The sequence below is a fragment of the Acuticoccus yangtzensis genome (assembly GCF_001927245.1).
In the GTDB taxonomy this organism is placed as follows: domain Bacteria; phylum Pseudomonadota; class Alphaproteobacteria; order Rhizobiales; family Amorphaceae; genus Acuticoccus; species Acuticoccus yangtzensis.
On record NZ_MJUX01000002.1, the window covers coordinates 1 to 115343 of the forward strand.

At 69.1% G+C, this 115343-nt stretch carries 95 protein-coding genes, 2 tRNA genes, 2 rRNA genes, 1 pseudogene and 1 riboswitch (1 of these 101 running past the window's edge); of the genes and pseudogenes, 53 read left to right on the plus strand and 47 right to left on the minus strand.

Annotated elements, in window-relative coordinates; all coding sequences use genetic code 11:
• Both BIX52_RS06265 and rrf read left to right on the plus strand, forming a co-directional pair.
• A 23S ribosomal RNA gene (locus BIX52_RS06265) occupies nt 1-105 on the plus strand; the annotation flags it as partial.
• 227 nt (nt 106-332) lie between these two features.
• Nucleotides 333-447: ribosomal RNA gene (gene rrf / locus BIX52_RS06270) — 5S ribosomal RNA — on the plus strand.
• A gap of 264 nt (nt 448-711) precedes the next feature.
• Here the strand turns inward: rrf and BIX52_RS23630 are convergent.
• A pseudogene (locus tag BIX52_RS23630) lies at nt 712-873 on the minus strand (transposase domain-containing protein); the annotation flags it as partial.
• A gap of 417 nt (nt 874-1290) precedes the next feature.
• On the opposite strand from BIX52_RS23630, the gene BIX52_RS06280 reads away from it, so the two are divergent.
• Nucleotides 1291-2892 carry a B12-binding domain-containing radical SAM protein gene (locus BIX52_RS06280; RefSeq protein ID WP_075220223.1) on the plus strand — a complete coding sequence of 534 codons (1602 nt, stop codon included), beginning with the start codon at nt 1291-1293 and terminating at the stop codon, nt 2890-2892.
• A gap of 448 nt (nt 2893-3340) precedes the next feature.
• Complete coding sequence (locus BIX52_RS06290) at nt 3341-4339, plus strand: NAD-dependent epimerase/dehydratase family protein (RefSeq protein WP_075220225.1); 999 nt, start codon at nt 3341-3343, stop codon at nt 4337-4339.
• A gap of 9 nt (nt 4340-4348) precedes the next feature.
• Here the strand turns inward: BIX52_RS06290 and BIX52_RS06295 are convergent, their stop codons facing one another.
• The 6 genes from BIX52_RS06295 to BIX52_RS06320 all read right to left on the minus strand — a co-directional run bounded on the left by BIX52_RS06295 (nt 4349) and on the right by BIX52_RS06320 (nt 12407).
• On the minus strand, nt 4349-5089 hold the full coding sequence (locus BIX52_RS06295) for an SDR family NAD(P)-dependent oxidoreductase (protein ID WP_075220226.1): 741 nt from the start codon (nt 5087-5089) through the stop codon (nt 4349-4351).
• Between the two features lie 311 nt (nt 5090-5400).
• Entirely contained in the window at nt 5401-6339 is a 939-nt protein-coding gene (locus BIX52_RS06300) for a polysaccharide deacetylase family protein (protein ID WP_075220719.1), read from the minus strand.
• Nucleotides 6340-6462: 123 nt separating this feature from the next.
• The gene (locus BIX52_RS06305) at nt 6463-7173 is read right to left on the minus strand and encodes a GntR family transcriptional regulator (RefSeq protein WP_083660076.1); all 711 of its coding nucleotides are present in this window, start codon (nt 7171-7173) and stop codon (nt 6463-6465) included.
• A 157-nt stretch (nt 7174-7330) separates the two neighbouring features.
• Nucleotides 7331-8653 carry a hydantoinase/carbamoylase family amidase gene (locus BIX52_RS06310; RefSeq protein ID WP_205647725.1) on the minus strand — a complete coding sequence of 441 codons (1323 nt, stop codon included), beginning with the start codon at nt 8651-8653 and terminating at the stop codon, nt 7331-7333.
• A gap of 146 nt (nt 8654-8799) precedes the next feature.
• Complete coding sequence (locus BIX52_RS06315; RefSeq protein WP_075220227.1) at nt 8800-9474, minus strand: GntR family transcriptional regulator; 675 nt, start codon at nt 9472-9474, stop codon at nt 8800-8802.
• Nucleotides 9471-12407 (minus strand): FAD-binding and (Fe-S)-binding domain-containing protein, encoded by a 2937-nt coding sequence (locus BIX52_RS06320; protein ID WP_108676446.1) that lies wholly within the window; start codon nt 12405-12407, stop codon nt 9471-9473. Before BIX52_RS06320 ends, BIX52_RS06315 begins: the two co-directional genes overlap by 4 nt.
• Before the next feature lie 163 nt (nt 12408-12570).
• On the opposite strand from BIX52_RS06320, the gene BIX52_RS06325 reads away from it, so the two are divergent.
• From BIX52_RS06325 to BIX52_RS06350, 6 genes are all read left to right on the plus strand, one after another.
• Nucleotides 12571-13749, plus strand: a complete 1179-nt coding sequence (locus BIX52_RS06325) for a pyridoxal-phosphate-dependent aminotransferase family protein (protein WP_205647740.1) — start codon at nt 12571-12573, stop codon at nt 13747-13749.
• 100 nt (nt 13750-13849) lie between these two features.
• On the plus strand, nt 13850-14827 hold the full coding sequence (locus tag BIX52_RS06330; RefSeq protein ID WP_075220229.1) for a TRAP transporter substrate-binding protein: 978 nt from the start codon (nt 13850-13852) through the stop codon (nt 14825-14827).
• Nucleotides 14828-14920: 93 nt separating this feature from the next.
• The gene (locus BIX52_RS06335) at nt 14921-15484 is read left to right on the plus strand and encodes a TRAP transporter small permease (protein WP_075220230.1); all 564 of its coding nucleotides are present in this window, start codon (nt 14921-14923) and stop codon (nt 15482-15484) included.
• The gene (locus tag BIX52_RS06340) at nt 15481-16761 is read left to right on the plus strand and encodes a TRAP transporter large permease (RefSeq protein ID WP_075220231.1); all 1281 of its coding nucleotides are present in this window, start codon (nt 15481-15483) and stop codon (nt 16759-16761) included. The genes BIX52_RS06335 and BIX52_RS06340 overlap by 4 nt, the downstream gene beginning before the upstream one ends.
• An 11-nt stretch (nt 16762-16772) precedes the next feature.
• Nucleotides 16773-17573, plus strand: coding sequence for an enoyl-CoA hydratase (locus BIX52_RS06345; protein WP_075220232.1), 801 nt, complete (start codon nt 16773-16775; stop codon nt 17571-17573).
• Nucleotides 17570-18760 (plus strand): CaiB/BaiF CoA transferase family protein, encoded by a 1191-nt coding sequence (locus BIX52_RS06350; protein WP_075220233.1) that lies wholly within the window; start codon nt 17570-17572, stop codon nt 18758-18760. The genes BIX52_RS06345 and BIX52_RS06350 overlap by 4 nt, the downstream gene beginning before the upstream one ends.
• Nucleotides 18761-19611: 851 nt before the next feature.
• On the opposite strand, the gene BIX52_RS06355 is transcribed toward BIX52_RS06350, so the two are convergent.
• Nucleotides 19612-20358: a fumarylacetoacetate hydrolase family protein gene (locus BIX52_RS06355; RefSeq protein ID WP_075220234.1), complete on the minus strand. Its 747-nt coding sequence runs from the start codon at nt 20356-20358 to the stop codon at nt 19612-19614.
• Between the two features lie 45 nt (nt 20359-20403).
• Complete coding sequence (locus BIX52_RS06360; RefSeq protein WP_083660077.1) at nt 20404-21117, minus strand: GntR family transcriptional regulator; 714 nt, start codon at nt 21115-21117, stop codon at nt 20404-20406.
• Nucleotides 21118-21371: 254 nt separating this feature from the next.
• Here BIX52_RS06360 and BIX52_RS06365 point away from each other — a divergent pair, with 254 nt between their 5' ends.
• Nucleotides 21372-22424, plus strand: coding sequence for a 4-hydroxythreonine-4-phosphate dehydrogenase PdxA (locus BIX52_RS06365; protein WP_075220235.1), 1053 nt, complete (start codon nt 21372-21374; stop codon nt 22422-22424).
• Nucleotides 22425-22834: 410 nt separating this feature from the next.
• Here BIX52_RS06365 and BIX52_RS06370 read toward each other — a convergent pair.
• The 3 genes from BIX52_RS06370 to BIX52_RS06380 form a co-directional block, all read right to left on the minus strand.
• Nucleotides 22835-22909: transfer RNA gene (locus tag BIX52_RS06370), tRNA-Gly, on the minus strand.
• Between the two features lie 98 nt (nt 22910-23007).
• Nucleotides 23008-24357 (minus strand): O-antigen ligase family protein, encoded by a 1350-nt coding sequence (locus tag BIX52_RS06375; protein WP_075220236.1) that lies wholly within the window; start codon nt 24355-24357, stop codon nt 23008-23010.
• Nucleotide 24358: 1 nt separating this feature from the next.
• A complete protein-coding gene (locus tag BIX52_RS06380; protein WP_075220237.1) occupies nt 24359-25138 on the minus strand; it encodes a family 16 glycosylhydrolase in 780 nt (259 codons plus the stop codon).
• A gap of 139 nt (nt 25139-25277) precedes the next feature.
• Between BIX52_RS06380 and BIX52_RS06385 the strand changes: the two genes are divergently transcribed.
• Genes BIX52_RS06385 through BIX52_RS06405 form a run of 5 tightly spaced genes read left to right on the plus strand, consistent with a single transcriptional unit; the run spans nt 25278 to nt 31142 of the window.
• A complete protein-coding gene (locus tag BIX52_RS06385; protein ID WP_075220238.1) occupies nt 25278-26363 on the plus strand; it encodes a glycosyltransferase in 1086 nt (361 codons plus the stop codon).
• Between the two features lie 55 nt (nt 26364-26418).
• Nucleotides 26419-27438 (plus strand): glycosyltransferase, encoded by a 1020-nt coding sequence (locus BIX52_RS06390; RefSeq protein ID WP_075220239.1) that lies wholly within the window; start codon nt 26419-26421, stop codon nt 27436-27438.
• Complete coding sequence (locus BIX52_RS06395) at nt 27435-28667, plus strand: polysaccharide pyruvyl transferase family protein (RefSeq protein ID WP_075220240.1); 1233 nt, start codon at nt 27435-27437, stop codon at nt 28665-28667. Before BIX52_RS06390 ends, BIX52_RS06395 begins: the two co-directional genes overlap by 4 nt.
• Before the next feature lie 48 nt (nt 28668-28715).
• Nucleotides 28716-30206, plus strand: coding sequence for a lipopolysaccharide biosynthesis protein (locus BIX52_RS06400; RefSeq protein WP_075220241.1), 1491 nt, complete (start codon nt 28716-28718; stop codon nt 30204-30206).
• Nucleotides 30207-30263: 57 nt separating this feature from the next.
• Complete coding sequence (locus tag BIX52_RS06405) at nt 30264-31142, plus strand: sulfotransferase family protein (RefSeq protein ID WP_075220242.1); 879 nt, start codon at nt 30264-30266, stop codon at nt 31140-31142.
• Nucleotides 31143-31152: 10 nt separating this feature from the next.
• Here the strand turns inward: BIX52_RS06405 and BIX52_RS06410 are convergent, their stop codons facing one another.
• Both BIX52_RS06410 and BIX52_RS06415 read right to left on the minus strand, forming a co-directional pair.
• Complete coding sequence (locus BIX52_RS06410; protein ID WP_075220243.1) at nt 31153-31950, minus strand: ion transporter; 798 nt, start codon at nt 31948-31950, stop codon at nt 31153-31155.
• Nucleotides 31951-32179: 229 nt separating this feature from the next.
• Entirely contained in the window at nt 32180-35014 is a 2835-nt protein-coding gene (locus tag BIX52_RS06415) for a coiled-coil domain-containing protein (protein ID WP_075220244.1), read from the minus strand.
• A gap of 227 nt (nt 35015-35241) precedes the next feature.
• Here BIX52_RS06415 and BIX52_RS06420 point away from each other — a divergent pair, with 227 nt between their 5' ends.
• Together BIX52_RS06420 and BIX52_RS06425 are read left to right on the plus strand one after the other, a co-directional pair.
• Nucleotides 35242-37836 carry a 5'-nucleotidase C-terminal domain-containing protein gene (locus BIX52_RS06420; RefSeq protein ID WP_075220245.1) on the plus strand — a complete coding sequence of 865 codons (2595 nt, stop codon included), beginning with the start codon at nt 35242-35244 and terminating at the stop codon, nt 37834-37836.
• Nucleotides 37837-38048: 212 nt separating this feature from the next.
• The gene (locus BIX52_RS06425; protein ID WP_139312722.1) at nt 38049-40013 is read left to right on the plus strand and encodes a bifunctional metallophosphatase/5'-nucleotidase; all 1965 of its coding nucleotides are present in this window, start codon (nt 38049-38051) and stop codon (nt 40011-40013) included.
• 73 nt (nt 40014-40086) lie between these two features.
• On the opposite strand, the gene BIX52_RS06430 is transcribed toward BIX52_RS06425, so the two are convergent.
• Both BIX52_RS06430 and BIX52_RS23210 read right to left on the minus strand, forming a co-directional pair.
• Nucleotides 40087-41646 carry a lysine--tRNA ligase gene (locus tag BIX52_RS06430; RefSeq protein WP_075220247.1) on the minus strand — a complete coding sequence of 520 codons (1560 nt, stop codon included), beginning with the start codon at nt 41644-41646 and terminating at the stop codon, nt 40087-40089.
• Nucleotides 41643-41819: a hypothetical protein gene (locus tag BIX52_RS23210; RefSeq protein WP_157956210.1), complete on the minus strand. Its 177-nt coding sequence runs from the start codon at nt 41817-41819 to the stop codon at nt 41643-41645. Before BIX52_RS23210 ends, BIX52_RS06430 begins: the two co-directional genes overlap by 4 nt.
• A gap of 341 nt (nt 41820-42160) precedes the next feature.
• Between BIX52_RS23210 and BIX52_RS06435 the strand changes: the two genes are divergently transcribed.
• A complete protein-coding gene (locus tag BIX52_RS06435) occupies nt 42161-42583 on the plus strand; it encodes a tellurite resistance TerB family protein (RefSeq protein WP_075220248.1) in 423 nt (140 codons plus the stop codon).
• Between the two features lie 72 nt (nt 42584-42655).
• Here the strand turns inward: BIX52_RS06435 and apaG are convergent, their stop codons facing one another.
• Nucleotides 42656-43048: a Co2+/Mg2+ efflux protein ApaG gene (apaG, locus tag BIX52_RS06440; protein WP_075220724.1), complete on the minus strand. Its 393-nt coding sequence runs from the start codon at nt 43046-43048 to the stop codon at nt 42656-42658.
• A 364-nt stretch (nt 43049-43412) separates the two neighbouring features.
• Between apaG and BIX52_RS06445 the strand changes: the two genes are divergently transcribed.
• Nucleotides 43413-44021: a CDP-alcohol phosphatidyltransferase family protein gene (locus BIX52_RS06445; protein WP_342743815.1), complete on the plus strand. Its 609-nt coding sequence runs from the start codon at nt 43413-43415 to the stop codon at nt 44019-44021.
• Here the strand turns inward: BIX52_RS06445 and BIX52_RS06450 are convergent.
• The 7 genes from BIX52_RS06450 to BIX52_RS06480 all read right to left on the minus strand — a co-directional run bounded on the left by BIX52_RS06450 (nt 43994) and on the right by BIX52_RS06480 (nt 51087).
• Nucleotides 43994-45190 carry a serine hydrolase domain-containing protein gene (locus BIX52_RS06450; RefSeq protein ID WP_245803143.1) on the minus strand — a complete coding sequence of 399 codons (1197 nt, stop codon included), beginning with the start codon at nt 45188-45190 and terminating at the stop codon, nt 43994-43996. The two genes, BIX52_RS06445 and BIX52_RS06450, sit on opposite strands and share 28 nt — an antisense overlap.
• Nucleotides 45191-45198: 8 nt before the next feature.
• On the minus strand, nt 45199-45912 hold the full coding sequence (locus BIX52_RS06455) for an alpha/beta hydrolase (RefSeq protein ID WP_075220250.1): 714 nt from the start codon (nt 45910-45912) through the stop codon (nt 45199-45201).
• Between the two features lie 106 nt (nt 45913-46018).
• Nucleotides 46019-46714: an ABC transporter ATP-binding protein gene (locus tag BIX52_RS06460; RefSeq protein WP_075220726.1), complete on the minus strand. Its 696-nt coding sequence runs from the start codon at nt 46712-46714 to the stop codon at nt 46019-46021.
• Nucleotides 46715-46767: 53 nt separating this feature from the next.
• The gene (locus tag BIX52_RS06465) at nt 46768-47532 is read right to left on the minus strand and encodes an ABC transporter ATP-binding protein (protein WP_075220727.1); all 765 of its coding nucleotides are present in this window, start codon (nt 47530-47532) and stop codon (nt 46768-46770) included.
• Nucleotides 47533-47552: 20 nt separating this feature from the next.
• Nucleotides 47553-48824, minus strand: a complete 1272-nt coding sequence (locus BIX52_RS06470) for a branched-chain amino acid ABC transporter permease (protein WP_075220251.1) — start codon at nt 48822-48824, stop codon at nt 47553-47555.
• A complete protein-coding gene (locus BIX52_RS06475) occupies nt 48821-49753 on the minus strand; it encodes a branched-chain amino acid ABC transporter permease (protein ID WP_075220252.1) in 933 nt (310 codons plus the stop codon). Before BIX52_RS06475 ends, BIX52_RS06470 begins: the two co-directional genes overlap by 4 nt.
• A 101-nt stretch (nt 49754-49854) precedes the next feature.
• Nucleotides 49855-51087: a branched-chain amino acid ABC transporter substrate-binding protein gene (locus tag BIX52_RS06480; protein WP_075220253.1), complete on the minus strand. Its 1233-nt coding sequence runs from the start codon at nt 51085-51087 to the stop codon at nt 49855-49857.
• A 291-nt stretch (nt 51088-51378) separates the two neighbouring features.
• Between BIX52_RS06480 and BIX52_RS06485 the strand changes: the two genes are divergently transcribed.
• The 4 genes from BIX52_RS06485 to BIX52_RS06500 all read left to right on the plus strand — a co-directional run bounded on the left by BIX52_RS06485 (nt 51379) and on the right by BIX52_RS06500 (nt 57406).
• Complete coding sequence (locus BIX52_RS06485) at nt 51379-52581, plus strand: acetyl-CoA C-acyltransferase (RefSeq protein ID WP_075220254.1); 1203 nt, start codon at nt 51379-51381, stop codon at nt 52579-52581.
• A 181-nt stretch (nt 52582-52762) separates the two neighbouring features.
• The gene (locus BIX52_RS06490) at nt 52763-53425 is read left to right on the plus strand and encodes a histidine phosphatase family protein (protein WP_075220255.1); all 663 of its coding nucleotides are present in this window, start codon (nt 52763-52765) and stop codon (nt 53423-53425) included.
• A gap of 329 nt (nt 53426-53754) precedes the next feature.
• Nucleotides 53755-54573 (plus strand): IclR family transcriptional regulator, encoded by an 819-nt coding sequence (locus BIX52_RS06495; RefSeq protein WP_075220256.1) that lies wholly within the window; start codon nt 53755-53757, stop codon nt 54571-54573.
• A 250-nt stretch (nt 54574-54823) separates the two neighbouring features.
• A complete protein-coding gene (locus BIX52_RS06500; protein ID WP_108676447.1) occupies nt 54824-57406 on the plus strand; it encodes a M10 family metallopeptidase C-terminal domain-containing protein in 2583 nt (860 codons plus the stop codon).
• 446 nt (nt 57407-57852) lie between these two features.
• Here the strand turns inward: BIX52_RS06500 and BIX52_RS22785 are convergent, their stop codons facing one another.
• Nucleotides 57853-58998 carry an HAD family hydrolase gene (locus BIX52_RS22785; RefSeq protein ID WP_108676448.1) on the minus strand — a complete coding sequence of 382 codons (1146 nt, stop codon included), beginning with the start codon at nt 58996-58998 and terminating at the stop codon, nt 57853-57855.
• A gap of 147 nt (nt 58999-59145) precedes the next feature.
• A complete protein-coding gene (rpe, locus tag BIX52_RS06510) occupies nt 59146-59844 on the minus strand; it encodes a ribulose-phosphate 3-epimerase (protein WP_075220258.1) in 699 nt (232 codons plus the stop codon).
• A gap of 676 nt (nt 59845-60520) precedes the next feature.
• On the opposite strand from rpe, the gene BIX52_RS06515 reads away from it, so the two are divergent.
• The 8 genes from BIX52_RS06515 to BIX52_RS06550 all read left to right on the plus strand — a co-directional run bounded on the left by BIX52_RS06515 (nt 60521) and on the right by BIX52_RS06550 (nt 68499).
• Nucleotides 60521-62527 carry an FAD-dependent oxidoreductase gene (locus BIX52_RS06515; RefSeq protein ID WP_075220259.1) on the plus strand — a complete coding sequence of 669 codons (2007 nt, stop codon included), beginning with the start codon at nt 60521-60523 and terminating at the stop codon, nt 62525-62527.
• Nucleotides 62528-62533: 6 nt separating this feature from the next.
• Nucleotides 62534-64075, plus strand: a complete 1542-nt coding sequence (locus tag BIX52_RS06520; RefSeq protein ID WP_075220260.1) for a cytochrome c3 family protein — start codon at nt 62534-62536, stop codon at nt 64073-64075.
• A gap of 66 nt (nt 64076-64141) precedes the next feature.
• A complete protein-coding gene (locus BIX52_RS06525; RefSeq protein ID WP_075220261.1) occupies nt 64142-64735 on the plus strand; it encodes a Tll0287-like domain-containing protein in 594 nt (197 codons plus the stop codon).
• 75 nt (nt 64736-64810) lie between these two features.
• Entirely contained in the window at nt 64811-65284 is a 474-nt protein-coding gene (locus BIX52_RS06530; protein ID WP_075220262.1) for a globin family protein, read from the plus strand.
• 145 nt (nt 65285-65429) lie between these two features.
• A complete protein-coding gene (locus BIX52_RS06535) occupies nt 65430-66845 on the plus strand; it encodes a TldD/PmbA family protein (RefSeq protein ID WP_075220263.1) in 1416 nt (471 codons plus the stop codon).
• A gap of 175 nt (nt 66846-67020) precedes the next feature.
• Nucleotides 67021-67311 (plus strand): hypothetical protein, encoded by a 291-nt coding sequence (locus BIX52_RS06540; protein WP_075220264.1) that lies wholly within the window; start codon nt 67021-67023, stop codon nt 67309-67311.
• A gap of 212 nt (nt 67312-67523) precedes the next feature.
• On the plus strand, nt 67524-68258 hold the full coding sequence (locus BIX52_RS06545; protein WP_075220729.1) for an aldolase: 735 nt from the start codon (nt 67524-67526) through the stop codon (nt 68256-68258).
• 10 nt (nt 68259-68268) lie between these two features.
• Nucleotides 68269-68499 carry a DUF2093 domain-containing protein gene (locus tag BIX52_RS06550; RefSeq protein ID WP_075220265.1) on the plus strand — a complete coding sequence of 77 codons (231 nt, stop codon included), beginning with the start codon at nt 68269-68271 and terminating at the stop codon, nt 68497-68499.
• A gap of 488 nt (nt 68500-68987) precedes the next feature.
• On the opposite strand, the gene BIX52_RS06555 is transcribed toward BIX52_RS06550, so the two are convergent.
• The 3 genes from BIX52_RS06555 to BIX52_RS06565 all read right to left on the minus strand — a co-directional run bounded on the left by BIX52_RS06555 (nt 68988) and on the right by BIX52_RS06565 (nt 72844).
• Nucleotides 68988-69995, minus strand: coding sequence for a 2-hydroxyacid dehydrogenase (locus tag BIX52_RS06555; RefSeq protein ID WP_205647727.1), 1008 nt, complete (start codon nt 69993-69995; stop codon nt 68988-68990).
• A gap of 87 nt (nt 69996-70082) precedes the next feature.
• Nucleotides 70083-70892, minus strand: coding sequence for a crotonase/enoyl-CoA hydratase family protein (locus BIX52_RS06560; RefSeq protein ID WP_075220266.1), 810 nt, complete (start codon nt 70890-70892; stop codon nt 70083-70085).
• Between the two features lie 161 nt (nt 70893-71053).
• On the minus strand, nt 71054-72844 hold the full coding sequence (locus BIX52_RS06565) for an acyl-CoA dehydrogenase family protein (protein WP_075220267.1): 1791 nt from the start codon (nt 72842-72844) through the stop codon (nt 71054-71056).
• Nucleotides 72845-72973: 129 nt separating this feature from the next.
• Between BIX52_RS06565 and BIX52_RS06570 the strand changes: the two genes are divergently transcribed.
• Entirely contained in the window at nt 72974-74074 is a 1101-nt protein-coding gene (locus tag BIX52_RS06570; RefSeq protein WP_075220268.1) for an AraC family transcriptional regulator, read from the plus strand.
• On the opposite strand, the gene BIX52_RS06575 is transcribed toward BIX52_RS06570, so the two are convergent.
• From BIX52_RS06575 to BIX52_RS06585, 3 genes are all read right to left on the minus strand, one after another.
• Complete coding sequence (locus tag BIX52_RS06575) at nt 74071-75561, minus strand: M81 family metallopeptidase (RefSeq protein ID WP_075220269.1); 1491 nt, start codon at nt 75559-75561, stop codon at nt 74071-74073. The two genes, BIX52_RS06570 and BIX52_RS06575, sit on opposite strands and share 4 nt — an antisense overlap.
• 132 nt (nt 75562-75693) lie before the next feature.
• Complete coding sequence (locus BIX52_RS06580; RefSeq protein WP_075220270.1) at nt 75694-76686, minus strand: bifunctional riboflavin kinase/FAD synthetase; 993 nt, start codon at nt 76684-76686, stop codon at nt 75694-75696.
• Nucleotides 76686-77534: a TIGR01459 family HAD-type hydrolase gene (locus BIX52_RS06585; RefSeq protein WP_075220271.1), complete on the minus strand. Its 849-nt coding sequence runs from the start codon at nt 77532-77534 to the stop codon at nt 76686-76688. The genes BIX52_RS06580 and BIX52_RS06585 overlap by 1 nt, the downstream gene beginning before the upstream one ends.
• Before the next feature lie 288 nt (nt 77535-77822).
• On the opposite strand from BIX52_RS06585, the gene mutL reads away from it, so the two are divergent.
• Both mutL and BIX52_RS06595 read left to right on the plus strand, forming a co-directional pair.
• A complete protein-coding gene (mutL, locus tag BIX52_RS06590; protein WP_083660081.1) occupies nt 77823-79937 on the plus strand; it encodes a DNA mismatch repair endonuclease MutL in 2115 nt (704 codons plus the stop codon).
• Nucleotides 79934-80344, plus strand: a complete 411-nt coding sequence (locus BIX52_RS06595) for a thioesterase family protein (protein ID WP_075220272.1) — start codon at nt 79934-79936, stop codon at nt 80342-80344. The genes mutL and BIX52_RS06595 overlap by 4 nt, the downstream gene beginning before the upstream one ends.
• A 126-nt stretch (nt 80345-80470) precedes the next feature.
• On the opposite strand, the gene BIX52_RS06600 is transcribed toward BIX52_RS06595, so the two are convergent.
• Both BIX52_RS06600 and BIX52_RS23925 read right to left on the minus strand, forming a co-directional pair.
• Nucleotides 80471-81178 carry a ribonuclease activity regulator RraA gene (locus tag BIX52_RS06600; protein WP_075220273.1) on the minus strand — a complete coding sequence of 236 codons (708 nt, stop codon included), beginning with the start codon at nt 81176-81178 and terminating at the stop codon, nt 80471-80473.
• 125 nt (nt 81179-81303) lie between these two features.
• Nucleotides 81304-81435, minus strand: coding sequence for a hypothetical protein (locus BIX52_RS23925; protein ID WP_281249185.1), 132 nt, complete (start codon nt 81433-81435; stop codon nt 81304-81306).
• 478 nt (nt 81436-81913) lie between these two features.
• Here BIX52_RS23925 and BIX52_RS06605 point away from each other — a divergent pair, with 478 nt between their 5' ends.
• From BIX52_RS06605 to BIX52_RS06645, 9 genes are all read left to right on the plus strand, one after another.
• Nucleotides 81914-83101, plus strand: a complete 1188-nt coding sequence (locus tag BIX52_RS06605; RefSeq protein ID WP_075220274.1) for an ABC transporter substrate-binding protein — start codon at nt 81914-81916, stop codon at nt 83099-83101.
• 95 nt (nt 83102-83196) lie between these two features.
• Nucleotides 83197-83979 carry an ABC transporter ATP-binding protein gene (locus BIX52_RS06610; protein ID WP_075220732.1) on the plus strand — a complete coding sequence of 261 codons (783 nt, stop codon included), beginning with the start codon at nt 83197-83199 and terminating at the stop codon, nt 83977-83979.
• A 15-nt stretch (nt 83980-83994) separates the two neighbouring features.
• Entirely contained in the window at nt 83995-84321 is a 327-nt protein-coding gene (locus tag BIX52_RS06615; RefSeq protein ID WP_075220275.1) for a hypothetical protein, read from the plus strand.
• 40 nt (nt 84322-84361) lie between these two features.
• Entirely contained in the window at nt 84362-85066 is a 705-nt protein-coding gene (locus tag BIX52_RS06620) for an ABC transporter ATP-binding protein (protein WP_075220276.1), read from the plus strand.
• Nucleotide 85067: 1 nt separating this feature from the next.
• A complete protein-coding gene (locus BIX52_RS06625; RefSeq protein WP_075220277.1) occupies nt 85068-86081 on the plus strand; it encodes a branched-chain amino acid ABC transporter permease in 1014 nt (337 codons plus the stop codon).
• Complete coding sequence (locus tag BIX52_RS06630; protein WP_170126405.1) at nt 86078-87421, plus strand: branched-chain amino acid ABC transporter permease; 1344 nt, start codon at nt 86078-86080, stop codon at nt 87419-87421. Before BIX52_RS06625 ends, BIX52_RS06630 begins: the two co-directional genes overlap by 4 nt.
• Nucleotides 87422-87558: 137 nt before the next feature.
• Nucleotides 87559-87681: riboswitch (TPP riboswitch) on the plus strand.
• A gap of 89 nt (nt 87682-87770) precedes the next feature.
• Nucleotides 87771-89582, plus strand: coding sequence for a phosphomethylpyrimidine synthase ThiC (thiC, locus tag BIX52_RS06635; RefSeq protein WP_075220278.1), 1812 nt, complete (start codon nt 87771-87773; stop codon nt 89580-89582).
• A 168-nt stretch (nt 89583-89750) separates the two neighbouring features.
• Complete coding sequence (locus BIX52_RS06640; RefSeq protein ID WP_075220734.1) at nt 89751-90395, plus strand: LysE family translocator; 645 nt, start codon at nt 89751-89753, stop codon at nt 90393-90395.
• A gap of 11 nt (nt 90396-90406) precedes the next feature.
• Nucleotides 90407-91303 (plus strand): dihydrodipicolinate synthase family protein, encoded by an 897-nt coding sequence (locus BIX52_RS06645; protein ID WP_075220279.1) that lies wholly within the window; start codon nt 90407-90409, stop codon nt 91301-91303.
• A gap of 297 nt (nt 91304-91600) precedes the next feature.
• Here the strand turns inward: BIX52_RS06645 and BIX52_RS06650 are convergent, their stop codons facing one another.
• Both BIX52_RS06650 and BIX52_RS06655 read right to left on the minus strand, forming a co-directional pair.
• Complete coding sequence (locus BIX52_RS06650; protein WP_245803157.1) at nt 91601-97381, minus strand: DUF3320 domain-containing protein; 5781 nt, start codon at nt 97379-97381, stop codon at nt 91601-91603.
• A 392-nt stretch (nt 97382-97773) separates the two neighbouring features.
• A tRNA-Thr gene (locus BIX52_RS06655) sits at nt 97774-97849 on the minus strand.
• 144 nt (nt 97850-97993) lie between these two features.
• On the opposite strand from BIX52_RS06655, the gene BIX52_RS06660 reads away from it, so the two are divergent.
• The 5 genes from BIX52_RS06660 (at nt 97994) to ykgO (ending at nt 101160) form a co-directional block, all read left to right on the plus strand.
• Nucleotides 97994-98341 carry a BA14K family protein gene (locus BIX52_RS06660; protein WP_075220281.1) on the plus strand — a complete coding sequence of 116 codons (348 nt, stop codon included), beginning with the start codon at nt 97994-97996 and terminating at the stop codon, nt 98339-98341.
• Between the two features lie 452 nt (nt 98342-98793).
• Nucleotides 98794-99675, plus strand: coding sequence for a septum site-determining protein MinC (minC, locus tag BIX52_RS06665; RefSeq protein ID WP_245803144.1), 882 nt, complete (start codon nt 98794-98796; stop codon nt 99673-99675).
• 17 nt (nt 99676-99692) lie between these two features.
• A complete protein-coding gene (gene minD, locus BIX52_RS06670; RefSeq protein WP_075220283.1) occupies nt 99693-100508 on the plus strand; it encodes a septum site-determining protein MinD in 816 nt (271 codons plus the stop codon).
• Complete coding sequence (minE, locus tag BIX52_RS06675) at nt 100505-100792, plus strand: cell division topological specificity factor MinE (RefSeq protein WP_075220284.1); 288 nt, start codon at nt 100505-100507, stop codon at nt 100790-100792. The genes minD and minE overlap by 4 nt, the downstream gene beginning before the upstream one ends.
• Nucleotides 100793-101034: 242 nt before the next feature.
• On the plus strand, nt 101035-101160 hold the full coding sequence (gene ykgO, locus BIX52_RS06680; protein WP_075220285.1) for a type B 50S ribosomal protein L36: 126 nt from the start codon (nt 101035-101037) through the stop codon (nt 101158-101160).
• Between the two features lie 147 nt (nt 101161-101307).
• Here ykgO and BIX52_RS06685 read toward each other — a convergent pair whose 3' ends face one another.
• Nucleotides 101308-101880 carry a tetratricopeptide repeat protein gene (locus BIX52_RS06685; RefSeq protein WP_139312723.1) on the minus strand — a complete coding sequence of 191 codons (573 nt, stop codon included), beginning with the start codon at nt 101878-101880 and terminating at the stop codon, nt 101308-101310.
• 287 nt (nt 101881-102167) lie between these two features.
• Here BIX52_RS06685 and BIX52_RS06690 point away from each other — a divergent pair, with 287 nt between their 5' ends.
• On the plus strand, nt 102168-102503 hold the full coding sequence (locus BIX52_RS06690) for a hypothetical protein (protein ID WP_108676449.1): 336 nt from the start codon (nt 102168-102170) through the stop codon (nt 102501-102503).
• Nucleotides 102504-102557: 54 nt separating this feature from the next.
• Here BIX52_RS06690 and BIX52_RS06695 read toward each other — a convergent pair whose 3' ends face one another.
• The 9 genes from BIX52_RS06695 to BIX52_RS06735 all read right to left on the minus strand — a co-directional run bounded on the left by BIX52_RS06695 (nt 102558) and on the right by BIX52_RS06735 (nt 111049).
• Complete coding sequence (locus BIX52_RS06695; protein ID WP_075220287.1) at nt 102558-103571, minus strand: 1-aminocyclopropane-1-carboxylate deaminase; 1014 nt, start codon at nt 103569-103571, stop codon at nt 102558-102560.
• Between the two features lie 176 nt (nt 103572-103747).
• Complete coding sequence (locus tag BIX52_RS06700; protein WP_075220288.1) at nt 103748-104953, minus strand: BatD family protein; 1206 nt, start codon at nt 104951-104953, stop codon at nt 103748-103750.
• A complete protein-coding gene (locus BIX52_RS06705) occupies nt 104947-105633 on the minus strand; it encodes a hypothetical protein (protein WP_208990536.1) in 687 nt (228 codons plus the stop codon). Before BIX52_RS06705 ends, BIX52_RS06700 begins: the two co-directional genes overlap by 7 nt.
• Nucleotides 105630-106550 carry a vWA domain-containing protein gene (locus BIX52_RS06710; protein WP_075220289.1) on the minus strand — a complete coding sequence of 307 codons (921 nt, stop codon included), beginning with the start codon at nt 106548-106550 and terminating at the stop codon, nt 105630-105632. Before BIX52_RS06710 ends, BIX52_RS06705 begins: the two co-directional genes overlap by 4 nt.
• Before the next feature lie 13 nt (nt 106551-106563).
• Nucleotides 106564-107517, minus strand: coding sequence for a VWA domain-containing protein (locus BIX52_RS06715; RefSeq protein WP_083552053.1), 954 nt, complete (start codon nt 107515-107517; stop codon nt 106564-106566).
• Nucleotides 107514-108071, minus strand: a complete 558-nt coding sequence (locus BIX52_RS06720; RefSeq protein WP_075220291.1) for a hypothetical protein — start codon at nt 108069-108071, stop codon at nt 107514-107516. The genes BIX52_RS06715 and BIX52_RS06720 overlap by 4 nt, the downstream gene beginning before the upstream one ends.
• Nucleotides 108071-108964 (minus strand): DUF58 domain-containing protein, encoded by an 894-nt coding sequence (locus tag BIX52_RS06725; protein WP_075220292.1) that lies wholly within the window; start codon nt 108962-108964, stop codon nt 108071-108073. The genes BIX52_RS06720 and BIX52_RS06725 overlap by 1 nt, the downstream gene beginning before the upstream one ends.
• 52 nt (nt 108965-109016) lie before the next feature.
• Nucleotides 109017-109934: an AAA family ATPase gene (locus BIX52_RS06730; protein WP_083660082.1), complete on the minus strand. Its 918-nt coding sequence runs from the start codon at nt 109932-109934 to the stop codon at nt 109017-109019.
• Between the two features lie 230 nt (nt 109935-110164).
• Nucleotides 110165-111049, minus strand: coding sequence for an NAD(P)-dependent oxidoreductase (locus BIX52_RS06735; protein ID WP_075220293.1), 885 nt, complete (start codon nt 111047-111049; stop codon nt 110165-110167).
• 318 nt (nt 111050-111367) lie between these two features.
• Between BIX52_RS06735 and BIX52_RS06740 the strand changes: the two genes are divergently transcribed.
• From BIX52_RS06740 to BIX52_RS06750, 3 genes are all read left to right on the plus strand, one after another.
• Nucleotides 111368-112621 carry a PQQ-dependent sugar dehydrogenase gene (locus BIX52_RS06740; protein WP_170126406.1) on the plus strand — a complete coding sequence of 418 codons (1254 nt, stop codon included), beginning with the start codon at nt 111368-111370 and terminating at the stop codon, nt 112619-112621.
• A 59-nt stretch (nt 112622-112680) separates the two neighbouring features.
• Nucleotides 112681-113025 carry a c-type cytochrome gene (locus BIX52_RS06745; protein WP_075220294.1) on the plus strand — a complete coding sequence of 115 codons (345 nt, stop codon included), beginning with the start codon at nt 112681-112683 and terminating at the stop codon, nt 113023-113025.
• 82 nt (nt 113026-113107) lie between these two features.
• On the plus strand, nt 113108-114397 hold the full coding sequence (locus BIX52_RS06750; RefSeq protein WP_075220295.1) for a PQQ-dependent sugar dehydrogenase: 1290 nt from the start codon (nt 113108-113110) through the stop codon (nt 114395-114397).
• A 16-nt stretch (nt 114398-114413) separates the two neighbouring features.
• Here the strand turns inward: BIX52_RS06750 and BIX52_RS06755 are convergent, their stop codons facing one another.
• Nucleotides 114414-115343, minus strand: the 3' portion of a protein-coding gene (locus tag BIX52_RS06755; RefSeq protein ID WP_075220739.1) for an MSMEG_0569 family flavin-dependent oxidoreductase. The gene runs 375 nt beyond the window's last position; 930 of the gene's 1305 nt are visible here — the last part of the coding sequence; its start codon lies beyond the right edge, outside the window — the gene reads right to left on this strand; its stop codon occupies nt 114414-114416.

Below are 115343 nucleotides of genomic sequence, written 5' to 3' on the forward strand. Positions count from 1 at the left end.
TTCTCCCTTGAGAGCCGTTGTAGACGACAACGTTGATAGGTCGGATGTGGAAGCGTGGCGACATGCGTAGCTTACCGATACTAATCGCTCGATCGGCTTGATCACTCTCATTACCTGTGCCCATCCGCTTGCGCGGACGGACCCAGCTAATGTTCTTTGTTGGTCGCAAGCGACACTTCAAAGGCCTTCGGGCTGCGAGTGGCGCTGCACACAAAGCACCCCAACACATGTGCCTCTGGCACACCCTAAGACAGGAAAGACGTGCGCTCGTGCCTTCAGGCATCGCGTGCGAAAAAAAAATCCAGTTTCACGAACACAACAATCTTCGCCGGCCTGGTGGCCTTTGCGAGGGGCCTCCACCCGATCCCATTCCGAACTCGGCCGTTAAACCCCTCAGCGCCGATGGTACTCTGGCTTAAGCCACGGGAGAGTAGGTCGCCGCCAGGCCTGCCAAGATTGTTGCCTCCCTTCTCTTCACACCCCACACACACGACGCCCCCGATCGCCTAACCGCGACGGGGGCGTCGTCGTGTCCGCACCCCACCACACACCACACGCGATCACCCGAAGGCCGCCCCTGCGGGAAGGCAAGCAGTCAGCGGTCAGCCGCAGCCGTCTACGCCGGGCGCGGGTGCAAGGGCATGAGGTCGTCGAGCCGATGAGCGTCCCCCCTCGCGGGTTGCCTTGAAATGAACCGTCCGGTGAAGCCGGTCAGGCGGTTATCGTGACGTTCCAGGACAGCAGATCGGCGATCCGGTTGATGGGATGGTCGGCCATGCGGGTGAGGGCGTCGCGCGGGTAGCATGCCGGGTCGAGGTCGTTGAGGCGGACGGTCTGGATCAGCGAGAGGACGCCGGCGGCGCGCTCTCCGCCGATACTGAAAACCCTGCACGCACGAACGGCATGCCCTTCACACGAGCAAGCGCCGGGGCAAGGCCGACCCTCCTGCACAGCGTCCGCGGCCGACTCTGACGTGACCCCTTTTCTCATCCAGCCAGATGGAGAGTCTGGCGAAGATCTACCGGGGTTGATGGGTCCTGTGGAAGAGGCCGGGACGCGGGACCCGCCGCCTCGGGACCGCTTCGGCTCCGCCGCCGCCGCAACGCTTAACTTATATTGAACCCATCATATAAGCGTTATTTTGCAATGTCCGCGCATCCGCCTTAGTGTCGCCGCGGATGTATAAGGTGGTCTTTCATGCATCAATCGTCAGCGCCGGCCTCTCTCGGGTCTGGCACATTTGTACCGCGTCAACGGCGCGCCCCATTTCGGGCGCCAACCGATCGTCCTTTGCGGATCGCTCTCGTCTGCCCAAAATTCGAGCCGTCCTTCTACGGCGAAGACTACTATGTGCCGATCGTCTCGGACCGCGCCAAGGCGGTGATGGCGCCCGGCGTCCTCCCCCTCCTCGCCGCGTTGGTGCCCGCCCCGCATGAGGTCGTACTGTTCGACGAAAACACTGACCCGCTCGACTTCGACACCCTCGCCGGATTCGACGTCATCGGCCTGACCGGCATGGTGGTGCAGCGCATCCGCCTGCGCGCGATCCTCGACGAGCTCGGCGGGTTCGAGGGGCTGCTCGCGGTCGGCGGCCCCTATGCCAGCATCGACGAGGACTTCTTTTCACGCCGCTGCGACGCCCTGTTCGTGGGCGAGGCGGACGAGGCGTGGCCTCAGTTCCTCACCGCCGTCGCCAGCGGCAGCCCGGTGACGCCGCGCGTCGAGCAGCTCGCCAAGACCGACATGACGAAGCTCCCGCAACCGCGCTACGACCTTGTCGATCATAAGAAATACCTGGTCGCCTCGGTCCAGTTCTCCCGCGGCTGCCCATTCCTCTGCGAATTCTGCGATATCATCACCATCTACGGCCGCAAGCCGCGGGCGAAAACGCCGGACATGGTCATCGCCGAGCTCGAGGCTCTCTGGAAACGCGGCACCACCAACGTCTTCCTGGTCGACGACAATCTGATCGGCAACAAGAAGCTGGCCCGCGGCCTTCTGGAGGCGTTGGCCGATTGGCAGCGGGCCAACGGCTACCCGCTGAAGCTCGCCACCGAAGCTTCGATCAACCTCGCCGACGAGCCGGAACTCCTGGAGCTGATGTTCGAGGCGGGGATGGGCTCGGTCTTCATCGGCATCGAGTCGCCCAACGAGGCGGCGCTGGCCGAGACGAAGAAGATCCAGAACATCCGCGGCGATTCCATCGCGGCCAAGCTGAGCCGCATCCGCGATGCGGGGCTACTCATCACCGGAGGCATGATCGTCGGTTTCGACAGCGACGGGCCGGACATCTTCCGCATTCAGGAGGAATTTCTGGACGAGGTGGCGCTGGCGCGGGCGGGCATCGCCACGCTGACCGTTCTCCCCACCACGCCGCTCTTCACGCGGCTGGAGAAGGAGGGCCGGCTGAGGCTCGACAACCCGAACTGCAACTTCGAGCCGGCGCAGATGTCGGCGGAGGAGCTGAAGGCGGGCTGCGAGGCGCTCAACCAGCGCCTGTTCGAGCCGGAAGCCTATTTCGACCGCTACTTCAACGCCGTGGCGAAATCGCCGAAGCTGCGCGAGAGGCGGGCGGAGATGGCCGAGCGCCGCGGCAAGCCGCCCGCGTTGCACCGCGCCGCCGCCTACATGTTCGCGGTGAAGACGCTGTGGCGCCTCGGCAAGGCGGCCCACAAGGCCGGAGACCTCGCCATCCTGCCGCGTTACGCGAAGATCTATGCCGGCCGGTCCCGCTATTATGGCGGCACCGACGCGAACTTCCCCGCCTTCGTCAACGCGGCGGCGCAGCATTGGCACCTTTATTACCTCTACAAGTCCTTCCGCACAGAGAGCCACGCGGTGACCAACACCTACGCCTACGGGACCGATCAGCCGGCTCCCATCGCCGCCTGACGGACTAGACGCAACGTCAGGCGTCCACGGGCGCTGACGGGGCCGCGATGTCAGGCAACCGCCGGTGCTGCGGCAAGGCGCGCCGAGCACCGCCGCCCTCGAAAGCCCGTTGGCCGAGAGATAGCTCCTGTGCCCGCACCGCCCTCACCCGCCTGAAGATGCGCGTGGAGACCGGCCGCTGCGCCGAGGCGGACGCCATCGCCACCTTCGACGCGTACGTGGTGCTGCTTGCGAGCGCCTCCCCCCGCGTGCACGCCACGCTCCCCGGCGGCGCGGCGAGGCTGCGCACGGACCGTTTACCGCTCTCGTGTACCCAGCCCACAACGCGGCCGATCAGAGCCTGTCCGCTGCGCTGAAGGTGAGGCGGGACCGGATCGGCGACACAATCGCCCCCACACCGCACTCGGCGCGGTGTTCAACGCCCACAGACCGCGCGGGAACTCGCCTGATGTCCATCCTCGTCACCGGAGCCGGCGGCTTCATCGGCCTCAACCTCGTCGAGCGGCTGCTGGGCGACGGCCACAGCGTCGTCGCGCTCGGCAACAGGCCGATGTCGGCCATCGCCAAGGCCGCCTTCGCGGGGCTTCCGGGCACTTTGACGGAGGTCACCGCCGACGTGCGCCGCGCGGAGGACCTACGCGCCGCCGTCCACGATCACGGCGTGCGGCAGATCTTTCATGGCGCTGCGATCACGCTGGGGCCGACGCCCTTCATCGCCCCCGCCAGCGACGTGATGGACATCAACCTCGTCTCCACCGCCACGCTGCTCGGCATCGCGCGCGAGGCGGGGGTAGCGCGCTTCGTCTATCCGAGCTCGGTGACGGTCCATGCCGGGTCCTCCTTCGGCGAGGCGCCGCTCACCGAGGACACGCCGCCGACGCCGGCCACGCTCTACGGCTTCACCAAGCTCGCCTGCGAACGGCTGATGCACGACGCGGCGGCGCGGCACGGCGTGCCGATCGCCATCGGCCGCATCACCGCCGCCTTCGGGCCGTGGGAGCATGACACCGGCGCGCGCGAGCTTCTGAGCCCGCCCTTCCAGATCGCCCGCAAGGCGCTTTCCGGCGAGCCGATCACGCTCGCCACGGGCGGGTGGCGCGACTGGACCTCGGCGCGCGACGTCGCCCGTGCCTTTGCGCTGCTGCTGACCGCCGACAGCTTGCCACGCACCACCTACAATCTCAGCCTCGGCCAGATCTGGAACCCGGCGCTCTTGTGCGAGGCGCTGGCGGCGCGGCTTCCCGGCGTCACCTACACCACCAGCGGCCCCACCAACCTCTCCTACAACGACGATCTGACACGCATCCGCCAGCCGATGACGAACACGCTGATCGCCGCCGATCTCGGCTTCCACTTCCAGTCGCCGCAGGAGGCCGCCGCCGAATATGCCGATTGGTTGGACGCGCTGGGCGCCGAGCCCTTCGCCGCGCTCAACGCCGGCGGCTGAGGGCGCCGGTCAGGTGGCGGTATAGCCGCCGTCGACCAGCATGTCGCTGCCGGTCATGAAGCTGGCGGCGTCGCTGGCGATGAAGAGGGCCGCCTCGGCGATCTCCTCCGCGCGGCCGACGCGGCCCAGCGCATGGAGCTTGCCGAGCCGCTCCTCCACGCCCGCCTCGCCGCCCAGAACGCTCGTCAGCCGGGTCGTCATCACCGCCCCCGGCGACAGGCTGACGGCGCGGATGTTGTCCTCCGCATGGTCCACCGCCAAGGTGCGCGTGAGCGAGATGAGCCCGGCTTTGCTGGCGGAATAAGGCGCGCGGCCCTTCGTGGTCACATGGCCGAGCTGCGAGGCGACGTTGACGATCACGCCGCCGCCGCCCGCCGCCATCACCGGGATCGCCGCTTGGCACATCAGGAAGGCGCCGGTCAGGTTGATGGCGAAGGTCTCGCGCCAGGTGGCGGCGGTGATCTCGGTCACCTTGCCGACCAGAACCGGCCCGGCGGCGTTGTTCACCAGAATGTCGATGCGCCCGAACCTCTCGGCCACGGCGGCGACGGCGGCGGCCACGGCGTCATCGTCGGTCACGTCGCAGGGGAGGACCATGCCGCCGTCCGGCACGTCCGGCAGGCGGTCCGCCAGGTCCATCGCCGCCACGCGCGCACCGGCGGCGGTGTAGCGCGCGACGATGGCGGCGCCAATGCCGCCGCTCGCACCGGTGACGATCGCCACACGTCCGTTGAGGGGTTGGTCCGCCATGTCGTCATCCTTGTTCCGCTCGCCGCGCCGGGCCGCCCCCGAACGGTCTCGAACTTAACTCAAGTCTTATATGCTGCTTCACTGCAGCGCCGCCCGCCGCGCCCGACGCACGAACGGGCGGTGCCTCTCGCCTGTTCTTCGGAGCCGTCCGTCGCTGACGCCAGCCGGCCCGGCCGCGGCCTCCGGCACAAGGGCGCAGAGCCGCAGGCGTCCCTTGTGGCGGGGGTCGCGGCCGGGCAGAGCCAGTCGGTGACGGACGGATCCGAAGGACGGGCGAGACCCCTGTTCTTTGGTGAGTTCCCGAGCCCTCTTCAGCGGTCCATTTCAGCGATGAAGTGCCGTGCGATCTCGTCGCGCCGGGCCACCCAGGCGGTGCCGCGCTCGCTGAGCCCGGCGAGGATGGCGGCGAGCCCGCCGATCCGCCCCGGCCGGCCGATGGTGCGCAGGTGGAGGCCGACGGACATCATACGCGGCGCCTCGCCCGCCTCGGCGGCGAGCCAATCGTAGGCGGCGAGCACGTAGCGGGCGAAGTCCTCGCCGTGGACGAAGGCGCCGCCGGGGCGGAAGCGCATGTCGTTGGTGTCGAAGGCGTAGGGGAGCACCAGATGGCGCTTTCCGGCGACGGTCTTGAAGTAGGGCAGATCGTCGTCATAGGCGTCGGAATCGTACAAGAACCCGCCGTGCTCGACCAACAGCCGGCGCGTGTTGACCGACGACGCGGACCGCGTGTGCCAGCCCACCGGCGCCACACCGCACGCGGCCTCGATCGCGGCGTAAGTCTTGGCGATCATCTCCCGCTCATGCGCCTCGTCCATGCCGGTGTGCCGCTCCCAGCGCCAGCCGTGGCAGCTCACCTCGTAGCCGCGCGAGACCGCGTCGGCGGCGACCCAGGGCGAGCGCTCCACCGCCCGGCCGCTGGACGACACGGTGGGCTTCATCCCATAGCGGTCGAACAGTGCGGCGATGCGCCACCAGGCGGCGCGGGTGCCGTAGCCGAAGTGGCTTTCGGTGCACGGGTCCGGCAGCGCGCCCACGTCGTCGATCGCCTCATGAACCAGCTCGTTGCGGTGGTCCCCGTCGCCGACGGAATATTCGCCGCCCTCCTCGAAGTTGATGACGAAGGACACGGCCACCTTCGCGCCGCCGGGCCAGGCGATGCGGGGCGGGCGGCCGCCGTAGCCGACGAGGTCGCGCCGGTCCGGCACAGGCGAGGCGGGGGCCGATCCGGCGGAGGGAACGCTGTCGGTCATGCCGGCCGCGTCGCCGTCAGCGGCGCGCGAGGCGCTCGTGTCGTGTTGATCGGCGCCCGCTGCGGGGTGCGGCGGCCGGGGCAAGGTCGCATCGTGGAGGTCCCTTTTGGTGAAGTGGAAGGCTCAGTCCGTGCCGGTCTCGCGCGCGAGCACGGCGGCGAGGGAATGGCCGGTGTGGGCCAGGTGGATGTGCCAGATGCGCCCGGCATCGGCGGCGTTGCGGCGGCGCATGGCCTCCATCAGCTCCTCGTGCTCCTCCATCGCCTGCTGCCAGCGGCGGCGGTCGAAGATCGCGATATAGCGCCCGCGTTTGGCTCTCAGCGTCAGATTGCGGTGGATCGCCTTCAGAACGTCGTTGCCCGCGACCTCGATCACCGTCTCGTGGATCCGGCTGTTGGCGGCGAAATAGTCGTCCAGCCGCTCGGAGTTGAAGTGGCCCCGCATCTTCGCATGCAGCGCCCCGAGCCGCGCGAGGTCGGCGGCGGAGGCGCGGGCGGTCGCAAGCTCTGCGGCGACACTCTCGAGGCTTGCCAGCACCTCGAAGAGCTCGCGCGCCTCGGTCACCGTGAAGGGCCGCACGCGCCCGCCGCGGTGCTGGCTGAGGTCGATGAGCCCGTCGAGTTCGAGCAGTTTCAGCGCCTCGCGCAACGGGGTGCGGGAGACGCCGAGCTCGGCGCAGACGGCGCGCTCGACGATGCGGTCCCCGGGCGCGAGATCGCCGTGGACGATGCGTTCGCGCAGAGCCTCGAGGACGCGCTGTGCGGCGGGGATCCCGTCATGCGGCGCACGGTCCGCGGACGGGTCGCCGGTCTCCAGAGCCTCGTTCACCGCCATGGGATGCCCGCCCCGTGTCTGACGGCCGGGGACAAGCCCGCCGGCCGGCGCCCTTCAAGCACAACTTATCATACTGGCCGATCCGGTTGCGTTGATCCAGTTGGACTGCAGGTCGCCATCGCCCACCGGCAGCAAATGGCATGCCAACCGGGATCGATCAGGCGAGAAGCCGCATCAGCGTGCGGGCGAAGACGGGGACCGCAGCGGCGAAGTCTTCCATGCGCAGCCCCTCGTCGGGGTTGTGGCTGCCGTTCTGGTTGCGCAGGAACAGCATGGCACTCGCAATGCCCTGCCCGGCGAAGGTGGCGCAGTCGTGTCCGCCGCCGGAGGCCATGCGGCGGTGGGGGACACCCGCCGCCTCCGCCTCGGCGACCAGGATGTCCATGAGGCCGGGGTCCATCAAAGCCGGGCTGGCGGCGGTGGACGGGCCCATGTCGACCGTCACATCGAACCGCTTGCCGATGGTACGGACGGCGGCGCGCAGGGCGGCGTCGGTCTCGTCCAGAAGGGCGGCGTCGGTGGAGCGCATGTCCAGCGTGAAGGTGAGGCGGCCGGCGACCTTGGTCATCGCGTGCATGGCGGGATCGGTCGAAAATTCGCCGAAGGTGGCGACGAAATCGCGCCCTGCCGCGTCGTAGCGGTCCCAGATCCGTTCGACCTCGCTCACCAGAGCGGCACCGGCGCGCACCGCATCGTGGCGGAATTCGCGCGGTACACCGCCTGCGTGGGCATAGGCGCCGGTGATCGTCCCGTAGCGGTAGCGCCGGTTGCCGCGGATGCCGGTGACGATACCGACCGCCTCGCCCGCATTGTCCAGCACCGGCCCTTGCTCGATGTGCGCCTCAAGGAAGGCGGCGATGCGGGCGGGGTCCAGCTCGCGCGCACCGGCGATCAGCGCATCCGGGTCCCAGCCGCCCTCGCGCATATGGTCGGCGAGGGTGCGGCCGGTGTCGGACCTCGTGAGGCGCTCGTAGTCCTCCGGCGGCAGCAGACCGAAGGCCATGCGGCTGCCGCAATAAGGTGTCGGAAACCACACCAGCTCTTCGGAGCGGATCGCCATGATGACGAGGTCGCGCGCCGGACGGAAGCCGGATGCGGCCAGCGCCGAGGCCGCGGCGAGGCCGAGCACGACGCCCGCCGCGCCGTCGAAATTGCCGCCATGGTCGACGCTGTCCATGTGCGATCCCGTCATGATGGCGGGCAGGCTGCGGTCCGCGCCCGGCCACGTCATGTAGAGGCTGCCGGCGCGGTCGTGACTGATCTCCATGCCGATGGCGGCGGCGGTGCGCGCGGCGATGGCGTGCGCCTCGTCCTCCTCGCGCGAGAAGGCGGCGCGGGTGACGCCGGGCGGGTTGGACGACATGGCGGCGAGGTCGTCGAACAGGCGCGTGCCGAGGGCGGCGGCGTCGCGGAACTGGGCGTCGGTCGGGCCGGCGGACGGTGTCACCGCCGTTCCGCCATCAGGATCGTTGTCGTTCAAGGCTCACCTCCTTCCGGCGCTTCGTCTCCCCTTGTGGCATGCCATCGTGCGCGATGCACCGTCCGCTGCCGATCCGTAGCCGCATCCGACAGGCGGGGCCGGCACGGTGGCGCGGCACAGGGCCGAGAAGGCGGGACGGCGCCCGCCTAGTCGGCGCGGCCGGCGAGGATCGTCGCCTTGACCACCGCGATCTTGTCCTCGAGGTGGCGCTTCAGGATGACCGCCAGGCGCGGCCCGTCGCGCGCGGCCAGCGCCTCGGCGATGAGGTCGTGCTCGTCCATCGCCTTGGCCCAGCGCGCCGCGCTCACGTTGGAGATGTAACGGGCCCGCCGCATGCGCTGGGACAGCATACGGTGATGCTGCGTCAGGACCGGGTTGCGCGCCGCCTCCAGGATGGCGAGGTGGATCGCCTGATTGAGCTCGAAATAGCCGAGCAGATCATTCGCCTCGTAGGCCGCGCGCATGGCGCGGTTCATGGCGACGATCTGGGCGATCTCCTCATCCGTCGCGCAGGTGGCCGCAAGCTCGCCCGACAGCGCCTCGAGCGTGGCGATGACCGGGAAGCCCTGTTCCACCTCGGCCACGGTGAGGCCGCAGACACGCGCACCGCGATTGGGCACGAGCTGAATATACCCTTCGGCGGACAACAGCTTCAGCGCCTCCCGCAAGGGCGTGCGCGAGACGCCGAACCTCTCGCACAAGGCCTTTTCGGGGATCTTTTCGTCGTTCTTCAGGTCGCCTTCGTTGATCATGGCGCGGATATGGTCGGCCAGCTCCATGGAGAGCGGCGGCCTGGCGATGGGGGCGTCCAGTCCCGTCATCGGCGGCCTCCCCCGCCCGGCGGTGCGGCCAGCGCGCTTTCCAGCACGCGGGCGACATGCAGCGCCTCGCGCGCCGCCCCGTCGTGGATCTGGTGGCGGCAGGACGTGCCATCGGCGACGATGATGGCGTCCCCCGCCGCCCCGCGCACGGCCGGCAGCAGCGCCGCCTCGCCCATGGCGCGGGAGATGTCGGCGGTGGCGGCATCGTAGCCGAAGGCGCCCGCCATGCCGCAGCAAGCGGATTCGATCGCCTCCACCTCGAGCTCCGGCACCAGCTTCAGCGCCTCCTGCGCGGCGCCGAAGGCCCCGAAGGCCTTCTGGTGGCAGTGGCCGTGGATCATCGCCTTGCCGGGGCGCGGCGCGAAGGGCGGCGTCACCTCACCGCGCGCAGCGGCGGCGACGTACCATTCCTCGAACAGGAAGGCGTTCTTGGCGATGGCGTCCGTTTCCGCGCCCGGCAAGAGGGCCTGGAACTCGTCGCGCAGGGTGAGGAGGCACGACGGCTCCAGCCCCACCACGGCGCGGCCGGCGGCGATGTGCGGCGCCAATGCGTGCACCATGCGCTTGGCCTCGGCGCGCGCCTCGTCCACCAGCCCGGCGGCCAGATAAGTGCGTCCGCAGCACAGCGGCCGCTCGCCCTCCACGGCGAGCGGATGCACCGGCACACCCGACGCCGCCAACACGTTGACCGCCGCGCGCAAATTCTCCGGCTCGAACCAGCGGTTGAAGGTGTCGGCCATCAGGACCACGCCGGGCGAGGCGCCGTCGCTCGGCCGGTGCGCCTCGGCATCCTTGAAGGCATCGCGCCGGAAGCGCGGCAGCGAGCGGCCCGCGGCGAACCCCGCCACCTTCTCCGACAGGGCGGCGAGGGCCGGCACCCGGTCCCTGAGCGCCAGCAGCCCGCCGACGCGCGAGGCGAACGGCGCATAACGCGGCAGATAGGCCACCAGCCGGTCCTTCAGCGGCAGGCCGTGCTTGGCGACACGCGCCGCCTTCACCTCGATCTTCATGCGCGCCATGTCGACGCCTGTCGGGCACTCCCGCTTGCACGCCTTGCACGAGACGCACAGCGCCAGCGTCTCTGCCATCTCGTCCGACGTCAGCGCGTCCGGCCCGAGCTGGCCCGACAGTGCGAGGCGCAGCGTGTTGGCGCGGCCGCGCGTGACGTCCTTCTCGTTCCGGGTAACGCGGTAGGAGGGGCACATGCCGCCGCCGACGGATTTGCGGCAGGCGCCGTTGTTGTTGCACATCTCCACCGCGCCCTGGAAACCGCCGAGCGCGCCCGGCCAGGCCGACCAGTCGAGCTTCGGCGTCAGGTCCACGGCGCCGTAGTGGGGCGGGTAGCGCATCAGGGTGCGGTCATCCATCCGCGGCGGGTGGACGACGCGGTTGGGGTTCAGCCGCCCGTCCGGGTCGAACTCGTCCTTCACCGCCTCGAAGGCGCGTACGATGCGCGAGCCATACATCGGCTCGTGAAACTCCGACCGGACGATGCCGTCGCCGTGCTCGCCGGAGTGGGAACCCTTGTACTCGGCCACCATCGCGAACGCCTCTTCGGCGATGGCGCGCATGGTGGCCGCGTCCTTGTCGAGCTTCAGGTTCAGCACCGGGCGCACGTGCAGACAGCCGACGGAGGCGTGCGCGTACCACGTCCCTTTCGTGCCGTTGCGCTCGAACACCTCCGTCAGCCGCTCGGTATAATCGGCGAGGTCGGCGAGCGGCACGGCGCAGTCTTCCACGAAGGAGACCGGCTTGCGGGCATCCTTCATCGACATCATGATGTTGAGGCCGGCCTGGCGGAACTCGGCGATGGCGCCCTGAAGCCCCGCGTCCAAGATCTCGACCGGCCCGCCTTCATGGGCGCCGCCCTTGCCGAAATCGAAGCCGAGGTCGGCCATCACGTCGCGCACCGCCTCCACCTTGCGGGTGGCGACGTCCCAATCCTCCTCGGCGAACTCGACCAGGAGCAGCGCCGCAGGCTCGCCCTTCACGAAGCGGTCCAACGTCTTCGCGAACATCGCGATGTCGCGGCCGAGGCCGATCATCGTCGCGTCGACGAGCTCGACCGATGTGGGGTCGGTGGCGACGAGGTGCTGGGCCGCCTCCATCGCCGCACGGAAGGTCGGAAAGTGGCAGGCGATCAACGCCTTGCGCTTGGGCGGCAGCGGCCACAGGCGGATCTCGATCGCCTTCGACAGCGCGAGCGTGCCCTCAGAGCCCACCAGCACGTGGGCGAGGTTGATGGGCTCGGCGGCCGGAACCAGCGCGTCGATATTGTAGCCGCCGACGCGGCGTGACACCTTGGGGAATCGCGCGGCGATCTCGTCCGCCTCGCGAGCGCCGAGGGCCAGCAGCGTCTGCGTCAGCGCGTCGTTGGTGCCGGGGTCCACGGGGCCGAAATGGCGTTCGCTCCCGTCCGCCATCAAGGCGTCGATGGAAAGCACGTTGTCGCGCATGATTCCGTAGCGCAGCGAGCGGGCGCCGCACGAATTGTTGGCCGCCATGCCGCCGATGGTGGCGCGCGAGGCGGTCGACACGTCGACCGGGTACCACAGCCCCAAGGGCTTCAAATGACGGTTCAAATCGTCGAGCACGATACCCGGCTCGACGATCGCCCGCCGCCCCTCGACGTCGAGCTCGATGATGCCGTTCAGGTGGCGCGAGAAATCGACCACGATCCCGGAATTGACGGTCTGGCCGCATTGGGACGAGCCGCCCCCGCGCGCCGTCACGGACAGCCCTTCCTCGCGCGCGGCGTCCAAGACGACGTTGAGATCGTTCATGGTTTTCGGGATGACGACGGCGCTCGGGATCACCTGATAGACCGAGGCGTCCGTGGCGTAGCGGCCGCGCGTGAAGACGTCGTGGTGGGCCGAGCCCTGAAGTTCGCGCTCGAGCCTCCGGCGTAGACCGGGACGGACCAAATCCGGCAAGTGACCCCCCTTGACGTTATTATGAATGCATTATTCAATCTTCACCAATGAAGTCCACCGGCGCAAGGGGCGACAAAAGCACCGACCGGTGGATCGTCCGATCGGCGACGAACGCCGGCGGCGGATGGGACGGGACCAAGGCAGGAGACGCCTCGTGACTTATATGCCAGGCCGGCATTTCCTTCAGATTCCGGGGCCGACGAACGTCCCCGACCGCGTTCTGCGGGCGATGGACATGCCGACCATCGACCACCGCGGACCCGAGTTCAAAAAGCTCGCCGAAAGCTGCCTCACGCGCATCCGCGACGTGTTCGGCACCACCAATCCGGTGATCATCTATCCCGCGTCCGGCACCGGGGCGTGGGAGGCGGCGCTCGTCAACACGCTGTCGCCCGGCGACCACGTCTTGATGTACGAGACCGGCCATTTCGCGACGCTCTGGAAAAAGCTGGCCGAAAAGCTCGGCCTCGTGCCCGAATTCATCGCCGGCTCGTGGCGCTCCGGCGTCGATCCCGCGGCGATCGAGGCGCGGCTTGCCGAGGACAAGGGTCATCAGATCAAGGCGGTCTGCGTCGTTCATAACGAGACGTCGACCGGCTGCACCACGCGGGTGGACGAGGTGCGCGCCGCCATCAACGCGGCGGGTCACCCGGCGTTGTTGATGGTCGACACCATCTCCTCGCTCGGCTCCATCAAGTACGAGCACGACGCCTGGGGCGTGGACGTCACCGTCGGCGGCTCGCAGAAGGGGCTGATGCTGCCGCCGGGCCTCTCCTTCAACGCGGTGTCGGATAAGGCGATCGAAGCCTCCAAGACGTCGAAGCTCCCCCGCTCCTTCTGGTCGTGGGACGAGATGATCGAGGCGAACGCCCAGAACGTCTTCCCCTTCACGCCCGCGACGAACCTCCTCTACGGCCTCGACGAGGCGCTGACGATGATGAACGAGGAGGGGCTCGACAACGTCTATGCCCGCCACCAGCGCCACGCCGCGGCGACCCGCGCGGCCGTCACCCATTGGGGCGGCAACGGCTCGGTGGAGATCCTGTGCGAGGACCCGCGCCACTATTCCGGCTCGTTGACGGCGGTCCAGCTCCCCGAGGGCTACAACGCCGACGACTACCGCAAGGTGGTGCTGGAGAACTTCAACATGTCGCTCGGCAACGGGCTGTCCAAGCTCGCAGGCCGCGTCTTCCGCATCGGCCACCTGGGCGACTTCAACGACCTCATGCTCATGGGCACCCTGTCGGGGGTGGAAATGGGCTTCGAGCTTGCCGGTATCCCCTACCGCAAGGGCGGGACGCAGGCAGCGATGGAGGTCCTCACCTCCAAAGATCAGGCTTGAGGCCGCGGGTCACCGCGCTCTCATCCCCTGCAAGGCGGCCGTCAAAGAGTCGCCGGCACGATCCCACGACAAAAACGACAACAGGACAGGAAACGCATCCATGAAAAAGCTCCTCCTCGCAGGCGCCGCGGCCGGCCTCATGATGGCCGCCTCCGCTCCCGCCAGCGCGACCGACGTGATGAAGCTCGGCCACGTCGGTGAGCCGGGCTCGCTCTACCATGTCACCAGCGACGAGTTCGCCAAGTGCATGCTGGAGAAGGCCGACGTCGAAGTTCAGCTGTTCGGCTCCTCGCAGCTCGGCAACGATGAATCGATGCTGCAGAAGCTGAAGCTCGGCCAGCTCGACTTCTCCATCCCCTCCTCCATCATGTCCTCCGTCTCCGACACCTTCGGCGTGTTCGAGATGCCCTACATCGTGAAGAGCCGCGACCACATGCGCGCGATTCGCGACCAGGCCGGCGACATGTTCCGCGACGCCGCGCGCGAAGAGGGCTACGAGATCATCTCCTTCTGGGAGAACGGCTTCCGCAACGTGACCAACAACGTCCGGCCGGTGACCGTGCCGGAAGACCTGAAGGGCATCAAGCTGCGCACGCCGAAGGGCCAGTGGCGCGTGAAGATGTTCCAGGCCTACGGCGCCAACCCGACGCCGATGGCCTTCTCCGAAGTCTTCACCGCGCTGAAGACCGGCGTCATCGACGGCCAGGAGAACCCGCTGATCCAGATCTTCGCGGGCAAGTTCCAGGAGGTGCAGAAGTACCTCTCCATGACCGGCCACGTCTATTCGCCGGCCTACCTCGCCACGTCCTCGCGCAACTGGAACAAGTGGGACGACGACCGCAAGGCGGCCATCTCGGAGTGCGCGCTTCAGGCGTCGGACTTCGCCTATGAGCATGGCGCACAGGTCGATTCGGAGTTCGTTGCGAAGTTCGAGGAAGCGGGCGTCGAGGTGAACGAGGCCAACAAGCAGGCCTTCATCGACGCATCGGCCGACATCTACAAGGAATTCGGCGAAGAGGTCGAAGGCGGCGCGGATCTCATCTCGAAGATCCAGTCGCTCGACAGCGGCGCCTCCTAAGCGCACTCGGCGAGGGTGCCGCCCGCCCCGGCGGCGCCCTCCCTCTTGGCGACCCATCCTTCCCCCCTCCCCCGTCCCCGAGGAGGCGCTGACGTGCGCGTGCTGGCCCGCATCATGGGCGAAATCCTGACCTGGATCGTGATCGGTCTCATGGTCCTTCTGACGGTGTTCGTCGTCGTGGCGGTCATCTTCCGCTACTCCGGCGCATCCCTGTCCTGGTACGACGAAGTGGCCGGCGTGCTGCTCGCCTGGATCACCTATTATGGCGCGGCCCTCGCCGCCCTCCACCGCGGCCACATCGGCTTCGACGACGTGCTGTTGGCACTGCCCACCAAGGCGCGCGCCGTCGCCGTCATCACCGCCGAGGTGCTCGTCATCGGCTTCTTCGCGCTGCTGGCCTGGGCCGGGCTCGAAGTCCTCACCATCCTCCAGGGCGAAACCCTCGTCGCGCTCGACTGGATGCCGATATCCGTCACCCAATCCGTCATTCCCATCGGCGCGATCCTCTTCATCATCGCCGAAATCCTGTCCTTCCCCTTCTACTGGTGGGACGTGATGCACGGCCGCTCGACCGAACACGCCGTCATGGCGCACGGTGAGACGCCCGAGCACGACCCCGCCCACCGCGCGCCCGACGCCCCGGAGGCTGGCCGATGATCGTCCTTCTGATGTTCCTGGCGCTGGTCGCGATGGTGTGCATCAACGTGCCCATCGCCATCGCGCTGTGCCTTGCGGCCATCCTCGGCATCGCCGTGACCGACGGCGTCGAAGCGCTCGTCATCGTCGGCATCGAGATGTATTCGGGCGCGCAGTCCTTCTCGCTGATCGCCATCCCGATGTTCGTGCTCGCCGGCGCGATCATGAACTCCACCGGCATCACGCGGCGCATCATCGCCTTCGTCTCGGCGCTGATCGGCTTCGTGCGCGGCGGCCTCGGCATGGTCAACATCGGCGTGTCGCTGTTCTTCGCCGAGATCTCCGGCTCGGCCGTGGCGGACGTCGCCGCGCTCGGCTCGGTGATGATCCCCGAGATGAAGCGGCGCGGCTATTCCGGCCCGCTGGCGGCGGCGATCACCTCGTCCTCCGCCTCGCTCGCCATCATCATCCCGCCGTCGATCCCGATGATCCTCTACGGCGTCTCCGCCGGTGCTTCGATCCAGGAGCTGTTCGTCGCGGGCATCGTTCCGGGCCTCCTCGGCGCCGCGGGCCTCATGGGCGTCGCCTACGCCTTCGCCAAGCGCTACAACCTGCCGCGCGAAGAGGCGTTCCAGTTCAAGCGCCTGCGCAAGACCTTCGTCGACGCTCTGCCGGCCTTCATGCTGCCGGTGATCATCCTCGGCGGCATCTTCGGCGGCCTGGTGACGGCCACAGAGGGCGCGGGGCTCGCCGTCGTCGCCTCCATCGCGGTCGGCATCTTCTACCGCGAGATCGACTGGAAGCAGCTCAAGACCGCGATGGTGGAAGGCGGCGTTCAGACCGCCGTGGTGATGCTGCTGGTGGCGGCGTCCGTCCTGATGGGCGGCTACCTGACCTCGGCGCGGATCCCGCAGGACATCGCCCAGGGCATGCTCGAGCTGACGTCCAACAAGTACGTCATCCTCCTGATCCTCAACGTCTTCTTCCTGATCATCGGGTTCTTCCTGCACTCTGCGGCGGCGATCATCCTCGTCATCCCCATCATTGTGCCGCTGATCAACCAGGCCGGGATCGACCCCGTCCACTTCGGCCTCGTCGTGACCTTGAACCTTGCCATCGGCCAGCAAACCCCGCCGGTCGCCTCGGTTCTGATCACCTCGTGCTCGATCGCCAAGGCCAACATCTGGGAGGTCTCGAAGGTCAACATCTACTTCGTGGCCGTGCTCCTCGCTGTTCTCCTGTTGTGTACCTACGTCCCGTCGGTGCCCATGTTCCTGCCCGACCTCTTCTATCGCTAAGCGAGGACCAGATGACCGACGCTCCCCTCAGCGGCACCGACGACCTGATCTACGAGGTGAAGGACGGCATCGCCGTCCTGACCCTCAACCGGCCGCACGCCCGCAACGCCTTCACCTTCGCGATGTATGACGGCATCAAGAAGCTCTGCGCCGAGATGCCCACGGACGGGTCCGTTCGCGCCCTCATCATCACCGGCGCCGGCGAGAAAGCCTTTGCCGCCGGCACCGACATGAGCCAGTTCCACGCCTTCGACAAAGACGAGGACGCGCTCGGCTACGAGAAGCGCATCGGCAGTGTCTACGACGCGCTGGAAAAGTGCCCGGTGCCGACCATCGCGGCGATCGCCGGCGCCTGCACCGGCGGCGGTGCGGGGACCGCGGCGTGCTGCGACATCCGCATCGCGGCTGCCAACATGAAGTTCGGCTTCCCCATCGCCCGCACCCTCGGCAACACGCTGTCGATGGAGAATTTCGCGCGGGTGAAGGACCTCATCGGCGTCGCCAAGGCGAAGGAAATCATCTTCACCTCCCGCCTCGTCGAGGCCGACGAGGCGCTCGCCGCGGGGCTCGTGTCCGAGGTGCTGCCCGACCACGCCGCGCTGATGGCCCGCGCCCACGAGCTCGCCGCCCACATCGCCGGTCACGCCCCGCTCACCTTGCGGGCCTGCAAGGAGGCCTTCCGCCGCCTTCGCGTCGACGGGCCGGACGCCGAGGGCGACGACCTCGTGGTGATGACCTTCATGAGCGAGGACTTCCGCGAGGGCCTCGACGCCTTCTTCAACAAGAGAAAGCCGGAGTTCAAAGGCAAATGACCGAGAGAAGCGGCCCCCTTTCCGGGATGCGCGTCATCGAGCTGGCGCACATCATGGCCGGTCCCGTGTGCGGCCTGATGCTGGCCGACATGGGCGCCGACGTCGTGAAGGTGGAGAAGCCGACCGGCGACGACACCCGCCGCACCGTCCCGCCCGAGGTGAACGGCGAGAGCGCGGCCTTCATGATCATGAACCGCAACAAGCGGGGCGTGGTGCTGGACCTCAAGTCCGACGAGGGCAAGGCGGCGCTGAAGCGCCTGCTGCTCGACGCCGACGTGGTGATCGAGAATTACCGCATGGGCACGATGGAGAAGCTCGGCCTCGGTTTCGAGGATCTGCGCAAGGACAATCCGGGCCTCATCTATTGCGCGGTGTCCGGCTTCGGCCGCACCGGGCCTTATGCGCAGCGCGGCGGTTTCGACCTCGTGGCGCAAGGGATGAGCGGGCTGATGGCGATCACCGGCGAGGGCCCCGGCCGGCCGCCGGTGAAGGTGGGGGCGCCGGTGTCGGACATCACCGCCGGCATTCTGGCCGCTCTCGGCTGCGCATCGGCCTACGCCCACAAGCTGAAGACCGGCGAGGGGCAGATGGTCGACACCTCGCTTCTGGAGGCCGCCATCACACACACCTACTGGCAGTCGGCGATCGCTTTTGCGACTGGTGTTTCGCCGGGGCCGATGGGGTCGGCGCACCCGCTCAACGCGCCATACCAGGCGTTCCCGACCAAGGACGGGTGGATCAACATCGGCGCCGCGAACCAGAACAACTGGGAGCGTCTGGTGGCGGCCCTCGGCGCGCCCGATCTCGCCAAGGACGAGCGTTTCATCAACGGCCACAAGCGGATGGACAACCGCGAGGTGCTGATCGCCACGCTGGAGCCGCTGTTTGCGCCGAAGACCACGGACGAGTGGCTGGCCGCGATGGAGGCCGCCGGCGTTCCGGCCGGGCCGGTGTTGTCGATCATGGAGATGCACGCCGACCCTCACGTTCTGGCGCGCGACATGGTGGTGGAGCTCGACCATCCCGTCGCCGGGCCGACGAAGGCGATCGGCCTGCCGATCAAGTTCTCCGACACGCCGGGCAAGGTGGTGCGCCCGGCGCCGCGACTGGGCGAGCACACGGCCGAGGTGCTGGCCGAAGCGGGTTTCGACGCCGCCGCCATCGACAGGATCACGAGCGCCGGCTAACGGCGCCGTTCTCGCCGGGCGTTGGCTTGACCCCCGGCCATCTCAGCCGCGCCCCCCCGGGCGCGGCTTTTCTTTTGGGATGATGCACGTCGAAGACGATCGTGGTGACCGAGAAATTTGTCCAGCTTGCTTCTGCGCCGGCTCAAATGCTCTGGTGCACGGCTTGCAGCCTAAAGACACCGCATAATGAAATATTTCGCTATTTTGAGAACCACCGGCGATGGCACCTGAAGACTGGGCATATTTTATCGCGTCGGGCGAGCCACCGTTAATATCAGTTGCCCGGATCTCATACGACCTGTGCAGGCAAATAGGATCGGCGGCTTCGTTGGTGCAAATGCACCATAACTACGCGCTGAAGATGGTGCAGAAACACCGCCTTACGCCCGCGACACTCAGCCTACTCCCTCCGACGATTACGTATGGCCGAGCAATCTTGGATCGCAGCCACAATATCGTTTTCTTCCTCCCGGACCCTGATGGAGGTGCGGGTTGGTACCAAGCAGCGGTGAAAGTCCTCCGCCGTCATGATGAGCTTTTCGTCATGACATTCCATCGCCAGAAGCCGGCGGAAGTTGCGCGGAAAACCAAAAACGCGTCACGAATCTTGCGGTATGAAATGAATAACGGGCGGTGAACGCCGCCCGTTATCGCGCGGTGGGGCTCCAACTCACCCACATTGCGCACTACCCAAATACATCCAAGCAAAATGGATTTGTGGCAGGCTACGGCATGGAGATTCACCGTGTCACGCGCTACCCGCAATGTAAGCGACGCATTGCTCGGCGGCAAGTGTTAGTCCACCCATACCGCCTATGGCGCACCAGTCACGAGCGAGCATGGAAAGTCTATTACCGCGCCGCGAACTCCAGCGACACGTCGCCCAGCCCCGCGATATGACCCTCCACGCGCGTGCCGGGCTCGATGAAGGGCATACCGTTCAGCGATCCCGTGATCAGGATCTGGCCCGGCTGGAAGCCGCCCAGGAAGTCGCCCACGTGGCGCACGAAATTCTCCAGCGAGACGTAGGCGTCGCCGCCCGGAGGGCTGGTCGCCCCCTCCGCCGCGACCGTATCGCCGAGAAGAAGACGGATCACCGGCGCGTTCGACGCCAGAACCCCCGCCTCGCCCACCACGAGGCCGCCGTTGGACTGGTTGTCGGCAAGCTTTGCCGGAGCGGGGGCGGAGGTGAACCCGTCCATGCGCCCGTCCACCACCTCGATCACCACGACAGGCGTCACGGCCGCCTTCAAAGCGGCGGAAAAATCGGGCGCCGAAGGGTCCGGAAGCGGCCTGTCGAGGCGGAAACCGATCTCGAGCTCGATGCCGCAGGAGCCGATCTCGTCGGTCCCGAAGACGGCGCCGGAGGGGCGGATCAGGGGCGCGAGGATCGGCGCGATCATCGGCCGCCCCTCGCCGGGCGCGGTCTTCCAGGCGCCGACGGGGCCGCAGGCGTCGGCGACGAGGGCCTGCACGTCCATCACGTCGGCGGGCGTGGCGTCGGCGAAGGCGGCGATGGCGTCGGCCCCGGCACGGCGGCCGGTGCGGCGCGCCTCGATCAGCGCGGCGGCGAAAGTCTCAGCAAGGGGGGTGGGCACATCGTCTCCTTCTCGGACGGGATCGTCATGTGGCGGCGCGCGCGCTCAGAGGATATCGCGCACGCGGGCGAGTGTATTGTCCATATGCGACTCCACGGCGGCGGCAAGGGCCGGTCCGTCGCGCCGGCGCAGGGCCTGTGCCATCGCCTCGTGGTCGGCCAGCGCCCCGGCCCACTTGTCCTCGGCATGGTTGCCGATGAACCTGATGCGCTTCAGCCGCCCCTGCACCAGCGCGTGAAGCTCGGCGAGGCTGGCATTCCCCGCCAAGCCCGCGATGCCGGTGTGGATCGACTGGTTGAGCTTGTAATAGGCGAGCCTCTCGCGCGCGGCGTAACGGAGCATCATCTCGTCGTGGGCGGCCAGGATGGCGGCGATCTCGGCATCCGACGCGCGGGCCGGACCGACACGCGCGGCAAATCCCTCGATCGCCTTCAGGCACTCCAGCATCTCGGCGACATCGGCCACGGAGAAGCGCCGCACCACGGCGCCCTTGGACGGAACGAGCTCGATGAGCCCCTCGCTCGCCAAGGTGCGCAGCGCCTCGCGCAGCGGCGTGCGCGAGACGCCGAGTTGCGGGCCGAGTTCGCTCTCGTTGATGCGCGTTCCCGTGGCGAGGGTGCCCTCGATGATCATGTCGCGCAGCCGCGAGACGACCTCCTCGTGGAGGGTGCGGCGCTGGATGCGGGTGTCGGTCGGAGTCGGGGTCTCGGGCGGCACGCTATCCTCGGTCGGCGTGTCCCACTTGCGGGGCGCACGCATACTGCATACAGTATTCAAAACGAATTGACGACCTGCGGGCGTGCCACCGGCACCCCCGAGCAGGCCGAGCCAAGGGAGAGAGACCGGCCCCCAGGGCTGCCCGGCCATCGCACCACCACGACCCGCGGGCTGCCCCACGGACCCGGCCGCTTTCCCAACTGAATCCGTGACTTGCCACACTCCACCCTGCCCGTCTCCTGTGCTTGCCGCATCCCACCGATGCGCCCGCACCCCGACGCCCGAAAGGACGCCCGATGTCTGACCGCCCCCTGATCGCGCTGGCCCTCGGCGACCCCGCCGGTATCGGCAACGAACTCGCCGTCAAAGCCCTGTCGGACGCCGAGACGTTCGACGCAGCGGACTGGATCGTCATCGGCGATCGTCGCCTCTGGGCGCGCGGCGAAGAGCAGTCCGGCCTAACCCTCGACCTGCCGGACTTCGCGCCGGGCCGCTTCGACCATGCCGCCTTCATCGACCTCGGCCATGCCGACATGGACGCCATCACCACCGGCAGCTCGACCGAGGCGGGCGGGCGCGTCGCGGTGCGCAACTTCGCCACCGCGCTGAAACTCGCCGCCGCGGGCGGGGCGGATGCCGTCACGTTCACCCCCTTCAACAAGCACGCCATGCGCCTTGCCGACCCATCATACGTGGATGAGATCGGCTTCGTACAACGCGAAATCGAAACCGACGCGCCGGGCTCAGAGTTCAACGTGCTGGACGAGGTGTGGAATGCCCGCGTGACGTCCCACGTGCCGCTGTCCAAGGTGGCCGAGCTCATCACGCCGGAGCGGCTGGCGCGCGCGATCCGGCTGACGCACGACACGATGGAGGGGGCCGGCATCCGCGCCCCGCGCATCGGCGTTGCGGCGCTGAACCCGCACGCGGGCGACGGCGGCAATTTCGGCACGGAGGACGACGCCATCATCGCCCCCGCGGTGGAGGCGGCGCGGTTGAAGCAGTACCGCGTGGCCGGGCCGATCCCGTCCGACACGGTCTATGTGCGGGCGCTGAAGGGCGAGTTCGACGCGGTGCTGACGATGTACCACGACCAGGGCCAGATCGCGATGAAGCTGATCGGCTTCGACCGCGGCGTGACGTTGATCGGCGGATTCCCCTTCTGGATCGCGACGCCCGCCCACGGCACCGCCTACGACATCGCCGGCAAGGGCGAGGCCAATCCCGGCGCGGCGATCCAGGCGCTGAAGCTCGCCGCACGCCTCTCGCGCCGCTCGAACCCGGACGGGTTCGCCGACCCCGCCGCGCGCCTCGAGGCCGCACACGGCGTTCTGGCCCCCGCGGAGTAAATCGAGGCGGCAGCACGGCCGACGGAACGTCCCACTCGGGCCAGTCGCCGACGTGACCCTCATGATATCAGCCCGGCCCACCGTCCAGCGTGGCCGCTCTTCAGGCGGGTATGAGGCGCGGCCGGCCACTCCGGCCGTCCGGGGATACCGCGCGGCGGGGGTACAGAGCCGCCGGGCCTACCGCGCGGCCCCGTATGCCAGATGCCTGAGGCGCCGCCGCCAATCACGATCATCTCGGCCAGCCCGATGGGGAGAAAGCGCGCCATACGCGAAGGACGGGGCTCTGACACTCGCCGCGCGCCAGATGACGGCATGGACCAGCGCCACGCTCCAAACGCAGCGCAACGGGGTCGTGCGCATGCGATGCGTGGCCAAGCGGAGGCGCTGGACGGTTCAGGATCTGGGAAGGGTGGAGCGGGCGATGGGGATCGAACCCACGACATCAAGCTTGGGAAGCTTGCGTTCTACCACTGAACTACACCCGCAGCCGCGGTGCCGATCCACCCCGACGCTGCCCGGGACGGGCCGCGCGGCCTGGAATCGGCGCTGCATCGTCTTCTCATACCGGCCTTTCACGCGCCGATCAAGCGGAGCGATGCGCCGCTCGGAACGTCGCCACAGCCCCCCGCTTCGTCGGCACCTCGGCTGAGCGACCGAGCCGCAGCATCCGGTCGCCATAGCCGAAGCGCAGCCTGCGCGGCCCCGGCGCCGCCACCACCGCCGCCCCCGGCGAAGCCAGGCGCAACAGCGCGAAATTGAACAGGAACGCCCCCACCGTGTAGGGATAAAGCACGTCGATCTCCACGAACGAGCGCACCAGGAGCAGGACCAGGATCGCCGTCGCGAGCACGGCGTCCATGGTGATCCCCGGCCTCAGCGCCGCCTTCAGCGCGAACCACAGTCCCGCCAGGATCGTCGCCAAGAGCACCGCGAGGCCGACCACGCCGACACCCACCGCCGCCTGGATGTAGGTGTTGTGAAAATGAAACCCCGTCTTTGCGGTGATGTAGAAGGCTTCCCACAAATATTCGGCCGGCGCGTGGCCCACCCGCCAAAAGGCGTTGTAGCCCGAGCCGAACCAAGGGTCCTGCGCGATCGCGTTGAACCCCTCGGCCCACAGGAGCGTGCGCCCGGTCAAGGTGGCGTCCTTGCCGAAGGCGGCCAGCACGCCCGACTGCGCGTCCCCTTGGAGCGCCGCGACCACGAGCAGCGCGAAGGCGAGCGCGCCGAGGATGAGAATCACCAGCCGCTGCCCCGGCGCCACGCGGCCCGCCAGCATCAGACCCAGCGCGCCGGCCACCACCGGAACCGTCGTCGCCACCGAGGTGGCCGAGTGGGTGCGCAACAGCACCAGCGCCGCCAGCACGCAAACCGCCGCCGCCCCCGCCCGGTGGACCAGCGACACGCCCCGCATCACCAGCCCGGCCAACCCGAACAGCATGCCGAGCGAGCAGAAGAAGCCGAGCTGGTTCTTCGACGCGAAGGCGCCGACGAAGCGGTAGGTGCCGTCCACCACGTCATAGTCGTAGCGGCCGATGGCGAGCGAGTAGAGAAGGACGAGGCCGATCCCGGCGACACTGCCATAGACGAGGCTGTGCACCGAGAGGATGCGCGCCGCCACCACCGCACAAAAGACCATGGTGCCGAGCTGGATCGCCGTGCGCAGCGATGTCCCCGCGGCATCCGACCACAAGGTCGACGCCGCGGCGAAGCCGGTGAAGGCGAACACCCCCAGCATCGGCCACACGTGGCGCAGCAGGATGCGCGGCTCCACCACCACCGGCAGCATCCACACCGCATAAAGCGCCAGGATGGACACCTTCCCGAAGGTCACCGAATAGGCGAGCACGAGGTAGGACACGGACAACGCCGCCGCGGCGTAGAGGCCGTTGGCGGGCGGGCGCGTCACCAGCGCCTTCGGGAGAAGGCGCATATTACCAGCCGTTCCAGCCGTCAGCGCAGCTCAGCGACGCCGCGAACCGGCACCGCTCGCCCACCGGCGTGAAGCCGACATGCGCCACCTTCATCACCCGTTGCTCGATGGTGTCGTCCGGCGCACCCAGCCAGCCGTCCATCCCCTTGCCGCCGTTCCACAGGCTGAAGAAGATCTTCTGGTCCTGGTCGGGCACGTCCTCGCTCACCACCTCGCGCATCAACTGCCCGTTGACGAACCAGCGGATGCGCCCCTCGGTCCATTCGAAGGCGTAGTCGATCATCCGGCTGTCGGCGGCGGCGGGCAGCGGGATCTTGCCCTGGTTCTGGCCCTCGCCGTCGCTGTAATAATTGCTGTCGAAGCGCATCATGTCGCGGCCCAGGATCTCGACGTCCACCTCGTCGTGCGGCTCGCCGTCCGCCGGGCCGATATAGGTGAAGAAGGCCGAGTTCAGCCCGCTCCCCTCCGCCGCCCGCACCCGCGCTTCGTAAAGGCCGTAGCCGAACCGCGTCTTCGTCTGTAGCTCGGCGCAGCGGTAGGGCAATGTCGTCTTTCCGTCCGCCGAGGTCACCTCGCTCTTCTTCAGCGTCAACGTCAGCTCGCCGCCGGCCACGTCGATCTCGGAGCGCTTCCAGATGCAGTTCTGATGCGCCCCGTTGGTCCACCCGTTGGAGATGTACCAGACATCGCGGTCCAGGCTGTCGAAGTCGTCGAAGAAGCCGTCCGCCGCCGCGGGGGATGCGGCTAGGACGGCGATGAGGGTCAAGGTTGAAGGTCGCACGCTACTCTCCTCGTCGAGGGTCGCGCATGAAGGTGCCAGCCCCGGCCGCGCCGCGAGCCATCATTTGATAATGCGCCTCAACGCCCGCGCGCGTTCCCTGGACGGGTTGCGGAATGGTCCGCCCTCCCTCGGGGACGCCATGAACATTCTCTTTGCCGGCGGCAACGGCTACCTGCCCGAGATGACCGGCGGCGTGCAGTCGAGCACCGATCATCTGGTGCGCCAGTGCGCCGAAGCCGGGCACACCGTCAGCGTGCTCGCCGCCCTGTTCGGCCAGTCCGGCTTCGGCTGGCGCCAGCGGGTGAAGCTGAAGCTCTCCCCTTCCCCCATCGTCACCGACCGCACATTGGGCTACCCCGTCATGCGGGCGTGGTTCCCGTGGCAGGAGGCGGCCGCCGCGGCGGTGCGCCAGGCACGGCCGGACGTCGCCGTGGTGCAGTGCCACAAGGCGGCGCTGGTGGGCGAGGCGCTGCAGGCGCTCGGCATCCCGCTCGTCGTCTACCTCAGGAACGTCGAATATCACGAACTCGGCGGCGACCTCAGGACGCTGACGAACGCGCTCTACATCGCCAATTCGGAGTTCACCGCGCGCGCCTACGCCGCCGAATACGGCATCGACAGCACGGTGATTCCGCCGACGATCGACCCCGCCACCTACCGCACGCCGACCACCGGCGAATGCGTCACCTTCATCAACGTCTATCCCGAGAAGGGCTTTGAGAAGGCGCTCGAGATCGCCGCCGCCTGCCCCGACATCCCCTTCCAGTTCTCCGAGAGCTGGCGCCTGGACGATGCGCATCTCGCCGCAGTGGAGGCCTCCCTGGCGCCGCTCCCCAACGTCACCTTCCGCCGCCGCACCAACGACATGCGCAGCGTCTACGGCAAGACGCGCATTCTGCTGGCGCCGTCGAAATGGGAAGAGGCGTGGGGCCGTGTCGCCAGCGAGGCGCAGGTGAGCGGCATTCCCGTGCTTGGCTCCACCCGCGGCGGGCTGCCCGAGGCGATCGGCCCCGGCGGCCTCACCCTCCCCTACGACGCGCCGCTGGCCGACTGGGTCGCCGCGCTGCGCACGATGTGGGACGACGCGCCTCGCTACGCCGCCCTGTCGGAGGCCGCGCGCATCCATGCCGCGCGCCCCGCCCTCGACCCCGCCGTTCAGTTCGCCACCTTCATGCAGGTCGTTGACAATGCCCGCAGGCCAGTTGTCGATCGCGCAGCGGCCTGAGGCCGCCGCCCGCCGGTCCCGTGCGCCCCGCACTCCCCAGAAGGCGAGCCCTCCGGTGGTGGCGCTGAAGCCGCTGTCGGCCGAGGGCAACGCCTTCTCCGGCGCCTTCTCCGGCCACATGGACGCCGCGTTCAAGACCGTCGGCTTCGCGTGGGACCGGCTCGGCACCCGCGCCTACGACGTCGTGGTGTTCCACTGGCCGACCGAGTTCTTCCGCCCGACACGGCGCAAGGACACGCTCGCCCTCCTCGCCCGCATGGCCGCGGACAAGGCGCGCGGCACCCGCTTCCTGTGGGTGGCGCACAACCTCGCCCCGCACGACGGCGGGTCGATGGCCTCGCCCGCCACAACCGCCATGTTCCTGCGCCTGCTCGACGGGGTGATCTACCTCTCCCACCACTCCCGGCGCGAGGCGGAAACGCGGTATCCGGTGTTGACCTCCAAGCCCGCCCTCGTCACCGTCCACGGCCGCTACGACGAGTGTGCCGTGCCGCCGCGCCCACACACCGCCGGCGCCGGGCGGCTCCTCACCTTCGGCCTCATCCGCGCCTACAAGAACGTCACCGGCCTGGTGAAGGCGGCGCACAAGGTGACGGCGGAGCCCTTTTCCCTCACCGTCGCCGGCACGCCGTCGGAGGATGGTCTCGCCGCGGAGATCGCCGCCGCCGCGCAGGGCGAGGCGCGCGTGACGCTCGACATCCGAGATCACCTGATGCCGGCCGACGAGCTGGAACGGATGATCGACGCCCACGACGCGGTGGTGCTGCCCTACAAGGCCATCCTCAACAGCGGCGTGGCGCTGCATGCGCTGGCGCGCAACCGGCCGATCCTCGCGCCGCGCCTCGGCAGCCTCGCCGAGTTGCAGGACACCGTGGGGCCGGACTTCGTGCACCTGTTCGACGGGCCCATAGCGGCGCCCGTCCTCGACACCTTTCTGGGCCGGATCGCTGGGCGGAGCCTCGGCACCGCCGACCTCTCAAAGTTCGGCTGGGACCGCGTCGGCGCCGACGTGAGCGGCTTCATCGCGTCCCTTCTCAACCTTCCCACGAGTGAACTCATCGGACACCGACCATGATGCAGGACCGGGCCATCGAACTGATTTCCCGCGGCGTCGGCGCGATGCATCGCGCGAGCGGCGAGCGCTGGGCTCTCGTGATCCCCGCCTCCACCCACGGCAGCCTGGGCGATGCGGCCATGACCATCGTCGCCCGCGACCAACTGCGCGAGGCCGGCCACAAGGTCTGCCTGCTGGCCGACGACACGTGGCCCGCCCTCTCCGGGTTCGACGCCTACGTTCCGGCCGACGATTACCTCTTCCACGGCGGCCGCCGCACCTTCCTTGAACTGATGTGGCGCACCCGCGGCATCGGCACCGTCGCCCTCGTCGGAGCCGACATCCTGGACGGGATCTACAACCCCAACTCCGTCTTGCGCCGCCTGAAGATCGTGGCGGCACTCGCCCGGCGCGGCTCTCCGGCCACCATCCTCGGGTCGAGCTTCAACGCCGCGCCGAACCCGGTGTGCGTCGCTGCCCTCGCCGCGCTGCCGCGTCAGGTCACCCTCAAGGCGCGCGATCCGGTGTCGCGCGAGCGCATGGCCTCTCGGCTCGGCCGCCCCATCGACCTCGTGGCCGACCTCGCCTTCCTCTGCCCGGTGGAGCCCGGCACGGACAGCCCCGCCCACCGCTTCATCGCCGCCGAGCGGGCGGAGGGGCGCCGCATCGTCGCGCTGACGGCCAACTTCTCGCTGGCCCACAAGGTGGAGGGGTTCGAGGCCGCCCACGTGCCGCTCGCGAAAGCGCTCATCGGGGCGGGCCACTCCATCGTCATGGTGCCGCACGACACCCGGCGCAACGATTCCGACGAGGCCGTGCTGCGCCGCGTCGCGGAGGCGCTCGAACCCGAGGAGCGCTCCCGCATCCATGTCATCGCCCCGGACTTTCCGGGCCGCGTGAAAGCGGTGCTGGCGGCCTCCGACATCAGCGTGACGAGCCGCATGCATGCCGCGATCCTCGCCATGGGCACCGGCGTCCCGGCCTATTGTTTCGACTACCAGGGCAAGTTCGAGGGTCTCTTCACCCTCCTCGGCCTGACCGGCGAGGATCTGCTCCACGCCCCCGAAGCGCTGGTGGCGGATCCCGAAGGCACCGCCCGGCGCGTCCTCGCCAAACTCGCCGAGCGGGACCGCCTGTCGGCGCACATCGCCGCACGCCTGCCGGAGATCCGCGCCCTGTCGCGGGCCAACTTCCGTGCCGGCACCGCGCCGACCTCCACGGCTGTCCCCCCGGCCGCCGTCGCCGCCTGAAGGCGGCCACCCTTGCCCGAAGGCCCCGGCCTTCCACACGGAGTGCGTATGACGGGATCACTCGGCCGCGCCGCGCTGAAGGGCGGCGCTTTCACCGGCCTCGCCCAGATCGGCAAGATCGCCATCACCATGGGCTCGGTGATCGTCCTCGCGCGGCTCCTCTCGCCGACGGATTTCGGCCTCGTCGCCGCCATCACGCCGATCATCGCCTTCATGGGGCTGTTCCAAAATCTCGGCCTGCAACAAGCGATCGTGCAGCGGCGCGAGATCGACCGGGGCCTTCTCAACCAGGCCTTCTGGATCAGCGCCGCGGTGGGGCTGACGGCGATGATCCTCGTCTTCGCCCTCGCCCCCTTCGCCGCCGCCTTCTACGGCGACGCGCGCATCGCCCGGCTGATGCAGACCGCCAGCGCCTCGCTCCTCATCGGCAGCCTCGGCACGGTGCCGATCGCGCTCCTGTCGCGCCGTTTCCGGTTCGGCATCCTCGCCATCTACGAGTTCGCCATCACCGCGATGGGTTTCGCGGCGGCGGCGGCGAGCGCGCTGGCCGGGCTCGGCGCCTATTCGCTGGTGGTCGCCACGCTGACGGGCGCGGCGCTGGGCCTTGCGATCGTCTGGACCGCGGCGCCCTTCCGCCCGGCCGCCCCGCCGCGCACGATCGACGGCAAGCTGATGAAGTTCGGCGCCAATCTCACCGGCTTCAACCTCGTCAACTTCTTCGCCCGCAACGCCGACAATGTGCTGATCGGCCGCTATGCCGGCCTTCCCGCGCTCGGCCTTTATGACCGCGCCTACAAGCTGATGATGTTCCCGGTTCAGAACATCAACCAGCCCCTCTCGCGCCTGATGGTGCCGCTTCTGTCGCGCATCGCGGGCGACAAGGCGCGCTTCCGCGCCGTCTACTGCCAGGTCAACTGGACGCTCGGCCTCCTCGTGATGCCGGGTATCGCCACTTTGGCGATGATGTCGCAGGAAACCGTGGACGTGCTCTTCGGCGACGGGTGGGCCGGCGTCGCGCCGATCTTCGCGTGGCTGGCGGTGGCGAGCTTCGTGCAGCCCGTGACCGGCACGAACGGCTGGACCTTCATCTGCCAGGGCCGCACCGACATCATGTTCCGCCTCGGCATCTACACCTCGGTGATGACTGTGGCGTCGTTCGCGGTCGGCCTCGCCTGGGGCGCGGAGGGAGTGGCGGCCGCCTACGCCATCAGCGCCTATGTGCTGCGTCTGCCGATCCTCCTCGTCGTGATGGACCGGCTCGGCCCGGTGCGCTGGTTCGACCTCGGCGGCATGGTCGCTCTCTTCGGCGCGGCGGCGGTTGCGGCGGCCATCGCCTTGCCGCCGCTGCGGGAGGCGGCGGGCGCGCCCGGCCCGATCCCCTCCATCGCGCTGGCCGGGGTGCTGAACTACGCGATCGCCCTCGCGGCGGTGATGATCGTGCCCGCCTCGCGCCGGGTGCTCCTGGCCGTCATTTCCAAGCTCGCCGCCGCACTCGCGCGCCGCACGGGCACGGGGGAAGCCGCGGTCGCCGATGTCTGATCACTCCGCCCCCGCCACCCCGGAGCGGCGGGCACCACCGAGACGAAAGGGGCGCCGATGACCGAGCCTACATCCTTCGCGGTCATCGTGGGAGCGATGAAATGCGGCACCACGACGCTGTTCAACGAATTGGCCGCCCACCCTGAGGTGACCGGCAGCACACCCAAGGAGCCGATGTACTTCTCGCGCCCCGGCTGGGACGCGGGCCTCGCCTCCTACCAGGCCCTGTGGCCGGACTTCGACCCCGCCCGCCACCGTCTCGCCCTGGAAGGGTCGACCGAGTACGCCAAGTGCCCGGACTTTCCCAACGTCGCCGAGCGCATCGCCGCTTTCGAGGCCGAGCATGGCGTGGCGTTCCGCTTCGTCTACATCGTGCGGGACCCGGTGGCGCTGGTGCAGTCCGGCCTGACGCACGGCCAGAATGCCGGCTGGTTCGGCAAGGACCGTGAGAAGATCTTCGCGCATCTGGTGAAGGTGGCCGACTTCGAGCGCCAGACCGCGCTCTACCGCGACACCTTCGGGCCGGACCGGCTGCACATCCTGCAACTGGAGGCGCTGAAGACCGACAAGACGGCCACGCTGGCGGCGCTGGCGGATTTCCTCGGCCTGTCGCCCTTCCCGCCCGGCGAGACGGCCGCCGCCCGCCTCAACAGCGCAGCCCAACGCCGCGGCGACATGGCCGAGGCGTCCGGCGCCGACGCGTTCAACCGCCTCGGCCCGCTCAAGGCCGTCTATGGCCGCCTCGTGCCGGCGCGGGTGCGTGACGAGCTGCGCCCCCGCCTGCAGCGCGCGGCGGGCCGGCTGGTCGCCCGCCAGGAGGCCCCATGGCGGCTGACGGAGAGCGAGATCGCCACGCTGAAAGCCGCGCTCGGCGAGCCGGTCGCCCGCTTCACCGCGCGCCACGGGCTCGACCGGACCGGGTGGACGCCGCTTTAGGCGCGCTGCCTCAGCCGCGCTTCTCGACGATCGCCCTCAGATCGGCGATGTCGCGCCGCATCGCCTCGATGGAGCGGCTCAGGGACTTGCCCTCCTTGGCGATCTCCTCGCGGCTCCCGGCGGCGGTCTCCTCCACCGACTCCTGCATCGCCGACACGACCACGCCGATGAAGAGGTTGAGGACGACGAACGACGTCATGAGGATGAAGGGGACGAAGAAGACCCAGGCGTAGGGATAGGCCTCCATCACCGGGCGCACGATGCCCATCGACCAGGATTCCAGCGTCATCACCTGGAACAGCGTGTAGGCGGAGAGGCCGAGCGTGCCGAACCATTCGGGGAAGGCGGCGCCGAACAGCTCGGTGGCGATCACCGCGCCGACATAAAAGACGATGCCCAGCAGGAAGACGATGGAGCCCATGCCCGGCAGCGCCGAAATGAGGCCCGTCACCACGCGCCGGAGCGACGGCACCACCGAGATGAGCCGCAGCACCCTGAGGATGCGCAGCGCCCGCAGCACCTGGAACGGACCGGACGCGGGGGCGAGCGCGATGGCGACGACGGTAAAGTCGAACAGGCTCCACGGGTCGCGGAAGAAGCGCAGGCGGTGGACGTAGAGCCGTGCGCCGATCTCGGCGACGAAGACGGCGAGGACGATGGCGTCGATCGTGTAGAGCAGCGGGCCGACGCGGGCGAGGACGGCATCGCTGGTCTCCAGCCCCAAGGTGAGCGCATTGACGATGATGAGCGTCATGATGACGCCCTCCGCTGTCCGTGAGGAGAGGATGGCTCTCAGCCGCTCGCGCATGTCGGTTCCCTTACTCGGCGCTGCCGAGATAGGTAAGCCGGCGGCCGCCTGCCACACCCTTGCGTGCATGTTTGGCGGGCCGGTCCCAACGTGCGCGCGCATCGGCCGCGGCCTTTCCTCAAACGACGGCCGCTCCTCCACCGTCCCCGCGCGCCAAGGGGGGCGTCACTGCGACGGGACGGCCCCTTCGGTTGGCGGCGTCGGCGGCGCCTGCCGATCTGTGCCCGCGTCAGTCGGCGGGGGCCGGCGCTGCCTCTGCGGCGGGCGCAGGGGCGGCGGACGGCGCAGCGGCGTCGGAGGGCGATGCCGTCGCGGCCGCCTCGGCGTCCTCCTTCAAGGCGGCGATTTCGGCCTCGAGATTGCCGATGCGGGCGCGCCAGGTCTCGGCCGCCGTCTCCAGCGCGGCGATCTCCTCCTCGAGCCCGGTGCGACGGGCCTCCATCGCCTCCAGCTCCACCGCGCTCGATTGCAACGCCGCCAGCGCCTCGGTTCCCGCCGCAATCTCCTCCTGCAACGAGGCCCGGCTCTCCTCCAAACCGCCGATGGTCGCCTTCAGATCGTCCCGGCGCGAGGAGAGATCGGCAAGGCTCGCCGCCTCGGCCTCGCGGTCGTTCTTCAGAGCCGACACCGTGTCGTTCAGCGCGGTGCGCGTCTCGGACAGCTCGCCCACCACCTTTTCCATCGCCTCGCGTTGGCTGGTGAGCGTGGCGACCTCGCCGGTCAGCGCATCGTGGGAGGCCTCCGCCTGCGCCAATGCGCTCTGCGCCGCGGACACCTTGCCGTTCAGATCCGACAGACGGGCCTCCAGCAGTTCGGCATCGCCCGCCGCGGCTTCACGGTCCTCAGACAGGGCGGCGAGGCTCTCGCGCAGGCCAGCAAGCTCGGTCCTGGTTTCGGCCTGGGCGGATTCCAGCGCGGAGAGCGCCGTCTCGGCCGCCTCCTGCGCGGCGCGTGCCGTGTCACGCGCGGCCGCGGCCTCGGCGGTCGCCGCCTCCGCCTCGTCCCGGCGGACGGTCAGCGCGTCGACCTCACCGGCGAGCGCGTCCAGCGCCGCCTCCGCCTCGGCGAGCTCGGCACGGGTCGACTCCAGCGCGGCGGCGGCCGTCTCCCCCTGCGACTCGGCTTCGGCGAGACGCTCGCCGGCGGCGGTGATGTCCGCCTCGATCGCCGCCAGATCCTCCGCCGCCGCCTCCCTCTCCTCGGTCAGTGCAGCCACTTCGGCGGCCGCGGTCTGAGCGTCTGCGCGGGCGGTGTCACGTGCGGCGGTCGCCGTCTGCGCATCGGCCTGGAGCGCGGAGAGGGCCGTTTCCGCCGCGTTGATTTCGGCGGCGATCGCCTCACGCGCCTCGGTCGTCTCTGCGAGGGCGCGCTCGGCGGCGGCAACATCATCATTGAGGCGCCCGAGCTCCGCCTCGGCGGCCTCCTGCTCGGCCCGTCGCGCGGCGGTTGCCGCCTCCGCGTCGGCCAGTTTGGCAGCGGCGGCTTCGTTGGCCGCGGCCAGCCTATCCCTCTCGGCCGCCAGATCGTCCAGCGCGGCACTTGCGGCGGTGATCTCCTCGGCGATGGCGTCCCGCTTGGCCTCTGCGGCCTCGGCGTCGGCCTGCAACGCGGCGAGAGAGGCTTCGGCCTCGCTCACGGACGCGGCCAGCCGGTCCCGCTCGGCCGCGAGGTCGTCCCGCGCGGACGTTGCGGAAGCGATCTCTTCGGCGATGGCGGCGCGTTCGGTCTCCGCGGCCTCGGCGTCGGCCTGTAACGCGGCGAGAGAGGCTTCGGCCTCGCTCACGGACGCGGCGAGCCGGTCCCGCTCGGCCGCGAAGTCATCCCGCGCGGACGTCGCCGCGGCGATCTCCTCGGCGATGGCGGCGCGTTCCGTCTCCGCGGCCTCGGCATCGGCCTGTAATGCGGCGAGGGTGGTCTCGGCCTCGCTCACCTCGGCGGTGATCGCATCGCGCGCGTCGGTCGCCTCGGCGAGGCTGCGCTCGGCTGCGGCAACGTCGTCGTTGAGGCGGGCGAGGTTGGCTTCCGCGGCCTCGCGCTCGGCGGTCAGAGCCTCCATCGCGGCCTCGGCGTCGGCCAGCGTGGCGGCGGCGGTCTCGTTGTCCGCGGCAAGCCGGTCCCGCTCGGCCGCGAGGTCATCCCGCGCGGACGTCGCCGCGGCGATCTCCTCGGCGATGGCGGCGCGTTCGGTCTCCGCGGCCTCGGTGTCGGTGCGCAACGCGGCGAGGGCGGTCTCGGCCTCGCTCACCTCGGCGGTGATCGCATCGCGCTCGTCCGCCGCCTCGGCGAGGTTGCGCTCGGCGGTGGCGACGTCGTCGTTGAGGCGGGCGAACTCGGCTTCCGCGGCCTCGCGCTCGGCGGTCAGAGCCTCCATCGCGGCCTCGGCGTCGGCCAGCCTGGCGGCGGCGGTCTCGTTGTCCGCGGCCAACCTGTCCCTCTCGGCCGCCAGGTCGTCCCGTGCGGACGTCGCCGCCGCAATCTCCTCGGCGATGGCGGAACGCTCGGCCTCGGCGGCCTCCACCGCGGCGCGCGCCGTCTCCGCATCGGCAAGGGCCGCATCGCGCGCCGCCTCGGCCTCCGTCACCTCCATTTTCAGCGCGGCCAGGCTGTCGCGGGTCGCGGCCACATCGCCGGTCACCGCGGCAAGCTCGCCCGCCGCATCGGCCGCGGCCGCCTCCGCCCGCTCCAACTCGCCCGTCAGCGTGTCGATCGACGCCGTCAGCGCCTCTTCCCTCTCGCGCCGGGCGGCCAGCTCCGTCTCCGTCTCGCCGATGGTGCCGGTCAACCTGTCCTGCTCGGCGGTCAGCGCGGCCACCGCGGCGGCCAAGTCCTCACGCTCCGCACTCGCCGCGGCGATCGCCTCGCGCACCTCGCCCAGCGCGCCGGACTCGGCCTGCAGCGCTTCGAGGTCGGCGGTCAGCCCCGCCTGCTCTTCTGCCGCACTCTCCCGCGCCGCCCCCAGCGCCGCGGTCAACTCCTCGGTCTCTTTCCAATAATAAACGCCAGTCCCCAGACTGACGATCGTCACGAGAATCAGGACGACGGTGGCGGGGCTGCGAACGACCATGGATGTGCTCCTTCCGGGACAGCAGGGCGAGCGTATCGGCCTTGCGACTCGTTTGTCGATGAGCCTGCCCATAAGATTCTCACATGCCGGTCACATGACAAACCGGCACCGGCAACACTGCCCGATCGGTGCCGCTTTCTTCATCAATCCGTCATCCTTCTTTAGTCGCACTGTCAAAGTGCACGGATACCGGACGCCCCAAAGCATCACCTTTGCGGGAGCCCCCGGTGGATCAATTTCTCGACACGCCTTATGCCGACCTCGGCCGCCTGCTCCAGGTCATCCAGTCCCTCAACCTCGAGGTCCGCACGCTGGACATCGGGACGACCGGCGACGACGCCTTCACCGTCAGCCCCTTCACCACCGGCGCCTTCTACGGCGATGACGGTGACGACCGCCTGATCGGCAACCGCCTGGGCGACTACTTCGCCGGCGGGCCGGGCGACGATTTCGTCGACGGGCGCTTCGGCGACGACGTTATCCTCGGCGGCAACGGCAACGACACGCTGAAGGGCTATGTGGGTGACGACTGGATCGCCGGCGGCCACGGCAACGATCTCCTCCTCGGCGGCGACGGCGCCGACACCCTTCTCGGCGACGGCGGCGACGACCGCATCCGCGGCGAGGCGGGCGACGATCTGATCCACGCCGGCACCGGCCGCACCTTCGTCAATGGCGGGCGCGGCGATGACACCGTGGTCGTTGAAGGCCGCTTCTCCGACTATGAGTTCACCACCCGCGGCAACCTCATCATCCTGGCGGCGAAGGACGGCTCCGCCCGCCATCTCGTCAGCAACGTCGAGACCTTCGAGGACGCGGACGGCAACACGCTGACCGCGGACGAGGCCGCCGGCACCACCACGCTGCAGCTCCTCCACGCCTCCGACCTCGAGGGCAACTCCGACGCGGCGGTGTCGGCGCCGAACTTCGCCACCATCGTCGAAGCGCTGCGCGCCGAGTACGAGACCACGCTGGTCCTCTCCTCGGGCGACAACTACATCCCCTCGCCCTTCTCCAACGCCGCCGGGACCGCGGATCCGGCCGTGCGCGCCGAGCTGAACGCCGTTCTCCAGCAGGTCATGTCCGAGGTGACGGGCGAGGACGCCAGCGGCCTCGTCACCGATCGCGGCCGCTTCGACATGGCGATCATGAACGCCATCGGCTTCGACGCTTCCGCCATCGGGAACCACGAGTTCGACTTCGGCCAGGATCAGCTTCTCGCCATCGCCGGCGCGTCGGACGAATGGACCGGGGCGCTCTTCCCCTACCTCTCCGCCAACCTCGACATCGAGGCGGAAAGCGTCCTCCGGGCGATCTATTCGCAGGACGGCATCACGGCGGACGAAAGCGGTGACGGCGAGATCGCGCCCTATGCGATCATCGAGAAGAACGGCGAGACCTTCGGCGTGATCGGCGCGACGACGCCGCTCCTGTCTGTCCTCTCCTCCACCTTCGGCGATGCGAACAACCCGAACGACGACGTCAACTCGCCTCCGGGTGCGGACGACATGCAGGCGCTGGCCGCCATCCTTCAGCCCTACGTGGACGAGCTGGAGGCCCAGGGCGTCAACAAGATCATCCTCACCTCGCACCTGCAGCAGTTCGCGCTGGAAACCGAACTGTCGCAGTATCTGAGCGGCGTGGACATCTATCTGGCGGGCGGCTCCGACACGATCTCGGCCGACGCGACCGACCGCCTGCGCGAGGACGACGAGGCGGGGGCGGACTACCCGGTGGTCGTGGAAGACGCGGGCGGCAACACCGCGCTCATCATGTCCACCGATGGCCAATATTCCTACGTCGGCCGCCTGGTGGCGGAGTTCGACGCGGGCGGCAACATCCGCGTCGATTTGCTCGACCCGGCCATCAACGGCGCCTACGCCACCGATGAGCAGGGCGTTCTGGACGTCACCGGCGCCGCCACGCTGGACGAGGCGATCGACGCCTCCACCGCGGGCTCGCAGGTGCGGACCCTCACCTCCACGATCAACGAGGCGGTGCTCGTCACCTCGGGCCAGAACCTCTTCGCCGACCTCGCCGTCGACCTCAACGGCGAGCGTGAGCCCGGCGTGCGCACCGAGGAGACCAACCTCGGCAACCTCACCGCCGACGCCAACCTGTGGTATGCGCGCGAGCTGACCGGCGAGGACGTCCTCGTGTCGATCAAGAACGGCGGCGGCATCCGCGCCTCCATCTCGGCGGGCGACGGGTCCATTTCCGAGCTCGACATCCAGGCCACGCTCGCCTTCAACAACGAGCTGTCGCTGGTCTCGGCCACCGCGCAGGAGCTGGTCGACATCCTGCAATTCGGCGTCGCCGAGTCGACCTATGACGCGGACGGCGAGCCGACCAACGCGCAAGGGCGCTTCCCGCAGCTCGCCGGGGTTCGCCTGTCGTTCGATCCGAACGCGGCCGAGGGCGAGAAGGTCTCCACCGTCATCGTCGAGGGTGCGGGCGAAGGCGGCGCGGACGTGGTGATCTACGAAGACGGCGCGGTGACGGCGGCGGGCGAGGCGCTCGGCTCCATCCGCATCGTCACGCTGGACTTCCTCGCGTCCGGCGGCGACGGCTACCCGTTCGATGCCATCTCCGATCAGGACCGCGTCGACCTCGCCGACGAACAGCTCATCGCCGACGGCGCGGCCCAGTTCACCTATGTCGGCTCCGAGCAGGACGCCTTCGCCGAATACCTCGCCGAGTTCTACGGCGTGGACGACGACCCGGCGACGGACTTCGCCATCGCCGACACCGCGGCCGATCTCGACACCCGCATCGTCAATCTGGCGATTCCCGGCGTGTCGGACATCGACTTCGCCGGCTGAGGCCGCCCGCAACGCGAAACGAAAGGGGGCTCCGGCCCCCTTTCTCTGTACTGAGGGCGCAATTCATGCGGCCGCACATCACGTTGTCGCCGGTCATGGTGGACGGACGCCGCGCGGGGCGACAAGCTGGGCCAGACCACAATGGGAAGGCTCCTATGCCGGCGATCCGCACCTCACTTGGACTTGCACTTCTCGCCTCCACAAGCTCGTTCGTGCCCGCAATCGCACAGGAGGCAGCACCCGCGCTCACCCTCCAGCTCCTCCACGCCTCGGACCTCGAAGGCAACGCCGACGCGGTGGAGAACGCGCCGAATTTCGCCGCGATCGTGGACCGGCTGCGCCAGGACTATGACACGACGCTGGTCCTTTCGGCCGGCGACAACTTGATCCCCAGCCCCTTCTCCAACGCCGCAGGGGCACCCGACCCACAGATCGCCCGCCAGCTTTCCGAGGCGCTGACCACCGCCATGAGGGCGATCGGCCACGATGTGGACGCTCAGGAGACGGCCACGGGGCGCTTCGACATCGCGGCGATGGATATCATCGGTTTCGACGCCTCCGCCATCGGCAACCACGAGTTCGACTTCGGTCAGGGCCCACTTCTCGGCGTCCTCGCGGCGTCGGATACGTGGGTCGGCGCATCCTTTCCCCTGCTGTCGGCCAATCTGGTGGTCGGCCCGCAAAGCCCCTTGCGCGCGATCTACAAGGGCGAAGGCCTGTCCGCCGCAGAGGAACAGTCCGGCGTTATCGCCCCGTTCGCGGTGCTGGAGGCGAACGGCACGCGCTTCGGCGTCATCGGCATCACGACGCCGCTGCTGGCCACCATCTCCTCGCCCGGCGGCGACCCGTCGACGGCCGAAGACGATGTGACGACCGAGCCCACCTCGGACGACATCGACGCGCTCGCCGCCGTGGTGCAGCCGTTCATCGACGAGCTGACCGGCCAGGGCCTCGACAAGATCATCATCACCTCGCACCTGCAGCAGGCGGCGCTGGAACAGGAGCTCGCCGGCAAGCTCTCCGGTGTCGACATCATCATCGCCGGCGGCTCCGATACGCGCCTTGCGGACGACGGCGACATCTTGCGCGAAGGGGACGATGCGCAGGGACCCTACCCGATCCTGACCGAAGACGCTGACGGCGCGCCGGTCGCGATCGTGTCAACGGACGGGCAATATTCCTACGTGGGCCGTCTGGTGATCGGGTTCGATGACGACGGCAAGATCATGCCGACGACGATCGACCCCGCGATATCCGGCGCCTTCGCCACCGACGAGGCGGGCGTTCTGCGCGTCACCGGCGCCGCCGAGCTGGCCGCCGCCATCGACGCTTCGCCGCCCGCCGCCACGTTGCGCGACCTCGTCACCGCCCTGTCGGATGCGGTGCTGACCGCCTCGGGACAGACCTATTTCGCGGACCTCGCGGTCGACCTCAACGGCAGCCGCGGGCCGGGCGTGCGCACCGAGGAGACCAATCTCGGCAGCCTCACCGCGGATGCCAACCTCGCCGCGGCGCGCGCATTGACCGACGACGAGGTGCTGATCTCGCTGAAGAATGGCGGCGGCATCCGCGCCTCCATCCCGCGCGACGACGGCAAAGTCTCCGAGCTGGAGATCCAACAGGCGCTCGCCTTCAACAACAGCCTGTCCCTGATCACGCTGACGCCGGAACAGCTCGTGGAGGCGTTGGAGCACGGCGTCGCGGAGAGCACCTTCTCGGACGACGGTGTCCCCAGCAACACGCCGGGGCGCTTCCCGCAGGTCGGCGGCCTCTCCTTCACCTTCGACCCGGCGAGACCGGCGGGCGGGCGCATCGTCGCCCTCAGCCTGACCGGCGCCGGGCCGGACGGCGGCGACGTCACCCTGGTGGAGGACGGCGCCCTCACCGACGCGGCGGCGGACTATGCGGACGGCATCCGCGCGGTGACGCTGAGCTTCCTCGTGACGGGTGGTGACGGCTATCCCTTCCCCGCCTTCGTGGAGGCCGACGCCGCCTTCGCCGACGTGGTCGACCTCATCGACACCGACGTGGTGGCCGACGGGGCGGCGCAGTTCACCAACGTAGGCACCGAGCAGGACGCCTTCGCCGAATATCTGGCGGCGATGGAGGGCCCAGTCGACATGGCCGACACCCCCGCCGCGGAAGATACGCGCATCCGCAACACGCTGGCGCAGTAGCAGCCGCCGGCCGACAAAAAAAGCGGGCGCCGCCGGGCGCCCGCTTCATGTTCCGACAACCGGCGCGAGAGGGTCAGGCCGCGTCACGCTCCAGCGCTTCGGCGATCATTGCGCGCGTTTCCGGCACGCCGTAGAGCGCCACGAAGGAGCCGAAGCGCGGCCCCTGCGGCTGGCCGAGCAGCACCTGATAGAGCGCGCCGAACCAGTCGCGAAGCTGCTCGAAATGCTCCTTGCCGACCGCGTAGACCTCGTTCTGGATGTCCTCGGCCGCGGCTCCGTCCATCCCGTCCAGCCGCGCCGACAGGTCTTCCAGCGCCTTGCGCTCGATCTCCGTCGCGGGGCGAAAGGTCTTGGTCGGCGCCACGAAGTCGGCGAAGTAGCGGATCGCGTAGCCGACCAGCTTGTCGAGCTCCGGTTCACTCTCGGGCGTCGCCCCCGGCGCATAGCGCGAGATGAAGCCCCACAGCACCTCGCGGCTCTGCGCGTTCGACGCGGAGACGAGGTTGAGCAGCATCGCGAAGGAGATCGGCGTCCCGCTGGCGGTCTCCGGCGCACCCTTGATGTGCCAGACCGGGTTTTCCAGCCGCTTCGCCTCGTCCTCGCCGGCATACTTGTCGGCGAAGGTGAAGTACTCGTCCACCGCCTTCGGAATCACGTCGAAATAAAGCCGCTTGGCGGTCTTCGGCTTCTGGAACATGAAGAGCGAAAGGCTCTCCGGCGAGGCGTAGGTGAGCCACTCCTCCACCGACAGGCCGTTGCCCTTGGTCTTGGAGATCTTCTCGCCGTTCTCGTCCAGGAACAGTTCATAGTTGAATCCGGCCGGCGGAGTGCCGCCGATCGCCCGGCAGATCTTCGACGACTGCTGCACCGAATCGATGAGGTCCTTGCCGGCCATCTCGTAGTCGACGCCGAGCGCGGCCCAGCGCATCGCCCAGTCGGGCTTCCACTGCAGCTTCGCGTGGCCGCCCGTCACCGGCGTCTCGAACCTCTTGCCGGCCGCGTCCTGCCAGACGATGGTGCCCGCGTCCGGGTTGGTCTCCAACACCGGCACCTGCTCGACGACGCGCGTCTCCGGGTGGATCGGCAGGAAGGGCGAATAAGTCGCCCGCCGCTCCGGCCCGAGCGTCGGCAGCATGATCTTCATCACCGCGTCGTAGTTGCGCAGCGTCGCCAGAAGCGCATCGTCGAACTCGCCCGAGCGGTAGGTCTCGGTGGCGGACTTGAACTCGTAGTCGAATCCGAAATCGTCCAGGAACGCGCGCAAACGAGCGTTGTTGTGGTGCGCAAAGCTCTCGTGCGTGCCGAAGGGGTCCGGCACCTCGGTCAAGGGGCGGCCCATGAAGGGGGCCATCTTGTCCTGGTTCGGCAAGGTCGGCGGGATCTTGCGCATCCCGTCCATGTCGTCCGAGAAGGCGATGAGGCGGGTGGGCACGGCCCCGTCCGTCAGCGCCTCGAACGCGCGGCGCACCATGGTCGTGCGCGCCACCTCGCCGAAGGTGCCGATGTGCGGCAGGCCGGACGGGCCGTAGCCGGTCTCGAAGATCGCCGTGCGCGTCTCACCCTTCAGGCGGTCGACGACCTTCTTGGCCTCCTCGAAAGGCCAGGCCTTGGCGTTTTGGGCAATGGCGCTCATCGGGCGGTTCCTTCCTCGGTCGGGCGCGGCTCGTCGAAAGCCTCATCGCGGGTCATGACGGCCACCTTGCATGTCGCGGCCGCTGAACGTTTGGGCAGTCCGGAGGATTTTCGCACCTCCGCCGTGCCCGGTTTGATCAGACGGTCGTCGGTCTCCCAAGAGGTGGTCAGCATGTCACTTCATCATTCGACAGATTGAGGATGCCCCGAAGGGCCGGTCGCCTCCCTCACAAGCCGCCGAGCAGCCCGATACCGGCCCGGATCGCCGCGGTCTCGGTTTCGCGGCCCGCGGCGGCTCGTGCGGCATGGCGGTGGAGGGCCGCACACACCGTGCGGTGGCCGGTACATAAAGACAGAACGCGGGTCTGGCCAGAGGAGTCGGCAGCGGGCGGAGAGCCCGCGCGAAGCAGCCGGCGGCGGGGCGCGCATCGTGGCCCTCGGTGCGCGGCTCGATGTAGCATGAGGCTCATCAAGGTGCTAAGGGGCACCGATAGTCGAGATAAGCCGGACACGCCATGGACCAGCCCATTTCCCACCACGAAGCCCTCGTGTTCGCGATGGTGACGATGTCCGCCGTCGATCGGACGATGACCGATTCCGAGCTGCGCCGCATCGGTGAGATCGTCGACACCGTGCCGGTCTTCCGCGACTTCGATTCCGACCGCCTTGTGCATCTGGCCGAGACCTGCGGCGACATCCTGCAGGAGGACGATGGGCTCGACACCGTGCTCGACCTCATCGCCACCTGCGTGCCGAAGACGCTGTACGAAACCGCTTATGCGCTGGCGGTGGAAGTGGCGGCGGCGGATCTGCGAATCCAGCAGGAGGAGCTGCGCTTCCTCGCCATGCTGCGCGACCGGTTGGGGCTGGAAAAGCTCATCGTCGCTGCGCTGGAGCGCGGCGCGCGCGCCCGTCACCGCACCCTCTCGGCGAACTGACCGGGGCGGAGCGGACCGGCTGCTCAGCCGACGCGATGCCGCCTCGGTTCTTGCCGGCGCGGCTCTCCCGCCTCAGTTCATCAGGGGGCGCGCGTCGGGCATGTCCAGCGAGAAGGCCGGAATGTCGACCGAGAAGGTCGTACCGTCCTCGCGCTCCATCTCGTACCGTCCGACCATGAAACCGGACGGCGTGGTCAGCGGACAGCCGGACGTGTACTCGAAGCTTTCACCGGGCGACAGGCGCGGCTCCTCGCCGACCACGCCCATACCGTCGACCTCCTGCACCTGGCCGAGCGCGTTGGTGATCGTCCAATGACGGCGGCGCAACTGTACCGTCTCCAGCCCGCCGTTGCGGATCGTCACCGTATAGGCCCAAACATAACGGTTCGCCTGAGGCGCGGAGTGCTCCGGCAAGTAGCGGGGCTCGACCGTCACGTCGATGGATTGTGTTGTTTGCCTGTACATCCAGTGCCCATCGGCGCGCTGCGGTGCGTCGCGCCGGTTCTGCTGTCCTGTCTCGCCGTGGCCTGCGGCTCTTGCATCTTTCACGCCGCGTTGGTCCGCCATGATGCGCCCCCACCCTGTCGCCAGCCACGGCATGGCCGTATTCATCGCGGCCTCAGTCGCTCTTCAGCGCAGCATCACCAAATTGTCATCACCCTTCCCAAGGGTTTAGCAGGTTTAAACAAAACTGAAAGAAACCCTTCCGTGTAAATTGCATACCGTCAAACGTGCGTAAACTTGCCGCGGGTTGAGCAGCGCGCACGAAATTTGCCGAAATTGGAAATAAATGTACGACGCGCGACTTCGTCTCATAATCGACCCGATCTTGAACAGGGTCGCCGCTCGGGCCCGCCGCCTTCCCGTCTCCGCCGATGCGGTCACGGTGGCCGGGCTCGTCGCAGGGCTCGGTGCCGCGGCGGCGATCGTCTGCGGCGCGTTCGAATGGGCGCTCGGGCTCATCATCCTCAACCGCCTCGCCGACGGGCTCGACGGCGCCCTCGCCCGCCAGCGCGGCGCCACCCTCCTCGGCGGCTATATCGACATCGTCTTCGACTTCATCTTCTACGGCGCGATCCCGCTCGCCTTCGCGCTGGTCGACCCGCAGCAGAACGGGCTTGCCGCCGCCTGTCTCCTGTTCAGCTTCTATGCCAACGGGGCGACCTTCCTCGCCTTCTCCGCCGTCGCCGCGGAGGCCGGGCTCGCGACCGAGGCGCAAGGCAAGAAGACGATCTACTACCTCGCCGGCCTCGCCGAGGGGGCCGAAACGATCGCCGTCTTCTGCCTCATGGCGCTGTTACCGTGGGCCTTCGCGCCGCTCGCCTTCGCCTTCGCGGCACTGTGCACCGTCTCGGCCGGTGCGCGCATCGTCGCCGCATGGCAGACGCTTTCGCGCCTCCCCCCGCCCTCTCAGAGGTCCGCCAAAATCAGGCGCTGAAGCACGATCATCGGGTTCAGCCACTGGTCGGGCTCATTATACTTCCCGCAATAGATCACGCCGACGAGGTTCAGCGACGGGATCACGAACAGGCGCTGCCCGCCATTGCCCATCGCCGAAAGCGTCGTGGCCGTGCCGCCGGAGCGGCCCAGCGGCTGCTCGGTGATGTACCAGCTACGGCTGTAGCCGATGCCGAAGGAGGTGGTGATCTCCGCCGTCCTCAGCGCCTCGATCCAGAAGGCCGGGACGATGCGGCGCCCTTCGAACACACCGCCGTCCAGCACCATGCGGCCGATCCTGGCGAGGCCCGGTGCGGTCAGGCGCATTCCCGAGGCGGCCGCGGCCACACCATCCCACCCGCGCGACCAGGAAAAGCTGTCGATGCCGAGCGGCGCCAGAAGCCTTTCGCGCGCATAGTCGGCGAGGTCGATTCCCGTTCCGCGTTCGATGACGTGGCCGATCATCGCCGTGGCGCCGCCATTGTAGCGCCAGACCTCGCCCGGAAGAGCCACGAAAGGGCGGGTCAGAATGAACTGCCAGCGGTCATCGGCCATCTCCATGGCGATCTCGCTGTTGTCGGGGTGGTTGTAGGGAACGTCCTCGTTCCACTCCAAGCCGAGCGACATGTTGAGAGCGTGGGAGATGCGCATCGACTGGTGCGCTGCGGTGGAGAGATGCGCGTAGGAGGGAAAGGCGTCCATCAGCGGTGCGTCGAGCGGCGGCACCTCGCCCCGCTCCAGCGCGATCCCGTAGAGCAGCGACGTGATGCTCTTGGTGATCGAGCGCAGGTCGTGCAGCGTGTCCGGACCGAAGGTGACGGTGCCGAGGTCGATGCCCCATTCGCTGTCTTCGCCCGTGAAGTAGCGGGCGGCCACCACCTCGCCCCCCTGCTCGACGTGGACGGCGTGAAGGCCGGGCAGCACGCCGGCCTGAACCGCAAGGTCGATGCGCGTGGCAAGCGGCGGCATGGCGTTCCCGCCGTCCCCGGCGTTCTTCAGGTCCTCGACCTTCCCCTCGTCAGCGGCGCGGGCCGGATCGGGCGGCAGGGCGCCGGCCGCGCTGCCGAGGCCGATGACAGCGGCGGCCTGCGGCGCGGCCGCCAGAACGCGGCGCCGCGTCGGCCGTGCCGTTCGTCTCCCGGAGTGCGCGCCCTTCGCGGGTCCGGTCATTCCTTCCCTCAGCTCTCGGCGAGCGCCAGCAGCAGCTCCGCCGTCTCGTCCGGCATGGTGATCATCATGTCGTGCCCAGTGCGCATCTCGCGATAGTCCCACCCGTAGGCCTTCGCCCGCACGCGCGAGGTGACGAGCGGCGCATATTCCGGCTCGGTGACGGCGACATAGGTGCAGTCGAACCCTTCGCCCGGCGCCCTGTCCAGGGCGAGCGGCTCGACGAAGGTCGAAAACGGATGCGGGGTCATGTGCGCTTCAACGAAGGCGGCGGCCTCGGGCTCGAGGACGCCGAGCGCTGCGGCGGGCGGCTTGGGCAGTGTCAGCCCGCCGGAGAACGCCTCGGCCGCGGCGCGCCGCCCCTCCACGATCGCCGGGTCCATCGTGTCGAACGGTGCCTCTCCGCCTTCCAGCACCATCGCGTCGAGATAGACCAGGCGGTCGATGCGCCCTGGTACCGCCTCGGCGAGGCCGGACACCACCGAGCCGGCGAAGCTGTGCCCGACCACGATGACGTCGGTCAGCGCCTTGTCGCTCATGAGGCGGGCGACCTCGTCCACCCAGTCGTTGAGGGTGATGCCGGGGCGCAGCAGATCCGCCTTCTCGCCGAGACCGCTCAAGATCGGCGTCTCGACCCGGTGGCCGGCCGCCTCAAGGCGGTCCCGCACGGCGGCCCAGCACCAGGCGCCGTGCCAGGCACCGTGAACGAGAAGAAAGGTGCGCATGGGAGACGTCCGATCATAACTGGCGCCGAGGGCGTGGCGCGGAAGGAAACCCTATCGCCGCACCACGCCGCGGTCCAGGCGCGGCCCGGCAGGCCCTAGGCCCAGCCTATACCTCCAGCCACTCGCGCCGCACGTCGTCCCGCCCGGCGAAGTCCGCCGGGGTGCCGGAATAGACGATCTCGCCATGGCCCATCACATAGACCCGCGCGGCGATCTTCAGCGCGATGGAGAGCTTCTGCTCCACCAAGAGGATCGCCACACCCGCCCGCGCGATGCCGGCGATGAGCTCGCCCACCTGCTGCACGATCTTCGGCGCCAGCCCCTCGGTCGGCTCGTCGATCATGATGAGGTCCGGGTCGCCCATCAGCGTGCGGCAGATGGTGAGCATCTGCTTCTCTCCGCCCGACAGGACACCCGCCGCCGTATCCGCGCGCGCGGCGAGGTTGGGGAACATGTCCAGCATCTCGTCCACCCGCCAGCGGCCGGGGCGGCGCGGGTCCTTGATGCCGAGGAGGAGGTTCTGGCGCACCGTCATCATCGGGAAGATGTCGCGGTTCTCCGGCACGTAACCGAGGCCGGCGCGGGCGATCTCGTGACTGGGGCGGCCGGAGATGAGCGCGCCCTTGAACCAGACCTCGCCCACCGGCGCGACCTCGCCCATGATCGCCTTCACCGTGGTCGACCGGCCAACGCCGTTGCGGCCGAGAAGCGCCACCACCTCGCCCCGCCCCACCGTCAGATCGACGCCCTGAAGGACGTGGCTCTTGCCGTAATAGGCATGGAGGCCGCGCACGGCGAGGATGGGGTCCGCCGCCTCCCCCGCGCCCTCGGCCCGGTCCAGCACCGCAGCGTCGGTCATTGCGCCGCCTCCAGCCCAGCCTCGTCGCCGAGATAGGCTTCGCGCACGCGCGGATCACCGCGGATCTCCTCCGGCGTGCCTGTGGCGATGATCTCGCCATAGCACAGCACCGAAATCCGGTCGGCGAGGCCGAAAACGACGCCCATGTCGTGCTCCACGATGAGAAGGGTCTTGGCCGCCGTCGCCGCGCGAATGAGCGCCACGGCCCGCGCGGTCTCCGAATGACTCATGCCGGCGGTCGGCTCGTCCAGCATCACCACGGAGGGGCCGCCGGCGATGGTGATGGCGATCTCCAGCGTCCTCTGGTCGGCATAGGGCAGGAGCGCGGCGGGAAGGTCGGCCTTGTCCGTCAGCCCGACCATGGCGAGGATCTCGGCCGTCCTCTCCTGCACCGCCCGCGAGGCGCGCACGCTCTTCCAGAAGGCGTATTTCTGGCCCATCGACCACAACACGCCGCAGCGCACATTCTCCCGCACCGTCATGTTGGTGAAGACGGACGACACCTGAAAGGAGCGCGACAGGCCGCGCCGGTTCACCGCATAAGGCGGCAGGCCGGAGATGCGCTCACCATGGAGCCGCACCTCCCCCGCCGTCGGCTTGAACATGCCCGACACGAGGTTGAAGAGGGTCGACTTCCCCGCCCCGTTGGGGCCGATGATCGCGTGCCGCTCCCCCGGCGCGATGGTCAGATCCACCCCGCGGATAATCTCCGCCTGGCCGAAATTCTTGGTGAGGCCGCGGATCTCGATGGCGGGGGTCACGGCGGAATTCATGGCAGAATTCATGGCTCGTCTCCCGTGGCGGCGAGGCGCAGGAGGGTGAGGCCGAGCGCGATGGGCACGCCCACCAGCACCCAGGTGATCGGCTCGTCCGCCGGCAGCGGCAGGCCGAAGGGCTCGAACGTCTCGCCGTAGCCGCCGGACCAGCGCACCGCGACCTCCACCAGCACCACCACCCCGGTGAGCGCGACGAGCGCCGCCACCGTCCGCCCCGCCCAGCGGCCGAGCCGCGGTGCGGCCCCCGGCGCCGTCACCCCCTTGGCGAGGCGTGCCACCACGCCCGCCAGCCCGTCCGGCGCGAACATGACGATGACGATGAAGAGGAGGCCGAGATAAAGGAGCCACGCCTCGGTGTAGGCGGAGAAGCTCGACTGCATCCAGGTGAGCACCACCGCGCCCAGGATCGGCCCGGCGAAATAGCGGATGCCGCCGATATAGGCCATCAGGAGCACGAAGCCGGACGGGGCGAGGGAGAGGTTCTCGGGCGTGAAGATCTCGAAATTCACCGCCGCCATTCCGCCGCCGACACCCGCGAAGCCGCCCGCCGCGATGAAGACGAGGTAGCGCACCTGCTGCGGATTGTAGCCGACGAAGGCCGCGCGCTCCGGATTGTCGCGCACCGCTTCGGACATGCGGCCCAGCGGCGTGCGGGTGAAGGCGTACATCAGCACGGTAGCGAGGAAGGTCCAGAAGGCGATGAACCAGTAGACATCGCCGAGCGGGCCCATGGTGAAGTCGATCTCGAGGCCGCCGATGGCGATCGGATCGAACCACTTCATGCGGTCGCCCGAGATCCCCTCCTCGCCGCCGAAGACGGAGACGAAGATGAACGCCGCCGAGGCGACGAGTTCGGCGATGCCGAGCGAGATCATCGCGAACGGGATGCCGGCGCGGCGGCAGGAGGGCCAGCCGATGACCGCGCCCGCCACCGCCCCGCCCGCAAAGCCGACGACCGGCAGCGCGAAGACGCCCGCGACGCCCCAGACGCCCTCGGGGATCGCCGCCATCAGATGCATGGCGAGGTAGCCGCCGAGACCGAAATAGACCGCGTGGCCGAACGACAAGAGGCCCGCCCGGCCGAGCAGCATCGTGTAGGACAGGGCGAAGACGATGTTGATGCCCATCGAGTTGAACAGCGTCAGCCAGGTGCGCGAGGGGCCGAAGGCGGGGATCGCCACCAGCACCGCCGCGAACGCGAGGAAGGGCAGCACACGATCGCGGAACTGGGCGGACCGTGTCGGGCCGAGGGCGGGGGAGAGCGCGGTGTCGGTCAAAATTCGCGGTCTCCCATGAGGCCGCGCGGGCGGATCATCAGGATGAGGACGAGGAGAAGGAAGGGCAGCATCGGCGCCAGCGACGAGATGGAGATGCGCCCCACCTCCGTCATCGCGCCGAGCCCTGCCCAGCCGAAGAGGTCGAAGAAGGTCGCGTCCACCGCCACCGCGAAGGTCTGCAGGAGGCCGATGAGGAGCGAGGCGACGAACGCGCCCGCCAGCGAGCCCATGCCGCCGATGACCACCACCACGAAAACGATCGGCCCCATGGCGTAGGCCATCGACGGGTCGGTGACGAGGTAGTTGCCGCCGATGACCCCGGCGAGACCGGCGAGCCCGCAGCCGATGCCGAACACGGTCATGAAGATCTTCGGCACGTTGTGGCCGAGGTGGCCGACCATGGCCGGATGGGTCAGCGCCGCCTGGATGATCAGCCCCGCCCGCGTCTTCTTCAGGAGCAGGAAGAGGGCGACGAGCATGGTGATCGACACCGCCAGCATGAAGACGCGGTAGGCCGGATAGTCGGTGCCCCAGAGGGTGAAGGCCGGACCGTCCAACAGCGGCGGGATCTTGTAGGGGATCGAGAGCTTGCCCCAGACGATCTTCACGATCTCTTCGATCAGGTAGGCGAGGCCGAAGGTGAAGAGGAGCTCGGCGACATGGCCGTTAGTGTGGACTTTCCTCAGTCCCCACCGCTCCACCGCCGCGCCGATCAGCCCGACGAGGACGGGGGCGAGGAACAGCGCCACCCAGAAGCCCGTCGCCGCGCCGATGGTGAACGCGAAGTAGGCGCCCAGCATGTAGAAGCTGGCGTGGGCGAAGTTGAGAACGCCCATCATGGAGAAGATCAGCGTGAGGCCGGAGGACAGCATGAAGAGGAGCAGTCCATAGGTCACGCCGTTGAGGACGGAGAAGACGAAGGTTTCCATGGCACCTGCCGCGGCGGCCGGGGCGGGGCGCGGTCCGGCCGGGATCTAAGGGGCGCGCGCCGTGGCTGGCGCGCGCCGGTGTCACATCGGGCGGTGATGCCTCAGCGGGGCCGGCTCATCTGGCAGGTCGTCTCGGTCTCGGTGGCCGCGGCGTCGATCTTGCCGTTCTCCACCGTCTTGAAGCCGAAGGGCGTGCCCTCCACCGTGCCCGCCACATCGTCCGCCAGGATCGACAGGTAGAGGTCCTGCAGGAGCTGGTGGTTGTCGGCGCGCATCATCACCTTGCCGTAGGGGCTTTCATATTCCAGCCCCTCCAGCGCCAGGGCGACGTCCTCGGGCGCGTTGCTGCCGGCCTTCTCGGCGGCCGCCTTCAGCATGTCCATCAGGGTGAAGATGCGCTCGTAGTAGTAGTCGAGCCCCGACTGCGCCTCGAAGGTCTTGATCTCTTCCAGCTGCGCCTCGCTGGCGTCGAGATTCTCGTGGAACTCGGACACCTGCATGACGCGGCCGACGGCGGATTCGCCCATCGCCGTCACCGCAGAGAGGCCGCCGCCATAATAGGTGAGGAAGGGCGCTTCCAGACCCGCCCCTCCCGCGGCCTTGACGAGTAGCTGCATGTCCGCGCCCCAATTACCGGTGATGACGGCGTCGGCGCCGGACGAGGCGATCTTCTGGATATAAGGGGTGAAGTCCTTCACCTTACCCAGCGGATGAAGCTCGTTGCCGACGATCTCGATGTCCGGCCGCTTTTCGGCCAGCATCTTTTCCGCCGCCGCGGCCACCGCTTTGCCGAACGAATAGTCCTGGCCGATGATGTAGACGCTCTTGATGTCCGGCTGGCCCTCAAGCCAGTCGGTGATGGCGCCCATCTTCATGTCCGCGTCGGCGTCGAAGCGGAAGTGCCAGAAGGAGCAGCGGTCGTTGGTGAAGGCGGGGTCCACCGCGGCGTAGTTGAGGAACAGCACCGGCTGATCGGGATTGCGCTTGTTGTGCTTCTCCACCCCGTCGATCAGCGCCGAGGCGATGGACGAGCCGTTGCCCTGGGTGATGTACTGGTAACCCTCGTCGATCGCGCGTTGGAGCTGGACGAGGCTTTCGCGCGGGTTGGTCTGCCCGTCGAACGCTTCGACGACGACCTTGGCGCCGTTGATGCCGCCGGCCGCGTTGATCTTCTCCGCCGCGTAGTTGAAGTGCTTCAGCCCCTGGTCGCCGACGTTGGCGAAGGCCCCGGACATCCCTTCGATGTACGCGATGCGGAAGGTTTCTTCCTGCGCGGATGCTGAAGACACAAGCAGAGCGAACGTCGCCGCGGAGGCGAGCGCAAACTTCTTCATGGTTTCCTCCAAATATCCCGCATTTCACGGGCGGATCTTGCGTCCGCTGACAGGAGACCTTGAATGGTTCGGGTTGTCAACCCAAACTCAAAACGCTATTCTGCACAGCAAAACAACAACATCCGGGATGAGACCGCGCCCCCTGGCTCGCCTTCTGCGACCAAAGCCTCCCCCCGCTCCCGACCGGCAGAAGGCGTTTAACCCAAGCCTTCATAGTGCCATAAGCAAGGCTCGCGGTCCCTCCGCCACGTGGGCCGTCCCGGCCGCCTCACGACTCCTGAAAGGACCTTCATGCGCGACGCCGTCATCGTCTCCACCGCCAGAACGCCGATCGGCAAGGCCTATCGCGGCGCCTTCAACGACACGCAGGCCCAGTCGCTCGGCGGCCATGCCGTGCGCGCGGCCCTCTCCCGCGCCGGTGTCGAGCCGGGCGAGGTGGAAGACTGCATCATCGGCGCCGCACTGCAGCAGGGGTCGACCGGCTATAATGTCGGCCGCCAGGTGGCGATGGCGGCCGGTATGCCCGTCACCGTCTCCGGCATGTCGATGGACCGGCAGTGCGCGTCGGGGATGATGGCGATCGCGACGGCGGCCAAGCAGGTCATCGCGGACGGGATGGATATCGCCGTCGGCGGCGGGCTGGAGTCCATCTCGCTGGTGCAGAACGAGCACCAGAACCGCTTCCGCACCCAGGATCCGGCGATCGAGGCGCACCTTCCCGCTCTTTACATGACCATGCTCGAAACCGCCGAGACCGTCGCCCAGCGCTACGGCATCGGCCGCGAAGCGCAGGACGAGTACGCCCTCCAGTCCCAGAAGCGCACCGCCGAGGCCCAGGCGGCGGGTAAGTTCGACGACGAGATCGTCCCCATGACCGCCACCATGAAGGTCATGAACAAGGACACCAAAGAGGTGTCCGACCGCGAGGTGACCCTCTCCAGCGACGAGGGCAACCGCCCGCAAACGACACTGGACGGCCTCGCCGGGCTGAAGGCGGTGCCGATCAACGGCCAGAAGATCAAGGACGGCATCACCATCACCGCCGGCAACGCCTCGCAGTTGTCGGACGGCGCGTCTGCCGCGGTGGTGATGGAGGCGAAGACGGCCGAGAAGCGCGGCCTCACCCCGCTGGGGCGCTATGTCGGCATGGCGGTCGCGGGCTGCGAGCCGGACGAGATGGGGATCGGCCCGGTCTTCGCCGTGCCGAAGCTCCTCGCCAAGAACGGCCTCACCATGGACGATATCGGCCTGTGGGAGCTGAACGAGGCGTTCGCCGTCCAGGTGCTTTATTGCCGCGACACGCTCGGCATCCCGAACGAGGCGCTCAACGTCAACGGCGGGGCGATCTCGATCGGCCATCCCTACGGCATGTCGGGCGCGCGCATGGTCGGCCACGCGCTGATCGAGGGGAAGCGGCGCGGGGCGAAGTACGTCGTGTGCACGATGTGCGTCGGCGGCGGGATGGGCGCTGCGGGCCTGTTCGAGGTCCTCTGAGCCGGCCGCCGCGCCTCGAACCGACCGGACGGGTCCTCACGCACGGCGCAAGCGCCGAGGAGAGGGACCGGCGAGGAGCCCACGGCATCGCCGCCTCGGGCGCCATCATCACCCGTCCGGCCCGCCGCGATGCCGTCCCGCCGGCCGTGCCGAACGACGACATTATGAGAAAGCTGAACACTTGGCCGACCTGATCCTCGTGCGCCACGCCCAGGCCTCCTTCGGCGCGGCGGACTATGACGTCCTTTCCGAACGCGGCCACCGCCAATCGCGCGCGCTGGGCGAGGCGCTGAAGCGCCACGGCGGCGCGCCGGACGCTCTCTTTCGCGGCACCATGCGCCGCCACCGCGAGACTCTGGAGGGGATCGCGAGCGGCCTCGGCGCCGGAGCCGAACCCGCCATCCTCCCCGGCCTCGACGAGTTCGACTTTCGCGGCGTGCTCGACGCGCGCTTCGGCGACAGTCCCCCGCCGGGCCTGCACGACGACCGCAAGACCCACTTCCGCGCGCTGCGCGAGACGGTGCACCTCTGGCAGCGCGGCGAGATCGAGAACCCGCCCGAAACCTTCGCCGCCTTCCGCGAGCGGGTGCTCGGCGCCGTGGGCGCCATCACTTCGAGCGGTGCCGAGACCGCGCTCGCCGTGTCGTCGGGCGGGCCGATCGCGTTCGTCGTCGCCACCGTGCTGAATGCGCCGCCGGAGACGATGGTGGAGCTCCAACTTCAGATGAAAAACTGTGCCGTCAGCCGCATCAAGTTCACCCCACGTCGGCGGTTCTTGCATACTTTCAACGAGACACCGCACATCGACGCCGTCACCACGGACGACTTCCTCACCTATAGCTGAAGGCCCGCCCGCCATGACATCCGCCGCCACCGCACCGCCCTCCGTCACGCAGGCCGCCCTCACGCATGGCGCCGGGCGCGGCGACATGCGTGCAGGTGCGTGGCCGGCGCGGAACGGACGGCGCGCGAACGCCCGCGGCGGGCACCGCCATCGGCAGTCGCCGCGTCCGGCGGCATGGCGCCCCCGGTCCGGCTCCTGCCCATGACGGCACGGCATTTGCGATCCATGGTTCCGGCATGCGAACGTCTCCCCCAGGTCGCGCCGCAGACCGGCCCCTCATTGCCAACCTCGCCGAGCGGCGGGCGCGGCGCCATGAAACATCCGTGAGCATGACATCCCCCGTGTCCGACGACCTCGACCAGACCGACGACAACGACCGCAGCTTCGTCACCGCCCTCGCCCGCGGGCTCGACGTTCTGCGCTGTTTCCGCCCGAACGAGACGACGCTGACCAACCAGGACATCGCCGCCCGCACCGGGCTGCCGAAGCCGACCGTCACGCGCCTGACCTATACGCTGCGCCGCCTCGGCTACCTCGCCCATTCGGAGCGCACCGGCACCTACCGGCTGGGCGCGGGCGTCCTCTCGCTCGGCTACGGGGTGCTGGCGGGGATGGAGATCGGCGAACGCGCCCAGACCGAGCTGCGCCGCCTGGTGGACGAGGGGTCGAACCCTCACGTCACCGCCGCGCTCGCCGAGCGTCATCGCCTCAGCGCCGTCTACATGACCGTCGCGCGCGCCCGCCACACGGTGTCGATGACCATGAACGTCGGCGCACGCCTGCCGCTCTTCACCTCCGCCATCGGCCGCGCCATCCTCGTCGGCATGCCGGAGTCCGAGCGTGAGCATCTCGTCCTCCTCGCCAAGCAGGAGATGCCCGACCTCGTCGACGAGATCGAGCGCGGCGTGGAGGACGCGTTGACCGCCTACGCGCGCGACGGCTTCACCACCTCTTTCGCCGCCTGGCGGCCCGAGGTGAACGGCATCGCCGTCCCGGTGATCTCGCTCAACGGCGACCGCATCTACGGCCTCAATGTCGGCGGCCCGTCCTTCCTCGTCTCGCCCGAATGTCTGGCCGAGGAATATGGCGAGCGGCTGAAGGCGACGTGCCGGCTTCTGAGCCAGCCCTCCCCGCAAAAAGCGAGCTGAAGCAGGCGCCTACGCGACCCGCCCCGCAATGACCCGCACGGCCCGGCCGGGCACCGGCCTTCCTGCGCGCCGCTCGCCGGTTTCGCCGCCTCCTCCCCGGTCTGGCTGACCGGGGCGCGTTCCACTCACGAGATCACCCAGCCCCGCCACAGGTCTTCAAGGCACTCTTGCACCGTATCCCTCGGTTCAAGTGGCGAACCTTGGCGCCTGACCGGCGTCCCTCGTGTTGTGTTGCGTAGAAAGTAGAGTCATGGCTGGTACAGCGACCCCGTCCTCCGCCCCCACCTCCACCAATACTTGGATGACCGGCCTCCTGTCCGGCAGCCAATGGACATCCGTCGGGGCCACCGAGATCAGTTATTATATCGCCGGGCAGAGCGGCGACGAAGGCGTCCACCTCGCCGGCGGCTCCATCACCGCGCTCGGGTCCATCACCGGCGCCGAAATCGCCGCGATGCAGAACGCCATGGCCGCGATGGCGGCCGTCGCGGACATCACCTTCACCAGCGTCGGCAGCCAGGCCGATGCCGATCTCATCTGGGCCGAGGTGAACAACGCCGACGGCCAGGGCGCACTCGGCTGGGCCAACTTCCCCGGCGGCAACTACAGCAATACGTACAACGACTATCAGAGCCTCATCACCGTCAACCAGGAAGGCTATGTCGGGGGATCGGTCGCCATCGGCTCCTACGACTACGTGACCTTCATCCACGAGCTCGGCCACGCCCTCGGCCTGTCCCACCCGCACGATCCCTCAGGCTCGTCCAGCGTCTTCCCCGGCGTCTCCGGCCCGTTCGGCGACTATGGCGACTACGACATGAACCAGGGCGTCTATACGATGATGTCCTACAACGACGGCTGGCAGACCGCACCGCACGGCGCCTCCGGCTCACCGAGCTACGGCTGGGCGGGCACGCCGATGGCGCTCGACATCGCCGCCCTGCAGATCATGTACGGCGCGAACACGACCGCCGCGTCCGGCAACGACACCTATTCCCTCAAAGACGTGAACGCGGCCGGTACCTATTATCATTGCCTCTGGGACACCGGCGGGACGGACGAGATCGTCGGCGCCAACGGCAGAGCCAACCTCATCGACCTGCGCGCCGCAACGCTGGGCGACGAGGCGGGCGGCGGCGGCTTCGTCTCCTACGCCAACGGCATCCACGGCGGCACCACCATCGCCAACGGCGTGGTCATCGAAAACGCCACGGGCGGCTCGCTCGACGATGCGATCATCGGCAACACCGCGGCCAACCGCATCTACGGCCTGGCCGGAGCGGACGCCATGTCGGGCGACGCGGGCGCCGACACCCTGCTCGGCCACGCCGGCAACGATACGCTGGACGGCGGCGCCGACAACGATACGCTGAACGGCGGCAGCGACGACGACGTCATCACCGGCGGGGCGGGCATCGACACGCTCGTCGGCGGCACGGGCCTCGACACCATGGACGGCGGCGACGATGCCGACAGCCTGTCCGGCGGCGACGGCAACGATTCCATCACCGGCGGCGCCGGCAACGACACGCTGAACGGTGGCGCGGGAAGCGACACCTTCGCCTTCGCGGGCGTCTTCGGCGACGATACGATCGAAGCGTCCGGCGGCGACGCGGGCGAGACCGGCAACACCATCGCCTTCGGCAGCCTCGTCAGCGAGGCGATGATCTCCGCCGCGCTGGCCGGCAACAACAACGATCTCATCATCACCGTGTCCGGCGGATCGGGCGGCACGACGCAGAGCGGCACCATCACCATCACCGGATGGGCGGCGGCGCAGGGCTCTGGCGGCGGCTTCGGCTCCTATAGCTGGACTGCGGGCGGGGCGGGGAGCCACGACCTGACGTCCGGCCTGCCGGCGCCCGCCCCCGCGCCGGACCCCGATCCCGCGCCCGGCCCCGATCCGGCGCCGGCGCCCTCGACGGACCCGATCATGGGCGGCCGCGGCTCCGACATGCTCACCGGCACCAGCGGTGACGAGCTGATCGGTACCGGAGCCGGCAACGACCGCGCCTACGGCCTCGGCGGCAACGACACGGTGATCGGCGACCGGGGCAACGACACGCTCCTCGGCGGGGACGGCGACGATTCCATCACCGGCGACCACAACAACGACAAGCTGTTCGGCGAGGCGGGCGACGACATCCTCGACGGCGGTGCCGGCTACGACCGGGTCGAAGGCGGCGAGGGCAACGACCTCATCTTCGGCGGCAACTACAACGACACGCTGTTCGGCGATGCCGGCGACGACACCATCGACGGCGGCGCCCACAACGACCGGATGTGGGGCGGCGACGGCAGCGATTCGATGCTGGGCGGAAACGACAACGACCAGATCTACGGCGAGGCGGACGACGACATCCTGTTCGGCGAGGCCGGGGCGGACGCTCTCTACGGCGACGCCGGCAACGACACGCTGGACGGCGGCCGGGACGCCGACTACCTGACCGGCGGCGATGGCGACGACAGCCTCATCGGCGGTGCGGGGAGCGACTATCTCGTCGGTGAGGCGGGAAACGATACGCTGGACGGTGGCGACCACGCCGACACCTACCTCTTCGTCGGCGCGTTCGGCGAGGACGTGATCACCGGCCTGGAGGACGGCGACAAGATCCACCTCGCCGGGTTCCGCGCGGTGAAGGGTGCGGCGATGAACATGCGCGACCTCATCCTGACCCAGCAGGGGGCGGATGTTCTGATCGAGCTCGACCTCGACCGCGATACGGTGGCCGACAGCGCCGACTATGACGGCGACCTTGCCGCCGACACGGTGTCGGTGCTGGTGCAGAACGTGCTGGTGGCCGACCTCGACTCCGGCCACTTCATCCTCTGAGCGGCCAGCGTCCGCGCCTCTTCCCACGGCGGCTTCACGGCCGCCGTTTTCGCTCATGCGCCGCATGCGCCTCGTTCGCCCCCACCCATCGGCGGCGGGGGTCGCACGTCGGACGCGCCGGTCCGGGCCGCACATCGGCCAGACCCCCGGATCGGGTTCGCGCCGCTTCGGGCCGCACGGCATCCGGAGCCGCCGGTTGGGTTTCGCGACACGTCGGGCGGCACTGCAGCCGGGGCCACCGGATGGGTGTCTGCGCCGCGTCGGGCGGCACGGCAGCCGAAGCCGCCTGATTGGGTTCGCACCGCGTCGGGCGGCATGTCGGCCGGGGCCGCCTGATGGGGTTTGCGCCGTGTCGAACGGCATGGCGGCCGGGGCCACCGCATAGCTGTTTGCGCCGCGTCGGGCGGCACGGCGGCCGGAGCCGCCGGATGAGCGTCCGCGCCGCGTCAGGCGTCGCGGGGTCCGATGACGGCGTCTGCCAGGTTGTCCCAGTCGGCGAAGCGGAGTGCCGCGGTGATGGCCGCGGGGTTCTTCGCGTAGCCCGGCGTATGGAAGGCGAAGGCCACACGGGCGGCGGACGCGGTGGCCGCGTCGACCTCGCTGTCCCCCACGAAGAGCGTCTCCTCGGGCCGGCCGCCGATCGCGGCGATGGCCGACAAGAGCGGCACCGGGCTCGGCTTTATCTGGGACTGCGTGTCCCCGGCCACCACCGCGCCGAACAGTCCGGCAAGACCGAAGGCGTTCAGCACCGCATGGGTCGGCGCGGCGGGCTTGTTGGTGCAGAGCGCCAATGCCACGCCCGCCTCGGCGAGGCGTGACAAGGCCTCGAAGGCCCCCTCATAAGGCACGTTGTCACCGGGCGGGGCTGCGGCGTAGAGCGCATGGAAGGCCGGATAGCGCGCCTCCAGCGCCGCCGGGTCTGACCGCAAGCCGCGCGCCGCCAGCATGCGCTGGCAGAACACCCGCGCCCCGTTGCCGATGAAGGCGCGAGTGTCGTCGAGAGTGAGCGGGGGTTTGCCCTCACCCGCGAGGTACGTCGCGGCGATGCGCTGAATGGCGGGTGCGGAGTCGATCAAGGTGCCGTCGAGGTCGAGCACCACCGCGCGGTAGGGGCCAGTCATATCGCCCGCATCCGCTCGCCGCACCGCACCGGCGCGAGACATGGATTTAGCCCGAAGCGACGCGTGGGCGCGCAGGATGGCATCAGCCCGGAGCAGGGCGTCGGCGGGAAGGATTGCGCCGGCCGCGAGCGGGGCGTCCGCGGGAAAGATGGCGCCGGCGCGAGACATGACGTCGGCTCTAAGGATTGGGTCGGCGCGAAGCGGGGCGTCAACGCGGAGGATGGCGTCGGCGTGAATCGGGGCGTCGGCGCGAAGGATGGCGTCGGGGTAAATCGGGGCGTCGGCGCGGAGGAAGGCGTCGGCGCAGCGCGCGAGCTTTCCCCACCGAGCCCCTTCGGCGACGAACGCAGTGCCGGGGCGAAAGGCGATGTCCGCATAGTGCGCGGCGTTTGTCCGGCGCGGCTCGCTCGCGCGGAACGCGTCGCCTGCGCGCGACGCGGCGTCGGCCCGCCGCGGCTTGCGCGCGCGCAACGCGGCGCGTGCACGGAACGCGGCGCATTCACGGGACGCGGCGCGCGCGCGGAACGCCGCGCATTCACGGGACGCGGCGCCTGCGCGGAACGCGGGGTATTCACCGAACGCGGCGCGTGCACGGGGCGCGGCGCGGGCGGGTGCGCCTCAGGCCGCATCGGAGCGCAGGGAGGCCGCGGAGCGGATGGCGCGGATGTTGGCCCCGTAGGGCGCCGGGTCGGCGACCGATCCGCCCTTGAACACCGCCGAGCCGGCGACGAGAACGTCCGCCCCCGCCGCCACGACCAGAGGCGCGGTCTGAGGCGTCACGCCGCCGTCGATCTCGATATGGATCGGCCGGTCGCCGATCATCGCGCGCAAGGCCCGCACCTTCGGCACCATCGCCTCGATGAAGGACTGGCCTCCGAAGCCGGGGTTCACCGTCATCACGCACACGAGGTCGATGCGGTCCATCACGTAGGCGATCGCTTCCGGCGGGGTCGCGGGGTTCAGCGCCACGCCCGCCTTGCAGCCGGCCGCGCGGATCGCCTGAAGCGTGCGGTCCAGATGCGGCCCAGCCTCAACGTGGGCGGTGATGACGTCGGCCCCCGCCTCGGCGAAGGCGGCGATGTAGGGGTCCACCGGCGCGATCATCAGGTGGACGTCCATCACCGTCTTCACGTGCGGGCGGATGGCCTTCACCGTCTGCGGGCCGAAGGTGATGTTGGGGACGAAGTGGCCGTCCATCACGTCGACATGGACCCAGTCCGCGCCCTCGGCTTCGATGGCCTCGATCTCCTTGCCGAAGTTGGCGAAATCCGCAGACAGGATCGACGGGGCGATCTTCGGCGAACGGTCGAACGTCATGGTGCTTCCTTCTGAGGCGCCCGCTCCGGGGTCCTTCGGGCATCGAGGCCCCGGCGCCTGATGTGGGCGGTCCGGTCGCGGCCTCGTCGATGGGTGGGGCGCGCGTGGCCGGGGGCCTTCGCATGCCGACGAACGGCAGCAGCCCCCGCCCGGCCGCGCCCGGCCCGGCACCTCGCGGTCCAGGTGGTCGCCGGCGCAGGCATCGCGCTGCCGCCTCCTGGGCATATAGACGCAAGCGTTGCCCCGCGCACCCTCGGCACATCGCCTATTTCAGCGCGTCGCCCATGCGCGGACGGCGGCTCCCCCTCTGCGCGGACGCCGGGTCGCCGCGCGGGGCGGCCGCCCGGGCCGGATCGCCGGCGCCAGCAGCGCCCACGCGGTACTCGATGGTAAGGATCCATCGCCGCCGGGTCATCGCGGCAAAGGCCCGGCCCCCGCGGGGTGCAGGGACAAGCGCCGGACAAAGTCTCGCGTTCTTCATCCGATCAGCTCCAAATCGGGGGTGACTCCAGAACTGATTTGAGTCTAATCTGGCACAGCGTTTGCATTAAACGCACTGACATCCAACGGCGGATGTTTCCCCGGCAACGGTGCCGATCGACGACGGACTGACCGAAGCTCCTGCTTTTGCGGGCCTCGGACCCCTCTCGTGTTTCCATCGTGCGCCGGGTCATCCATGAACATTGCGCTGCCACACCTTTGCGAACCGATCCTGACCGACGCCGGCGCCAAGCCGGTGATCGTCGTCGGCGGCGGGCCGGTCGGCGTGCGTGCGGCGCAGGAATTGTCCCGCCGCGGTCGCCGGGTGATCCTCTTCAATGCCGAGCGGTGGCGCCCTTATAACCGCGTCAAGCTCACACCGCTGATCGCCGGTGAGGCGGAGATCGGCGCCGTCTATTTCAGCGAGCGCTTCCCCGGCCCCGGCAGCGTGGAGCGGCACGACCAGACCACCATCGTCGACATCGACCGCGCGGCCCACACGGTGACGACGGGCCGCGGCCAGGTCTTCGCCTACGACAAGCTGGTGCTGGCGCTGGGGAGCCACGCCTTCATCCCCCCCATTGCGGGCGCCGACCTCGCCGGGGTCTACGCCTTCCGCAATTTCGACGATGCGGAGAAGCTCGTCGCCCGGTCTATGGCCGCGCGCGAAGTGGTGGTGATCGGCGGCGGCCTCCTCGGTCTCGAAGCCGCGCGGGGCATGGCCCGGCGCGGGGCCCACGTCACCGTGGTGGAGCACGAAAGCCGCCTGATGCCCCGCCAGCTCGACGAGGCGGCCGGCGCGGCGCTGAAACGGCGCATCGCCGTCATGGGTGTCGAGGTGCTGACCGGCGTGCGCGTCGCCTCCATCGACGGGACGTGGCGCGTTTCCGGCATCACCCTCGCGGGCGGCATCAAGGTGCCGGCCGACACGGTGGTGGTGTGCACCGGGGTGCGGGCCAACATCCAGCTTCCGAAGGGCGTGGGTCTCGCCTTCCACCGCGGCGTGGTGGTCGACGACGAGCTGCGCACCTCCGACCCGGACATCTACGCCGTCGGCGAATGCGCCGAGCACAACGGCACCGTCTACGGCCTCGTCGGCCCCGGGTTCGAGCAGGCCGCCGCCGCCGTCGCCAGCATCACCGGAACGCCTGTCGCCTATGGCGGCTCGGTTCCCGCGACGAAGCTCAAGGTGCTCGGCGCGGACGTCTTCTCGATGGGCGACTTCGAGTCCGCCGCGCAAATCCCCGGCGTGAAGACGATCACCTACGAGAGCGCCGAAGCCGGCGTCTACCGGCGCCTTTTCCTTGAAAATGGCCGGCTGGTCGCGGCGCTCGGCGTCGGCCCTTGGCCGGAATCAAGCCGCCTGCAACAGGCGGTGGCGGACCGTGCGCGGCTTCCCTTCTGGGCCTTCTGGTCCTTCCGCCGCACCGGCCGCCTGTGGCGCGAGCGCGAGGAAGGCGCCACCGCCATGCCCGCGGGCGCCATCGTGTGCAACTGCACCGGCGTCACCAAGGGCACGATCGACAACGCCATCACCCTGGGCGCCACCACCATCGACGAGGTGCGCGGGGCCACCAGCGCCAACACCGTATGCGGCACCTGCCAGCCTCTCGTCATGGAGCTTCTGGGCGCGGGAGGCGCACCGGCGAAGGCCGAGCCGGTGAAGTGGTGGCGCTGGGTCTCCGCCTTCTCGGCGGTCGCGGTGCTGGCCGCCCTCGCCACGCTCCTCTTTCCGCGCGTGCCGGTGCCGGACAGCTTCGAGACCGGCAAACAGCTCCGCGACCTCTGGTTCAATTCCATCACCAAGCAGTGGACCGGCTACGCGCTCCTCGGCATCACCGCCGCGGCGGCGCTCATCGGCCTGCGCAAGAGGATCGGCCTCTTCAAGCGGCTCGGCGGCTATCAGGCGTGGCGGCTCGTCCACCTGGCGCTCGGCGTTCTGGCGGCAGGCGCGCTGGTGGTCCACACCGGCTTCCGGCTCGGCAGCAACCTCAATCTGGCGCTGATGGCGTGTTTCACCCTCATGCTCGCCTTCGGCGCCGTCTCGGGCCTCATCACCGGCGGCGAACACAAGCTGCGCGAGGCCGACATCGTCGGGGCCGCGGACAAGCCCCGCGCGCTGCCGCTGTGGGTGCACATCCTGGCGCTGTGGCCGCTGCCTCTGCTCCTCGCCTTCCACATCCTCAGCGTCTATTCCTGGTAGGGGCCGATGTCGCTGAAACGGAATGCGGCTCTCTGGATCCTGTGGCTGGGCCTCACCCTCGCCGGCGGCGGCGCGCTGGCCGCGATCGTCTATGTCGGCGGTGACAGGGACCTTTTCCTCATCGGGGACACCACAGGCGCGCATCATCAGATCGAGGTGGCGTGCGACGCCTGCCACACCTCCGAGACCTTCGCCGACGCCGAGACGATCCAGAAGGACATGAACAAGGCGTGCCTCTCCTGCCACGCCGACGAGCTGGACGTCGCCAACGACAGCCACCCGGTGAAGAAGTTCCGTGATCCGCGCAACTTCCGCCGGCGCGAGGCGCTGGACGCGCTCTATTGCACCACCTGCCACGCCGAGCATGTGCCCGAGGAGACGCGCGTCGGCGCGGTGACGCTGCCGATGGACTACTGCATGGCCTGCCACCAGGACGTGTTCGAGAACCGCCCGAGCCACCAGGGCAGCGACTTCACCACCTGCGCCAGCGCCGGCTGCCACAACTTTCACGACAACGTGGCGCTCTACGAGGACTTCCTCGTCAAGCACGCCGACATGCCGGACTTCGCGGCTCACCCTGTGATCGGCTTTTCGGCCCGCAGCCGCGCCACCCCGGTCGCCGATGCGCTCGCCTCTGACGACGCGCGCGCCCAGATGATCGCCTACCTGAAGACGCTGGGCGAGGACGACGACGACGCCGCCGAAGAGGCCGACGAGCGGCTAGCCGCCGTGCTGACGGCGGACGACGCGCTCGCCCCGGCGCCGTACCTCACGGCCGGCGCCGTCGCCGAATGGGCCGGGTCGAAACACGCGCTCGGCGGGGTGAACTGCGCCGGGTGCCACGCGCCGGAGGCCGCCGCGGACGACTTTGCCGCCATCGAGGCCGAGTGGATCGCAGAGCCCGGCATGGACACCTGCGTGTCGTGCCACAAACGCGAGGTCGGCTCGTTCCGCGAGGGCAAGCACGGCATGCGCTTCCACCCCGAATTGCCGGACCCGCGCGAGGCGCCGGAGAACACCCTCCTCGCCGCGTTGACCGCGATGTTCCGTGACGCGCCGTTGGGGCCGATGCCGGTGGCCGAGGCGCGCCTCCCGATGAAGCCGGACGCCATGGGCCGCGCGGCGGGCACGTGCACCGCCTGCCACGCGCCGCACGAGTCCAACCTCGCCTTTGCCGCGGTTGAGGCCTGCGCCTCCTGCCACGACGACGACCACACGCGGGCCTATTTCACGTCGCCCCATTTCAGGCTGTGGGAGGCGGAGATGGCGGGGACGGGCGCGCCCGGAACCGGCGTGTCGTGCGGCGATTGCCACATGCCGAAGGTGGAGCTGCAGCGCGGCAACTTCTTCGTCACCCACAACCAGAACGCTTATCTGCGGCCGAATGAAAAGATGATCCGGCCGGTTTGCCTGTCCTGCCACGGCCTCGGCTTCGCCATCGACGCCCTGGCAGACCCCGAACTCGTTGAAAACAATTTCAACGGGCGCCCCTCGGCCCATGTGCCGAGCATCGACTGGGCGGTCAGTCGCACGCAGAGGCGACAGTGATTTGGCCTTACCGCGCCTCTGCGTGCCGCCATTGCAAGTCACCCCGCAACGCAAGAAGGACCTAGTATGCGCTTCTCCCGGATCAAGATCACGGCGGCCGCCGCGGGCCTTGCCGTGGCCGTTGCCGCGGCACCCGGCAGCCTGTCCGCCGATTCCCTCGACGATGCCACCATTCCCGCGAAAGACGTCGCGGACATGCTGCACGCCGTGATGGAATCGGACCGCACCGTCTATACCCGCCTCGTCGTGAACCGCCTGCAGAATGAAGAGCAGGTGATCAAGGCGTCGGAGTTCTTCCACGACGACAAGGCGTTGCCACTTCCGGCACAGATGTTCCGCTTCGGCTCCGAGATGGTCGCCGACAAGACGGACAAGTTCTTCTATTCGCTCCTGTCGCTGTGGCCGATCAACAAGCAGAACGCGCCGACCACGGACGTCGAGAAGGAGGGCCTGGAGGCCGTCGCCGACGATCCGGACGAGCCCTTCTACGCCGAGGAGGAGCTCGGCGGACAGAAGTACCTCACCGCGGTCTATGCCGACGTCGCCGTCGCCGGGGCGTGCGTGTCCTGCCACAACGCCCACAAGGACACCCCGCGCGACGATTTCGAGCTGGACGACACCATGGGCGGCGTCGTCATCCGCATTCCGATCGACGGCTGAGCCTGGGCGCGCCCGGCGGCGGAGCGGCCTCCGCGCCGCCGCACCCCTCCCGCAACCCTGATGGATGATTGCCCCATGACTCCCGAAAAAGTCGCGCTCGTGCAGGCGAGCTTCAAGAAGGTCGCGCCGATTTCCGATGCGGCGGCGGACATTTTCTATACCCGCCTGTTCGAGCAGAATCCCGACGTCCGGCCGATGTTCCCCGAGGACATGTCCGACCAGAAGTCCAAGCTGATGAAGACCTTGGGCGTCGCCGTCGCCAACCTGCACCAGGTCGAGACGGTGCTGCCCGTGGTGCAGCAGCTCGGCGCCAAACACGTCGCCTATGGCGTGAAGGACGCGCATTATGACGCCGTCGGCGCAGCGCTCCTCTACACGCTGGAGAAAGGCCTCGGCGACGATTGGACGCCGGAGCTGAAGGATGCGTGGACGGAAACCTATGTCGCCGTCTCCGGCATCATGAAAGACGCCGCCCACAAGGCCGTGGCGGAGGCCGCCGCCCAGCCTGCCGCCGAGAAGAAGGGCTTTTTCGCCCGCATCTTCGGCTGACCCATCCGGCGGCACCGGCGGCCGGGCCCCTCTCGGCCGCCGCGCTCCGGTCTCGCGCTGCTGCGCGGCCCGGCCGGACTGCTACGCCTTGCCCAATCGCTTCCCCGCCGCCACTTTTCCTTTGATGACGCCGAGGAGGAACCCGATGACCGACAATCTGTTCGACCGCCATGGCCTTGCCCAGGGCGAGGCGGAACGGATCGTGGCGGACGCGCTGAACGGAGCGGACGATGGCGACCTCTTCCTGGAGCACCGGATTTCCGAAAGCCTGGTGTTCGACGACGGCCGCCTGAAGTCCGCCGCCTTCGACATTTCGGACGGGTTCGGCCTGCGCGCCGTGGCGGGCGACCGTGTCGCCGTCGCCCATGCGTCGGACGTGTCGTTGGGGGCGCTGAAGCGGGCGGCGGACACCGTGTCCGTCGCCGCGCGCGGCCATCAAGGTACGCTGGACGTCGCCCCCGCAGGCACCAACCGGCGCCTTTATGACGACCTCGATCCCACCGCCGCGCCGGACTTCGGCGCCAAGACGGCGCTGCTGGCCGAAATCGACGCCTATGCCCGCGCCCGCGACCCGCGCGTACGACAGGTGTCGGTGTCGCTGGCGGCGGAACGTCAGGTGGTCAACATCCTGCGGCCGGATGGGCTCTTCCTCGCCGACCACCGCCCGCTGGTGCGCTTCTCCGTCTCGGTGATGGTCGCCGACGGCACCCGCATGGAATCGGGCAATTATGGCTGCGGCGGGCGCGAGCTCTATGACCGCTTCATCACCGAGGCCTCGTGGCACGGCGCGGTGGACGAGGCGCTACGCCGCGCCCTCGTGAACCTCGAGGCCGTGCCCGCTCCGGCCGGAACGTTCGACGTGGTCCTCGGCTCCGGCTGGCCCGGCATCCTCTTGCACGAGGCGGTGGGGCACGGGCTGGAAGGCGACTTCAACCGCCGCAAGACGTCCGCCTTCGCCGGGCTGATGGGCGAGATGGTCGCCTCCCCCGGCGTGACGGTGGTGGACGACGGCACGCGCGACGCGCGCCGCGGCTCTCTCAGCATCGACGACGAGGGGACGCCCACCAACGAGACCGTGCTGATCGAGGACGGGCGCCTGGTGGGTTACATGCAGGACCGGCAGAATGCGCGGCTGATGGGCATGGTGCCGACAGGCAACGGGCGCCGCCAGTCCTACGCCCACACCGTCATGCCGCGGATGACGAACACGATCATGAAAGGCGGCGACACCGACCCCGAGGAGATCCGCGCCGGGGTGAAGGACGGGCTCTACATGGTCTCCTTCGGCGGCGGGCAGGTGGACATCACCTCCGGCAAGTTCGTGTTCCAGTGCACCGAGGGTTACCGCCTCAGGGACGGCAAGATCGCCGAGCCGGTGAAGGGAGCGATGCTGATCGGCAACGGGCCGGACGCTTTGACCCGCATCGCCGCCGTCGGCAACGACATGGCGCTCGACGACGGGATAGGCACCTGCGGCAAGTCCGGCCAGTGGGTTCCGGTGGGCGTGGGCCAACCGTCGATCCGCATCAACCAGATGACGGTCGGCGGCACCGAGGCCTGATCCGCCCGCGGCGGAGAGCCGCAGGACGAGGCTAGGGCGCTGAACGGGCGCGTGAGGGGCGCGCGCTGCCTCTCCCACCGGGCTTGCGCAGCGACCTCGAACCCCTGATCTATGGTGCGCCGGCGCGCGTCGTGTGCCACGGCCGGCCCGCGCGTCATGCACATCCAGCGCCCTTATGGACAAGACGTCATCGTCTGCGGCGGCTCCGGCCGCGCCTGTTCGCCCCACCTTCACCATGTGGCTCAACGCCTCGGTCAGCATGCTCTTCGTCGGCGTGATGGTGCTGCCCGCCGAGGCGGCCACCGCGTGGCTCGGCGGCGCCTTCACCCATTCGCCCCTCGTCGGCTGGGCGATCGCGGCGGTCACCATCCTTCCCTCGCTCGCCTGGCTGTGCGGCCGCGGCCTGAAGAACGCGCTTTCCGCCGAAGCCGAATTGATCGCCCAGGCGAGTCCGACGGCTCGCTGAAGCTGCCGGCCGGGCGGGTTCAGCGCCGGCCCGGCCGCATCCTCACACCGCGCCGCGTCCTTTGCCGCCGACCCGGCGCGTGAAACGGCCCCATTGCGCCGAGCGCGCTCCCCGTGGGATGAAGACGGTGGGCGATGGAATGCCTGCAAGGCGGCCTTAACCCGCCTTGGCCTGACGGCTCGCCCGCACGCCGCGGGCGCAAGAACAAAAGGATGATGACGACCATGATCGACGACCTGCGCGAGGATCTCGCCACTGCTTTCCGCGTGGCCGCCGCCATGGACCTCAACGAGGGTATCTGCAACCACTTCTCGGTGCAGGTGCCGGGGGCTGAGGAGCGTTATCTCATCAACCCCTACGGCATCCACTGGTCGGAGATGCGGCCGGGCGACCTGTTGCTGATCGACGGTGAGGGCCAGGTGGTCGAGGGAGAGGGCGAGGTCGAGGCGACGGCGCGCTACATCCACGTCGCCGCTCACCGCGCCAATCCGCGTCACGCGGCGGTGCTGCACACGCACATGCCCTTCTGCACCGCGCTGACGATGGTTGAGAACGGCTCGCTGGAAATGGCGCATCAGACCGCGTGCCGCTTTCACGACCGTACGGTCTATGTGCGCGAGTTCGGCGGTCTGGCGCTGGACGAGGACGAGGGCGAGGCCATCGCCACCTCAGCCAAACATGATAGTGCCGCGGACATCTTCTTCCTCGCGCACCATGGCGTGACGGTGTGCGGCGCCTCCGTGGCGGAAGCGTTCGATGACCTGTACTATCTGGAGCGGGCGGCGCGTCAGCAGGTTCTGGCGATGTCGACCGGGCTGCCGTTGAAGCTGATGAATGCCGAGCAGGTGAACCACACCGCGCGGCAGATGCGGCAGGTGATGAAGGTGCAGGCCGAGGAGCACTTCACGGTGTTGAAGCGTCTTTATCCGGCCAAGGCTGCGGCATGAGCGTAGGGCAATGAACAGGCATGAGATGATGGCAGGGCGTCCGGGCGCCGAGGCGAAGCTGAGGTATCTCGACGGGGACTTTCAGGTTCTCTCTCCGGGCACCTTCGTGCGATGCGCCGTGACCGGCAAGCCGATCCCTTTGGCGGAGCTGCGCTATTGGAGCGTGGACGACCAGGAGGCTTATGCGGACGCCACGGCGGCGCACCAGGCCTTCATGTCCCGCCGACTTCGCGCGGTCTGACACCACGAAGGCGGCCGGCGCAACACGCGCCGCTCGCCCTGAACGCGGCCGCTCGCCGCCCTCGCCAACCAAACTGCCGGAGCAAGGGAACGCTACCGGCACCATGGGACATGCCGGCGGGCTATATCGCGGCCGGCAGAAGGGAACGATGCCGGCGGACTGGATCGCTGCCGGTGCCATGGCACCCCACCGCGCGGGACACACCCCCTTGGGACCACCGCGCCCGCCCACCGCGAGGCGCTCACATGGCGCGGGTCCGTTTGCCTGATCATCGGAGCCGCCGTCGCCCCAAACCCTTGGCGGAGAAGGTGGGACGCCTGCAAGGGGCCGCAGGCCGGCTTTAGCCGCTTGCCCTTGCGGGTGTGCCGCCTTCTCTGCCATGCGGTGCAGGGGTGATGGCGGTTCCGGTGATCAGGCGGTCCCTGATCATTGGTGAGTCCGAGCCCGCCGGAGGCCGCGGCGCCTCGTCCGCCCGCGGCCTTGCGCCCTCAGGGGATAGGCGTCACCAGAGGCTCACCGGCCAGCGCCTTCTCGACATTGGCCACCACGAGGTCCCCCATCGCGCGGCGCGTATCCACGGTGCAGCTCCCGATGTGCGGCGTCAGCACCACGCGGTCGAAGCCCATGAGCGCGGCCGGAACGTTGGGCTCGTCCTCGAACACGTCGAGCCCGGCGCCGCCGAGTCGGCCTTCTTGAAGTGCGGGCGCGAGGGCGGTCTCGTCGACGACCGAGCCGCGGGCGATGTTGATGAGGATCCCCTTCGGCCCCAACGCGTCCAGGACGGGTGCGTTCACGAGGTGATAGGTCGCGGCGCCGCCGGGACAGGCGACCACCAGCACGTCGGCCCAGGCGGCGAGGCCCTCCAGGGTGTCGAAGAACTGGCCGGGCGCGCCGTCCTTGGCGCGGCGGTTGTGGTAGCCGATCTGCATGTCGAACCCGGCCCCGCGGCGGGCGATCGCCTCGCCGATGCGGCCCATGCCCAGGATGCCGAGGCGCTTGCCGCTGATCCTCATCGCCTCGGGGAAGCCGCGCACGTCCTGCCAGGCGCCGGCCTTCACGTAGCGGTCCGCCTCGGCGATGCGCCGCCCGACCGCCAGCATCAGCGCCCAGGCGAGGTCGGCCACGCAGTCGTCCAGAATGTCGGGGGTGTAGCTGACGGCGATGCCCTTCTCGCGCGCGGCGGCGACGTCCAGCGTGTCGTAACCGACGCCCCAGCTACAGATGGCGCGCAGCTTCGGCAGCGAGTCGATCATCCCGCGGGTGATGCCGCGGAGCGCGGAGGTGACCACCACCGTGGCCTCCGGCGCGAGTGCGCCGAGGTCGGACGGGATCGGGCCCTCCAACACGGAGGCGACGGCGTAGCGGCGGGCCAATTCCTCGTCGGCGTGCGCGCCGGCCGAGCCGATCTGAACGATGTCGGCGGCCGTCATCGTGCGGCCGTCCCAATGCTGCGTCTCGTCCCATCCATGCCGCGCCTCCCATAAGCTCTCGTTCAATTGAGAGCCTATGCTTCATCGACGCAGAGCGGAAAGGAAAATTGCCGCACCGGGCCCGCCGTTCGGCCGGCCTGGTGTGGCGGGGCGTCAGGCGGCGTTGGGGCGCACGCGCGCGGCGGTCTTGTCGGCGAAGGCGGCGAGGCGGGCGCGCGCATCGGGCTGCGTGTTGACGATGCCGGCGACGACGGCCTCGGCATAGGCGGCGTCCATGCCGGACATGTTCTGCATGTGACTGATGGCCGAGCAGATGGCGAAGTTGGTGAGCGGCAGGTTGGCCGCGGCGCGCCCGGCCAGCTCCATCGCCTTATCGAAGCTCGACCCCTCGACGAGATACTGGCACAGCCCGACGTCGACCGCCTCCCGGCCCTGGTAGACGCGGCCGGTCAGCATCATGTCGATCATGCGCGCCTTACCGACGAGGTCGGCCACGCGGATCGTCGCGCCGCCGCCGGTGAAGAGCCCGCGCTGTCCTTCGGGGAGGGCGAAATAGGTGGTCTCGTCGGCGACGCGGATGTGGGCGGAGCTGGCGAGCTCCAGCCCGCCGCCGACGACCGCGCCCTTCAGCGCGGCGATCACCGGAACGCCGCCATATTCCATCTTGTTGAACGCCTCGTGCCAGCGCAGGCACACGTGCATGAACTCAGCCGGGCTGCGGTCGGCCTGGTGATGCTCGATGAGGTCGAGGCCGGCGCAGAAGTGCTGCCCCTCGCCCGCCAGGACGACGGCCTTACAGCCGGTGCGGGGCGCTGCGGAGAAGAGCGTGATCAGCTCCTCGATGGTGGCAATGTCGAGCGCATTGCGCTTGTGCGGGCGGCTCAGCATCACGACCCACACGCCATTGTCCTGCGGGTCGATGGCGAGGTTGATGAATTGGGTCAGATCCAGACCGATCGACATGGAAGCTCCTTCGCGGGGGTGTGCGGCCGCGCCGGACGGGCCGGGCGGCACGGTGGGGACGGCCGCGCGGTGCGGCCGGTCGGCAGAGAGGACGGGCCACGGTGCGGCGCGGCCTGATCAACCGTGAGGGCGAGCCGCGCTCTAGCGCGACCCGATAGGTCTCAGAGCGCGACGTCCGCCGCTTCGAGGATGCTGTCGCCGCCTTCGATGATCCGTTCGGCGAGAACCACGGTGTCGCCCAGAATGTGGTCGGCGTAGAAGCGCGCGGTGGCGATCTTGGCGGCCATGAAGGGACGGTCGGTGCCGTCCGCATAGAGCGCCTCGGCCTTCAGCAGCGCGCGGGCGAGCTGCCAGCCGGCCATCAGGTTGCCGGCCAGCATCAGGTAGGGCACCGATCCGGCGAACACGGCGGCGGGCTGGCGCGGCGTCTCGGCCACCACGAAGTCGACCACCGACAGGAAGGCGCCGCGGGCGCGGGTGAGCTGCCGGGCGACAGCCCGGGCGGACACCGAGTCGGACGCCATCAGCGCGGCTTCCGTCTCCTCGATCATCGCGGCGATGCGGTAGGCGGTGCGCCCGCCGTCCCTCAGCGTCTTGCGGCCGACGAGGTCGTTCGCCTGGATCGCGGTGGTCCCCTCGTAGATCGGCAGGATGCGCGCGTCGCGATAATGCTGCGCGGCGCCGGTCTCCTCGATGAATCCCATGCCGCCGTGCACCTGAACGCCGCAGGAGGCGACGTCCACGCTCATCTCGGTGGAGTAGCCCTTGACCAGCGGCACCATGAATTCGGCGACGGCGAGCGCGTCGGCCCGCTCGTGCGGCGCCTCTGCGTGGCGAGCGAGGTCGTGCCAGCCGGCGGTGGCGGCGGCCAGCGCGCGGCAGCCCTCCGTCACGGCGCGCATGCGCATCAGGAGCCGCCGCACGTCGGGGTGGCGGATGATGGCCACGCTCTCGTTTGACGATCCGTCCACCGGGCGGCTCTGCACGCGGTCCTTGGCGTAGGCGAGCGCCTGCTGCGCTGCCCGCTCGGACACGGCGATGCCCTGGACGCCCACCGCGAACCGCGCCGAGTTCATCATGATGAACATGGTGTCGAGGCCGCGATTTTCCTCACCGAGCAGGAAGCCGGTGGCACCGCCCTCGGAGCCATATTCCAGCACCGCGGTCGGGCTGGCGCGGATGCCGAGCTTGTGCTCGATCGACACGCAGCGCACGTCGTTGCGGGCGCCGAGCGACCCGTCCGCCTCGACCATATATTTCGGCACGATGAAGAGGCTGATGCCCTTCACCCCCGCCGGCGCGCCGGGGATCCTCGCCAGCACCAGGTGGACGATGTTGTCCGTCTGGTCGTGCTCGCCATAGGTGATGAAGATCTTGGTGCCGAAGATCTTGTAGGTGCCGTCGTCCTGCGGCTCTGCCCGTGTGCGCAGCAGGGCGAGGTCGCTGCCTGCCTGCGGTTCGGTCAGGTTCATGGTACCGGACCAGCGGCCTGAGATCAGGTTCTCGAGGTAGGTCGCCTTCTGCGCTTCGGTGCCGGAGGTCAGCAGAGCGTCGATCGCCCCGTCTGTCAAAAGAGGACAGAGGGCGAAGCTCATGTTCGCGGAATTGAACATCTCGCTGCAGGCGGCGGCGACGGCGCGCGGCAGGCCCTGGCCGCCGAACTCCACCGGGTGCTGCAGGCTCTGCCAGCCGTTGTCCACGAATTGGCGATAGGCGTCCTCGAATCCGTCCGGCAGATGCACCTTGGTGCCGTCATAATGGGAGGCGTCACGGTCGCCGGTGACGTTGAGCGGGGCGACCACTTCCTCGCAGAACCTGGCGCATTCGTCCAGAATCGCGCGGGCGGTGTCGACTTCGAGGTCCGCGAAGGCGGGAAGACGGGTGAGTGTCTCCCACCCCGACAGATGTTCGATCGCGAACATCATGTCCTTCACCGGCGCTGAAAAACCCATGGCACGCCCTTTCCCGACGTCGTTCCCCCGTCTCGCATCTGTCACATAGTCATGGAGGCCCGCGGCTCGCTATCGCGCTTCACGACTGAAAATTTGCAAATCTCGCCAAATTCGGCACCATAGAGGGCGATGGCCCAGCCCGCCCCCGCCCGCATCGTGCATCTGTCGACGGTCTCCCGCGCCTTCGTGGAGGACTGGCTCGTCACCTTGCGTGCCGAAACGGCAGACGACGAGCTTGCCTTGTTTCTCAGCAGCGCGGGCCTCGCCGAGGATCCCGCCGACCCGCTGCTCGCCCGCGTCACCCACGACCAGATCGTCGCCCTCTACCAGCTCGTCGCGACGCGCACGGGGGACGAGATGATGGGGGTGTGGAGCCGGCCCATCCGCTCCGGCGCGCTGAAGCATCTCGTCACGGTGCTCTTGGAGGCGTCGTCCATCCGCTCGGCGCTCTACAGGTTCACCACGTTCTGGAACCTCCTGCTCGACGATTACCGGCTGGAGATGGTGCGCGGCGAGGACGAGATCCGCATCGACATCGTCCCGCGCGAGGACGGGCTGACGGCGCACCGCTTCGGCCACATGCTGCTGTTGAAGCTCACCCACGGCATCATCTCGTGGCTGGCCGGGCGGGAGCTGCCGTTGACGGAGGTCGACTTCGCCTTCCCCCGGCCGGACTTCGCGGAGGATTATCCCGTGCTCTTCCCCGCCGCGATCGGGTTCGACGCGGAGGTGTCCTCCATCGCTTTCGCACGTGCGCTGGGGTCGCTCGCCGTGGTGCGCCAACCGGCGGAGATGCAGGCCTTCCTGTTGCGTGCGCCGCGGGACTGGATCTTTACCACCTACAAGGAACACGCGTTGTCGCTGACGGTGCGCGAATTGTTGCAGCGGTCGGACCGGATGGGGCTGAAGCTCGGCGACGCTGCGGGCGCGCTGGCGATGACCCCGCGCACGCTGGTGCGGCGTCTGGCGGCCGACGGCACCACCTTCCAGGCGATCAAGGACGGGCTGCGGCGCGACGTCGCCATCCGCGAGCTGACGCACGGGCGCAAGAGCCTGGAGGCGATCTCGCAGGATCTGGGGTTCGCCTCGGCACCCAATTTCCACCGCGCCTTCAAGCTGTGGACCGGCTACACCCCGGCGAGCTACCGGCGCGACCACCGCGACCCCAACGAGGGCCGCCGGCCGAACCCCGACGCCGCGAGGGCGATGACCTTCGGCGCTGGCGCCTAAGCGCCGCCGAAGAGCCGCGAGACGGTGGGAAGGCGTGGCGGCTCGGCCATGGCGTCGGCGGGCCAGAAAGGGCGCACGCGGCGGTTCCAGGCGACGGCGGTAAGGTCCAGCGGCGTCGCGCCCGGCCCATGAACCGGTACGAAGCCGACGTCCGCCGACAGAAGCTTGCGAAAGTTCATGAGCTGCTTGAAGGCGGCCATCCTGCAGGCGCCGATGTCGATCCCGGCGGCACGATAATGCTCGTCCGTATGCTCGTAAACGGCGTGGCTGCCGACGAGGATCGTCACCGCCCCCGCCTGCAGCACCGCCGCGGGGCCGATCGTCGCCTCGGCGCCCGCGAAGGGGCCACCGTCATAGGTGAAACGCCCGTCGGCCAGCCGCACCACCTCCGCCTCCACGGCGAGCCGCTGGACGCCGAGGGTGAAGACGGCCCGCGCCCCCTCCCCCGCCGCGGCCGCCTGCGCCACGGCTGCGGCGCCCACCAGCGAAACCGCCGCCGGAACGCCGGGCGCCAGCGCCAGAAGCGCGGCGAGGACGGCGGCCTCGTCCCCCGCGGCGCCGCCGCCGATGGCGTCCGACCCGTCGACGAGAAGAACGGTGCGCTCCGGCCGGTTGAGTGCCTCGGCCACCGCGTCCTCGGGCGTGAAGGCGGGGAGGAGGAAGCGCGCGCGGCGGGTCCACATCGCGTCCGCCACGGCGGTGGCGGCGGCCTCTGCGGCGGCGGTGTCGCCGTCCGTCACGGCGAGGCCGGCGATGCCGACGTCCGCCCCGTCCAGCCACGGCTGCACAGGAAAATAGCTGACGGAGAGGACGCCGCGCCGCTCCATCTCACGTGATGCGGCCGCCACCTCGGCCATCGGCGCATCGCCGAGGGTTGCCATGCCGAGCACCGGCAGCAGCGCGTTCAGCTTGGCGAGCGCCATCGCCGGGCGGATCTCGCCGCGCATGGTGCGCACGAGGAGCGCGGCGGCCTTCGCCCCGGTCTCGTAGGCGTCGACATGCGGATAGGTCTCGTAGCCGCAGACGATGTCCGCCGCCTCCACCATCGCCTCCGTCACGTGGGCGTGGAGGTCGAGGCTCACCGCGACGGGCACGGCGGGGCCGAGCGCCTGCCGCAGCGCGGTGAGCAGCGTGCCTTCCGGGTCGCCGTCCGTCTCGGTGATCATCGCGCCGTGGAGCGCCAGATAGACCCCGTCCCACGGCCCGGCGGCGGCAGCGCCCGCCACGATGACGTCACACGCGTAAGCGAACATCTCGTCGGTGACGCAGCCGCCTGTGCCGCCGTTGGCGAGGAGCAGCGGCACCACCTCGGCGCCCGCCGCCGCCAGCGTGTCGATGCCGCCGGAGAGGGCGATGCGCTTGCCGGACGCCGCGGCCAGCACCGCCGCACCCTCGCACATCCCCTTGCGCGTAAAATCGGCCCGCCCGTCGCGCCGCGGCGACAGGCTATTGCCCTCGAACTCGAAGCTCGCGACGGCGACGCGCATCGCCGCTCAGCCCCGGCCCGGCGACTGGGAGCGTATGTTCGGCAGCATGAGTGTCCCCCAGGCGTGGCTCGGCATGGGGCCAGCCTGGGCGATCGCGGCTACTTCAGCAATGGCGAAATCAACGGCGCCGCGTCAGAAGTTCAGTGCCGCGTCGATCGGCGACAGCGGGGCGAGGCCGGCGAGCGCGGCCTTCGCGTCGGCGCTGTCCTGGTCCATCTGCACCATCAGCGCCTCCATGCCGGTGAAGGCGATCTCGGGCCTGATATAGCGCTCGAACGTCACCCTCAGGTCGCGGCCATAGAGGTCGCCGGCATAATCGAACACGAAGGTCTCGAGCAGCGGGGCACCGTTGTCGAAGGTCGGGCGGCGGCCGAAGCTCGCCACACCGTCGCGCCACGCCCCGTCGATCAGCACGCGCACGGCGTAGATGCCGTGGCGCAGGCTCGCCGCCGGGTCCAGCGCCTGGTTGGCGGTGGGGTAGCCCATCTCGCGCCCGCGCTTGTGGCCGTGGATCACCTCGGCGGTGACCGCAAAGCGGCGGCCGAGAAGCTCCGCCGCGCCCGCGACGTCGCCCTCGGCCAGATGGGAGCGGATGCGGGTGGAGGAGATGATGCCGCCGTCCTCCAGCGCGCCCACCGTGTCGGTCGCAAAACCGTGGCGGGCGCCCTCGGCGGCCAGAAGCGCCCCGTCGCCGCGCCGCCGGGCGCCGAACTTGAAGTCGTGGCCGACGACCACCGCGGCCGCCTTCATGCGGCGCACCAGGATCTCGGCGATGAAATCCTCGGCGGTGAGGCCGGCCAGCGCGGCGTCGAACGTGGCGACGACCATCGCGTCCATCCCGGCGGCGGCCATGACGCGGGCCTTCTCGTCCGGCGGGGTGAGGCGGAAGATGGGCGCGCCGGAGAAGAAGGCGCGCGGGTGCGGCTCGAAGGTGAGCGCCACCGCCCGCACCGCCGCGTCCGATTCCGCGGAGAGCCGCGCCGCATGGGCCGTCGCCGCCCCCAGCACGGCCTGGTGGCCGCGGTGCACTCCGTCGAAGTTGCCGATGGCGACCACCGCGCCCGTCAGCGCCTCGGGCAGAGCGCCGAGTGGGACGGGAACCGCGGCGGCACGGCGCGGCGACATCACCAAGTCAGCCTCGCCGCGAAATAACGCGCCGGGAGCCCTTCCTTGGCCAGCCGCTCGGCCACCAGCGCGGCGTCCGGTGTGCCGTGGCCGCCGACCTCGGCGGCATGGATGCCGTCGGTCAGGAACAAGACGTCGTAGCCCTCGTTGGCGGCGCCGCGCACGTCGGTCGGCAGGCCGTCGCCGATCACCAGGATGCGTTTCGCGTCCGGCTTCAAAGCGTGGATCTTGCGGCGGGCGTGGTCGTAGGCGAGGCGGTGGGGCTTGCCGATCCAGATGCAGTCGGTGCCGTTCTCCTCCACCAGCCGGGCGAGTGCGCCGGCGCACCATACGAGCTCGGTGCCCCGCTCCACCACGATGTCCGGGTTCGCGCACAGGACCGGCGCGCCGCTGGCGGCGATGCGCGCCATCTCCTCGCGGTAGTCGTCCGGCGTCTCGACAGTATCGTCGCGCAGTCCGGCGATGACGACCGCGTCCGCCCCTTCGGGCGCGTCCACAAGCGTCATCTCGGGGCTGTAGAGGCCGAGGTCGCGGTCGGGGCCGATGTGGTAGATCGTCCGCGCTTTCTTCTCCGCCAGGGTGGCGATGACGACGTCGCCCGAGGAGAGGATCGCATCATAGGCCCCCTCGCCTGCGCCCAGCAAGGCGAGGTGACGGGCGACGGCGGCGGAGGGGCGCGGCGCGTTGGTCATCAGCACCACGGGGCGGCCGGTGGCGCGGAACCCGGCCAGCGCCTCGGTGGCGCCGAGGTGGGCTTTCAGGCCGTCGTGCAGGACGCCCCAGACGTCGCACAGGACCGCATCATAGTCGTCGGCGATGGCCGACAGGCCGGAGAGGGCAAGTGTCATGGTGGGCGTAAAGCTGTCTTGTGACGCGGCTCGGATGGCGAAAACGTGTGGACGCAAGGTGGATCGGGCCCGCCGCGATGGTGGCCCGCCCGCGCTTGCCCTAGCGCAATCGGCCCCGCCGTCATAGACCCGGTCTATGGGACGCTGCGCACCATATTCATCAGGTGAGGCCGGTGGCGGCGGGTCGCGCGCCCCCCGCCGCGCGGCCCTTGCGGCGACCATGACGGCGGCAGCTGCGGCGACCTCGGCGGCAACCATGGCCGCGACGATGCCGCAGGACGCTGCGGCATGAGCGACGCACCGGCCTTCGCCGCCCATCCGACCGCTCGTCCTGCACTCGCCGCGCGCAAAGTGCAGCGGCTGGACGCGCGCCTGATCGACAAGATCGCCGCCGGCGAGGTGGTCGAGCGCCCGGCCTCCGCCGTCAAGGAGCTGGTCGAGAACGCGCTCGACGCAGGCGCCACCGCCGTCGACGTCACCGCCGAGGCGGGCGGCACCGCGCTCATCCGGGTCGCCGACGACGGCCACGGCATCGCCGCCGAGGAGTTGCCGCTCGCGGTCGAGCGTCACTGCACCTCCAAGCTGATCGACGCGGCGGGTCTGTCGGCGATCCTCACCATGGGGTTCCGCGGCGAGGCGCTTCCGTCCATCGGCGCCGTCGCGCGCCTTTCGGTGACGAGCCGCGTTGAGGGCGGCGACGGCGCGTCGATCCTCGTCGAAGGCGGCCGCGTCGGCCCGGTGGAGCCGGCGGGGCGCGCGGTCGGCACCACGGTGGAGGTGCGCGACCTCTTCTTCGCCACCCCCGCGCGGCTGAAGTTCCTCAAATCCGAGCGGTCCGAGAACGCGGCCATCTCCGACACGGTGAAGCGCCTCGCCCTCTCCGCCCCCCATGTCGCCTTCACGCTGAACCTGGGCGGACGGCGGCAGACCTTCGCCGCCGCGACGCCGCTCGGCCGCGCCCGCGACGTTCTCGGCGCTGACTTTGCCGACGAGGCGATCGCGCTCGATGTGGAGCGTCACGGGGTGCGCCTTCAGGGCCATCTCGGCCTGCCGACGTCGGGCCGCGCCTCCAGCCAGTACACCTACGCTTTCGTCAACAACCGGGTGGTGAAGGACAAGCTGATCGCCCAGGCGATGCGCGCCGGCTATCAGGACGTGATGGCGCGCGACCGCCACCCCGTCGCCGTCCTGTGGATGACGCTCGACCCGGCGCTGGTCGACGTGAACGTTCACCCCGCCAAGGCCGACGTGCGCTTCCAGGACGCCAACGCGGTGCGCGGCCTCATCGTCACCGCCTTCCGCCGCGCGCTGGCCGAGGCACCCGCCGCCGCCTCCCGCACCGTCTCGTCGGCGGCGCTGGCGGCGCTCTCCATGCCGTCCCGCGGCGGCTCGTTCGGCGGGCCGGGACGCGGCCTTGTCCAGAACGACGAGGAGGCGGGCTTCGCCGAGCCGGGCGCCGCCTTCGCCGCATCGCCGCATGGCGTGCCCCGAGATGGCCTCGCGGACGGCGCATCCCGGCCCGGCGCCGCGGAACCCGGCGTCCTGCACGAGGGCGCCCCCCGCCCCGCCTACAAGGCCGACTATTCGGCGCGCTCGCGCGGCGGTTCAGGCGGCTCGGGGTATGGGGGCGGCTTCGGGAGCGGCTTCGCGCCGCCGCGCGGGCGCGCCTTCCACTCGCCGCCTCCGGCTGCCCGCTCGACGGACCCCGCCCCCGGCGCGTGGATCCCGGACCATGGGATCCCGGACGATGGGTGGCCGGACGGGGCAATGCCGGACGGTGCGATACCGCAAGGCGCACCCGGCGACAGCGACAGCGCCGCCGCCCACCCGCTCGGCGCGGCGGTGGCGCAGGTCCACGGCAATTATATCCTCGCCCAGACCGCCCACGGCCTCGTGGTGGTGGACCAGCACGCCGCCCACGAGCGCATCGTCTACGAGCGGCTGAAGGCGCAGGCGGCCGAGCGCGAACCCGCCGCACAGGGGCTCCTCATCCCCGAGGTGGTGGAGCTCGCCCCTGACGACGTCGACCGCCTCGCCGAGCATGCCGAGACCTTCGCCCGCCTCGGCCTCACCCTGGAGCCGTTCGGCCAAGGCGCCGTGGTGGTGCGCGAGACGCCCGCCGCCCTCGGCCGGTTCGACATCGCCCGCCTCGTCAAGACGCTCGCCGACGAGATCGCCGACTGGGGCGCCGCCTCCGCGCTCGCCGACAAGCTCGACCACGCCGCCGCCACGATGGCCTGCTACGGCTCGGTCCGCTCCGGCCGCGCCTTGAAGGTGGAAGAGATGAACGCGCTCCTGCGGCAGATCGAGACGACGCCCGCGGCCGGCCAATGCAACCACGGCCGCCCGACGTTCATTTCCCTCACCCTCGCCGAGATCGAAAAGCTGTTCGAGCGCCGATGACCGCCGCCTTCTCCACCCCAATCCGCGTCTATTTCGAGGACACGGACTTTTCCGGCCGCGTCTACCACGGCGCCTTCATCCGCTTTCTGGAGCGCGGCCGGACGGAGCTTCTGCGCGCCTCGGGGCTCGACCATGCGGCGCTGGCGGCACGAACGCCGCCGCTCTTCTTCACCCTGCGGCGGATCGACGTCACCTTCCACGGCCCCGCCGTTATCGACGATCTCTTGACCGTCGACACCACGCCGATCGAGGCCGGGCGGGCCAATTTCCTGCTGGATCAGGCGATCAAGGTGGGCGAGAGGCGGATCGTGTCGGCCCAGGCGGAATTGTGCCTGATCGACGATCGCGGCCGTCCGCAGCGCCCGCCCGACGCGGTGCGCGCCGCTCTCTCCCCGCCCGCATCATAAATCGGTATCCGGGCCGAGCGGCGACGGGATCGCCGCGCGATCCCCCATTGCGGCCGCGATGTGCGCTTGCCGCAGCTCGAGCGCGGGCGGGAGCAAAACGGCGCCGCCCGCGCTCGGCCGTGGCGCTCAGGCTTCGCCGGCGGCCTTGGCGGCCTCGTAGCGGGCCTTGGTCTCGGCATTCATGGGGTAGAGGCCGGGAAGCGGGGTGCCCCGGTCGACCTCGGTCATGATCCAGGCCTCCATGCGCTCCTGCTCGGGCGCCTCGGCACACACCTCGTCGACCAGCGCCGCGGGGATGAGCACCGCGCCGTCATCGTCCACCACGATGAGATCGTCAGGGAACACGGCGACGCCGCCGCAATCGATCGGCTCCTGCCAGCCGACGAAGGTCAGCCCCGCCACGGAGGGCGGCGCCGCATAGCCGGCGCACCACACCGGCAATCCGGTGCCGAGCACACCCGCCGCATCGCGCATCACGCCATCGGTGATCAGCGCCGCGACGTTCTTCTTGGCCATGCGCGCGCACAGAATGTCGCCGAAGATGCCGGCGTCCGTCACGCCGCCCGCACCGGCGACGACGATGGCGTCCTCCGGCATCGCCTCGATGGCGGCGCGGGTGGAGATCGGCGAGCCCCAGGATGCAGGGGTGGCCAGGTCCTCGCGGGCCGGGACGAACCGCAGTGTGAAGGCGCGTCCGACCAGACGTGGCTGTCCTGCGCGGACCGGCTTGGCGCCGCGCATCCAAACGTTTCTGAGGCCTTTTTTGAGGAGGATGGTGGTGATCGTCGCCGTGGTGACCCCCTGGAGGATCTGGCGCGCGTCCATATCGTTCATACCGAAGCCCTTTATTGTCGCATCATGTCCTCTGCGACGCGCGGGCTCCGGTCAATCCACTTCGGGGAACATGCCACACCCGCGCGACGCGGAATCGGCGGTGAGGCGCAAGAATGAGGAGGGGCTCAGAAGGGAAAGGCGTTGATTCCGGCCGTGAGGCTCCCGGCCACCAGCGCAAGCAAGATCAAGTATTCGGGAAGCGGCGACTGCTTCTTCTCCGGAGCGGTGACATTCACGTTCTGGGTGTCCTGCGGCATGATGTTCCCTCGTTTCGCCAGACCAACGGCGTTCCGCACGATTTCGTTTCAAGCTGTTTTCGGATTTTTGCGCGGGACGGCGGCACGCTCCCCCTTCCGCAACGCTGGACCGTTCATGGCCCGAAGATTACGCTAAAACCCTGCCGATCGACAGGTTGCGCCGGACTTATAGACCAAACGACGTCCCGGAAGGGTGAATGTCACCTTAAACATCATAGAACACCGCACCTCGACCGGCCGACAGCATAACGAAATCATGGTTAATTACTTGACCGTTTCGGCGGTGTGGGCGGCATATAACAACGCGCTCCCGACGGGGCCAGAGGCCCGCCCGGCCTTTCCACCGCCCCCGCACAGGGTTGTGTCCGAGTGCGACCCGAAGGTGACACCGCCCGGCGGAGCGCTCCGTGCTTGCGAAGCGGCCAGCCCTATGGTCAGGCTTGCGAAGAGCGAAAAGAATTCGCCTGAGGAGCCTCACATGAAGACCACGCTCATGGCGCTCGTGAGCGCCGCTGCCCTCGTCTCGGCCGCGCCCGCCCTCGCCGAAGACGCCAAGCTCGGCATCCTGCTCGGCTTCACCGGCCCGCTGGAGAGCCTGTCGCCCGCCATGGCGCTCGGCGCCGAACTCGCCGTCGCCGAAGTCAACGAAAGCGGCCAGTTCATGGACGGCGGCACCGTCACCGCCGTGCGCGGCGACGATACCTGCATCGACGCCGGCGCCGCCACCACCGCGGCCGAGCGACTCGTCACCTCCGACGGCGTCAACGGCATCATGGGCGCGATGTGCTCGGGCGTCACCGGCGCGGTGCTCCAGAACGTCGCCATCCCGAACGGCGTGGTGATGATCTCGCCCTCCGCCACCTCCCCGGCGCTGACCGCGGTCGAGGATGACGGCCTCTTCTTCCGCACCGCCCCGTCCGACGCGCGCCAGGGCGTCATCATCGCCGAGATCCTGGCCGAGAAGGGCGTTGGTTCGGCCGCGCTGACCTTCACCAACAACGACTACGGCAAGGGTCTCGCCGACTCGATCGCCGCCGCCGCAGGTGAAGCCGGGATCGACATCACCATCAACGCCCCGCACGAGGATGGCAAGGGCGACTATTCGGCCGAAGTCGCAGCCCTCGCAGCGGCGGGCGGCGAGATCCTGATCGTCGCCGGCTACCTCGACCAGGGCGGCCGCGGCATCATCCAGGCCTCGCTGGATTCGGGCGCGTTCGACACCTTCTTCCTGCCCGACGGCATGGTCGGCGAAGCGCTGGTGGAGGCCATCGGCTCCGACCTCGACGGCTCCTACGGCGTCCTGCCGGGGTCCGACTCCGAAGGCTCGCAGATCTTCGCCCAGTTGGCCGAAGAGGCCGGCAACGAAACCGGCGTCTACGCCCCCGAGGCTTATGACGCCGCGGCGCTGATGCTGCTCGCCATGGCGAAATCGGGCTCCACCGACCCCGCCGTCTACAAGGATGTCATCATGGACATCGCCAACGCGCCGGGTGAGCCGATCCTGCCGGGTGAACTCGGCAAGGCGCTCGAGATCATCGCCGGCGGCGGCGAGGTCGACTATGTCGGCGCGTCCGACGTCGAGCTGATCAACGGCGGCGAGTCGGGCGGCTCCTTCCGCGAGATCGCGATCGAAGACGGCGCCATCGAGACGGTGCAATATCGTTGATCGCAAGCGCGATGCCGGCGGCTGAGACCGCCGGCGCCACTCCTGCACCCGGCGACGGTCCCTCGACCGTCGCCCCATCGTCGGCCGGCGATGCGATGATCGCCGTCACCGGCCTGTCGAAGTGGTTCGGCGGCATCCACGCCGTGCGTGACGTGTCGCTGTCGATCCGGCGCGGCACCATCACCGGGCTGATCGGCCCCAACGGCGCCGGCAAGTCGACTCTCTTCAACGTCATCGCCGGGCTCTATCCGCCGACCGCCGGCACCGTGCAGCTGGACGGTGAGGACGTCACCGGCCTCGCCCCGCACCAGCTCTTCGGGCGCGGCCTGTTGCGCACCTTTCAGCTCGCCCAGGAGTTCCACTCCCTGCCGGTGCGCGAGAATCTGATGATGGTGCCACCCGCGCAACCGGGCGAAAACCTCGTCAACGCCTGGTTCCGCCCCGGCCGCGTCGCCGCCCACGAAAAGGCGCTGCGCGAGAAGGCGGACGAGGTGCTCGACTTCCTCACCCTCTCCCACCTCGCGGACGAGCGGGCGGAAAACCTCTCCGGCGGCCAGAAGAAGCTCCTGGAGCTCGGCCGCACGATGATGGTGGACGCCAAGATCGTCTTCCTCGACGAAGTCGGCGCAGGCGTGAACCGCACGCTTCTCGCCACGATCGGCGAGGTGATCCAGCGCCTTCAGGCCGAGCGCGGCTACACCTTCTGCGTCATCGAGCACGACATGGACTTCATCGGCCGCCTCTGCGACCCGGTCATCGTGATGGCCGAAGGCGCGGTTCTGGCCCAAGGCTCGGCCGACGAGATCATGAAGAACGAAGCGGTGATCGAGGCCTATCTCGGCACCGGCTCCAAGCACGCCCGCCCCAAATCCACCTGACGGACCCAAGGCACCATGTCATCTGTCACGCGCTTCACCCTCCTCGGGATCATGGCCCTGTTCATCCTGCTGGGCGTCGCCTTTGCGCTCGGCCTCAGGCTCTACGTGATCGCGCCGCGCTCGGGCATCCCGGACGGTCTGACCGCGGTCGTGCAAGGCGCGCGCTTCCTCGCCCCGGTGGATTCGCCCGAAGGCATGTGCGACCGCTGGGGCCAGCGGCCGGACACCGCCTGCGTCACCCGCGCCATCACCGAGGTGAACCAATCGGCAACGATCCTGCTGCAACTGCCTTATCTCTCCCCCCTCGCCGCGTTGGGCGGTGTCCCGGCGGGTGCGCGATGAGCCGTCGACCCCGCCTGCGCCATTTGGAGACCCCCCGCCGATGAGCTTTCTGGTCGCCCGCGACATGCGGGGCGGATATGGCGCGGAGGACATCCTCCAAGGCTGCACGGTGGAGGCGGACCGGGGCGAGATCGCGGTCATCGTCGGCCCCAACGGCGCCGGCAAATCGACCGCGATGAAGGCGATCTTCGGCATGCTCTCCCTGCGCGGCGGGGCGATCACGCTGGACGGCGCGGACCTGACACGGATGAAACCCACCGAGCGCGTGAAGAACGGCATGAGCTTCGTGCCGCAGGTGAAGAACGTCTTCCCGTCCATGAGCGTGGAGGAGAACCTCGAAATGGGCGCCTTCATCCGCCGCGACGATTATTCGGCCACCATGGACGAGGTCTACGCCCTCTTCCCGGTGCTCGCCGAAAAGCGCCGCCAACCGGCGGGCGAACTCTCCGGCGGGCAGCGCCAGCAGGTCGCGGTCGGCCGCGCACTGATGACGAAGCCCAGCCTCCTGATGCTGGACGAGCCCACCGCGGGCGTCTCCCCCATCGTCATGGACGAACTCTTCGACCGCATCATCGACGTGGCGAAGACCGGCATCGCCATCCTGATGGTGGAGCAGAACGCCAAGCAGGCGCTGGAGATCGCGACGCGCGGCTACGTCCTGCAGCACGGCAAGAACGCCCACACCGACACCGGCGAAGCGCTGCTCGCCGACCCGGTCGTGCGCCGCACCTTCCTCGGAGGCTGACGTGGACGGCTTTCTCAACGCCATCGTCCTCCTCGCCAACTTCGCGCTGGTACCGGGGGCGGCCTACGGCTCGCAGCTCGCCTTGGGCGCGCTCGGCGTCACGCTCATCTTCGCGGTGCTGCGCTTCTCCAACTTCGCCCACGGCGAGACGATGTCCTTCGGGGCGATGATCACCATCTTCGCGACCTGGGCGCTGCAGTCCTGGGGCGTCTCCATCGCCCCGCTGCCGACCGGCCTTCTGGCGCTCCCCATCGGCATCATCGTCACCGTCGCGGTGGTGCTGGCGTCCGACAAATTCGTCTACGCTTATTATCGCGAGAAACGGTCCGATCAGGTGATCTTCCTGATCGCCTCCATCGGCGTCATGTTCGTCATGGCTGGGCTGATCCGCTTCATCATCGGCCCGGACGATCAGATCTTCGCCGACGGTGCCCGCTTCGTCTTCTCCGTGCGCGACTTCCGTGCCGTGACCGGCCTCGAAGAAGGGCTGGCGCTGAAGACGACGCAGCTCGTCACCCTCGTCACCGCCATCGTCTGCGTGGTGGCGCTGTTCCTGTTCCTCGGCAAGACGCGCACCGGCAAGTCCATGCGCGCCTATGCCGACAACGAGGACCTCGCCACCTTGTCGGGCATCGACGCAGGGCGGGTGGTGCGGATCGCCTGGATCCTGTCGGCGACGCTCGCGGTCATCGCCGGTGTCCTCTACGGGCTCGACAAGAGCTACAAGCCGTTCGTCTTCCAGGAGCTTCTCCTGCCGATCTTCGCGGCGGCGATCGTCGGCGGCCTCGGCTCGCCCGTGGGCGCCATCGTCGGCGGCTACATCATCGCCTTCGCCGAGGTGCTGGTGACCTACGCCTACAAGCGCTTCCTCGGCCACCTCGTCCCGCCGGACTGGATGCCGGACGGCCTCGCCCAGCTCATGGGCACCGAATACAAGTTCGCGGTCGCCTTCGTGATCCTCGTCCTCACCCTTCTCATCCGGCCGACGGGCCTCTTCAACAAGAGGGCGGCATGAGCCAGAGCGTCCGCACACCGCGCACCCCGGCGAGCCCGATGCGCACGGTGCTCCCCTTCGCCGTCTTCTTCCTGCTCATCGTGGCGGTCGGCCTGCTGCAAAGCTGGACCGTGGCGCTGACGATCCTGAACATGTGCCTCGTCTCGGCGGTGATGGCGCTCGGCGTCAACGTCCAATGGGGATACGCGGGGCTCGTCAATTTCGGCGTGATGGGCTTCACGGCGCTCGGCGGGCTCGCGGTGGTTGTGATCGCCATGCCCACCGTCGACGCGGCGTGGCAGGCCGGCGGGCCGGGCGTTCTCTTCGGCCTCTTCCTGCTCCTCGCCACCGCGGCGGTGACGATCGCCATGCGCCGCGTGGTGACCGCCCGCCTGCCGCGCATGGTGCTGACGGCGGTGTTCGTCGCCGCAGGTCTCTGGGCCGCCAACACCGTGCTCGGCCCCTCAACCGCGGCGGTCGAGGGCGTCAACCCGGCGCTGGAGGGCTATCTCGGCGGGTTCGGCGCGCCGGTGCTGATCGCCTGGGCGGTGGGTGCGCTGCTGGCGGCGGCGGCGGCCTTCGTCATCGGCAAGATCGCGCTCGGCCTTCGGGCGGACTACCTCGCCATCGCAACCCTCGGCGTGTCGGAAATCATCGTCGCGGTGCTGATGAACGAGGACTGGCTGGCGCGCGGGGTGAAGAACGTCGTCGGCCTCCCCCGCCCCGTCCCCTACGAGGTGGACATGCGCACCACCGCCTGGTTCGCCGACCTCGCCGACCGGCTCGGCATGGCCGCGGTGCCGCTGTCGTCGCTGATCGTGAAGCTCGCCTATGCAGGTCTGTTCGTCGTCGTCCTGGCGCTCATCCTGTGGCTGGCGGAGCGCGCGCTCGCCTCGCCCTGGGGCCGCACCATGCGGGCCGTGCGCGACAACGAGACCGCCGCCGCCGCCATGGGCAAGGACGTGAAGCGGCTTCATCTCCTCGTCTTCATCGTGGGGTCCGGCATCATCGGCCTCGCGGGGGCGATGCTGACGACGCTCGACGGGCAGTTCACGCCATCGTCCTACCAGCCGCTGCGCTTCACCTTCCTCGTCTGGGTGATGGTGATCGTCGGCGGGGCGGGCAACAACTGGGGCGCCACGGTGGGGGCCTTCATCGTCTGGTTCGCGTGGGTGGAGGCCGAGCCGGTGGGCCACTTCGTCATCGACTGGGCGACCTACGCGTTGGGTGACGACTCGCCCATCCGCCAGCATCTTCTGCAGAACGCGGCGCAGATGCGCCACGTGGTGATGGGCGTGCTCCTGCTCGTCGTCCTGCGGTTCGCCCCGCGCGGCATCATCCCCGAAACAGACCGGACCTGAGTCCCCCCGCCCTCCCTCATGGCGGCGTGGGTGCCCCGCTCCCGGATCTTTCCACAACCCCTCTGACGAAGGCGCGGCCGCCGGCCGCACCTCCGTTCGTCCTCGCCATTTGACACGCGGCTGCGGGACGGCGACACTCCCCGCACCTGGGGAGCTCCGGCAAGGAGCTGAGAGGCCGATGGGACGCGGGACGCGTCGCGCGGCGACCCATCGAACCTGATCCAGTTCGTACTGGCGAAGGGAGGGACGTGCGCGCGCACCGGCTCAGGTCGCGTCGTGGCGCACACGACGACGTGTCCTCACCTCACCCGGTCCTTCCTGGATTCGCCCTTTTCGCGGGAGAATCGCCATGGACGCCCCTGTTACCCCCACCGTCACCACCGGCCCGCTGCCCAGCGCCCGGAAGGTCCACCAGCCGGGCAAACTTTACCCCGATATCCGCGTGCCGATGCGCCGGATCGACCTGCATCCGAGCGCCAACGAGGCCCCGCTCACCGTCTACGACAGCTCCGGCCCGTTCACCGATCCGTCCGTCCGGGTCGACATCGCCGCGGGCCTGCCGCGCCTCAGGGCCGAATGGATCGCAGCGCGCGGCGACACGGAGGCCTATGACGGGCGCACCGTCACGCCGGCGGACAACGGCTTCGTCTCCGCAGGCAGGCTGACGCCGACATTTCCGGAGCTCGCCAAGCCGCGGCGCGCGACGGGCGGTCGGGCCGTCACCCAACTCGCCTATGCCAGAGCAGGGATCGTGACGCCCGAAATGGAGTTCGTGGCGATCCGCGAGAATCTCGGCCGGGAGGCGGCGCTGAAGGCCGCCCGCGACGGCGAGGATTTCGGCGCCGCGATCCCCGATATCGTGACGCCGGAGTTCGTGCGTGACGAGATCGCCAGAGGCCGCGCGGTCCTCCCCGCCAACATCAACCACCCCGAAAGCGAGCCGATGATCATCGGCCGCAACTTCCTGGTGAAGATCAACGCCAATATCGGCAACTCGGCGGTCACCTCGTCGATGGCCGAGGAGGTGGAGAAGATGGTGTGGGCGATCCGCTGGGGCGCCGACACGGTGATGGACCTGTCGACCGGCCGCAACATCCACAATATCCGCGAGTGGATTATCCGCAATGCGCCGGTGCCCATCGGCACGGTGCCGATTTACCAGGCGCTGGAGAAGGTCGGCGGCATCGCCGAGGAGCTGACCTTCGAGATCTTCCGCGACACCTTGATCGAGCAGGCCGAGCAGGGGGTGGATTACTTCACCATCCACGCCGGGGTGCGGCTGCCTTACGTGCCGCTGACGGCGGACCGGGTGACGGGGATCGTCTCGCGCGGCGGGTCGATCATGGCCAAGTGGTGCCTCGCCCATCACCGCGAGAGCTTCCTTTACGAGCACTTCGAGGAGATCTGCGACATCTGCCGCGCCTACGACGTCGCCTTCTCTTTGGGGGACGGGCTGCGGCCGGGGTCGATCGCCGATGCCAACGACGCGGCGCAGTTCGCCGAGCTGGAGACGCTGGGCGAACTGACGAAGGTCGCCTGGGCGCGCGACTGCCAGGTGATGATCGAGGGGCCGGGCCATGTGCCGATGCACAAGATCAAGGCGAACATGGACAAGCAGCTCGCCACCTGCGGCGAGGCTCCCTTCTATACGCTGGGGCCGCTGACGACGGACATCGCGCCGGGCTACGACCACATCACGTCGGCGATCGGCGCGGCGATGATCGGCTGGTTCGGCACGGCGATGCTTTGTTATGTGACGCCGAAGGAGCACCTCGGCCTGCCGGACCGGGACGACGTGAAGACAGGCGTCGTCACCTACAAGATCGCCGCCCATGCGGCCGATCTCGCCAAGGGGCATCCGGGCGCGCAGGCGCGTGACGATGCGCTGTCGCGCGCCCGGTTCGAGTTCCGCTGGGAGGACCAGTTCAACCTGTCGCTGGACCCGGAGACCGCGCGCGACTTCCACGACCTGACGCTGCCGAAGGAGGCGCACAAGGTGGCGCACTTCTGCTCGATGTGCGGGCCGAAATTCTGCTCGATGAAGATCAGCCACGAGATCCGCGCCGATGCGCAGAGCCGGGCCGACGCACAGAGCGGAATGGACGAGATGTCCCGGCGCTTCCGCGAGGGCGGTGATCTCTATGTGGCGGTCGAGGGCTGATCGAGAGCAGCCCGACGCCAAGGCGGCAAGCCGGCATTCAACGATGCGCCTCCGACGGCTCTTCGCCGGGGGCACCTGAGTTCCGTCCTTTGGTCGGAATGCTCAAGGCACCTTCTCCACCCATGGAGGGCGTTGCCCGCCGAGCGGATCATGCGGTATCACCATGCCATGCCGGATCCGTCTCAGCTCGCCCTCTTCCTCGCCGCCGCGTTCGTCCTTGCCGTCACACCCGGCCCGGGCATCTTCTATGTCGCCGCACGCACCCTCTCCGGAGGACGGCCGGAAGGGATCGCGTCCAGTTTCGGCAACGGGCTCGGCGGCATGGTCCATGTGCTGGCGGGAGGCCTCGGCGTGTCCGCACTCGTCCTGGCGAGCGCCGAACTCTTCACCGTGCTCAAGCTCGCCGGCGCCGCCTACCTCGTCTGGATGGGCATCCGCACCTTCCGATCGGCACGGACCGACGCGCTGACCACTCTCAGCGGCAAGATACCGCCGCCGGTCGGCACCAGGCGGGCGTTTCGCGAAGGCGTGATGGTGGAAGCCCTGAACCCGAAGACGGCCGCCTTCTTCCTCGCCTTCATCCCGCAGTTCGTCGATCCGGCGAACAGTGTCGCCCTGCAGTTCGTGGTGCTGGGGTCGATCTCGGTGGCGCTGAACACCCTCGCCGACATCGCCGTGGCCATCGCGGCCGGACGCGTGCGCGACGGTGCGACGGCACGCCCCGGCCTGATCCGCCGGTTGCGGGAGGGGGCCGGAGGCGCGATGGTTCTCCTCGGTGTCGGCCTCGCGCTGGCAAAACGCCCCGCGCATTGATCGATCCCGCCATGTCGTTTTTTCAGGGCCTGTCGGCCTTCCCCCTCACCCCGGTCGATGCGGCAGGCAAGGTCGAGGACGCCACGCTGGCCCGCTTTCTGGACCGCATCATCGATGCGGAGGCGGGCAGTATAGGCCTGCTCGGCAGCACGGGCGGGTATGCCTACCTGTCCCGCGAGACGCGGCGGGTCGCCGTGCGGGTGGCGGTCGATCATGTCGCCGGGCGCGTGCCGGTCATCGTCGGCGTCGGCGCGTTGCGTACGGACGCGGCGGTGGCCCTTGCGCAGGACGCCAAGGCGGCAGGCGCGGACGGCCTCCTTCTGGCGCCCATGTCCTATACGCCGTTGACCGCCGAGGAGGTTTATCGGCACTTCGCCGCCGTGGCGGACGCGGGCGGGCTGCCGCTGTGCATTTACAACAATCCGAGCACGACCGGGTTCACCTTCACGGCCGACCTGATCGCCCGTCTGGCGAAACTGCCGCACGTCGCCGCCGTGAAGATGCCGCTCGCCGCAAACGGGGCCTATGCCGACGAGCTGAAGCGTCTGCGTGCGCTGACCCCGGACGGCTTCGCCATCGGCTACAGCGGCGACTGGGGCGCGGCGGATGCGCTGCTGGCGGGCTCTGATGCCTGGTACAGCGTGATTGCGGGGTTGCTCCCCGGACCTGCTCTCGCCCTGACCCGCGCGGCGCAGGCAGGCGACGCCGCCGAGGCTCGCCGGATCGATGCAGCGTTCCGGCCGCTATGGGACCTGTTCAAGGCTCGTGGAAGCTTCCGTGTCATGTTCATGATCGCGGACGTCCTGGGGCTCGCCGCCCTGGAGCCTCCCCGGCCGATCCTGCCCCTGCCCGACAGCGAACGTGGCGCGGTCGAAGCCGCGTTGAACGCGCTCGGCGAGATCGAGTAGCGGGCCGCTGACGATACCGGTCCGACCGCACGTGGAATGACGCTCAGTCGGGTTGGCGGCGCTGACGCCGGGTGCTGCGATGGCGCGGACGGTGCCCGCCCGGATGACGCCGTCACCTTGGCACGCCGCACCGCCGAGCTGCTTGGTGGAGGGCCGATGTGACGGACCGCCGGCTGGGACGAAAGTTGGACTGGGATTTGCCCCGTAGCGGACGGGAAGGCCATGACTTCCCGTCCGCAGCCGCTTTAATGCCCCCGCTGGCCTTAGTCCGCTCGGTCCTGGCCGAGGCCGTCCCCGTCAGCTCGCACCCGCCTGCCACTGGCGGCACATGTCGAGGTAGCTCCTGGCGTCCTTGCTGAGGCGGTTGATGCCGAGGCGGCGCGCGAGCTCCAGCGTGGGGTCTTCGGCCGCCGCGAGATCCGCGGCGATCTGATCGATCACCCACGCGATCTCCGAGCGTGAAACGTCGCGGAGGGTTCGGTTGCCAAGCCCTCGAAACGGCACGCGCTCAACCCGGTTCGCAGGAGCCCAAACGAAGGCGGTTCCGAACTCCTCCTCCACCAGAACGCCACCCAAGCTGTTTTGGACCTGCGCGAAGATCCTGCCGCCGGTCCGTTGCCACCCGTGACGCACCGCGACAGCCCGCGCCAGAGAGGTCACCGGCATCGGCCCCTCTTCGGTGACGATGTCGACGATCAAGCTCTGCAGGACAGAGGCATATTCCGGATCGAAGAACCTCTCCGCATCGAGGATGCCATCGATCGGGAGGTCCGTGATCGGGATGTCCATGATTGCACGGTCTCCCACGGGATCTGCGGCATCCGCGCGCGCAAGATCTTCCGCATCCGATGCAACAACCGCGTGCTCCTCTTCGACAACCCGTGCCGGAGCGCCCAGTGCCCTCACCTCCTGGAAGGCGATCCTCTCGACCTCGATCCGCTCGGCACCGGGCGGCAGGGCTGCGATCTCCGGCGCAATCGACGGGGCGGGCAGGGCGATCACGGGTGCGTGTTGCTGCTCACTCGACCCGGTGTCGTCCACCCACTCCCAGGCGGCGGTGCTGCCCGCGCGCTCGGCTTCGTCGGCCTCGGCGCGTGCGGCTCTGTCCGCCTGCAGGAGTTCGAGCAGTTGTCCGTCGATCCGGGCGAGAACGTCCTTCCAGTTGCGGAACCAGTCGGTCGACCAGATGCGCAGGATGCGCCAGCCGAGCCCCTCCAGGACGGCTTGGCGGATCTTGTCGCGATCCCGCGCAGTCGCCGAGGAGTGATATTGTGCGCCATCGCACTCCACACCGGCGAGATAGGCGCCGGCGTGGTCCGGATTGACGACGCCGAGATCGATGCGGAAGCCCGACACGCCCACCTGCGTGCGCACATCCCACCCCTTGGCGCGCAGGGCCTCGGCGACCGCCTCCTCGAAGGGGCTTTCCGCCGGGCCCAGCGATCCCTCTTCCCGCGCCGGCAGCGCAACCGGCCCCCGCTCGGCATAGTCGAGGAAGGCCTTGAAATCGCGCACGCCCGTCGCGCGCGTCTTGCCGAGGTCGATCTGATCCGCCGTGATCGAGGCGAAGACGTGCAGCTCCTGCCGTGCGCGGGTGACGGCGACGTTGAGCCGTCTCTCGCCGCCATCGCTGTTGAGGGCGCCGAAATTCATTGTCAGCTTGCCGGCGAGATCCGGCCCGAACGTGGTCGAGAAGAGCATGACGTCACGTTCGTCACCCTGGATGTTCTCGAGGTTCTTGACGATGAGCGGCTCCTCGCGGTCGTCGGAGAAGAACCACTCGAGACGTGGGTCCTGACGGCGCACCTCGTCCAGAAGGTCCATGATGAGGCCCTGCTGAGTTTGATTGAACGTGATGACGCCGAGGGTCGGACGCTTGTCCTCCGGCCATTCGAGCCAAGCCTGAAGCCGGCCCCGAATGTACGCCGCCGCCGCCTTCGCCTCCTTCTCGTTGATCCGGCCCTTGCCACGGGCGTAGATGCCGCCCGTCTTGTGGAGGCGGATCGCGTCCGAGCCGGTCGCCGGCGCCGGGAAGGTGACGAGGCCGCCGCCATAATAGAAGTGGTTGGAAAAGGCGATCAGCGCCTCGTCGCGGCTGCGGTAGTGCCAATCGAGGCGGCGCGTCGGGATGCCGGCGGACGCCACCTCGTCGAGGATCGAGGGCATGTCCTTCTCGATCGCCGGCTCGTCCGTCTCGCTGCCCTCGTCCGAGCGGCCAAAGAAGTTGGTCGGCGGAAGCTGCTTCGGGTCGCCGACGATGATCGCCTGCCGTCCGCGGGCGATGGCGCCGACCGCGTCCCATGTGGTGATCTGCGAAGCCTCGTCGAAAATCACCACGTCGAAGGCCTGGGCGCCGGCGGGCAGATATTGCGCAATGGAGAGCGGCGACATCAGCACGCAAGGCGCGAGTTTGGGTAGCGTATCCGGCATCTCGGAGAGGAGCGCTCGAACCGAGAGGGACGGGCGCTTCAGCCCAAGCTGATGGCGCAGCGTTCCGAGTTCGGACTTGCGAGGCACGCCGTCTTTGGCCGGAAGCTGATGCGCGATCCGCCGCATGATCTCCGCGGGGGCGAGTTCGGCAGCACGATCGTCGATCGCACGAAACGCCTTGATCCGGTCGTCGTGCTCCCAATGAGCGAAGCGGCGCAACTCGTCGCGGGCATCGAGCGCGAGGGGGAGCCACCATCGGGCATAGGCGCGGCGGAAGGCGAGCGCGATGTCGTTGCCGACGGTTCCGCTCTCAACGGCCTCGACGACGGGGCCGAGGCCGGCCATTTCGGCCGCCCCCTTCGCTTCCAGCCAGCGGATCCAGTCGGCGATACGGGAGCGGTTCCCGATCAGCTCCGCCATCAGCGCGGACAACTCGCCAAGGGTTACCGGCTCCGGCAGGGAGCCGCCCGCCTCGTTGAAAAGCCGCGCGGCCTCGGCGAAGTCTGCTTCGGCCTTAGAATAGGCGATCGCAGCACGCCGCACGTTGTCGTCGCGACCGCTGGCAAGTTCCTCGAAAGCTGCAGCGCAGCGCACAGGCTCGTCCGCATCGCCCGCGGCAAGGAGCGCGACGGCCTTGAGGCGGGCCGCCGCTTGCGCGAGATGCACCACCTTCTGCGGGTCGTCACGCTCGCTGGCGAGCGGCGCCAGAGGGTTCTCGTCGAGCGACTGGAGCCGGGTCTTCAGCTCGAACAACGGCGCGATATCCCGCCCCGGATCGGGGCGCCCCCCGTCACAATAGGTGGCGAGAAGCCGTCGTACCTTGCCGCGTGCAAAGATCGAGAAGGGCCACATCTTCGCCTGTGCGGTCCGCCACGCGGTGTCGATCTCCTCGATCGGCAAGCGGCGGATCGAGGCGGCCTGGTAACGGACGGACGTTTGCGCATGTGACGCCACCAGTCCGGCGTGGTCCGCCTGGTAGGACGTACTCGCGGCGATGAGGCGGCGCTCGTCGAGATCCGGCACCTCGGAGAGGTCCAGCGGGTTTCCGTCGGTCAGATTGCCGATTCGCCCCAGGATCGCACGGCGCTCCGACGAGATGTTGCCATCGCGCGATAGGCCGAAGAGATCCTCCAACGCGGCGCAGCGTTCCTTCAGCGCAACCAATGAGCGGACGACGCGTTCGACCGCTTCGAAGAAACGCGCCTCCCAGGCGTGGGACCAATCCGTCGTCTGGATGGTCTCGAACGCCGGCCCCTCGCGAACCACGGCATGGGTGCGGGCGAGATCGCCGGCCAGACGTGAAAGCTCCCTGAAGCGATCGGTATCGTGCGCATCCTTTGACGCGAAGGCCAGCTTTGGGCCGGGCGTCTCCGTCGCGAGCCAACTGATGGCCTCGAAGACGCTGAAGCCTTGGGATCCCTTCTCGTGCAGCGCGGCAACGTAGGCGTTGAGCTGGTCGCGCGTCAGGCGCAATTCGTCCGTCACCTCGATCCACGCGGCGCCGCTGGTGCCGGACGCGCGATCCCAGTTGCGGCCGAGCTGGTCGAGCACGGCCTTGCGATCAGTCTTGTTGGAGTGAAGCTCCAGGATCGCGTCGGCGAGGCCGTACCGCGTGAGACGGCGGTTCACGACGTCGAGCGCCGCCGCTTTCTCGGCCACGAAAAGCACGGACTTTCCCGACGCCAAGCACTGGCAGATGATATTGGCGATCGTCTGGCTCTTGCCCGTCCCCGGCGGCCCGATGAGGACGAAGTCGCGCCCCTCTCCCGCGGCGACGACGGCGGCGAGCTGGGAACTGTCGGCCGGCAACGGCGTCAGAAGTGCGACCGGATCGACCGACGTGTCGAGATCGCGCGGCGCGACCGCTGCCGGCGCATCGGCGGCAAAAGCCTCAGTGGGATTTTCCACCAGATGCCGGACGAGAGCGTTCTGGCAGAGCTGGTCGGAGCGATCGACCAGATCCTTCCACATCAGGTACTTGGCGAACGAAAAGGTCGCGAGGGCGAGATCTTCGACGACCTCGAAGCCGGCGACGTCGCGCACCTTCTGTCGCATGATGTTGAGGATGCGCGGCACGTCGACACCGCTCTCGTCGCGCGGCAGGTCGCCCTCGAACTCAGGAATCTTCAGATCGAAATCGCGCTTCAACATCTCGATCAGGGTCGAGTTGAAGCGCACCTCGTCCTCGTGATGGGCGAGGGTGAACTTCGATTGTGCGGATCGCCGCTCCAGCTTCACCGGTAGGAGCAGGAGCGGGGCGCGGTACGTCCTGGTGTCACTGTCCTTCTTCTTCCAACGCAGGAACCCGGCGGCGAGGAAGAGAGTATTGGTGCCCCCCTCCTGCATGTCGCTGCGCGCCCGCCGATAAAGGGCGAGAAGGCGGTTGTCGGCGTCCTTGGCCGTGAGCGGGATGGCCACCTGGCCTTTCGCGAAGGCGTCCTCCGCCGCGCTCTCCTCGATCCGCTCGCGATCAGCAGGGGAAAGGATGCGCGCGCCGACCGGATCGTCCTCACGCAGCGCAAACGCCTGGAAGCGCTTGCCGTCCGCCAGCATGTCCTCAAGCTTCGAGATGTCCGGGCACAACAGCGGCACCGTCTGCGCGTTGGCCACGAAATTGAGAAGCCGATTGCGAAGCGACAGATCGAGCAGCTTGCGCTGCCACCGCTCGATGCGGCCGGTCGCGGTCGTCGGCGCCTCTTCGGCCACCTCGCTCGGCAGCGCGTCGAAGTCGAGGAGCGGCGGCAACGGCGCTGCCACAGTCCCCTCATGCTCGTCGGTCCCGTCCGCTGCACGAACATGAGAGGCGAGAGGATAGATTTTTGCGGCACGGGAACGGGCGATGTCGACCGCCATGACGAACTCGTCCTCGCGCTCCTCAGAAAGGCGGCGGCGTCCCTCGTCGACGGCCTGCTTGAGGCCGATCGTCGGCCGTTTGGTCAGAAGCGTCGTCTCGATCGCCAGGAATTCACGCGATTGAATGGCCTTGCGCACGGCGACGACGTCGGGCTCCGTCACCGCGCCGAAGTCGCGCTTGACGAGCCAGACGCCGACGAAGGCATGGCCCTTCGTGAACAGGACGACCGGGTTGAGGCCGGTCGCTTCGAAGGCTGCGGCGAGCAGCAAGGTGCTGTCCAGACACGTGGCGAGCCCTTCCGAGCGGATGCGGCTCGGCCCCCTCACCTTCTGCCCTTCGAGCTCGAACGACGCGGGTGGTTCGGCATAGGTCAGCCCGAGTGCCGTTGCCGCAGACCAGAGCGCGCCGACCAGGAGCCAGACGCGCTGGGGATCGTCCGACTGATAGCCTTCCATCGACCCGTCGTGGCCGGCGCGCTCCAGAACGCGAGACGCCTCTTTCAGGAGGCTGGCAACCGCCGGCTCGTTCGGGGAAACGTAGGCGGCGAGGAGCTGCGCCATATCGCCGACGCCGCCCCACTCATCGCGCGCCAGCATGGTCAGCGGCTGATGCGCTTCAGCGATGATGGCGTCGCCTGCCGTGACGTCGAGCCTCAACTCGCCGCGTTCCGCTTCGTCGAGACCGGCAAGGCGTTCCACATCGAACGATAGCGCCAGATTGCGTAGCTGAACTGTCGCGCCTGGGTTCAGGCGGTCGATCTTCCAGATCTTCTCTCGGATGATCGGGGGGATCACGCTCAAACGAACGTTCAAGCTTTCGAACGCGTGTGGGCTGTCGTTTCTCAACTGCAGGCGACGGACGATCGCTACGTCATTCTGAGCTGACGCGAAATTGGCTTTGCCGATCGCATCGACTTCGATTGCGAGCGGTTGATCAGTTGTCGGCAGATGTTCGTCATGTTCTTCTAAATTCATTGTCTAATAAATGCCTTCAATCTTCACGCCACGGAGTGGAGTAGGAATGCTAACCATAAGTCAACGACAGGTTCGCGATCAGACGCTGCGGCCTTCGGTCATGCGGCTTCTGAGGGAGGACGCGAACCGCTGCAAAAGCAAGGGTGTGTGAACCGCGCATGCAAATGGCCGTGTCTGCCTTACGGGTCAGACACCCAAATTATTGAAATCATTGGTGCCGGCTGAGGGACTCGAACCCCCGACCCCCTGATTACAAATCAGGTGCTCTACCAACTGAGCTAAGCCGGCCCGCTGCGGGGCGCGTCGCGGCGCCCGCCGCAGCCGATTGTGGCATCGGCGCCACGTTATCGGCACGAAGGCCGCCCCCGTCAATCCAGCCGTTGAACTTCCTCACGCTCTCCGTCACGGTGGGCATCGATTGACGAGGGATCTATGCGCGCGTTGTACCATTTGATCGCCGTCGGTGCAGGCATGGCCGCCTTGGCCAGCAGCGCCGGGGCCGCGGATCTCAACCATTATACCGGCAAATACGGCAGCCGGCCCATGTATTTCGGCTCGAACGAACCCTGGTCGGTGATGAAAGAGCGCCCGCCGCGCAAGGGCGACTGGTACTTTACCGCGCCCGTCACGCCGACGGTCAACATGCTGGTGCCGATGAACCAGCGGCAGATCCGCTCGTGGACCCCGGAGTGGTACGCCTACTGCGCCGCCCGCTGGCCGAGCTTCAATCCCAAGACCGGCTTCGTCTCCACGCCGGACGGGCCGCGCGCCTGCTTCTGACCTCCCGAGGACACGCCGGCGTCGGCCTAGGCAGGCCGCGCGCCTTCGCGACGCGCCTCTGAACTCAGACCCTCCGCGATCACGACTGCAGCCTCGCGCAGGCGGGTGCAGCATTTCGACCCGACCGTGACATCCGCCGCCGGTCGGCGCGGTGCCATGCGAACCGCATCGACGACCGTTCCCACGCGCCCGAATTCCGGCTGAACGTCCAACCGCTTGCGGGAAGCCACGCGGCTGGACCGTCATCCAAAGACCCGCCAGCCCGCGCCCACCGCGGCCGATCATCTGTGGATGCCGCCACGGAAACGGCCCCGACGCCTCGCACCGAATCAGTCGTTAACCCAAGATTCACCGCGTTCATATTGATTGTTCGTCACGCGGAACCGGGTTTAACGTTCGTGCAACAAACAACTCCACCACAACGATCGATTCGGTTCACCGGGCGCTCCTTCATGGCGTTCGTGCTGACCCCGATGCCCCCCATCGCCGAGTGGCTGGCCGACTTCGACACGTTCGCCAAACGCTCGCCCGGCTTCTTCGCCGGCCGCCCCGTGGTCGTCGACATCTCGCACATGCCGGCAAGCCGCCCCGAACTCGTGCACATGGTGACCGAGCTGAAGCGGCGGAACGTCACCATCATGGGCCTCGACGGGCGCACGCCCGGCGAACTCGGCGCCGACGCCAGGGGCCTGCCGCCGATCCTCAGCGGCGGCAAGGAAATCGCCGCGCTTTCCCAGCTCGCCGACACGATGCAGTCGACCGAGATCGCCAAGCTCATCGACGCGGTGCAGGACGCCTCCATCACCGCGCCGCCGCCGGCCGAGCCCGGCGAGAGCGAGGCCGCCGCCGAAACGCCCGACGCAGCGCCCGAAAACGCGCCCGCAGAGGCCGTCCCCGGCGAGGCGGCCGTACCGAGCGAACCGGCCGTCCCCGCCGCGCCCGGCCCCGTCTCTGCCGTGACGGAAGCCGCCCTCGCCGCGGTGGAAAAGGCCATCGACACGCCCGACCCCGATACGCTGATCATTGACCATCCTGTGCGCTCGGGGCAGTCGGTCGTGCACCTGACCGGCGACGTCGTCGTCATCGGCTCCGTCGCGTCCGGGTCGGAGGTCGTCGCCTCCGGCTCGATCCACATCTATGGCGCGCTGCGTGGCCGCGCCATTGCCGGCTCGGCAGGCGACCGCAATGCCCGCATCTTCACGACGCAGCTCAATGCCGAGCTCGTCGCAATCAACGGTCTTTACAAAACCGCGGACGATCTCAATCCGAAGTGTGTCGGCCGTGCCGTCCAGGCGTGGCTGGACGGCGACTCGCTCAAGATGGCCGCGTTCTGATGAAGGGAAATGATACCATGTCGAAGGTCCTGGTCGTCACGTCGGGCAAGGGGGGCGTCGGCAAAACCACGTCGACCGCGGCTCTCGGCGCCGCGCTCGCCCGCGCGGGGAAAAACGTCGCCATCGTCGACTTCGACGTCGGCCTCAGAAATCTCGACCTCGTGATGGGCGCCGAACGCCGCGTCGTGTTCGATCTCATCAACGTCATCAACGGTGACGCCAAGCTCTCCCAGGCCCTCATCCGCGACAAGCGGATCGACACCCTGCACCTCCTCCCCGCGTCCCAGACGCGCGACAAGGATGCGCTCACCGAAGAGGGCGTCGCCGGCGTCATCGCCGAGCTGCGCGAGAAGTTCGACTACATCCTGTGCGACTCGCCCGCCGGCATCGAGCGCGGCGCGACGCTCGCCATGCGCCATGCCGACATCGCCATCGTGGTCTCCAACCCCGAGGTCTCCTCGGTGCGTGACTCCGACCGCATCATCGGCCTGCTCGATTCCAAGACCATGCGCGCCGAGAACGGCGACCGGGTGGAAAAATACCTCCTCGTCACCCGTTACGACCCGGTGCGCGCCGACCGCGGCGAGATGCTGAAGGTCGAGGACGTGCTGGAAATTCTCTCCATCCCGCTCCTGGCCGTCGTGCCGGAGAGCCAGGAGGTGCTGAAAGCCTCCAACCTCGGCATGCCGGTGACCCTCGGTGCGCCCAATTCCCACCCCGCCAAGGCCTACACCGATGCGGCCCGCCGCATCATGGGCGAGACGATCGAGATCGAGATCCCGACCGACAAGCGTGGCCTTTTGGGCAAAATCTTCGCAAGGAAGGCGGCATGAGTCTTTTTGAGATCTTTCGCAAAAAGAAGTCGTCCGCGCCGGTTGCGCGGGAGCGGCTGCAGATCATCCTGGCGCATGAGCGTTCGGCGACCTCCACCTCCGACATCCTCGTCACGCTGCGCGAGGAGATCCTACAGGTGATCGCCAAGCACATGACCATCGACCGCGACAAGGTGCGCGTCTCCATGGACCGTGGCGACGACGTTTCCCTGCTCGAGGTCGACGTGGAGCTGCCCCTGAAGGACGAAGGCGGCGAGAATGTCCGCCTCGCCATGACCGGCTGATCCAGACGGACTGAGCAGTCCCTTCCGGCTGTGCCCATGCCGGATCGGGGGCCGGATCGGGAGTTCGCAACATGGCACGAACCGCTTGACAGGTCGGGCTTCCCCTCCCTAATAAGCGGGAAGGTCGGCGCGGTTCATTCCGCGCCGTATTTTATTGTGCGGTGGGCGGCAGCGGCACGTTGCGGCGCATCGCGAGTTGGAACGGCGCGGGAGACCGCGCCGGGATCAGTCCGGAGCGCGACATGAAGATCAAGAACTCGCTGAAGGCGCTGATGCAACGCGACCGCAACAACAAGCTGGTCCGCCGCAAAGGGCGCGTTTACATCATCAACAAGAAGGCCCCGCGCTACAAGGCGCGCCAGGGCTGAGGTCCCGCCGGCCTTCGGGCCGCCGGCTCCGCCGTTGAGCCCGCGGTTACGCCGCCGGGCGACTAATTATCAAGCGACGAAAAAAGGCGCCGCGGTCCTGCCGCGGCGCCTTTTTTCGTACCCGGCTCGCAGGCCCGGCCGCACCGCTCACGCCGCGCTGCCGTCGACCTCCAGCTTGAAGCGGTCGCGCCGGTCGCGCGTGTCTTCGAGGAAGGGGTGGATCTCCAAGGCGCGGGTCATCACGTCCACCGCGGCGGCCTTCTGGTCCATCGACACCATAATCACCGACAGGCCCACCAGAGCGCCCCAGTGGCGCGGCTCCAGCTTCAAGGTCTGCTCGATATCGGCAATCGACCGCCCATAGTCGCCGGCCAGGAAGTTCACGGTCGCGCGGCGGTTCCAGCCCTCGGCGAAGTCCGGCTTCAGCCGCACCACACCGTCCAGCAGGTCGAGCGCCAGGCCGTAGTCCTTACGCCGCATCGCCACCGCGGCGCGGTTCATCAGGAGGTCCACCGTGTCGCTGCCGGAGGCGGTCATGCGGCGCAAGATGTGGCCGGCGATGCGGTCCGCCCGCTCCTTCGTGGTGGCGCGGGCCAGCTCGTCGAACATGCGGTCGAGCCGTGAGGCGCGGCGCTCGTCCGCCGAGGGTGCGCGTGGCCGGTCGAGCCTGTCGGCCCGGTCGCCCTTGTTCGCGGTGATGCCGCCAGGGTCGGACGGCAACGGATAGAGCCCGCTCTGGGCCCCGGCCGGACCGGCTGCGCACACCGACAACGCAACCGCAAGAAACAGGCGCTTTGTGCTGATCATCGCCTGAGTGTGCGCGCGATCCGCCCGCCAGTCAAAGGGCACCCGGTCGCAGCCCTGCCGCAGCCGGCGCACGCTCGCTCCAAGCCCCGCCACGGCCGGACGCACAACCGTGACGGGCATCACTGCGAAACGCTCAATCAAAGGCGATCTTCAGGTGGTCGGCGGGACAGACCCGCCCCAGCAAACCGGAGAGACCCACAATGAAGTCCATCGTCGCCACTTCCACCGCCGTGGTCATCGCTGTCTCGGCCCTCACCGTCACCCCGGCCGCGCAGGCCGCCCCTCTCGTCGCCGCCGCGCAGAGCGACGTGACCGCCGCCGGCCACCGCGGCCGCCCGCACCACGGCCACCATCGCCGCCCCCACCACGGTCATGGCGGGGCCGCCGCCGCGGGCATCGTCTTCGGCCTCTCGGCGCTCGCCATCGGCGGCGCGCTTGCCGCACAGAGCCGCCCCCGCTGCTACATCGAGCAGGTGGAGGTGTGGAGCCCGCGCCGCCAGGCCTTCGTCATCCGCGACCGCGAGGTCTGCCGCTGAGCTTACAAAAAAGCCGCCCTCAAAGGCGGCTTTTCGTGGTCCCCGGGCGGCGCTTCAGCCGTCCTTATAATAGTAGCTGTAGCCGTTCAGCGCGGGCGCCCCGCCGAGGTGTGCGTAAAGCACCTTCGACCCCTTCGGAAAATAGCCCTTCCGCGCAAGGTCGATCATCCCTTGCATGGATTTGCCCTCGTAGACCGGGTCCGTCATCATCGCCTCGGTGCGGGCGGCGAGGCGGATCGCGTCGTTGGTCTCCTCGCTCGGCACCCCGTAGGCCGGGTAGGCGTAGTCCTCCAGGATGACGATCTCGTCCTCACGCACCGCCCGCCCGAGGCCGACCAGCTCCGCCGTCCCGTCGACGATCTGGCGCACCTGGGCGCGGGTCTGCGCCGGGGTGGCCGAGGCGTCGATGCCGATCACCCTGTCCGCCCGGTCCTGCGCCGCGAAGCCGACGATCATGCCGCCCTGCGTCGACCCCGTCACCACGCAGACGATGATGTAGTCGAACCGGAAGCCGAGATCCGCCTCCTGCCGCGCCACCTCCTCGGCGAAGCCCACATAGCCGAGCCCGCCATATTTGTGCACCGAAGCGCCTGCCGGGATCGCATAAGGCTTGCCGCCCGCGTCCTTCACCGACTGGATCGCGTCCTCCCAGCTCTGGCGGATGCCGATGTCGAAGCCGTCCTCCACAAGACGGCTGTCCGCGCCCATCAGGCGGGTGAGCAGAATGTTGCCGACGCGGTCATAGACGGCGTCGAAGTGCGGCACCCATTTCTCCTGCACCACGACGCACTTCATGCCGAGTTTGGCCGCCGTGGCCGCCACCATGCGCGTGTGGTTCGACTGAACGCCGCCGATGGATACCAGCGTGTCCGCCCCCGCGGCGATCGCGTCCGGAATGATATATTCCAGCTTCCGCAATTTGTTGCCGCCGAATGCGAGGCCCGAGTTGCAGTCCTCGCGCTTGGCCCAGATCTCCACGTCCGCGCCGATGGCGGCCGACAGGCGCGGCAGCTTTTCGATCGGCGTCGGCCCGTAGGTCAGCGGATAGCGTTCGAATTTCTCCAGCATCGGCGGCGGTCCCTTTTCGTCGATAGTGCCGCGCAATCTAGCCGGGCCGGGGCGAAAGGTGCTCCCATAATGCGGGCTCAAGGGGCGCCGATGCTGCATCCACGCCGGCAAAGGGCCGCTATCGCTGCAATGAAGACCTCATCTGCGGAAGATACTTTCACCCCGTGCGGCCTCCGTCAGACCGGCGCGCGCGGCCGGCGCAATGCGTCGGCTCTGAGGCGGCGTGCCAGCGCTCTCAACGCAGCACGCTCGGGCACCGGCGCGCCCGGCGGGCCGAACAGGGCACGGTCCACCGCTGCGAGGTCGCCGGGCCCCGCCCCTTCCGCCGCCGCCGCGGTGCGGAACGCCGCCAGATCGCCCCGCCGGGCCGCCCGCATCATCGCCCGCTCCGCGCGTGACGGAACCACCCGCCGCACCCGGCGCTCAAGCTCCGCCCGGCTCGCCATCCGCGCGCCCGGCAGCGCCAGCCCCAGCGCGACCACCACGCCCGCACCGGCCGCCGCGAGCGCCAGCCACGCCCGCCCGAAGCCCTCGCGCCAACCCTCCGCCCGGTTCTCGGCGAACCCCGTCACCGCGATCGGCACCGCCGGAAGCGTCACCACGTGCGCTTCCCGCTCCAGCGTGTCGTAAAACGGGATCTCCACGGCGGGCAAAACGCCCGGCTCGCCGGTGATCGGCTGGAAGGTCCACTGCCAGGTGACCGTGCTGATCGGCCCGCCCCAGGTCAGCTCGGTGGTCCGCTTCTCCGGCGCAACGAACGTGATCAGCCACGGCTCACGCATCTGCGGCTGCGGCGGCAGCATCTCCGCCGTCGCCCCCAGCGCCCACAGCGTCACCCGCCGCGTCACCGTGGCGTTCGGCTCCAGTTGGCCCGGCCCCTTGTCCCAGCGGTCGGACATCTCGATCATCTTGACCGGCATCCACCACGCATCGTCCTGCACGGGTGCAGGCGCCACGGCGAGCGTCACCGGCGCGGAGGAGATCACGTGATCGTCCCACCCGCCCTCGGGGCTGGGGATCGACAGATGGTCCTTCACGGGCGCGATGGTGAGCACCCCAGCCCGCTGCGGGAAGAAGGCGAGGCGCCGCTCCATGACCCGCACCTGGCGCCCCTCGATGCGGTCGGCGCGCCACACGTCTTGCGTGAGCTGCATCCATTCCAGCCCCGGCATGCGCGGGATTTCGACCTCGTATCGCGCCACCTCCACCTCGAAGGTCACGCGCAAGGTGGCGAGCACCATCTCGCGCACGACCGGCGGCGCGCCGCGCTCGTCCAGCACGACCTCGATGCGCGCATCCTTCGGCGACAGCGTCGCCGCGGCGGCGGGCCAACCGGCGGACACCGCCAGAAGGGCGGCGAGTATCAGGCGCATCATCACCATGGCGAGGCCTCCTCCGTGGCCGGAATGCCCGCCGCCCGCCGCCTGTCATATTCGGCGATCAGGCGCTTCTTCAGATACTCGCCCGGCGCATCGTCCAGCGTTTCCAGCCACTCCGACGTCGCCGCCACGGTGCGCGCGTCCACCGCCTTGCGCAGAGCATCGGAGGGGACCACGGGGACGTGAGGGTTGTCCGGGTCGAAGATCGCCGCCTCGATGCCCTCGCCCGCCAGATGCGCGCGGATGCGCCCGCGCCCCATCGCCTCGCCCTCGTGCGGCGGCACCAGCGCGCCCACCACCTCGCGATTGTGGCGCGCCCCGGCGTCGAACCTGTTGGCGAAGAGGACGGCGTCGAAATAGTCCGCCGACAGCGAGAAGTCGCCCGTCGCGGCGAGGCTGTTGCCGCGATTATAGGTCACGCGGCGGCCGATCTCGCGAAACAGGGCGTCGGCCTCGGCGTAGCGGCCGAGGTCGTAGAGGGCGGCGCCCCTCACCGCGTCGTCGCCGAGGAAGGGGAGCGCGGCGCCCGGCAGGCCGGCCATGAAGGCGAGCCGCGCGAAAGCCGCCGGGCCCGCCGCGACGGCCGCCGCCAGCGCCACCAGTGCGAGCGCCACGAAGGGCCGCCGCACCAGGCGCCGGGCGAGGTCGCGCGGAGCCGCCAACAGTTCCCCCCGCGCCCTCATCGCGGCCTCCGGAAGAGGAAGGCCGCCGGGACCAGCGCCAGGAACAGAAGGGCGCGGCCGTGGTCATCGTACATCAACGCGGCGATCTCGCGCGGCAGGGTGGCGGTGGAGGCTGCGGCGAGGCGGTCCGCCAGCGCCCCCGCCTCGTCCGGCCGCACCATGGTCCCGCCGCCGGTCCGTGCCAGCGCCGCCAGCGCGTCCGGCTGCGGCTGCGGCGCCCCATAAGGCCGCTCCGCCGGGGCGATGTAGACAGCCGACAGCACCGCACCGGCCTCTCTCAGCGCGTTCGCCGCATCCGTGGCCTGCGGGCCAAGCCCGCCGCCGTCGGAGATCAGCACCACGTCGCGCCGCAACTCCGCCTCGCGCGGCAGAACGTCGGCCGCCAAGACGAGTGCGCGGTCCGGGCGGCTTCCAGCATCCGGCATCGTGTCCGGCCCCAGGACGGAGACCAGCGTTTCGAGGAGGCGCGGATCGTCGGTCGGCGCGCTGGCGAGATAGGCGTCGGCCGCGAACAGGATCAGCGCCACCGGCCGCCCGGTGGACCCGAGGAGCCGCGCCGTCACAGCACGCGCGGTGTCCAGCGTCCCGCCCTCGGTCATGGAGCGCGAGAGGTCGACCGCGACCACCACCGTGTCGAGGCTGCGCAGCGCCGGGGCGGTCTCGCGCTCCGTCGCCGGACCCGCCAGGGCGAGCGCCACGATACCCGCCGCCACCGCCAAGAGGGTCACGCGGTGGTCCTCCCCCGCCGCCCGCACGAAGCCGAGCGAGACGAGGTGCGGCCGGAGCTGGCTGTCGATCAGCCCCGCCCAGCCGGAGCGCCGCTCGCGCCGCGCCGCCACGAAGGCCAAGAGCGCCACGGCCGGCAGCGCCGCCAGCCACAGCGGGCGCAACAGGGTGAGACCCATGAGCTCGATCATGCCGCGCGCCCCCTCACAACAGCCGCCGCCCCGCCGCCAGCACGGCGAGCGCCAGCGCCAGCGCCGCCCCCGCGGGCCACGGCCACAACGCCTCCAGCGCCATCACCGGCGGCGCGCGCGACTGGGACGGCTCCAACCGGTCCACCGCCTCGGCGACGCGGGTCAGCTCGTCGGTGGAGCGCACGCGGAACATCTCGCCGCCGGACAGGCGGGCGACGTCGGTGAGGGTGGCGACGTCCAGCGCGTCGGCGCGGCCGCGCGCCATCAGCGCCTCGGCCCGCTCCGGCCCCAGCGCGATGGTGTGGATGCGGATCCCCCGCGCGGCGCCGAGCCGCGCCGCCTCCGCCGGGTCCACCCGCCCGGTGGTGTCCACCCCGTCCGACAGGAGGATGACGACGCGGCTATCCGCCGTTCCTCCGTCGAGCCGCTTCATGGCGAGGCCGAGCCCGTCGCTGATCGCCGTGGAGCGGCCGGAGACGCCTACCGTCAGCGTCTCCACCACGTGGGCGACGCTGGTCACGTCGTGGGTCAGGGGCGCGGCGACATAGGCCTTGTCGCCGAAGACGACGAGGCCGACCCGGTCGCCCGCGCGCCCCTCCACGAACCGCGCCGCGACGCTCTTCACCGCCTCCAGACGCGACACCTCCGCCCCGCCCAGAATGAAGTCCTCGGTTTCCATGGAGCCGGACAGGTCGATGGCGAGCACGATGTCGCGGCCGGACGCGGTGATGATGTCGAGGCTCTTGATGCGCTGCGGTCCGGCCAGCGCCACCACCACCAGCGCCCACACGGCGAGCGGGGCAAGGAGGCCGACGCGCCGCCGCGTGCCGCCGGTGCGGGTGACCTCCGCGGCGAGGGCGGGCGGCAGATAGGCCGCGCTCACCGCCCCAGCCCTCGCCGCCCGCCACACGAAGGCGACGAGCGGCAGGAGAAGCAGCAAGAAGGCGCCGGGCGCAGCAAAATTCACCGCGTCCCCTCCCCTGTCCCGCGGGGCCACGTCGCGCCCGGCGAAGTCACGCGGGGCGACGTCACGCGGGGCAAAGTCACGCCGGCCGCGGTGTCGTATCGGGCGGCGCCGGACGAACCGGCGGACCCGTCCCGCGATGGGGTGCCCGGCGCGCGCCTCCGCCGGCCCTGCTGCGCGGCGCGCGCGAGGATCTCGGCCTCGATCGCGGCGAAGTCCGGCGCTGTGCCGGGGGCGTAGAGCACGTCGTCGAGGCCTGGCGGACGCGGCGCATCCGGCCCCGCGGCCGCCAGAAGCCGCGCCAGGCCGACGAGCCGCGCCTCAGCCGGGGCCTGCGCGAGAGCGGCGATGCGCGCCGCAGCCTCGGCCACAGGGTCCACCCGCCGTGCGAGCAGCGGGCGCAGCAGCAGGACGAGCACGAGCGCGGCGATGACGCCGAGCGCGAAGGCGGCCAGCGCATCGCGGGGGCCGAGCACGGCATAGTCCACCGGAAGGCGGATCGGCCGCAGAGCCTCCACCAGCGGAGCCGGATCGAAAGTGTCGCCGTCGCCCGCCATTAAGAAAGGTCCAGTCCGTCCAGCCGGGCGGGGGCGGCGGAGTCGACGATCCGCACGCGCGCCCCCAGCGCCTCGAACGCGGCGATGCGCCCGCCTTTGTCGGCCGCCGAAAAGCGGCCCTCGGTCACGATCCCGTCGTCGCCATAGAACGTGATGCGGCCGGCGGGGGGTGTGGCCTCGAACGGATCACGGATGAGGATCAGCGTCAGCCGGCGGCGCCGGGCCAGTGCGCCGACCACCGCGTCGAACGCGGCTCCGGGCGTGTCCAGTCCGGTGGCGCAGAGGATGGCGCCCCCCGGCGGCACCAGACGGCCCGCCCTCTCCAAGCTGGCCGCCAGCGGCTCGGTCGTGCGGCGGCCACTCGCCGCGGCCTCGCGCGCATGGGCGAGAGCGCGGCGGTGGGAGTCCTCCAGGGCGCCGGCGATCTGCATCATCGTCGCCTCGCGGGCGCGCACCGGGACATGGTCGAGCGCACCGTCGCGCACGGCGAGGAGGCCCGCCTTGCCGCCGCCGTCGATCACCTCCCACCCGGCCGCGGCCAGCACCTCCGCCGCGGCCACCGAGCGCAGCCGCCCCCGCGTCGCCCACAGCATGGGGCTGCGAAAGTCCGCCACCAGCAGCGCCGCCCGGTCGCGTTCTTCGTGGAAGGTGCGCACGTGGAGGCGGCCGGTGCGCGCCGTGGCGGCGGCGTCGGCGTGGCGCAGGTCGTCGCCCTCGGCGAAGGGGCGCACGTCGTTGATGTCGAGTCCGTGGCCGCGCCGCCGCCCTGCGAAGCCGCCGGGACGCAGCACGCTCGGCACCGCGCGGCGGCGGGCGGCCGCACCGGTGTGGCGCAGCGCCACCAAGGCGTCGAAGGCCACCTCCGTGGCGCTGTTGCGCGGCGCCGCGCTCATGGCCGGGGCCACCTCATCAACGGCGCCCCAGTGCCGCGCGGCGTCCGTCCGGTCACAGCGGACGCACGGCGGCGAGCGCGGCGGCGATCAACCCGCGTGCCGTCTCCCCGTCCGCCGTCGCCCGCCACGTCGGCGCCAGACGATGCGCCAGAACGTCCGGCGCCAGCGCGGCGACGTCCTCCGGCACCACGAAGGCGCGGCCGGCGAGGAAGGCTCGCGCCCGCGCCGTCGCCGCCAGCGCCAGCGTCCCGCGCGGCGAGACCGCGTGGCCCACGCGCCCGGCGATCCCCGCCTCACCGTCCGCCCGCGTCGCCATGACGAGGCGCACGATATAATCCTTCACCGCGGCCGACAGATGCACCGTCGCCACCGCGCGCCGCATGTTCGCCAGCGCCGCGTGGCTGACGTGCTCCTCCATCGCCAGCGGCACACCCGTCCCGGCCTCACCCTCCACGAGGTCGAGAATGGCAAGTTCCGTCGCCGCGTCCGGCAGGCCGACCAGGACATGAAAAAGGAAACGGTCGAGCTGCGCCTCGGGCAGCGGGAAGGTGCCCTCGTGCTCGATCGAGTTCTGCGTCGCCACCACCATGAAGGGGTCCGGCAGAGCGCGGGTCGCCCCGCCGACCGTGACCTGATGCTCGGCCATCGCCTCCAGCAGAGCCGACTGCACCTTGGGTGGCGCGCGGTTCACCTCGTCCACCAGCACCAGATTGTGGAACACCGGGCCGGGGACGAACTCGGTCACCCCCCGCTCGGGCCGGAACACCTGGATGCCGACGATGTCGCCCGGCATGAGATCCGGCGTCGCCTGGATGCGGGAGAAGGCGCCCTCCACACCGTCGGCGAGCCGTTTCACGGCGCGCGTTTTCGCAACGCCCGGCGGTCCCTCGACCAGAACGTGACCACCGACCAGAAGCGCGATCACCAGCCGTTCGACCAGCGCCTCGTGACCGACGAGGCCGGCCGTCATCGCCCCCAGAAGCGCCTGAGCGGGGCCATGAGCCCCTGTCTCGGCGCGCACGGGCGCCCCCTCACTCACCGACACGTCGCACCATGGACCACGGGTCCTTCCCTTGCCTTTGAGGCCCGCAGTCTCACGCCGCAGACGGCGAAGGGAAAACGAGACCTTAGTGGCATTCCGTCCGGCCGCCGGTGAAGAATGCCGACCGGACGACCGCCAACCTGCTGACGGACAAGTGGTCAGGCCGGAGCGTTTTCCTTGCGGAAATAGTCGATCAGCTTGGGGATGTGCGAATCGCCCCCGCCGGCCTCCACCACTCCGGACAGCGCGGCATGCACCGCATCGGCGATCGCGTGCCGCGCGCCCGCCTCGTCGGACATCTGGCGATAATAGCCGATGTCCTTCAGGCTGTTGGAAATGGCGAAGGGGATGCCCGACGCGTCGCCTTTGGTGATGAACGGGGAGAGCCGCTCCAGCGCCATGCCCGCCCCGCCGCCACGCGCCAGAACATCGACGAAGACGTCGGGCGCCACGCCGCCGTCGGCAGCCTGTGCCGCCGCCTCCGCCAGCAGCGACATGAAGCCGATCGCCACGAAGTTGTGCAGGAGCTTCATCTTGTGGCCCGCCCCCAGCGCGCCGACATGGTCGATATTCTCGGTGAACGAGGCCAGCACGGGGCGCACCGCGTCCAGAACCGCAGGGTCGCCGCCGACGAGAAGGTTCAACTTCCCCGCCCGCGCATGCTGGACGGTGCGCGTCATCGGCGCGTCGATGAACCGGCCGCCGGCGGCCTCCACCTTCGCCGCCATCTGCGTCGTCGATCCCGGCAGCGAGGTCGAGCAGTCGACAACGACCGCGCCAGGCTTCAATGCCGAAAGAACACCGTCCGCCCCGCTCAGCACCGCCTCCACCTGCGGCGATCCGGTGACGCACAGGATGATCACGTCGCTCGCCGCCGCCACCTCACGCGGCGTGGCGACGCCGGTGGCGCCGAGGCCGACGAGATCGTCAACCGGCTGATTGCCCGGATGCTGCATAAACGTCAGCGTGAAGCCGCCGCGCTGCACCACGTTGAGCGCGATCCCGTGGCCCATCATGCCGACACCGATGATCCCGACGTCCATAGGTCCTCCCCGCCGCATCTGTCGTGCGGCTCGTTCGATCCGGCCTTTGGCGGCCTTGCCGTTTTCAACGCCCAGAACAATCGCCAAAAGGCAAGGCGCGCAAGGGGCGACAGGCATCGCCGCGGCGCCAGAACGGTGCGCAAGAGGGCGCTTGAGGACTGACGTGCCTTTACGTCTTCTTCCTTCAGACACGACCAAATGGGTAATTGTCAGAAATTCTCGCGCAATTTAGGAAAGGGGTTGAGCGGCCTGCGGGATCGCCGCCGAACAAATTTAAAATAACCTGCTCGTAAATTGCAGGACTGGGAGGGATACATCATGATGCATCGCACCATCATCGGGACTCTGGCCGCCTCGCTTCTGGCCACCACCGCCATGGCCCAGGCGCCCGTGCCGGACAATCTTGAGAAACTCTCGAATTTCCAAAGCACTGGCATCACCGAATTCACCACCATCGAGCAGGGTGGGCAAAAGGCCGAAAACCTCTCGAAGATCCTCGAGAACATCACGCTGCCGGACGGGTTCAAGATCGAGCTCTACGCCATCGTCCCCGACGCGCGGCACATGGCGGTCGGCCCGCAGGGGATCGTCACCTTCGTCGGCACCCGCAAGACGAAGGTCTGGGCCGTCACCGACCGCGACAAGGACCGCGTCGCCGACGAGGTGAAGGATTTCGCCCCCTCGCTGCCCTTCACCATCCCGAACGGACCGTGCTTCTCGCCGGACGGCTTCCTCTACATCGCCGAGCAGAACCGCGTTCTGGTCTTCCCCGCCGCCGAGTTCTTCTATGAAAGCCCGGATGTCGCCGCGTTCAACGTGGTGAAGCAGGGCGACCTCATCCCGGCGTCGGAAGAAAGCTTCAACCACACCGCACGCGTCTGCAAGATCGGGCCGGACGGCAAGCTGTACATCTCGCTCGGCCAGCCGTTCAACGTCTTCGCGCCGGAGAAGATGGACCTCTATCACGAGACAGGGATCGGCGGGATCATCCGCATCGGTACCGACGGCACCGGGCGCGAGGTCTTCACCACCGGCATCCGCAACTCGGTCGGGCACGACTTCCACCCCGAGACCGGCGACCTGTGGTTCACCGACAACCAGGTCGACGGCATGGGCGACGACATCCCGCCGGGCGAGCTGAACCACCAGACCGAGCCCGGCCAGCACTTCGGCTTCCCCTATTTCGGCGGCGGCAACGTGCGCACCAATGAGTATAAGGGCCAGGAGCCGCCCGAGGGCGTCGTCTTCCCCGCCGTCGAAATGACCGCCCACGCGGCCGATCTCGGCATGGAATTCTACTCCGGCTCGATGTTCCCGGCGGAGTACAAGAACGCCATCTTCTCGGCCCAGCACGGCTCGTGGAACCGCACCAAGCCGGTCGGCGCCCGCGTCATGGTCACCACCATCGACGCCGACGGCAACGCCACCACGAAACCCTTCGCCGAAGGCTGGCTGACGGACGGCGGCGAATATCTCGGCCGCCCGGTCGACATCGCCGAACTGCGCGACGGGTCCATCCTCGTATCCGACGATCTGGCCGGCGCCATCTACCGCATCTCTTACGGCGAATGAGCCGCTTCCTCGGCGGGGCACACGCCCCGCCGAGGACCGTCATCCGGCTGAGGACATTTATGAAAACCACGATCACCGCACGCGCGGCAGCCCTTGCGGCCGGGTTGGCCGCCGCGCTCGCCCTCCCCGCCGCCGCCTCCGCCGATCCGGCGCGCGGCCACGAGAAGGCCGCCATGTGCCAAGTCTGCCACGGCATGGACGGCGTCGGCACCAACCCGGAAGTGCCGAACATCGCCGGCGACAGCGAAACCTACATCATGGCGCAACTGAACGCCTTCCGCTCCGGCCAGCGCCAGCATCAGCAGATGTCCATCATCGCCGGCGGCCTCAGCGACGAGGACATCCGCGACCTCGCCGACTACTACTCCTCCATCACCGTGACGGTGAACGTCCCGGATTATTGATAGGCCGCGCCGCGCGCCCCGTCTTCACGCGGGCGCCACAGCCGGTAAGGTGGAGCCGACAGATAAGCGGATACACCTCCTCATGAATTTCATGGAACGGCTGACCAGCGCCGTCGGCGGCGTGATGGTCTTGCTGCGCCGCCCCGGCGCTCCATCGACCCACGCCATCGGCGCCGCCCCCTCCATCCCCACGGCCCAGCGCCAAGGCATCATGACCCTCAAGATGCCGCGCGCCGAGGGCTGGGCGCCCGGCCACCTGCCCACCGTCGCCAAGGGGCTCAAGGTCAACGCCTTCGCCGAGAAGCTCGACCATCCGCGCTGGATCGAGGTGCTGCCCAATGGCGACGTGCTGATCGCCGAATCCAAGCAGCACGCCCGCAAGCCGCGCAGCTTCATGGACCGCGCCATGGTCGCCATGATGGCGCGCGTGAAGGCCATCGGCGACAGCGCCGACCGCATCACCCTGTGGCGCGACACCAACGGCGACGGCACCGCCGACGAGCGCCACGTCTTCGTGGAGCACCAGAACCAGCCCTTCGGCATGGCGCTCCACGATGGCACCTTCTATGTCGGCAACACCGACGGCATCGTCGCCTTCGACTACCAGGACGGCGCGAACGCTTTGACCGGCCCCGGCCGCAAGATCGTCGACTTCAAGCCCGGCGGCCACTGGACGCGCAGCCTCATCGTCTCGCCGGACCGCCGTACGATCTATGCCGGCGTCGGCTCCCTCTCCAACATCGGCGACAACGGGATGGAGGAGGAGGAAGGCCGCGCCGCCATCTGGGCGCTCGACATCGCGTCCGGCGAAGCGCGCATCTTCGCGGGCGGCCTGCGCAACCCGGTCGGCATGGCGTTCGAGCCGACCACCGGCACGCTCTGGACCGTGGTCAACGAGCGCGACGGCCTCGGCGACGAGACGCCGCCCGACTACCTCACCTCCGTGAAAGACGGCGGCTTCTACGGCTGGCCCTACTGCTATTGGGACCGGATCGTCGACGACCGCGTGCCGCAGGACAAAGCCAAGGTCGCCGCCACGATCACGCCCGACTATGCGCTGGGCGGCCACACCGCGTCGCTCGGCCTGTGCTGGATGCCCAAGGGCACGCTGCCGGGCTTCGGCGACGGCATGGTCATCGGCCAGCACGGCTCGTGGAACCGCTCCACATTGTCGGGCTACAAGGTCATCTTCGTGCCGTTCGCGGACGGGCGCCCCTCCGGCCCGCCGCGCGACATCCTGTGGGGCTGCCTGTCGGACGACGAGACGAAGGCTTACGGGCGTCCGGTCGGCGTCGCCATCGGCCCGGACGGCAAGTCCATCCTCATGGCCGACGACGTGGGCGACGTCATCTGGCGCATCTCCGCGGCCTGACGCGGACGCGGCACACTCAGGCGGTGGCGAGCTTGCCCGCCTCCGCCAACTGCCGCGCGATCGCCGCCGCCAGATAGCGGCTGTCCTCGTCGATCCCCAGGAAGCGGCCGGACCCCCAGGTGTTCAGCCAGCCGAGGCCGAGAAAGTGGATGCCCGGCACCTCCGTCACGCCGCGGTGGTGCTTGGGCTTACCCTGCCGGTCGAACACGTCGACCTGCAGCCAGCTATAATCGGCGCGGAAGCCGATCGCCCATAACACCGAGGTGATGCCGACCTCCCGCGCATCGACCTGCAGCACCTTGTCGACCGGCTCCCACACCTTCTCGAAACGCGGCTCCAGCGGGGCGTCGATCCCTTCCTTCGCGATATAGGCGTCGATCTGGCTGCGGATACCGAGATAGCTCCTGTCCGCATCGTCCAGGTTCTTCTTCAGGTCCGGCAGGAAGGCGATGGTGGTGCCGTCCATGTCCGCCACCGTGCCGTAGAGCTCCACGCCGTGCTCCACGTGCCAGCGGCGCAGGTCGATCTCCTTGCCCCCGTCGCGGCCGGACATGTAGTGGTTGGTCTGGCCGAGCGCCTTGGCGGGGTCCGGGTGCTCGTCGATCGTCATCTCGTAGTGTCCGGCGTCGTAGAGCCAGTCCGTCGCGTCCCGGCCGCGATACATGCGCGGGCTGCGCGGCGCCGGACCGACCGCCAGATGCACCTTGCGCCCCGCCCGCACGAAATCTTCCATCAACTGCACGCCCGACTGGCCGGTGCCGACGATGAGGACGCCGCCCTCGGGGAATTGCTCGGGATTGCGGTACTCGCGCGAATGCATCTGAAAGATCGAGCGGTCGAGGGCACGGGCATATTGCGGCTCGATCGGCCTGTCATAGCCGCCGGTGGCCACCACCACCTGATCCGCCGTCCATCCCCCGTTCGTCGTCCCGTCCGTGGTGTCGAC

Excerpts from the sequence above, each read along its gene's own strand:
- BIX52_RS06290 (WP_075220225.1), top strand. The coding sequence starts at position 3,341 with ATGTCCATCCTCGTCACCGGAGCCGGCGGCTTCATCGGCCTCAACCTC.
- BIX52_RS06295 (WP_075220226.1), bottom strand. The coding sequence starts at position 5,089 with ATGGCGGACCAACCCCTCAACGGACGTGTGGCGATCGTCACCGGTGCG.
- BIX52_RS06300 (WP_075220719.1), bottom strand. The coding sequence starts at position 6,339 with ATGACCGACAGCGTTCCCTCCGCCGGATCGGCCCCCGCCTCGCCTGTG.
- BIX52_RS06305 (WP_083660076.1), bottom strand. The coding sequence starts at position 7,173 with ATGGCGGTGAACGAGGCTCTGGAGACCGGCGACCCGTCCGCGGACCGT.
- BIX52_RS06315 (WP_075220227.1), bottom strand. The coding sequence starts at position 9,474 with ATGACGGGACTGGACGCCCCCATCGCCAGGCCGCCGCTCTCCATGGAG.
- BIX52_RS06325 (WP_205647740.1), top strand. The coding sequence starts at position 12,571 with ATGCCAGGCCGGCATTTCCTTCAGATTCCGGGGCCGACGAACGTCCCC.
- BIX52_RS06330 (WP_075220229.1), top strand. The coding sequence starts at position 13,850 with ATGAAAAAGCTCCTCCTCGCAGGCGCCGCGGCCGGCCTCATGATGGCC.
- BIX52_RS06340 (WP_075220231.1), top strand. The coding sequence starts at position 15,481 with ATGATCGTCCTTCTGATGTTCCTGGCGCTGGTCGCGATGGTGTGCATC.
- BIX52_RS06345 (WP_075220232.1), top strand. The coding sequence starts at position 16,773 with ATGACCGACGCTCCCCTCAGCGGCACCGACGACCTGATCTACGAGGTG.
- BIX52_RS06350 (WP_075220233.1), top strand. The coding sequence starts at position 17,570 with ATGACCGAGAGAAGCGGCCCCCTTTCCGGGATGCGCGTCATCGAGCTG.
- BIX52_RS06360 (WP_083660077.1), bottom strand. The coding sequence starts at position 21,117 with ATGCGTGCGCCCCGCAAGTGGGACACGCCGACCGAGGATAGCGTGCCG.
- BIX52_RS06365 (WP_075220235.1), top strand. The coding sequence starts at position 21,372 with ATGTCTGACCGCCCCCTGATCGCGCTGGCCCTCGGCGACCCCGCCGGT.
- BIX52_RS06375 (WP_075220236.1), bottom strand. The coding sequence starts at position 24,357 with ATGCGCCTTCTCCCGAAGGCGCTGGTGACGCGCCCGCCCGCCAACGGC.
- BIX52_RS06385 (WP_075220238.1), top strand. The coding sequence starts at position 25,278 with ATGAACATTCTCTTTGCCGGCGGCAACGGCTACCTGCCCGAGATGACC.
- BIX52_RS06395 (WP_075220240.1), top strand. The coding sequence starts at position 27,435 with ATGATGCAGGACCGGGCCATCGAACTGATTTCCCGCGGCGTCGGCGCG.
- BIX52_RS06400 (WP_075220241.1), top strand. The coding sequence starts at position 28,716 with ATGACGGGATCACTCGGCCGCGCCGCGCTGAAGGGCGGCGCTTTCACC.
- BIX52_RS06405 (WP_075220242.1), top strand. The coding sequence starts at position 30,264 with ATGACCGAGCCTACATCCTTCGCGGTCATCGTGGGAGCGATGAAATGC.
- BIX52_RS06410 (WP_075220243.1), bottom strand. The coding sequence starts at position 31,950 with ATGCGCGAGCGGCTGAGAGCCATCCTCTCCTCACGGACAGCGGAGGGC.
- BIX52_RS06415 (WP_075220244.1), bottom strand. The coding sequence starts at position 35,014 with ATGGTCGTTCGCAGCCCCGCCACCGTCGTCCTGATTCTCGTGACGATC.
- BIX52_RS06430 (WP_075220247.1), bottom strand. The coding sequence starts at position 41,646 with ATGAGCGCCATTGCCCAAAACGCCAAGGCCTGGCCTTTCGAGGAGGCC.
- BIX52_RS23210 (WP_157956210.1), bottom strand. The coding sequence starts at position 41,819 with ATGCTGACCACCTCTTGGGAGACCGACGACCGTCTGATCAAACCGGGC.
- BIX52_RS06435 (WP_075220248.1), top strand. The coding sequence starts at position 42,161 with ATGGACCAGCCCATTTCCCACCACGAAGCCCTCGTGTTCGCGATGGTG.
- apaG (WP_075220724.1), bottom strand. The coding sequence starts at position 43,048 with ATGTACAGGCAAACAACACAATCCATCGACGTGACGGTCGAGCCCCGC.
- BIX52_RS06450 (WP_245803143.1), bottom strand. The coding sequence starts at position 45,190 with ATGACCGGACCCGCGAAGGGCGCGCACTCCGGGAGACGAACGGCACGG.
- BIX52_RS06455 (WP_075220250.1), bottom strand. The coding sequence starts at position 45,912 with ATGCGCACCTTTCTTCTCGTTCACGGTGCCTGGCACGGCGCCTGGTGC.
- BIX52_RS06475 (WP_075220252.1), bottom strand. The coding sequence starts at position 49,753 with ATGGAAACCTTCGTCTTCTCCGTCCTCAACGGCGTGACCTATGGACTG.
- BIX52_RS06480 (WP_075220253.1), bottom strand. The coding sequence starts at position 51,087 with ATGAAGAAGTTTGCGCTCGCCTCCGCGGCGACGTTCGCTCTGCTTGTG.
- BIX52_RS06485 (WP_075220254.1), top strand. The coding sequence starts at position 51,379 with ATGCGCGACGCCGTCATCGTCTCCACCGCCAGAACGCCGATCGGCAAG.
- BIX52_RS06495 (WP_075220256.1), top strand. The coding sequence starts at position 53,755 with ATGACATCCCCCGTGTCCGACGACCTCGACCAGACCGACGACAACGAC.
- BIX52_RS06500 (WP_108676447.1), top strand. The coding sequence starts at position 54,824 with ATGGCTGGTACAGCGACCCCGTCCTCCGCCCCCACCTCCACCAATACT.
- rpe (WP_075220258.1), bottom strand. The coding sequence starts at position 59,844 with ATGACGTTCGACCGTTCGCCGAAGATCGCCCCGTCGATCCTGTCTGCG.
- BIX52_RS06515 (WP_075220259.1), top strand. The coding sequence starts at position 60,521 with ATGAACATTGCGCTGCCACACCTTTGCGAACCGATCCTGACCGACGCC.
- BIX52_RS06520 (WP_075220260.1), top strand. The coding sequence starts at position 62,534 with ATGTCGCTGAAACGGAATGCGGCTCTCTGGATCCTGTGGCTGGGCCTC.
- BIX52_RS06525 (WP_075220261.1), top strand. The coding sequence starts at position 64,142 with ATGCGCTTCTCCCGGATCAAGATCACGGCGGCCGCCGCGGGCCTTGCC.
- BIX52_RS06530 (WP_075220262.1), top strand. The coding sequence starts at position 64,811 with ATGACTCCCGAAAAAGTCGCGCTCGTGCAGGCGAGCTTCAAGAAGGTC.
- BIX52_RS06535 (WP_075220263.1), top strand. The coding sequence starts at position 65,430 with ATGACCGACAATCTGTTCGACCGCCATGGCCTTGCCCAGGGCGAGGCG.
- BIX52_RS06540 (WP_075220264.1), top strand. The coding sequence starts at position 67,021 with ATGGACAAGACGTCATCGTCTGCGGCGGCTCCGGCCGCGCCTGTTCGC.
- BIX52_RS06545 (WP_075220729.1), top strand. The coding sequence starts at position 67,524 with ATGATGACGACCATGATCGACGACCTGCGCGAGGATCTCGCCACTGCT.
- BIX52_RS06550 (WP_075220265.1), top strand. The coding sequence starts at position 68,269 with ATGAACAGGCATGAGATGATGGCAGGGCGTCCGGGCGCCGAGGCGAAG.
- BIX52_RS06560 (WP_075220266.1), bottom strand. The coding sequence starts at position 70,892 with ATGTCGATCGGTCTGGATCTGACCCAATTCATCAACCTCGCCATCGAC.
- BIX52_RS06565 (WP_075220267.1), bottom strand. The coding sequence starts at position 72,844 with ATGGGTTTTTCAGCGCCGGTGAAGGACATGATGTTCGCGATCGAACAT.
- BIX52_RS06570 (WP_075220268.1), top strand. The coding sequence starts at position 72,974 with ATGGCCCAGCCCGCCCCCGCCCGCATCGTGCATCTGTCGACGGTCTCC.
- BIX52_RS06575 (WP_075220269.1), bottom strand. The coding sequence starts at position 75,561 with ATGCGCGTCGCCGTCGCGAGCTTCGAGTTCGAGGGCAATAGCCTGTCG.
- BIX52_RS06580 (WP_075220270.1), bottom strand. The coding sequence starts at position 76,686 with ATGTCGCCGCGCCGTGCCGCCGCGGTTCCCGTCCCACTCGGCGCTCTG.
- BIX52_RS06585 (WP_075220271.1), bottom strand. The coding sequence starts at position 77,534 with ATGACACTTGCCCTCTCCGGCCTGTCGGCCATCGCCGACGACTATGAT.
- mutL (WP_083660081.1), top strand. The coding sequence starts at position 77,823 with ATGAGCGACGCACCGGCCTTCGCCGCCCATCCGACCGCTCGTCCTGCA.
- BIX52_RS06595 (WP_075220272.1), top strand. The coding sequence starts at position 79,934 with ATGACCGCCGCCTTCTCCACCCCAATCCGCGTCTATTTCGAGGACACG.
- BIX52_RS06600 (WP_075220273.1), bottom strand. The coding sequence starts at position 81,178 with ATGAACGATATGGACGCGCGCCAGATCCTCCAGGGGGTCACCACGGCG.
- BIX52_RS23925 (WP_281249185.1), bottom strand. The coding sequence starts at position 81,435 with ATGCCGCAGGACACCCAGAACGTGAATGTCACCGCTCCGGAGAAGAAG.
- BIX52_RS06605 (WP_075220274.1), top strand. The coding sequence starts at position 81,914 with ATGAAGACCACGCTCATGGCGCTCGTGAGCGCCGCTGCCCTCGTCTCG.
- BIX52_RS06610 (WP_075220732.1), top strand. The coding sequence starts at position 83,197 with ATGATCGCCGTCACCGGCCTGTCGAAGTGGTTCGGCGGCATCCACGCC.
- BIX52_RS06615 (WP_075220275.1), top strand. The coding sequence starts at position 83,995 with ATGTCATCTGTCACGCGCTTCACCCTCCTCGGGATCATGGCCCTGTTC.
- BIX52_RS06620 (WP_075220276.1), top strand. The coding sequence starts at position 84,362 with ATGAGCTTTCTGGTCGCCCGCGACATGCGGGGCGGATATGGCGCGGAG.
- BIX52_RS06630 (WP_170126405.1), top strand. The coding sequence starts at position 86,078 with ATGAGCCAGAGCGTCCGCACACCGCGCACCCCGGCGAGCCCGATGCGC.
- thiC (WP_075220278.1), top strand. The coding sequence starts at position 87,771 with ATGGACGCCCCTGTTACCCCCACCGTCACCACCGGCCCGCTGCCCAGC.
- BIX52_RS06640 (WP_075220734.1), top strand. The coding sequence starts at position 89,751 with ATGCCGGATCCGTCTCAGCTCGCCCTCTTCCTCGCCGCCGCGTTCGTC.
- BIX52_RS06645 (WP_075220279.1), top strand. The coding sequence starts at position 90,407 with ATGTCGTTTTTTCAGGGCCTGTCGGCCTTCCCCCTCACCCCGGTCGAT.
- BIX52_RS06660 (WP_075220281.1), top strand. The coding sequence starts at position 97,994 with ATGCGCGCGTTGTACCATTTGATCGCCGTCGGTGCAGGCATGGCCGCC.
- minC (WP_245803144.1), top strand. The coding sequence starts at position 98,794 with ATGGCGTTCGTGCTGACCCCGATGCCCCCCATCGCCGAGTGGCTGGCC.
- minD (WP_075220283.1), top strand. The coding sequence starts at position 99,693 with ATGTCGAAGGTCCTGGTCGTCACGTCGGGCAAGGGGGGCGTCGGCAAA.
- minE (WP_075220284.1), top strand. The coding sequence starts at position 100,505 with ATGAGTCTTTTTGAGATCTTTCGCAAAAAGAAGTCGTCCGCGCCGGTT.
- ykgO (WP_075220285.1), top strand. The coding sequence starts at position 101,035 with ATGAAGATCAAGAACTCGCTGAAGGCGCTGATGCAACGCGACCGCAAC.
- BIX52_RS06690 (WP_108676449.1), top strand. The coding sequence starts at position 102,168 with ATGAAGTCCATCGTCGCCACTTCCACCGCCGTGGTCATCGCTGTCTCG.
- BIX52_RS06695 (WP_075220287.1), bottom strand. The coding sequence starts at position 103,571 with ATGCTGGAGAAATTCGAACGCTATCCGCTGACCTACGGGCCGACGCCG.
- BIX52_RS06700 (WP_075220288.1), bottom strand. The coding sequence starts at position 104,953 with ATGGTGATGATGCGCCTGATACTCGCCGCCCTTCTGGCGGTGTCCGCC.
- BIX52_RS06705 (WP_208990536.1), bottom strand. The coding sequence starts at position 105,633 with ATGAGGGCGCGGGGGGAACTGTTGGCGGCTCCGCGCGACCTCGCCCGG.
- BIX52_RS06710 (WP_075220289.1), bottom strand. The coding sequence starts at position 106,550 with ATGATCGAGCTCATGGGTCTCACCCTGTTGCGCCCGCTGTGGCTGGCG.
- BIX52_RS06720 (WP_075220291.1), bottom strand. The coding sequence starts at position 108,071 with ATGGCGGGCGACGGCGACACTTTCGATCCGGCTCCGCTGGTGGAGGCT.
- BIX52_RS06725 (WP_075220292.1), bottom strand. The coding sequence starts at position 108,964 with ATGAGCGCGGCGCCGCGCAACAGCGCCACGGAGGTGGCCTTCGACGCC.
- BIX52_RS06730 (WP_083660082.1), bottom strand. The coding sequence starts at position 109,934 with ATGACGGCCGGCCTCGTCGGTCACGAGGCGCTGGTCGAACGGCTGGTG.
- BIX52_RS06735 (WP_075220293.1), bottom strand. The coding sequence starts at position 111,049 with ATGGACGTCGGGATCATCGGTGTCGGCATGATGGGCCACGGGATCGCG.
- BIX52_RS06740 (WP_170126406.1), top strand. The coding sequence starts at position 111,368 with ATGATGCATCGCACCATCATCGGGACTCTGGCCGCCTCGCTTCTGGCC.
- BIX52_RS06745 (WP_075220294.1), top strand. The coding sequence starts at position 112,681 with ATGAAAACCACGATCACCGCACGCGCGGCAGCCCTTGCGGCCGGGTTG.
- BIX52_RS06750 (WP_075220295.1), top strand. The coding sequence starts at position 113,108 with ATGAATTTCATGGAACGGCTGACCAGCGCCGTCGGCGGCGTGATGGTC.